Here is a 112,422-nt window from a genome sequence, read left to right on the forward strand (position 1 = left end):
ACCCGCCTCTTTCCCTGCTTCCCCGCCCTGGCGCAGTGCGCTCGAACTGAGCGGCGAGCGCGGTCCGTGGATGAAGGTCCAGGCCGGGGCGGGGCGGAACGCCAGTGCCCGGGCGTCCTCCTCGTCGATGCGCGCATGGTCGAACGTCTTGGCCATGACCGAGGAGAGGAAGGCGAGCGTCGATCCCGGCCGGTCGATCACCGCGATCGGGAAGGTGTGGGCGATCTGCTGCCAGTTCTGCCAGCGATGGAAGTTCTTCAGGCTGTCGGCACCCATGATCCAGACGAAATGGACGCCCGGATTGCGCGCCCGGACGATCTCGAGCGTGCGGGCCGTATAGTTCTGGCCGATCGTCTTTTCGAAGGCGGTGACCTTGATGCGCGGGTCCGGCGTGATCGCTTCCGACAGTGAAAGCCGCTCCCTGAGCGGCGCAAGCTGGCTGTGATCCTTCAGGGGATTTCCGGGCGTCACCATCCACCACAGCTGGTCGAGGCCGAGACGGCGCAGCGCGATGTCGGCGACCAGCACGTGCCCCTCGTGCGGCGGATTGAACGAGCCGCCGAACAGGCCGACCGCCATCCCCTTTTCGACATGGGGCATCTTCAGGTAGCGTGGTTCGATGGCGTCGGGTCTCACCTAGGGCCGCACCTGTCCGGCGCCGCGAACCCTGTATTTGAACGACGTCAGCTGTTCCACGCCCACGGGGCCACGGGCATGCATCTTGCCGGTAGCGATACCGATCTCCCCGCCCATTCCAAACTCGCCGCCATCGGCGAACTGGGTGGAGGCGTTGTGCAGCAGGATGGCCGAATCGATCTCGGCGAAGAAGCGGTCCGCCACCGCCTGGTCCTGGGCGATCACGGCTTCGGTGTGCGCCGAGGACCAGCGGTTGATGTGCGCGATCGCGCCGGACACACCGTCCACCAGGGCGACCGAGATGATCGCATCGAGGTATTCAGTCGACCAGTCCTGTTCTGTCGCAGGCTCCAGGCCGGCGACAAGCGCGCGGATCTCGTCCGTCGCGCGGACCTCGCAGCCGGCCTCCTTCAGAGCGGCAAGGAGCGGCGCCAGATGGGTCGCGGCGACGGCGCGATCAACCAGCAGCGTTTCCGCCGCCCCGCAGACGCCGGTGCGCCGCATCTTCGAATTGACGACGAGGGTCCGCGCCATGTCGAGGTCGGCCGAACGGTCGACATAGATATGGCAGAGGCCCTCCAGGTGGGCGAAGACCGGCACGCGCGCCTCGCTCTGGACCCGGGCGACAAGGCTCTTTCCGCCGCGCGGCACGATCACGTCGATCGCCCCGTCGAGACCGGAGAGCATGGCGCCGACAGCGGCGCGATCGGCGACCGGCACCATCTGGATGGCATGTTCCGGAAGCCCTGCTTCCTTCAGGCCCCGCACCAGGCAGGCATGGATGGCCTGCGAGGAATTCAGGCTGTCCGATCCGCCCCGCAGGATCACCGCATTGCCGGCCTTCAGGCACAGCGCGCCGGCATCCGCCGTCACGTTGGGGCGGCTCTCGTAGATCACGCCGATCACGCCGAGCGGCGTGCGCACGCGCTCGATGTGCAGCCCGTTCGGCCGGTCCCACTCCGCGATCACGTCGCCGACCGGATCCTTGAACGCGGCAATGGCGCGGATGCCGGCGGCGATGGCCTCGACACGTTCCGGGGTCAGCGTCAGCCGGTCGAGGAACGAGGCCGCGACGCCGCTTTCGCGCGCATGGGCGAGATCGATCGCATTGGCGTCGAGGATCGCGTCGCGATCGGCCAGGATCGCCTTCGCCATAGCCTCGAGCACCCGGTTCTTCACCTCCGTCGTCGCCATAGCCAGCGGCCGGGCCGCGGCACGGGCCTTGCGGCCGATGGCGGCCATCAGGGCTGCGACGTCGTGTCTGTTCTCTGCCTGGTCAAGCATGGGCCGCATCCCTTTCCTGCGCCACTCCACCCTCGCTCCGCGCACTGCCGGTCATGACCAGATCGTCGCGATGCACCATCGCCGCGCGCCCCGCATGGCCGAGGATGCCGGCGATCTCGGCCGACTTCTTGCCGGCGATCTGTCGCGCCTCGTCGGCATCGTAGCCGGCGAGCCCCCGGGCGATCTCGCGACCGCCGGATCCGGCGATGGCGATCGTGTCGCCGCGGGCGAATGTCCCCACGACCGTCCGCACGCCGGCCGGCAGCAGGCTCTTGCCCGACCGCAGCGCCCGCTCCGCGCCCTCGTCGATCACCAGCGTTCCGGCGGGTTGCAACTGGCCGGCGATCCAGGTCTTGCGCGCCGTCACCGGCGATCCCGCCGGCGCGAACCAGGACGAGCGCACACCTTCCTCGATCGCGCGCAGCGGATGGTCGCTCTTGCCGGACGCAATGATCATGGCGCAACCGGCCGCAGTCGCGATCTTGCCCGCATCGATCTTGGTGCGCATGCCGCCGCGCGACAGCTCCGAGGCCGCCCCGCCCGCCATCGCCTCGATTTCCGGCGTGATCTCGGCGATCGTGTCGAGGAACTGCGCGCCCGGATCGAGATGCGGCGGCGCCGTGTAGAGCCCGTCGATGTCGGACAGCAGCACCAGCAGGTCGGCGCCGGCCATGGTGGCGACGCGGGCGGCCAGCCGGTCGTTGTCGCCATAGCGGATCTCGCTGGTCGCGACCGTGTCGTTCTCGTTGATGATCGGGACGGAGCCGAGCTTCAGGAGCTGGTTGAGCGTCGCGCGCGCATTGAGGTAGCGGCGCCGTTCCTCCGTGTCGCCGAGCGTGAGCAGGATCTGCCCGGCGACGAGCCCCTCGGTGGAAAGGCTCTCCGACCAGGCCCGCGCCAGCGCGATCTGGCCGACGGCGGCGGCCGCCTGGCTTTCCTCCAGCTTCAGCGCTCCCTTGGGCAGGCTCAGGACGGTGCGGCCGAGCGCGATCGCCCCGGAGGAGACCACGAGCACCTCGGTGCCGCCGGCCCGAAGCCCGGCAATGTCGGCGCAGACGGCGTCGAGCCAGGCCTTCTTCAATCCGCTGCCGCGATCGACCAGCAAGGCGGACCCGATCTTGATGACGATGCGCCTGTGGCTCGACAGCGCCTTGCGGATTGCGGCCATGCTATGCCTCGTCCTGCTCTTCCGTGCCAAAGCGCACGATCTCGTCGCGCAGGGCGCGCAGCGCCGCCAGCATCCCGACATTGGTGACGGCAGAGAGAAGCAGCGGCTTCTGGCCGCACGCCTTTTCCAGCTCCTTCGCCTTCTTCTTCAGGTCGGCCTCGTCGAGCACGTCGATCTGCGACAGCGCGACGATCTCCGGCTTGTCCGTCAGGCCGCCGCCATAGGCTTCCAGCTCGTGCTTGACCACCTTGTAGGCCTTGCCGACCTTCTCTTCCTGCGCCGAGACGAGATGGAGCAGCACGCGGGTTCGCTCGACGTGACCGAGGAATCGGTCGCCGATGCCGGTGCCCTCATGCGCACCCTCGATCAGGCCCGGAATGTCGGCCAGGATGAATTCGCGCCCGTCGACCGTCGCCACCCCGAGGTTCGGGTGCAGCGTTGTGAACGGATAGTTGGCGATCTTCGGCCGCGCCCGCGTGCAGGCGGCGAGGAAAGTGGACTTGCCGGCATTGGGCAGGCCGACAAGCCCGGCGTCGGCGATCAGCTTCAGCCGCAGCCAGATCGTCTTCTCCTCGCCCTCGAGGCCCGGATTGGCCCAGTTCGGCGCCTGGTTGGTGGAGGACTTGAAATGCGCATTGCCGAAGCCGCCATTGCCGCCGGCGGCAAGCCGGAAGCGCTGACCCTCCTTCGTGATGTCGACGATCAGGGTCTCGTTGTCTTCTTCGAACACCTGCGTGCCGACCGGCACATTCATCGTCACCGAGGCGCCGCCGGCGCCGGTGCGGTTGCGGCCCATGCCGTGCTGGCCGGTGGCGCCCTTGAAATGCTGCTGGTAGCGGAAATCGATCAGCGTATTGAGTCCGTTGACCGCCTCGACCCAGACGTCGCCGCCACGCCCGCCGTCGCCGCCGTCCGGTCCGCCGAACTCGATGAATTTTTCACGACGGAACGAGACAGCCCCTGCACCGCCGTCACCGGACCGGATATAGACTTTCGCCTGATCGAGAAACTTCATGGGTTCGCCGTTCTTCTTTCCCGGCCCGATGGCCGTTTCGCCGCATTCGATATAGCCCGTTCCCGCAGAGGTCAAAGACTATCGTGAAATTCGCAAGCTACAACATCCAGTACGGCATCGGCCTCGACGGCCGGCTCGACCTTCGCCGCATCGCCGGCGAAATCGAAAGTGCCGACGTCATCGCCCTGCAGGAGGTCACCCGCGGCTTCCACCGTAACGGCCACATCGACATGGTGGCCGAATTGCAGGCGCTGCTGCCCGGTCACTTCTCCGCCTACTGGCCCGCCTGCGACATCGATGCCGGATCGATCGTCGAGGACGGCCGGGCCTTCAGCCGCCGCTTCCAGTTCGGCAACATGGTCCTCTCCCGCCATCCGATCCTCGCCACCCGGCTCGTTTCCCTGCCGCGCAGCCGCACGCTCGACAAGCTCAATCTCCAGCGCGGCGCGACCGAGGCCGTGATCGACACGCCCGGCGGCGCGCTGCGCGTCTATTCCGTCCACCTCGACCACGTCTACCGCGGCGAGCGGATCGAGCAGATCCGCCACCTGAAGGAACGCGCTCAGGCCTATGCGCTCGAGGGCGGCGCCATCTCCGGGGCCGAGGAGTTCGGCCTGCCGCAACCGCCCTTCCCCGACGACTACGTGTTCATGGGCGACTTCAACATGGTGCCGGAATCGCCGGAATACTGCGCCATGGTCGGAGAGGCCGACGGCTTCTACGGCCGCCAGATTCGCGCCACCCATCCCGTAGACGTGCTTGCCGGCCTCGGCCGGCAGACCATCGGGAGCCATAGCTGGATCGACCCGAAGGACCACGGCCACCGGATGCTCCTCGACTACTGCTTCGTCAGCCACGGGCTTGTCGGGCGCCTGAAGGACGCCTGGATCGACGAGACCGCGACCGGCTCCGACCATCTCCCGGTCTGGTTCGAGCTCCTGTAGGCTCCGACGCCGTCCAGTCGCAAGGCCCGGGCTGAATTGCCCGGGCCATTCTTTCAGCGCAGTACGGCGGCCGGCCGGAAATCGCCCGGCGAAAGCCGCGTCTCGACATGCGCCACCATGGCACCGCGGGCGACCGAATAGACCTCGCCGAGCCCGGTGATGCGAAAGCCGACCCTGTCCTGGACCCGGAGCGAGGCCGGGTTGTCGGCGAAGACGCCGGAGTGCAGCTCGACGCCCGGCATCCGCATCAGGAAGCGGGCGACGGCGCCGTGCACCGCCTCGCTCATATAGCCTCGGCCCCAGTAGAACCGGTTGAGCCAGTAGCCGAGGTGCCAGCCGCCAGCGCGCTGCTCAAAGCCGACCGTCCCGAGATGGACGTCATCACCCGTGGTGATCGCCAGCGCCCAGCCGGGCAGGAGACCGCTCGTGACGCCTGACAGCCACTCTTCGGCGTCCTGCCGGTCGTAGGGTGCCGGCACCCGGGCCAGCATCCGCGCGACGCGGAAATCGCCGAGCGAGACCGCGATCGCTTCCGCATCCGACGGCCGGTGCGGCCGCAGCACCAGCCGCCCGGTCGCAATGACCGGGCAGGGGCCGGGGTCGGCCAGGGCGGGGACGTCCCGTTCCAGACGAAGAGCGCTCATCCGAGGTTCCCCCAGCTCTTCAGGGAAACCCAGGTCCTGCGGTCGAGCCGGAACCATTCGACCGGCACCATGCCCCCGACAGCCAGGCTCTGGATCATGCCGGTCGCCTGGAACTGGAAGCCGCACTTCTGGATGACCCGCCGCGAAGCGATGTTCATGACCCGGCAGCGCGCGTCGATCTGCTCGACGTCGCGGGTGCGGAAGACCATGTCCGTCAGGCTCTGGGCGGCCTCGGTGGCATAGCCCTGGTTCCAGTACGGCTCGCCGAGCCAGTAGCCGAGCTCGACCGTCCGGCCGTCCTCGTGCGGTTCGATCCCGCAGCAGCCGAGGAATGCGCCCGTGTCCGCCCTGGTAATCGCATAGACGCACTTGCCAATCGCGCCGGCTTTCGTGCGTCGCACGAAGTCGGCGGCGTCCGCAATCGTGTAGGGATGCGGCATGCGGGCGACCATCGTTGCGATGTTGGCGTTGTTGGCGAGATGGGCAAGGGCGTCGATGTCGTCTTCATGCGGGGCTCTGAGAACGAGCCGTTGCGACAGTAAGATTGGACAATCGGTCCTCGACCGTTCCGGCCTTGGCCTCTCTTCGGGAGACCTTGATTGGTCTTCCCGCAACATTTCGCTGAACATGTTCGATCCTCCAGATGAACAAAGGGGAGATGGATTGCCCCATCTCCCCTTTTGTTTCTGCAGGCTCGGTACCTGTAGCATCAGCCGGGTCGATGAGACGCCGGCTGTTTTAGAGCGCTACCGGCTTATTCCGCTGCTTCGGCTTTCGGCATTACGGACACGTACACGCGGCCATTGGCCTTCGTACGGAAATCCACGTTGCCCGCCGTAAGTGCAAAAATCGTGTGGTCCTTGCCGAGGCCGACATTGGCGCCCGGATGCCACTTCGTACCGCGCTGACGCACGATGATGTTGCCTGCGATGACGTTCTCGCCGCCGAATTTCTTCACGCCAAGGCGCTTGGACTCCGAATCGCGACCGTTACGCGAGGAACCGCCAGCTTTCTTGTGTGCCATAGGAGTTCTCCTTTACCTTGTCCTGATCTCAGTTCGCTGCTGCTTCGGCGGGGGCTTCGGTCTTCTTGGAAGACTTCTTGGCCTTGCCGCCGGCTGCCGCGATGTCGACGATCCGGACGGTCGTCTGGTGCTGGCGGTGTCCGCGCGAACGCTTGGAGTTCTGGCGGCGACGCTTCTTGAAGGCGATGACCTTCTTGGCGCGGCCCTGTTCGACGACTTCGGCGGTCACGACCGCGCCTTCGACGAAGGGAGCGCCGATCGTTGCGTCGGCGCCTTCGCCGACCATCAGCACTTCGGTGAATTCGATCTTGTCGCCAGCGACAGCGACGAGTTTCTCAACCGTCACGACGTCGTTGGCTGCCACGCGGTACTGCTTACCGCCGGTCTTGATGACTGCGAACATTTCTTGTCCTTTCATGTTCGGTTCCGGCTCTTCGCCAAAAAAGGCGAGGCCGTCTTTTTGTCAGTCGGTATGACGGGCGCTGGCGCCCGCCGGTGAAACGGCCCCGCATCACCGTCTATAGGGACGTCGATGCAGACCGGAAGTTGCGGGCGGACTTGGGTCCTTTGCCACGCACGTGGGGCAATAGGCGAGCGTTCCGAAACTGTCAAGGCCGTTTTCGCCAGGCTCCGGCAATTAGTTGGCCCCGGTGCGACCATGCCCCTTGCAAGGCTGCAAATCTGCCGCTATGTACCCCACCGCGCCTGAGGGCGCCGACCGTATGCGGAGAGGTGGCAGAGCGGTTGAATGCACCGCACTCGAAATGCGGCATAGGGGCAACTCTATCGGGGGTTCGAATCCCCCCCTCTCCGCCAAATTGTCTACCTATCTTATTGAAGATACGTTCTTATTTCGTAGGACAATAATCCTTCCCCACTTTCTTCCCCATTATCTCAACCGGTTAGTGGGGAACCGCGCTGGTTCTACGACCTTCGCTGCGGCTGCCCGCGCTATAAGGCGAGGAGGCCTAATAACCGACAAAATCCCACTTGCCACGCAGTTTGGGATAGTAGGCTTGATCATCGATTATCGCATGTGTCGATAGGTCATAGGGGCCGTAAGGTTCTGCGACATCGTGGGCCCTCCTCACAACTGCACCGGGCGCGTGGAAAAAAAGGCAGCTATCTTCCCCCATGTTCTTGGCCGTTGCATCAACTACGCAATGGGCAAAGATCCGCCTCTCGAAGCGGTTCACAGGGGAGAACGAATTCAAGGTGCCGAATTCTGTGACCCAGACATATCTGGGCAATTCGGTGGAGTTAAGCAGGCCTTTCGTAGCGTCTGCCAACCCATTGCGAAGCATGCGATGTTTGTACTTCCATCCGTATGTGAGGTACGTTCTGGCAACGGCCGTATTGTTTTCGACGCATGCTGTGAAGTCATCGCCGAGCGCTTCTGAAACACCTAACGGGACTTGAGCCCTTAGGGCAGGCCACGACCTGGCATATTTCTCCAGGAGATCCCAAGCAAGAAGCTCAGCCTTTTCTGCGGGCAGGAACACCTTATCTGGCAGTGGAATTATCAAAAATTGCACATTGCCCTCAACGCTATATTCCGTCTCACCAATCGCATCGCCGATCATACGGGGCATTCGAAGATTTGGCCCACGTTGGTCGTCGTTGACGTAGAACGCAGAGCAAAACGCAGCCCTTGTTGGGCGTGGCGGCAAATTCTGTGGGGCCGGCGGAATGTGGGAGAATACCTGCCCTGACGCAATCACTGCGTGACCAATATTCTCGCCTGGCGTGCCCAACCCAACGATTACGGGTATACCGGAATCAACGTACCTGTTGATAACATCAGCAGGTCGAACGCCCTGCCAAAGCATCTGCGCTGGATTGTCGGCCATATAGAAAAGGGGTTTACGGCCAGAACCACGCAGTGCCGACACGATTCCGCTCATGCTCAAAAACTCAGAGCCATTTGGAAGCGTCGAGCTTACTGTAAATCCTTCCTGAACCATCGCGGATTCAGTTATTCCGACCATCGAAACCCAGGGTCCGCTATGTCGAGCATGAAAGTGTCGTGCGGCCGACCAAATAGCGGCTTGAGCGCAGGCTCCAATGCGCTGGTCTTGCTGCGTCATTGGGAGCGCATCGACATGAAATTGCGCGCCGAGGACATGAGTAGAGTACTTGGCCTTCACTAGCGGATGGGATTCGTGCCCTGCGGGGGCGGTAGGCGTTCTAAGTACCACCGCGGCAATTGGCGCTTGATGTACAGGACGCAATACAACGAATCCCAGATAGTCATCCTCACAGTTTTGTAAAGCTTCAGCCATTTCTCGATCGGTTGGGGAGTTGATTGGCCCCTCAAGGTCACGGCTGAAGAAGTGCACTCTTGTGCAAATCTTGCTGTGTCGCTTGAAGAGACGAGAGTAGTACGCAGCAAAAGCGTCCGTGAAGTCACGGTCTATGTAGTCATCTTCCATCAAGAACGTCTGCGCTCCGAGAGCTTGCAGGTGTTCAACGATTTTCTGGGTTAGATGAGGATTCAGCTGGTTGCTGTTCAGCGCGTTTCGCAGCTGTGTCCAGCCCGCTGGGTCAAGTCGAACTACGGTGATAGCCATCGGCGCACCACATCCGAGTCAAGCCTAATCAGGCAACCAAAAGACGTCCAGCTTTCTGCTCGGCAGCTCGAATGTTGGCATCGATCTGCTTGAGGGCCTCAAGGGTCTCCGTTGAAATGCGAGTATCAAAATTTGCGACAACCTGCTGCCCTGGTTTGGGCTGGTTGCGCTGGGCAGCATCATTGATTCGCTTCAGTTCCATGGCCCTGCTCCCAAGCTTCAGCGCTATGTAAACCGTTGATCTGACTCAATTTTCCGCCAAGGAAAATAGATAAACTGTTATAAATCAACGCGTTAAAGACGGATTAGTTTCCGCAGTATGCACATAGGATCCAAAGAATCCACTAAAATTCTTGACACAGCTTAGGTGTTCGTGCAGGCGCACAGTTCTCCCATCGCTGCATAACTCAGCACCAAGGTTCCCGCCTACCGGTCCACGTTCTCGCGAGACCCTCCAATACAAGTTTGTCGCCGATCGACTGACCGCCCCGCATTACGACACGCAGTTTGCGCCCATACTTGTCTTCGTCCCGATTCTCCCAGGCGGCAAGCTCGTAATGGCCAGCATTCAGCAGTTCTAGTAGCCGACGCGTCGCGCGGGCGCCAAGCTCTGCCTCCGACGCACACTGCGGTTCGGACACTTCGGGCGTGTCAATGTCGGCTATGCGGATCTTCACGCCGTCCTGCCAGAAGGTGTCACCGTCCACCACGCAGTTGATGCGCGTCGGGCCGGTGCAGAGTTCGAAACTCCGGGCTTCTCTGGCCTGTCCAACTTGGACGGCGCCAACGGCGGCTCCAGATGATGTCACAAGAGCGCGTATGTCGGGCTCGAACCATGCGAGCACGCCGCCAATGGCAAAGGCTGCGAGCCCGGCCAGACTGAGTATTTTCCCGAAGGACGTTGGGCGCGTTTGCTTCGGAAACTGTGCCACATTCGCCATGCTGCATCCTCCCCTCGCACTCGCATACCGCGCGCTATAGGGACTATAGGGCGCCGCAGTTTCCCGTTCGTTATCGACCAGCCCGACGAAATCCGTCGCCTTGGCCTACTTGCTATCGGTCGCTCTGGGGATGCTTCGAGAGATGTAGTCCGCTTCAGCCATCGCCATAGAAAGCAGATAGACCAGCATTGCGGGCCTTCCTTCCTCCTTCTCGATCATCTTGATCAGCTCTGCCAACGTCTTCGAGATGTAGTCGATGCGTTCCAGCATGCGCGCGCCCTCTGGTCCCCACCAGGCAAATTACATGACGTGATTACCGGCGTCACTGCTCCACGCGGTTTTGGGAGGCCCATCCTTTAGTCGCACGAGATCGAAGGCACAGGTTGTGCGCGAGCCGGAAAGAATAGAAGCTGCGTATTGGGGTGGGGCACATATTGAGAAGATTCATTGTCACCGTCGTTGCGATTTTAGGAGTGGTCTATTGGCTCGGCTCGACGAACAAGCCTGTTTCGATGCCTGTCGAAGTCAACCAACCCGAGACGTTGTCGTTTTCAATCGACGCAAGTGCTTCAAAGCCTGAGTTGCCTCAACCGTCGCCGGCAAGCCAGGCGACGAAGACGATCAATCCTGCCCTTGTTTCCGAGCCCGTAACCAAGGAGATGTTCATTCGCGGAAAGCGGGTGGCACTGAGGGATGGGCCAGGCACGCAATTCAAGGTCCTGGATCGTTACGATTCCGGCCGCGCCGTACTAGCGCTGCTCTCTGAAGGCGAATGGACGCGTGTCCGAGACCGACTGACCCAACGCGATGGCTGGGTTTCCTCGCACCTTTTGCAAAGCAGCCCGCCCGCCGAGCCAGCCAAGAAAGAGGACGTTCAACCAAAGAAGAACTCGCAAGAGTCACAGATCAGCATTCCACGGATATCTGACGCCACTATCGTTCAACGAATTATAGCGGAATCAATCAACGGGTACGCCGGTTCTTGCCCGTGCCCGGAAAGTAGGGACCGGGGTGGCCGGCGGTGCGGTAAGCGCAGTGCCTATTCCAAGCCCGGCGGCGCATCCCCGATTTGCTACTACAGCGATGTTTCCCGCGAAATGATCGAGGCTTTCCGAGCACGGCTTTGAGCTGACTGCAGAAGTCGTCAGTTCGAGCGCGTACCCGCGACGGATAGCAGGTTCCTTCGCGTCGGCTTACGTACATCGAACATGAGACAGATGCCGCTTCTGTAGAAGCTAAATCCCTGGCACCTTCCGGACACAACGCATTGATCCTGGCATGCCGACAGCGATGAATTCGGAATCCTCGCAAACGGCTTAGCGACAATCTCGACTTCGCGACTAGTCCGGAAACCGAGGGATGGCCCGAAGTCCCGACCAACTCGCGTGATGTCCGTTGGAGAACCGACATAGCCCGAGACGGCGCCAGAGTATTGAAGGGCTTCGGTCGCCATCCCTTTCAGGAAGCAGGCTCGTTGGCGGACGTTGTATGTGAACGCCGAACAGCGCCCATGAGCCTCACACTCGACCCGGCAGTGGTTGGCCGTGGCCACCCTAATGGGCATGCCGGGGAGGTCATAACCGGGCAAGTCCGTATAGTCGTAGAACTGCCAGGAGGGCGGCGCGGGAGTTATCACGGGCGCCGGCTGCGGTAGAGCGGCTTGTTCTTGCGCGGTGGAGCCAAATGGAACGGGAACGTTGGACGTTGCTGGCGCCGCCTGTTCTGGCTGCGGAATCGGCTCGACATCCAACCCGATCCGCCGCGCATCTTCTGCAGTAAGCCATTGCATCGAAGATGGGTTTGCCTGCGTCACATAGACAATGACATTCTCGCTGAGATTCAACTGCTGCAGATAGGAGCCAACCAGAGCGTTCCCGGCGCTGCTCACATCCTGTTGGCCGTATTGGTCGGAAAAAACTGCGTGAAAGCCAACTTTCGCGGTCGGGGCAAGGAAGCGCGTTTTACCAGCTATCCAAGCCAGACCGCAGGCCGAGGCGCATACGTGGTCCTGGATTACGGCCGTCAAAAAGCCCTTGATAGCTATCGTACGGCCAATTTCCATCCCGACACGCGCCAAGCCCCCCGGACTATTGAAAACAACAACCGCACCATCAGTGGCTATCGCCAGATTCTTGAAGCGCAAATCGTCGCCGTCAACGAACGTACCTTCCACGGCAATGAGGGCGCCTTTCTCAAGGCGCTCCATCTGTATGTCAGCCGCTCTAACGGCCCCGGTCGAGCCCGCCAACAACGCGAGCAAAAGCGTGAATACCCTAGTCACCAATCCCTCCAGCCACCCAACACAAGTAAAATCCAGTGTGATGACGGTGTCAAAGTGACAATGCAGTCAGGGTAAAGACACCAACGCTCGGCATAAGGCGGCGGTTACTGTAAAGGCCCCTCCGGCTAATGAGGTCATATGGAAGAAACGGCGAGCACTGTTCATTGCCGTTGAGGTTCCAGCGCAGGTCACCGGCCATCATTGTCAGGGAAGGCGCGTGTTTCCCACTCAAGATCCGTCATTATGCTCACCTCCAATGTGGTATGTTCGTCGAATAGGTGGGCATTTTCTGACAGCAACCGACGAGCCGCCGCGACGGCGGCCGACCTTCCAGCGCAGCGTTCTTGAATGACACGGACGGTTTCGGTGAAGCGCTCGCCTTGTTGCAGCACCTCCACGACGGCGTACCAGATGCCTTTTCCGCTTCTTCTTCGAGCGGACAACTCAAGTTGGTCTTGGCCCATGTTAGCCAGGGCTTCGTAGAGGTGGCGATACTCCAGCTCTTCCTTAGAGCGTTTCCTCGCTTCGAAAACAAAGCCCTTTAGGCCGGGGTCCTTGAGGTCGCCGATTTCATTCACAATTTCCCAGAAATGGCTGCCCACTTTTTCGATGGCATGCTTGGCGTCATAGGTTAGGGGAGGCCTGCGCCGAGAGACCCCCTTCGCCTCAATCAGTCGATCAACCTTGGTTTTCGGCCAGATATCTTGAATTATCCGATTGATATCTGCCGATGAAGGTTCCCAGCGATACTTTTCCGCGATGCGTCTTTTGCTCAATTGGGGCTTGAGAGACACAACTTTAGACGACGCCGCAAATGTTCCGCCCATCGAGTTCTGGACTTCAGCAACTTCCTCGCTGAGGCCCTCGGCTATCTCGCCGTCTTCATCGAACGTCCACATAGTGCCGCTTACTCGGCTAATTTGGACGGGCTTGCCGTCTTCATTGTGCAAGACGACTTCCACGATTTTTTGCCGAGAGTTCGCATACTGCGGCATGGAGTCATCGGCGCGTGTTAGGCCCTCCACGAGCCTTTGCGAAAGCCGAAGTGGGTCGGAGTCTGCGGGAAACAGATAGTAGCGGACTGAGAGAGCCATCGGGCGAACCTGCTGGGACGTAGCAGCATGAAAGCCAATCCAATCGTCAAAGACAAGTGGCCTGGTTCCGCTGCCACGGTTCAGCGCCGCGGCGATCTAGATCCCTTCAAGTTCGAGGTAACCGGATGATAGGCAATGGTACTCATCTTCGGCGAATGAGGTATCATCCTCGTCGCCGCTAAGTTCCATGTCGCAGCCGTCGCATTCTCGATCGTCCATGTTGCGACTATCGTAGCCGGCAAGATCCGGCTCCAGGTTCTCATCGCCGTCCAAGTCGTCCAGAACGGCAATTGCCTGCTCGATCCACGCCTCGAGTACTGATCGACGCATTTCGTAAAGCGCCGGCAATATATCAGGTCCCCTGGCGAACGATGTGGACGAGCGGTGCAGCTGTGCGAGGCCGGAATCTGTCTTGCCCATGACTTCACTCCGCCAGATGCAGCAGGTCGTTGATGATGGACGACGAGATCCGAATATCGGTAGTGTCACCGTCAAGGTCGATTTCGTCGGCACCGAAACACCACGCTACAGCCATCGCTTTCACTTTCAGGCCGTCGATCGTGAAGGCCCGATGCGACCGGATAGCGTCAACAAGTCTGCAGCATTCCTCAAAAGCAGCTTCGAACTTCCCGTCATCCGGCAGACTGGGCGAGGAATACTTGCGCTCCTCGATCCATGCAGCATTGAGCTTTTCTCCGAGAATTATCAGCTCCCTGTCGTCAGCAGGCCCGGGCGACCCAAATACGGCAACCGGAACGCACGTGGCCGCTGGCAGCGCAAGCGCAAGGCCGGTGAGGATATTTCGGCGGGTCGTGTCCATTATGCGCACTCCTGAATGAGGGTTTCGATTTTGGTGTTGATGGCGGCGCGCTGGTCGGCGGCGCGGCATCGGAAGGGAAGGAAATCGACGTTCTGCAGCGCGTTGAGCAGCACTTGAAGCTGAGGAGCCTTGGGGCCGGCAAGGGCACGCTGGACGCGCAGCTTGTGAGCAACAGTGGCGGCCGCGTTCTTCGCAGCGCTCCATGCCATCTTGAGGCAGCGGGAGAAGGACGCATCGACGTGGCCGCGCTCGATTTGCCAGGCGCCGTACCGCGTCCGGAAATCGCGATAGAACGCCCATGCGTCTTTCATGATTTGTGAGCGATTGAACATGCGCTTGTTGCCTCATTAATCGATACACTGTATTTATAACGATGCGAGGTATTTTGTAAATACCCTGTATCGAAAAAGCTAAGGAGTATCGATGAGCCCATCTCAAGCGCGTGCAGCCAGAGCGATGCTGAAGCTCGGGGTTAGAGAAGTGGCAGAACTTGCAAAGGTAACGCCGAACACCGTGAGCCGTGTTGAACAGGACGAGGTCGGCCCGAGGGGGCCGCAACCGGTGACCGTTGACGCGATCCGCCGCGTCTATGAGGAGCGGGGGATAATCTTCCTAGCCGAGGCAGAGCAGCGCGACGGTGGGGCTGGTGTGCGTCTGGCAAAACCTAGCAAGAACGAGTGAGGCCCGCATGAGAACATGGGCAGTGCGAGCGCTCCGTCTTTCTGTCATTGTCGGCTTGGTGAGTGCGGTATGACACGCTTGGGTGTTTGGTCGCGATATGCAGCCGATGTCCAGCATTGGGCAGAGACCCGCTTTGTCTATGAGTGTGCCGCCAAGATCGAAGATAGCCGTCTTTTGCAGTATGCAAACGCATTCGGGAACGTGAACGCTCAACCGCTCTATTGCTCGGATCGGGAGTTCTTGGTGTCAATGGAGGAGATAGCCGAAGTGCGGAGCGGCACCATGGCTTTTGCCACTTCGTACATGCCTTCGAGACGTGGGGTTCTTTTATCGCTGGAATTCTTGGGCTGCTCGCGGCACTTTCGGCTTCGACAGTCATACTGGGAGCCGTCGTCGCTAGCCGCGGCCATCTTGCTGAGCGCCCTGCAATGGGCGCCGCTCTGTAGAAGGCGACATCAACCTCGGATTGGGCCCATATAGACTAGAAATGCCCCCTCTAAGGCGGGTTTTTCTTGGAAGCTAACTAGCGCTTTATTCATCGGTTGACCGTTTTCCGCTAAAATATCATCATTGAGCGGGAGGAGTTCGCATGGAATTCTTACATCCAGTTGGGCGGCTGGCCCTTCTCTCAGTGTTTGCTTCGATGTTTGCGAGCTCCGCCACATCTGCTCAAAGCATCCAGCTCCCATACAAACTTGAGATTATTGGGATTGATCCTCAAAAGGGGGCAATTTGCATGGGACATCTAGGCGCCGCCCCATGCTCAGTCATTGTCCAGTTCGTAGAAAATACCATAAGGCAGAACGGTCCGCCGGCCGCTATACCGTCGCCGCTGCCATCCTCGCCAAGTCCTTCTATGCCAGACGCGGTACCCGTTGATCCAGGTTTCTCGGGGGAACGCCCATTTAATCCAGATATCATGGAGGAAACACCATTTTTTCCGTGCCATAATCCCCCCTGCAAGCAGAGGTGAAGATGGTTCCGAAACCCGGCGCGCTCACCGAGATCTATATTTTGATGTGCAGGAGCGCACTCAATAAGGAGTACTATGGAAGGTCGCTCCGCAACGTACAGAGATACAATAACCTGTTGGAAATACTCATCGCGGTCGGTGCGGCTGGGAGCGCGATTTCTGGTTGGACAATTTGGAAGATACAGCCCTACGGCCCTTGGGTTTGGGCTGGGTTGACAGCGGTGTCCGCATCGCTCGCCATCGCTAAACCTATACTTCAGTGGAACAAGCGGATCGAAAGACTGACACGCCTCTACATCGGACACTCTTACAACTACGCAGACATTTTAATCCTGGTCAGCCGAATTCGCCGTCAAGAAGGGATAGACCCGGAATCGAACAGGGTTTTCGAGGCGGCGGAAGCCCGGTTTCGGGACCTCTCTAAGGAGGACGATCCTGTACCGAACCTGCGCCTACTCCGGCGATGCGAGGCTATGGTCAGACTGCGCCACCCTCCGGAAAGTGTATGGTATCCTGACTAAGCCTCGGCTTCATCCTCGTCATTGGCGACAAGACGCACGAATCTCGGATTTCGCTGATCGGGGTCTCGAGATTAACGGCCATCGGCTGCCCTCATTTGAGCGACGGATTTCAAGGCTGCCAAGATTGATCGGGCTTCGTTCATCTCGACGCCCTGCGGCAAAGGTCCTCCCGCTTCAATCGTCTCTTCCAACGCAATGACATATTGCGGAATTGGCATGCCAACCTCCTCGGCGATGGCGGAGCTGACTTCGTGGATCCGGGCGTCCAGTTCTTCGTCGGAAAGGTGCGCCAGGGGGTTATCCATTCCTGCGTGCTTTTCCAGCCGCTTCAGTCTGGTGGACAGAACATTGCTCATTGCTTTGCCAACCTTTCTTCCAGTGCTGCAACCCGCGCTGCGAGTTCGCTTGTCTCGATTGCCTTCCGGTGAGCCTCCAGCAACGTCACGATGGCGGCCCCTTCATCTGGCGAGATTTCGCCATCGGCCATTTGCCGAGTGACAGCCGCGATGGCGCCGGGAAGCTCATCAGCCTTGGCGACTTCAGGCAAATCGAACTGGAGCCGAGCACCCTTCCTGGCTGGCCAGATCCGATCCAGGATAGTCCGGGCGGCGGTCGCGTCACCGTCCTTCGCCTTTTCCACCATGGCCAAGACGATGGCTTCTGCCTCTCCTTCCCCTAGAGCATCCAAAGCGACGAGTACCTTGGAGCGCGAACCGGCACGGCGGCCGCTCGGGTTGCCCGATTGGCCGGGCTTGAAGCGCGTGTCTTTCGGCGGTTCCTTGTGTTGAACCATGCTCTGCTGTGCTCCTTGCTTTGGCAGGTCTCAATGCCGGGTGAAAGCGTTGGGCTGTGTTTCGCTCCGCGGGTACGAATTGCCGATGAACGCGGAGGCAATTGCAAGATAGCGCCCGCACTGGCTCATGAACTCGATCCCCATGGCCTTCCCGAAGCTGTTCTCGACGGATGCGATGGTCCAGAAGCGTTGTGCCATCAGTAGATAGCCGTGAGCATCAGCCAGCGTCTTGCACGGGGAGCTTTCGAGGAGGTTGATTGCAAAGGACAGGTCTTCGCTTACGTCCTCGCCGGCAAGTCCACGATCCGCCAATGCGAGAACCTGCTTTGCAATATCAGCGACCGACAAATTGAATTCGTCCGCCATCGGTGTCATTGTCTGCTCCTATTCAACAAATCGGGGCTTTCGTGCTTCTCCGGGTCGTTCAAGTTGCCTGCATCGTGGTCACGGCTGCCATCCTGTGGACCGTCGGCCGCGGGCTAATCGCTCTGTCCGATTGGGGAGGCGAAGGCTTCAGCTTGGGCTTCATAGTCGGCGCGGCCTTTGTCATCGCCATGTATGGTCTAATCTGCTGGATTGACCCGTCATCGCGCCCCCGCGGTTCCGCCGCCAAGCAAAATCGCTTTGGTGATGGCCTCGACTAGTGCGGGGTTTCCGCCACGGCGCTGAGCTTGGCTCAGAGCGTCCACGAGTCTCTCACGCCCCCCGGTGACAGCTTCTGCCAAAGACGCGCGCGAGGATTCGCGATAGGGGCCGAACAGACGCTCGGCAATTCGATCGGCCACTTTAACGCCGGCCGCTCTGGCCGCGCCTTTCATTCCCCCTGCGGCATAGGAGAGGCGCGACAGTGAATCATCGCCATCCGCTCCAATCTCTTTTATTGCTTGCTGCCGACCGGCCGTGGCGCTGTTACCAGTGGCGAATTCTCGCGTTGCAGCAAATGTCCGTTCCGCGTCGAGTACTCGGAACAAGCGGTCCGCCTTCTCCTGGCCGAACAGCGTTGTCAGCCGGGCGCGGTTCCAGTCGCCCTCCGTCTTGATCAAGCGATGGAGAGCCGCCACGTCATTCGCGTTGCTGCCAAGGATTCGGTCAATTTCGGCCCTGGCGCCCTGTCGAAGGCGTACGGGCGCGCCAGACGGGCCGATGAACATTCCCTCCGGCAATGCGCCGTCGGCTACCTCTTGGGCCAGCTCTGTGGGACGGGGGGAGGTTCGGCCGCTGTCGAGAACCGTCTGGCCGCGCGCAAGTGCTTCTCGCTGTCGCGCAAGCTCTGCGAACTGGCCGTCAACCTCCTTAAGGCCGGGAACCGAGCGTGAAAGGATTTCGTCAATCTGCCGGCGCGCTTCAGTAAGTGTCCGGATTACCTTCGGGTCGGCCTCGGTCGCCAGCATCCCGTCGATAGCCTGGCGCGTCTGAAACAGCGTTCCGGGGTTCGGATCCAGAACGTCGCTTCCATGGACGTTAAGCATGGACCGGACATCACGGGCGGCTTTCTGTGCCCCTCCGCGCAAGTTGACAACCTGGCTTTCCAAGTTCTCGGCAAGGGGCCTGGTATCGACCGCTCGCGCATCGTCGAACACCTGCAGGTATCGCGGCGATAGTTCGTCTTGGCTGGTACGGAGCGTGTCATCGAGCTGAGACGGCATGACATTCGGACCCATCGCATCATCAACGGCGGATTGAATGCGAGCATTGGCTCCGTCATGACGGGTGTCGAGGGCGGACCTGACAATTTGCTGTCCGCGGCCCGGTATGTTGGCGACGGCACCCGCATAGCCGCGCAGGTTCGGCCCGAGGTCGGCAAGCATCGCATCTGGGCCGAGTTCGTCGAGACGCGCTCGCAGGGTCGCATCGTCCAATCCGTCACGGCTTGCAGCATCAGCTAGGCGCCGAAGAGTTGCTGGTGTCGTTCCCGCTGCCTTGGCAACTCCACGATTGCCAAACCAATCCATGGCGGACTGAGCGCCCGCGCCAACGGCCTTCCCGACTGTCGGACCAATGAGGCCGAGACCACCGCCCCACATCATGCCATCTTGTATTGCCTTCGGGTTCCAATCGGAACGAGCACCGGAATCCGCCGCTCCGATTCCCGCTCCTGTTCCGGCCGACGCCAAGCTGCGCATGAACAACGACCCTGGCCCGGCACCAAAAGCTGCGGGCGCAGCCATGATCATCGGTATAGTTCCGCCAACGGCACCGGTGATGTTGCCGGCGGTCGTGATATACGGATGCTCCTCCTGCGCCGTGCTGGTCAGATCCTGCGCGGCACTCAGATTCTCGTCGTAGGATTTGCCGTTAATCAGCGAGGAAACGCCGGCCGCCCCGCGCTGAGCCGCACCGACGAGGTAGGGGCCTAGAACTGGCACGCCGCTAGTTGTGCTGCTGAGCGCTGCGCCAACGGCACCACTGCCGCCCTGCATGCGCTTGCTACGGTCTTCCTCTTCTAGGAGCGCAAGCCCTTCCTCATAGGAGAGGTGCTGGCCGCTCTTTTTCGGGATCAGATCGTCGAACATGCCCCCGCCGCGGAGTGGAGCGCTGTCGCCCCGGTTGCCGGGAATGAGGTCATCAAACATTCCAGCCATGATCAAAGGCCCTCTGGATCAATGCCGTTGTCGCGAAGGCGCTGAATGACAGCGTTTCTGTCGGCCCCCGCTGCGATAGCGCGACGCGCCTCCGACAAGGCTTCGCCCGTCCCGGTCTTGTAGGTCGGGCCAGCGTCGCGTCCCATGCTGTCGATGACAACCTGCCGATTGGCACGCTTCTGCTGCAGCACTTCCGGCGTGTCCCCAGGCTGGGGGAAGTACTGCTTGTTGGCGTTGTCAAACTCCTCGTCGGAGATGACCGCGCCGGACTCACGACGAAGCTGTGCATTGACGAAATCGCGCCGAGCCTGGTCGAACTTCTGGAAGTCTTCACTGACCATCCAGTTCTCCGCCACATCTGGAATCCACGGATTGCCGCGAACAAACTGGTCCCACGTGCCAAGCCCCGCTTTCTCCCGGTCGTTGATGATGGAACCAGAGGAATTCATGCGGTCGGCGAAGCCCATAGCCTTGCGCTCATCAAGCGTAACCTTGGGCTCGGTGATTTGATAGTTGCCGGGAGACGGCCGCGGCTGGCCGACCGACGCTGCATCGGGGGAAACCGGCTCGGGCTGTCCCCCACCAGCCGACTGCCCGAATACGCCCTGTGGTGTCAGGAAGAGAATTTCACCATTTGGGCCAGTAATGGTTTTGCCGGCGCCCAGCTGCTGCGCCTGAGCCGGCGTGAGCTGGCCAGAGTCCATCAGGCCGTTGAGCGCCTGGGCCTCTACCGAATTGCCCGAGAAGCGGAAGCTGCCAGTTCCGCCGCCTTGCTGAGGTGGGGTCAACCATTCTCGCTTGTTCGGGTCGTATATGCTCCCGCCGCCAGCATTTATAAGGGGCTCGCGCTTCGGCTGACGTGCCGCGTCAAGCTCGATCTGTGCCTTCTGCAGTTGAAGCTGCCGTAGCGGGTCGCTGGCCTGCATCTGCCGCTCTATGAGCATGTTGGCAAATGCCTTGTCTTCGTCCGATGACCAGGGATTGCTGGTAATCGCAAACAGCTCATCAAGCGAAGGGTATGCCTGTGCGATCTGCTGGGGCTGCGGAGCCTGCTGCACAGGCTGCACCGGGGCGAGCTGCGGCGCGGGGGGCACCTCGCGGCTCGGGAGCGGCGGCAGATTGGCGGCGGCCTGCTGCGGGGCATAGTTCGGCGCCGATACCATCGTGTCGACATAGCCGGAACCCGGTGCCTGCTGCTCGATCGCCGCGGCTGCGGGTGGCATGCCGGCGGACGGGTCGAGGGATGCCACCTCCGTCCCCTGCCCCTGAAACTGCGGCGCATAAGCGTTTGCGAACCCCATGCGCCGGCCAGCCTCGCCGCCGGGGCGATCGAAGCCGGCGAACCGCCAAGCGTTGTTCATCATCTGCTGCGCCTCTTCCGGCGACCTCGCGCTGTTCAGGCGGGCGATAAGCTGCGGGTCCTCCTGCATGAAGAACTCCGCCTGCGTCTGCGGCGAACCATTGCCCTGCTCGCCCTTCGAAGCCGCATAGCGCTGCAGTTTCGCCAGCCGCTCCGCACGCCACGACATAACGCCACCGGACGTGCCAGCCTGCCCGGACTCGGACGGATCGGACCATGTGCGGCCGGCATTGGCCGGAGACCAACCACTTTCCGCCCTGCCCGTCGCCGCAACGGCAGCAAGGCCGTTCGGGTTCGTCAGGCCGGCACTCTGCACCGTGCTCATGAACGGCTCGAAAGTGGAGCCGTTGCTGGAAACGTCCGGCGCAGGGCCAGTCGCCGCCATTTCGGACGCTGCGCCCGTCATCGGCATGTTTCCGGGCCCTGCGCCGAAGGTGTACCCGCCAGTAAGGCTGTTGGCGATACGCCCACGCAGCGCCGCGGCCTGATCGGAAGCCGACTTTCGGCCATCGCGCTCAGCTTTGTCCAATCGGCCACGCTCGATACCGCTAGCAATGCCCGTGAGGAGTGCGCCCACGCCCTGCCCCCAGTTCCGCGGCTGCTCCTGGCCCATAATCATTCGCGAGATGAGTTCCCGCCGACGCTTCAAGCTCTCAGGCGTTTCGCCCGTTGCCCCCCCGAAAATGTAACTGAACATCTAGTAAAGGCCCCCATTGTTGCCCGCGGTGAAGAAATTGCGGAGGCTGGTTGCGAATGATGGCTGAGCGCCCCCCGGTGCCTGCGGAAAAGCGGCATTGCGCCTTGCGTTCGCGGCAGCGATACCGGTCATAATCGCGCCAAGACCCTGCCCAACGTTCTGGGGAGTCCCCTGGCCTGAAATCATCGAGGCAATGCGTTTGCGAAGTTCGTCTCGGTCACCGCTCGGTTTGCCTTGGCCGAAGAGACCAAGCCGACCCAGCGGGTTTGCACCCATCGTCGGTGCGGGCGGAAAGTAGTTCTCGGGCTGATTGCCAAGCATCATCGGTCCCATCAGATGCCCATGCCTCCATTCAACGTTTTGAGGTCACCGGCCCGAAACAGTCCGGAGAATTGTCGGCCCTTCGATTTCAACTTTTCGGCTGCTGCTTGCAGTACGAATTCATTCGGTGTGACACCTTCGCGCCGGCACGCGTCGAATAGCGTTTCTCGAAAGTCGGTGGTGACCGTCGCACTACGAAGGAAAACCGCAGCGCGGCTAGTGCGAGCCTTTGCGTCCATTGTTTCGCTCATGGAAATCTCCTTTCCAGTTGCGCCGATTCTCGGTGATTTGCTGCAAGATAGGAATTGGACAACTTCGGACATTGCCAGTTTGCATTGTGCCTATGCTAGTCCGGCCATTTCGAAGTAGCGGGCGACCTCGGGGGATGATCGGTCTCCGTCGCGTAGCATTTCCAGGGCAGCGTAATCGCCTGCGAGGACCATATCCAAGGCCGGGCGGGACACCTCGATTGGAGCGGTACGCCCCGTGTTGCGGCCGATGCCATATTGCCGAACCCAACGCCTGATCGTCTTCTCGTTCCGTCGGGCATAGAAAGCAGCATCGCCAATGCGCATGATTTCTGACGGCAACATGAGGATGGGGACGGGCCGCTCAAGCATCTCCGACCTCCGAACCGCCGCGGAACAATGTCGGTATCAGCGAGTTTTTCCAATGCAGGTGTCTGAGCGGCGCGGTTGATTGTAGGCGGGACCTTACCGGCAATGATGGACCGGCTGGCAAAGCCTCTCTCGCGCCGCTCGATGCCGCCAACTCCAGCAATCGGACAGAGACATGAGTTTGCCATCCACCGACCCGATACCGGGGCAGCAGCCGTTCCCCATTCCAGAGGTTCCTCCGATCGATGTTCCGAACCCTCCTGTTGAAGAGCCGGAACCCGATCGATTGCCGGATGAAGATCCGGTTCCAAATCCTGACGAGAACCCTGAACCTGGAAAGCAGACCTAGCTTTGAAGGTGGGGGCAGATAGGGGCTCGACGTTGATGCTTGCTCCCTCTCCAAAGCAAAGGCTTCCTTGCTGCTCGGCACAACGTTGCGGCTCATCCCGCGAGTGACGGTCTCAAGGTCTTTGTCTTTTTCTCTGGTCTGGGTCTTGTCTCCAGTCTCTGTCTCCGTCTCCGGTCTCTTGTCTCCTGTATATCGGTACGGTCTCGATACCCTATCGATACGGTATCCCATTTCAGTGCCCTCCCTGCATGTAGCGCGTGCGGGTCAGGCGGCTGCCGGAGTAGTCGTCAAGACTGTGAACGCTTCCGCTAAGCGCTTCTTTCGCCGCAGTTTTCTCTTCTTGGGAGGTTGAAAACTCCGCCTCCGCGGCTTCCCTGATCTGATCGCTCTCGATCTCGGAGATCCGGCGCATAACGCCCGTCGCGTGCTTGGGGCCCATCGCAGGGTTAGCCTTGAACCAGCCGAGACAGAAGTACTCTTCCGTTTCGGAGTCGAAGGCCACCAGACCAGAGGCCAAGACCTCATCTCGTGCGGTCGTGAAGCGCTCCACGTCCCAGCCGAGGTCATTACAGGCGTAGAGGGTGGGGAGCCGATAGGCCCCCGCACTGTTTTGATGTTCGGACGCTACCAAGAACATGAAGGCAAGCTTGGCGTCCGACGATGGCAGCGACCGGAAACGCTTGTCGCGCCACATGGCAGGGGTGATTTTGGAGAACTCGCGCATTAGCCGAATGCCCTCCTCAATGTACGGAAGCGTTCAGCGATGGCGATTGCCTGGCATGCCTCCAGAGCTGAGAGGCCGAAGCGCTCTTTCAGGACAGGCACGGCCAGCCGCGGCGGTTCTGCCTGATCGGCAAGCCACATGGCTGCTGTCTGAACCTGGGGCGATGCCTCCCCCTGTACGGGGGAGATCTGAGTGTTGTGGGGAAGGTTGGTCATTCGGCACCTCGCAAGTGAGGTCCACCCTGATTGTGATAGGCTGCGAAAAGCCCATCAAATTCGAGGGGCATGTACTTGCTATGGGCGTCAGCAAAGGCGCGTACATAGGCTAAGTTGGCCGGACCTAGGCTCCACTCCTCTTCGTTCAGTTCGACATGCCCATTCTCGTGGTCGATGAACGCGCAGAAGCCTTGGGCCATCGGATGAGGAACGATGGTCACAATCCTGTCGCCATTTGCGGCGGCTTCGGTAGGTCGGTTCCCCACTCCAAACTTGTGGGAGTGCTTCACCATGCGAATTGCTGCGTCGTCGGGAAGGAAGACCTTCGCCAACTCCTCCAAATCGACCCAAAGGAAATCAGGCTCGTCATGTGGGGGAGAGAAGAACGATACCGGTTTGCCTTTGACATCGGCCGTGCCGAGGAAGCGGGCTTTCGTCAGGAATTGGGCTTTCACCATTATGCGGCCCTCCTGTCGCTGTCCTCGACAATTTCCACATCGGAGCGCAGGACGTATCGCGCATGAGTGCCGGCGAATGGCCCTCCGTGGCTCTCGTGGACGGTCTCGATCACGAAGCCGAAGCCGCGAAGCTTGAAGACGTAGTGCGACCAGCGGGGGCCGGGATGGTCGATAGGGGTGCACCCGGCTTTGCCAGCTTCGACAAGGTTTCGGAGGGCCCAGGCGTCGCGGCCTATAACCGTCACGGCCCGGCCGTCAGGAAGAATGCGGGCTGTGATGATGAGTTTCTGGGTCATGCTGCACCTCCGAGACCGGAGAGCCGGCAAATCGTCACGGCGTGCCAATAAGACACGCGGAACCGACGCATGACACAGCGCGCCGCCAGCATTTCCGATTGAGATTTTGGGGAGTTTTCGTTAGGGTTCTGGCTATCGATCGTCCTGCCAAGAACTTCGATAGCCAGAGCCCGGTTGGAGCTAGCGCGCTCCGCCGGGTTTGTCGTTTTCATGGTCGCCCCCTATGCCGCGGTCTTCAGCGTCGGGAGAGAACGAACGTAGGCGTCAAGCTCTTCGGTCAGGAGAAGAGTTCGCTTGCCAGCCTTGCGCGCGGTGAAATGGCCGTCACGGATAAGCTCGTAGAGCTTGGTGCGGCCAATGCCGCAATATTGGGTGGCATCGTCAACGGTGACAGAAACAGGCTTCATTGCGGATATGCTCCGCCGGAATGTTGAAGCGTCCGGGGGCGCATCCAAGATTGTTCGCTCTTGGACGCTCCCCATTATTCACATGCCGAAACCAAAAGCAGGGAAGCAAATACACAAAAAATAAGGAGCCTATTTGCTCCCCTATAGTCGGCCCTTTCGCTTCATGTGTGCCGCCAGCGCCGCCGCGCTGCTCACTGTAGGGCGTGATTCTTCCGGAAGCATCTGCAAAGCTGAGTAGAGGAAGGCGGGGAAAGGGGCGACGCTGTCATCGATCGATTTTATCGCGCCATGAGGAAGGCTATTCCGCTTCGCCCATGCCTTGGCGCTTTGCAAAAAAGCGCGGAAAGCGGCGCCGACCTCAAGACCGGCAGTGCCGTCGAACACCTCGTCCTGGCCGCCACCGTTGGAGATTGTCGACAAACATGCTGATAGCCGGATGGCGATTTCGGTGACCGTTGATGCCTTTAGGAGGAGGGCGACCGTCTGAGGCTCGCCTTCCTCATTGACGGTTGCCGGTATGGCAAATTGCGAAATCGTCGCGTCGAACCGTTCGCGGAATTCCTTCCATGTGTCATCCGAAACGCCACTGGGCGGAGTAAGCGACCCAAACGCAAAAGCGAAGAAGGGGCCAAGGGATTTTTCCGTTTCGGTCGCACACTTCTTCAAATCGGCAAGGCGCACTGCGGATCGTTCGAGCAATTCGCTCGACAGGTAATCGTTGCAAAGAGCCTCAAACTCATCCCTCGCCCCGAGAAGCACAGAAATTCCGAGATTGGCTTCAAGCGCGCGCCACTGGCCCGGGGAAAGTGCGACCGCTGGCGGCTCTCCGCTGTGTGATGCGTAGGGCAATCTTTCCCCGTATCGGGCCATCAGCGCCCTCCGAACTGAAGTACGTTGCCAGCGCCCTTGCTGGTGGCAAGAGATTTAGCCCACGCCTCCATCAGCTTGCGCCGCTTCGCCAACGCGTCGCTTCGCCGGTAGGCTTGTTCGGTCGCGTCTCCTACCGCATGGGCCAGCGCCGCCTCCGCCACTTCGCGAGGAAATGTTGTTCGGTCGCCAGCCCAGTCGCGGAAAGCTGAACGGAAGCCGTGAACTGTGTAGGCGTCGAACTTCAGCCGGCGCATCAGCATTGCCATCGCCATTCCCGACAGTGGCCTGTCCTTCTTTTGGCCCGGGAAGACAAGGGCGCCAGTGCGGACCTCGTGCAGAGGCGTTAGGATGTCGACCGCAGCTTGGGGAAGCGGAACCCGATGCTCCCGACCGGCCTTCATGCGTTCTTTGGGAACTGTCCAGATTTTAGCTTCAAGGTCGATTTCATCCCATACCGCTCCAAGCACTTCGCCGGATCGGGCGGCGGTGAGAATCAGGAACTCTAGCGCGCGAGCTGCCATAGCCTCGGATTTCCGGAGCTTGGCCACGAATGCGGGAACGCTGTCGAATTCCATCGCGGCATGGTGGCCGCGGGTGAGCTTCTGGCGCGCGGGCAGGATGCTTTTCAGGTGGCCACGCCAAAGGGCAGGATTCTCGCCGGAGCGCCAGCCCTTCACCTTTGCGAAGTCCAAGACGCGCTCGATTCGGCCGCGAAGGCGGGAGGCGGTTTCGCTCTTGGTCGTCCAGATCGGCTTTAACGCCTTCAAGACGTCTTCCGTGCCAATGTCCGAGACCTTCTTGCTAGCAAGGGGAACACAGTAGGTCGTCAGGGTCGTGCGCCACTGCGCCCGGTGCTTTTCGTTCCGCCACTGCTGTTCCATCGACTCAAGGAAACGATCTACGCAATCGGCAAAGGTCGGTTCAGCCTCTCTAGCCCTCTCGGCAATAGGGTCACGGCCATCAGCAACTGCCTCGCGGTACTCTGCAGCACGGGTCCTGGCTTTGGAAAGGGCGACTTCTGGATAAGCTCCTGCGCCCATCTCGCGGCGCTTTCCGTCCCTGGTCCACATGAACAGCCAAGACTTGGCGCCGTTCGGGGTCACGTTCAGATAGAGGCCGCCTCCATCGCTGTGTCGGCCCGCCTTAAGGCGAGGGGACTTGATGAAGACATCGGTAAGTTTGTTGAGTGTGCGCGCCAACCTTCCCCACTTCCTTCCCCACTTTGAAGTGGGGATGAACGTGAACATCTGTGAACACTATAAAACAGATGCCAGAGGAAAGGCCAGCGTTTCCCGGCGTTTCCCGGACAATACCGGACATTCCCGGATAAAGGTTTGGCGGACCCCCTCTCCGCCAAAAACTCCTTACAGGTCAATAGATTGCAACGTGACGGCTACACAGCGTGCGGAAGACCTCTTAGCGGCTCGCCGCTGCACATATTCCTTCCGCCACACCTCCGGCACTGAACGGCTCTGCCCTACAGTCAGCAATGGTCCATTAACCCATTGTGTTCAGTCTGCGTGCCTGTGCCTGCATTGCGGATGATCCGCCGATTTTCATTTTACTTTCATTGTCTTGTCTTTCCTCACTGAGTGATGGAACGGAATTGACCGGATCTCGGACCTCATGGACACGCAGAACATCATTTTCTATCTACCCTCGGCGATCTTCGTGATCCTTGCGTTCTTCTTTCTGCTCCTTTGGCGGCTCGGACTTTCCTCTTCCTGGCAATGGGCGGCGGGATTCGCGCAGACCGCATGCGGCTTTGCACTCTCGTCATTCCCGGTTGAACCAACTTTCGACCAGTTCGTCTCCGGCGTCTTCTATACCGGCGCGGCCTATTGTTACGGGAGCGCGATTCTCATCCATTTCGGGGAGGACAAGTGGCGGACGGTGCGGCGACCCGTGGTGCCGCACACTTATCTGGTCCTTGTCGAACCAAGTCTTCGACTGGACCTGTTTCTGATCGAGATGGTGTTTGCCTTTCTCCTGGGCTTTGCCGTGTGGAAGTGTGCGCCGAAGGCCAAGCCTGCGGCCGACCTGGCGCTCGTTGCCGCCGGTGCGCTTGTCGTCCTAGACTGTCTGATCCGAGGGATCGTGTTCACATTCGTCTTCAAGACCAGCGAAGCGATGTCCGACTTCCTGCACTCGGCCTACAATATGTCGGTGCATGTCACGACCATTACGGTGTGTCTGCTTTTCCCTTTGGGCGCAATTGCGGCGATGACTGCCGCTGCGATTGACCGGCATAGGCATACGGCTGGACGTGATCCATTGACCGGGCTTCTAAACCGCCGCGGTTTCAACGCGGCGGTCGAGGGCGCGGGCGACGCCGCCGGCCTGAGTGGTGCTGTCGTTCTCTGCGACATCGATCATTTCAAACAGATCAACGATACCTTCGGTCACACCGCGGGCGACCGTGTGATCATCGAAGTGGCCCACCGGCTCTCGCAACTGCAGGACGACCGCATGCATATCGCCCGGTTTGGCGGAGAAGAATTCGTTATTTTCATCGATAGCGCGCGCGAAGACGCCGCCGCTCACTGGGCAGAACGCGCCAGGCATCATCTGGCGACGTCCGACTGGTCCGCAGCGGGTATTGCCAGCCAGGTCACGGCAAGTTTCGGTGTGGCCGAAATAGGGCAGTCCCCGATTGACCCCGCCATCGAGCGCGCCGATCGTGCCCTCTATTTCGCCAAGGTAGCCGGTCGCAATCGCGTTGCATCAGCTTCATCCCTGCGCAGTGGCCGGCACGACTTTGTCGCGACAATGGGCGACATTGCGGCCCGCAGCATGATCGCTCCGGGATAGTCCTTGGCTTCCCTCCCGGGGCGTCCTACCCGTGATCGACAACATCGGTTGGAGATCACATGGCGACGATCAGGAAGCTCAGGGGACGCTGGCAGGCCGAGGTGCGCCGTCGCGGCATGAGAACTCGCAGCAGCCGCGCCGAACACAAAGATTCTCGATGCAACACCACCACAACGTTCTGGCACGAAATTGTTTGTATCGCCGAAGCATGAGGGCCAAACGCCAGCTACCCCTGCGCCAATCGGTCGATCACCCTACGAGACCCCGGCGTGACGGCGATGGTGCCTTCGGCCTCGCGGAGCATGGCCAAGTGACTTTTCCAGGTCAAACCGGCATATTCTGGCCAGCGGGCGGACGAGACGGGTTTCTGGCTTTGAAGGGAGGCAGCGATGCCCAAAGCGGAGCAGTACGATGCCGTTGTCATCGGCAGTGGCGAAGGCGGCAAATACCTCGCATGGAATCTTGCCCAGGCCGGGCAGAAGACCGCCGTGATTGAACGCCGCTGGATCGGCGGCTCCTGTCCGAACATAAATTGCCTTCCGAGCAAGAACGAAATCTGGAGCGCCGGTGTCGCGAGGATCGTCGCCCGCACCGGAGAGTTCGGCGTGAATGTCGGCGATGTATCGATCGACATGAAGCGGGTTCTTCAGCGCAAGCGCGACATGGTCGACAGTCTCGTCGCCTTTCATCTCGATCGGTTCAAGGCCACCGGTGCGGAGCTCATCATGGGGACCGCTCGCATCGTCGCGCCGCTGACGGTCGAGGTGTCGCTGAATGACGGCGGGACGCGCCGGCTGGGCACCGAGAAGCTCTTTCTCAACCTGGGCACGCAGGCAAGCGTGCCGCCGGTCCCGGGCCTTGCGGCGGCCGGGCCGCTGACCCATATCGAGGCGCTCGAACTCGATCGGGTCCCCGGCCATCTCATCGTTCTCGGCGGCGGGTATGTCGGTCTCGAGCTCGCCCAGGCCTACCGGCGTTTCGGAAGCCGGGTCACGGTCCTCGATCACGGGCCGCGCTTGGCCCGACGCGAAGATCCGGACGTCGCCGAGGAAGTCCAGCGCATTCTCGAGCGGGAAGGCATTGAGATGCTGCTGTCTGCCGAGGTCGTGCGGGTGGAAGGGACGTCCGGCGATCATCTGCGGGCGCTGGTGCGCACGCCCGATGGCGAGAGGACGCTCGAGGGGACCGATATCCTGGTCGCTGCCGGCCGCACGCCGAACACCGAGGGGATCGGCCTCGAACATGCCGGCATCGCACTGACCGATCACGGTTACATCCGTGTCAATGACCGGCTGGAGACGACGGCCCCGAACACCTGGGCGATCGGCGAGTGCGCGGGCACGCCGCAGTTCACCCATGCGTCGCTCGACAACTTTCGCGTGATCCGCGACAATCTCAAGGGCGGCAACCGATCGACCACGGGACGGCTGATGCCCTATTGCATGTTCATCGACCCGCCGCTCGCGCGGGTCGGGATGAACGAGGAAATGGCGCGGGCCGACGGCGTGCCGGTGCGTGTGGCGAAACTGCCCATGACGGCGGTCTTACGGACGCGGACGACGTCGGACACGACCGGTTTCATGAAGGCGCTTGTCGATGCCGACGACCAAATCCTCGGCTTCACGATGATAGGATCGGAGGCGGGCGGGGTCATGGCCGACGTGCAGACGGCCATGGTTGCGGGCCTTCCCTACACCGCGCTGCGAGACGCCATTCTCACCCATCCGACCATGGCGGAGGGACTAAACGCGTTGTTTGGCAATGTTCCGGTGAAGGGCGAGGCGTTGAATCCGCGCGGAAACTGATCGCATTTTGCCGTCAGATGCGCCGTGCCGTCTCCTGTTCACCTCCCCCACGGATCGTCATCGGCGTTGCGGCACTGCTCGCCTTCGTGCAACCGGGAATGATCGGCGCGTTGAGCGGCTCGTTCTAGGCATTCCGTGGTCCGATCCTGGTCAGGGCGTCGGTCGTCAACGGGCTTCGACACTTGCAATAGGGTCACATAGCCTTGCAGTGACGTTGTATTTATTTTGTCGACAGCAAGTGTTCCCGATGGTATTTCTCTCCTCGACTTGGGGATATGCAGCACGCCGTCCATGGTTGGCCATCCTCGGATAGAAACTGGAGATCGACATGAAGGCCAAGATTTTTTCCGGCGTCATTCCCGCCCTGATGACGCCCTGCAAGGACGACCGCACGCCGGACTTCGACCAGTTGGTCCGCAAGGGCAAGGAACTGATCGAAAAGGGCATGTCGGCCGTCGTCTATTGCGGCTCGATGGGTGACTGGCCGCTTCTGACGGACGCGCAGCGCATGGAAGGCGTCGAGCGCCTCGTGAAGGCCGGCATCCCGGTCATCGTCGGCACCGGCGCCGTCAACACCGCGTCGGCCGTCGCGCATGCCGCGCACGCGCAGAAGGTCGGCGCGCAGGGCCTCATGGTCATCCCGCGCGTCCTGTCGCGCGGCTCCGTCGTTGCCGCCCAGAAGAACCACTTCAAGGCGATCCTCTCGGCTGCCCCGGACCTGCCGGCCGTCATCTACAATAGCCCCTACTACGGCTTCGCCACCCGTGCCGACCTGTTCTTCGCGCTGCGCGAAGACCACAAGAACCTCGTTGGCTTCAAGGAGTTCGGCGGCGCCGCCGACATGCGCTATGCGGCTGAAAACATCACCAGCCGCGACGATGACGTCTCGCTGATGATCGGCGTCGATACCTGCGTCTTCACCGGCTTCGTCGATTGCGGCGCCGTCGGTGCCATCACCGGCATCGGCTGCGTTTTGCCGAAGGAAGTCATCCACATGTGCAATCTTGCCCAGGCGGCCGCCAAGGGCGACCCGGACGCCCGCCAGCGCGCGCTGGAACTGGAATCGGCGCTCGCCGTCCTGTCCTCCTTCGACGAGGGCCCGGATCTGGTTCTCTACTTCAAGCACATGATGGTGCTGAAGGGCGACAGGGAATACACCCTGCATTTCAACGAGACCGACGTGCTTTCCGACAGCCAGCGCGGCTACGTCGAGGCTCAACTCAAGCTGTTCGACACCTGGTATGCCGAGTGGAGCAAGCTTCCGGGCGCGGTACAGAAGTACAAGGCATAGACTTACGATACCCGAACGAAAGGCCCTCCGAGCGGAGGGCCTTTTGACGTCAACTGTCCGATGGCGCATCCAGCGTGACAGACGGGCACAGGCTCCTGCGCGGTCAGGCGACCGCGTCCAGGCCCAGTTTCCCCAGACGGTCGAGATGTTCGATTTCGGCCGCCGTCAGCGTGATACCGCTTGCCAGGGACTTTTCGCGGGCCGCATAGCGGCGCTGCGAGGGCAAGCGCGCGCCGCTGCCGAGGATGGCGTCGAACAGCACTTCGGCGCGGGCGAAGGGATCGCCGGGGCGACCCGCCGCAAAGGCCCGTGGGGACATCGCGATGACGAGTTCGCCGTGGGAGGGCGAGAGCGCTGTCGATCCCAAATAGTCGAGCACTTCCGGGCTCGTCAGGTCGCCGATCATGATGCCGGCCAGAAGTTCGATCATCGTGCCGATAGCCGCACCCTTGTGGCCGCCGAACGGCAGCATGGCACCGGCAAGCGCCGCTTCCGGATCGGTCGTCGGGTTGCCGTCGGCATCGATCGCCCAGCCGTCCGGGAGTTGCTTTCCCGCCCGGCGATGCAGCTCGATTTCGCCACGCGCGGCGACCGAGGTCGCGAAGTCGAAGATATAGGGCAGGGCGTTTGCGCGCGGCCAGCCGAAGGCGAACGGATTGGTGCCGAGAAGCGGCTTGCTGCCGCCGGTGGGGGCGACCGTCGCATAGCTCGGGCACATGACGAGACCGGCAAGTCCGGCGCCGGTGACAGCCTCGACTTCCGGCCACAGGGCGGAGAAGTGCGTGCAATCGTTGATGACCAGGGCGGCGATGCCGAGTTTGTGGGCCCGTTCGGCGAGCGCAGGCAGGCCGAGTTCAAAGGCAGCATTCGCAAAGCCGCCATCGGCGTTGACCTTGACGATCGCGGAGCCCTCGTTGAGATCCAGAACGGGAACGGCATCCGGCTTCACCTTTCCGGCCTTGATCGTGCGCAAGACACCTTCAAGCCGGTAGATGCCGTGAGATTTGCAGCCATCGCGTTCGCCGGCAACGATCACCTTGGCGACCGCTGCCGTCTGGACCGTGCTCATCCCCGCCTTCGAAAGTACGGCCATCACGCGGCCGCTCAGGTCGCTTTGACTCAGATTGACATCATCCATCGGCGCATTCCTTATTTTCAGATGCGACCCTCGAATGGCGCATCCGTTCTAGAAAATATTATAGGTATACAATACGTCGACAAAAGGGAATGCGCACATCCTCTCTGCAGATGTTTGCTGCCCTGAGCATGCCATACGGCGATGCGGGCCGGGCGCCCTGTCTGGCACCCAGCCGCATCGGTTGCTCTCGGTTGTCCATGGACTGTGCGCTGCTTGTGGCGACGCACCCATGCCCGTTCACCTGCGGTCAGAGGTTGCGAACCACTGCTCGAAGGTGACCCGGCCGAGACGTGGGTTGTTGTCGGACACAAGGGAGCCTTCCTGCAGCCGGCTACCGAAATAGAGGGCATCCGGATCTGCCGTGACCTTGCGATCATCGCCCACTGCCTTCAGGTAACGGGCAACGAGTTCGTTCATCCGGATGCGCTCAGGCCCGGAAATCTCCACGACGCCATTGATCGGTTCGGCCGTCGCGATGGCAGCCATGTTGTCGGCCACGTCGTCCGAGGCGATGGGCTGCACATAGGCCGACGACAGACGCACGGTGTCACCGATCGTGCCGGACTGCGCGATGCCGCCGACGAACTCCATGAACTGCGTCGAATGGACGATCGTATAGGGAATGCGGGCTGCCCGGATGATCCGTTCCTGGGCGACCTTGGCTCGCATGTAGCCGCTGTCAGGCAGGCGATCGACGCCGATGATGGACAGAGCGATGTGATGCTTGATGCCGGCAACTTTTTCGGCGGCCATCAGATTGCGGCCCGATGTCTCGAAGAATTCGAGAACGGCCTTGTCTTCGAAGGACGGCGAGTTTGCGAGGTCGATGACCACGGAGGCGCCCGCGAGCACTCCGGCGAGACCCTCGCCGGTGATCGTGTTGACGCCGGTATTCGGAGCGGCGGCAACGACCTCATGACCTTGCTTGCGCAGACGGGCGGCCGTCTTTGAACCGATCAGGCCGGTTCCACCAATGATGACGATTTTCATGAACCTCTCCATTCACGGCTGCACGGTGCGCCGCGTTGTCTCGTCGTTTTGCGGATCGTGGCGATGCTTCGGTCCAGGGACTGCCTCGAAGGCAGGCGCCCTGTTCCGACCTGACCGGACAGCCCGGTCAGTAGTCCCAGAAGACCGGCACCCATCGGAAGGCATTGCCGTCGATCGCCACGCGGCCGACGGACGGGAACGGCAAATGAGTGGCCACCAGTTGCTCGCCGTTCGCCGCCAGTTCCGTCAGAAGACGAACCCGGACACGGGCCGCTTCCTCGGGGTCGTGTTCGAAACCGTTGTGCCAGTCCGGGTGGTCGAAACCGACCGCGAACACGGCGTCGCCGGCAAACGTCAGCCGGTCGCCGCCAGAGGCCACACGGACCACGCTATGGCCGGGAGTATGGCCGCCGGTCCGGTGGACGACGACTCCCGGGGCGACCTCGTACGTCTCGTCGAACAGCCGCAACTGGCTGCGGTACGCATTCACAAACCTCTTGGCGGTCGCCCGAAGCGCGTCGGGGAAACCTTGCGGCATGTCGACATGGGTGAAGTCAGGCGTTTCCCAGAACGTGACCTCGGCAGCGGCCACATGGATGCGCAGGTCGGGACGCAGCCTGTCCTTCACCCCATCGACCAAAAGCCCGCCGATATGATCCATGTGCATGTGGGTGAGGATCACGTCGGTGACAGACGCGAGATCGATACCGGCCGCCTCCAGCCGCCGGACCAACTGCCCGGCCCGCGGCAAATTGAGGTTCGGGTCCAGACCCAGTCCGGCGTCGACGAGTATGGTTTGATCGCCGCTGCGAACCACCACCACGTTCAGCGACCAGTCGAAAGCGTCCTGCGGCAGGAACATGTCTTTCAGCCAGGTTGCCCTGTCCGTCGCGTCGGCATTGGGTCCCAGCATTCTCGTCGGGAGCGGCAGCACGCCGTCGCTGATCACCAGGACGTCGATTTCGCCGATCCGCACCGCGTAGCGCGAGGGAACCAGGTCCTCGGGGGTCGGCCTGCCGGGGGAGGGGATGTCTTGCAGGTTCATGTCGATCTCCTGTTTCGAATGATATCTTTCCGCGTCTTCCCGTGCGAAGCGTGTCCCTGATGGCGGCACGATGCCGACGGTGACGGGACGATCTTCCTGACATGGTCGACGCTCATCGCCTCCCGATCATGCACGGGATGGATGCGGCAGCGTCATTGCCCGGACGTCTCCTGCCGTCACTGACAAGGTCGAGGCGTTCCCATACCGAAGAACAGGATCGGCTCTGCGGTCGGCGACCTCATGGATTTCCATAGAATGCGGATGGGGGCCGGTTGCGCTATCTTCTGGTGATTCCTCGAGTGCGGCTCGAAACGTCGGCGGCCCGGTACTTTTGGATTTTTGGGAGAAGGCAATGACGAATGCGCCCATCCTGTCGGAACCTGTTGGCGCCGAGGCTGCGGCCAGGCTGGTCGAGCGCGTGGTCGGCAACGGGTGGGCGACCGATCCCGCCGGAAACTTCATCTATGTGACGCCTGCAATACTTTCGGCCCTCGGCCTCACGCTGAACGAGCTCAATTCCGTTCCCGAACAAGGCCATTTCGGCTGGCGAAGCGTCATCCACCCGGCCGACTATGACGATGTCGCCTCCATATGGCGCCGCTGCCTGCAGACAGGCGAGCACTACGATGTCGAGCACCGGATGCTGCGCGCGAGTGGCGCCTTCGGCTGGAGCCGCAGCTCGGGTCAGCCGCTCCGCGACGCCGATGGCCGGATCACCGGATGGTACGGTACGGTGATCGACGCCGATGTGCAGTCTGTCCTCCTGAACCGACTGCCCGCCGTCGCCGATCCCGACAAGGAGAAGGCGGCCCTCGATACGCCGCGCCCGCTCGGCCTCATTCATCCGGACGATCGGACCGCGGCCGCCCATGCCGCGGCACGTGCCTTCTGGACGGGCGTCCCGCAGGTGATCCGGCACAGGCAGCGCCAGCCTGATGGCGACTATCGCTGGATCGAGACGCGCTCGGAGCCGGGATATAGCGTGAGCGTCGACATCGACGACCTGGTCACGGACAAGGACCCACCGGCGGCGGCACGCCTGCCGGTCGCCGGGACGTCCGAGGCGATCGGCGCGGCAAGGGTGGTCGAGAGCATATTCGGCAATGGCTGGGCATTTGATGCCGAGGGGAGGTGGATCTACCTGCATCCGTTTGCGCAGAATTCGCTCGGCGTCACACTGGACTACCTGAATGCCGCGCTGGACGAAGGCCACACCGCCTGGAAGCGACTGCTCCATCCCGACGACTACGACCGGATCGCCGCGACATGGCATCACTGCCTTGCGACGGGCGACCATTTCAACGTCGAGTTCCGCTTCAGGCGTGCGAGCGGCGCCTATGTCTGGGCGCGCACCGCGGCACGACCGGCCCGCGATGGCCAGGGGCACATTGTCGGATGGTTCGGTATCGCGCTGGACATCGACGTCTACAAGAAGACCGTGGCGGCGCTGCGCGATCGCGAACGGGCGTTCTCGCAGCTAGTCGACATGGTGCCCAGCCATCTGTGGCAACTGACGCCGGATGGTGAGCCGGTGTTCTTCAACCGGCGCATGGTCGACTTCCTCGGCATGGACGCAGCCGACATGGTCCGACCCGGGAAGAGCGGCCTGGCAACGATGATCGAAACATCCGTCCATCCCGAAGATGCCGCCCCCTTCGGCGACGCGCTCCGCCACTGCTTTCGCACCGGCGAGCGTTTCTCCATGCGGTATCGTTTGCGTCGCTCCGACGGCGTCTATCGCTGGATGTCGAGCGGCGCCGAGCCGTTGCTGGATGCGGACGGGCGCGTCCTTCAGTGGTACGGCCTTTGTCACGACATCGACGACCAGGTGAAGGCAGAGGAGGCGTTGCGCAGTCGGGAACTGGAGTTGCAACAACTCATCGACACGGTACCGGTGCAGATCTGGTGCGTCACGCCCGACGGCGACCCTGCCTACATCAACAAGACCATGGTCGACTATACTGGAATGGCCCTCGATGACTTCGATGCCGAGGGCGGATTGCCGAGCGCGATCCAGACCATCGTCCACCCCGACGACAGGGATTCCCTGCACAGCGCACTCGGCCATTCGTTCACCACGGGTGAGCCGTTCGATCTGAAGTTCCGCAATCGCCGTTCGGACGGGGCATACCGGTGGACGGAGGGGCGCGCGGAACCGCTTCGTGACGAGACCGGCCGCATCATCCGGTGGTACGGGGCCAATGTCGACATACAGGATTCCATCGACACCCAGGAAGCGCTGCGGACCAGCAAGCGACAGCTCGAGCAGATGATCGACGCCGTGCCCGTCAACATCCTGAGCTTCGATCCTTCCGGCAAGATCACCTACACGAGCAGGCGTTACCTGGAGAGCGTCGGTTCGCCGCTGGCGCATATCGAGGACTTCGATGCGCTGGCCCTGGATCTGGCTCATCCGGACGACTTTCCGACAATGCACCGAAGGGCATCGGAGGGCTTTGCGACCGGCCAGCCGTTCGTGAACCGGTTTCGCCGGCGCGACAGACAAGGCGCCTATCGTTGGATAGAGGCGCGTGCACAGCCCTTGCGCGACGAGAATGGCACAATCGTGCAATGGTATATCGCCTCGATCGACCTGGAAGACGAGATGCGTGCGCAACAGGCGCTGCGCGACCGGGAACGCAGGCTCCGGCAGCTCGTGGAAACGCTGCCGGCCATGATCGACTGCGCGGCGCCGGACGGAGAGCCCGTCTATCGCAGCCGGCAACTGCGAGAATTCCTGGGCTACGACCTCGAAGTCCTCGACGGGACCGGAAAATCGCGCCTCGGCGGCACGCTCGACGCCGGCGTTCATCCGGACGATCTGGCCGCCGTCAAGCAGTCGTACGCGCATTCCCTGTCGACCGGCGAGCCCTATGCCCGCAGGCACCGCTTGCGCCGCTTCGACGGTGAATACCGTTGGGTCGAAACGCGCGCGGCGCCGATGCGCAACGGCGAAGGCACCATCGTCCAGTGGAACGTCATCTGCCTCGACATCGATGGCGAGGTTCGCGCGCGGGAGGCGTTGCGCCTCGCCCAGGACAGGCTTTCGCGTGCAAGCCAGGCGGCAAGCCTCGCGGAACTCTCGGCGTCCATCGCGCATGAGGTGAACCAGCCACTGGCCGCGATTGTCGCCAACTCATACGCATGCCATCGCTGGCTGTCGGCCGAACCTCCGAATCTCGAGCGGGCCAAGATTACCGCCGAGCGCATTATTCGCGACGCCAATGCGGCGGCGGATGTGGTCAGCCGCATCCGCGCGCTGTTCAGGCAGTCGGCCGGGTCGAGAAGCACTGCGGCGATCGGCAATGTGATTACCGAGGCCCGCGATCTCATGGCCGAGGAGGCGATGAGGCGCCGTGTCCGGATCGAATTCGAGGCGCAGGCCGATCTCCCGATGCTGGCGCTCGATCGTACCCAGATCCAGCAGGTGCTCGTCAACCTCATACGGAATGGGATGGAAGCCATGGAAGGCGTCGCCGGGGAGAGAGTTCTCGGACTGTATGCCGGCCGGGCGGACGAGGGAATCCGGATCGAGGTCAGCGACCGCGGCCCCGGTCTGGACGACCCGGACAAGGTTTTCGAGCCGTTCTTCACCACCAAGCAGGAAGGCATGGGCATGGGTCTGGCGATCTGCCGGTCGATCATCGAGTCGCATGGCGGCCGGTTATGGGCGGAGAGGAACGAGCCGCAGGGCGCCAGGTTCATCTTTGTCCTCCCGGTCGATACGAAGGCGCATCATGATGAAGAATGATCGTGTCGTCTTCATCGTCGACGATGACGAACGCATCCGTGAGGCGCTCGTCGAACTGCTGGAATCGCACGGGATGCGCTCCGTCGCATTCGGATCGGCCGGCGACTATGTCGAGGCGGACAAGCCGGATCTCCTGGCATGCCTCATCCTTGACGTGGAATTGCCGGACATCAATGGTCTCGAGTTCCAGAGGCAGATCGCCGAGGGAGAGCATCCGCCGATCGTCTTCATCACCGGGCATGGCGACGTCCCATCCTCGGTACGCGCGATCAAGGACGGGGCCGTAGACTTCCTGACCAAGCCGTTCAGCGACGCCGACCTCATGACGGCAGTCCAGACCGCACTCGATCAGGACAGGCAGGACAGGTCGACGCGTGCCGAACTCGGAGCGCTGAGGCGCCGTTATCTCGATCTGACGCCGCGCGAACGCGAAGTGTTGACGCTGGTCGTAAGCGGGCTTCTCAACAAGCAGGCCGCGACCGAGCTGGGCATCAGCGAGGTCACCCTCGAAGTTCATAGAAGGAATATCATGCAGAAGATGGCTGCGGCCTCGCTGGCCGACCTGGTGCGCATGGCCGAGAGATTGAAAATACCGGTCACCCACTCCCGCAGAAATCCGGGAGGGAACTGACCATGGATGACAGAAAGCCGATCGTTGCGATCGTGGACGATGACCCAAGGCTTCTCGAATCGCTCGAGGAACTGCTGGAATCCGCCGGATATGCCACTGCCAGCTTCTCTTCGGCCCGCGCGCTCCTTGCAACCGGGCTGGTGGACGTGGACCTGCTGATCACGGACATCGGAATGCCCGGCGTCGATGGCTTCGAGCTGCGCGACATCGTCGGGAAGGCGCGCCCGGAACTGCCCGTCTTCCTCGTCACTGGCCGCCACGAGATTGCCGACCAGCATCGAGCGCAAGGCATCAGCGGATTCTTCCGCAAACCTTTCGACGCCCAGGCGCTGCTTACAGCGGTGGGCGAGGCATTACGTAACCGGAAAGAGGAGGGTAAGCATGACAGTTGACCTGCCGCTCTTGCGGAAATCGACACCACGGCCCGCGCGGCGGACGCTCGAAGTCGACAAGCCGCTCGTGATCATTGTCGACGACGACGCGCATGTCCGCGAGGCGTTGTCCGAACTCATCCGCTCGGCCGGCTTTCAGCCTGTCGACTTTTCCTCCACCCGGGACCTGCTGGAGGCCGACCTGCTGGACAGCCCCGGCTGCCTGATCCTGGACGTCCGCTTGCCGGGTGCGAGCGGCCTCGACCTGCAGCGCCAGCTGGCTGGAAACGGCAACGCCAAGCCGATCATTTTCCTGACCGGCCATGGCGACATCCCGATGACCGTCCAGGCGATGAAGGCCGGGGCTGTCGACTTCCTCACAAAGCCCGTGCGAGACCAGACGTTGCTCGACGCTGTGAATGCGGGGATTGCCGTGGATGCCGCCCGGCGCGCGGAAGCAGCCGTCGTCAAGCTCAACATGGAGCGCCTGGAGACGCTGACCCCGCGCGAGCGCGAGGTTCTCCACGAGGTCGCGCGCGGGCGTCTCAACAAGCAGATCGCGTTCGACCTGGGCATCAGTGAGGTGACGGTCAAACTCCATCGCGGCAACGTCATGCGCAAGATGGAGGCTGCATCGATCGGCGAGTTGATCCGGACCTGGGACACGCTGCCGGCGCCTGTGCGCATGGTGCGCCCGGCCCAGGCGTCGGCGTGAAGGCCGGAGCACTCGGTCCGGATCACCAGGCATCGATTGCGGCTGGGCGCGCCGGAACCCGGCTCGCCCAGCTGTGACTTCGGAAGGTTCGAAACAGCCTCTGTCTCAGTCTATTGTCGAATGACGGGCCGGATACTGCCGACGAAAGAATGCGACCGGCAAGCGGGCACAATGTGTCCGCCGAAACCGCGCGAAAAACCGTCGTTTCAGCGTCGGTTTTGGCCCCATTCTCCCGGAGCTCCGCTCATGCGAGACCCAGGCCTCCATCGACCGCGATGATCTGTCCGGTGACCCAGTCCGAGGCCGGATCCGCAAGATGAAGTATCCACCGGGCGATGTCGTCGGGAACCCCGCGGCGCTTGAGCGGTATCTGCTCGCGCTCCGCCTCCTCGACGAGGGCCGCCTGTTGCGGCGAGAGCCCCATCATGTCGGTCAGGGCTGCCGATTCGGTGGGACCTGCCGCGACCGAATTGACACGTATCCCTTGTGGCGCGAGTTCGAGTGCCCAGCAGCGCGTAAGATGCTCGAGCGCCGCCTTGCTGGCGGCATAGTGGGACAACCCGGCTCCGGGTTTGTGCCCGAACGTGCTCGATACGTTGATGATCGAGCCTTTCGTCCGCGAAAGGTGTGCAAGCGCCTCCCGGGCCAGGAGGCTCGGACCGACGACGTTCACCGCCAGGATCCTCTCGATTCGTTCGGCTGTCACGTCCGCCAAGGGTGACAGGGCGCCCGCGCCGGCGTTGTTGACGAGGATATCGAGACGGCCGAAGCTCTCGACGGCCTTCGCGACGCTGCGTGCAGCATCATCCGGATCGGCGACGTCTGCCACCAGGGCGACAATGTTCTCATGGCCGGCGGCCGTTTGTTCCAGCGGCTCGGGGCGACGTCCCGTGACGACGACCTTGGCACCGCGGGCGGCGAGGCCGAGTGCGGTCGCCCGCCCGATGCCCGTACCGGCGCCTGTGACGAGGGCGACCTTCTGTTTGAATTCCGACAATGCCTTGCTCCCTGGCTAAATCTTCGTGTTCGTGTCCGCATTGCCGGCGTGCCAACCGGCGGCAATCCGAATGTCTCATGGCGTGTCCGAGCGGACGCCGGATTTGCCGTCTGTGCCTCACTCGTCGAAAGGCGTCGTCAGTTCCGTCTCCGCGGTGTCCACGACGAAAACGGCCAGCAACCTGGCGGGCTCTGTCGAACTGGCATTCTCGCTGACGCCATGGCGGTCACCCGGGTACTCGGAGAAACTCTCCCCGGCGCTATAGGTTGTCACCGGTCCGTCGTTGACTTTGCTCCGGATCGCGCCTTCGAGCACCGTGGCGTAGATGAAGGCCGATTCCGGGTGCGTGTGCGCCGGCGAGTTTCCGCCGGGCGCATATTCGACCAGCACGGCGCGCATGCTCTTGCCGGGGACGTTTGGCAGCGGATGGTCGTAGACCAGCCTGACGTTCTCGCCGGACGTGTCGTGGGCCAGCGCGCCGGTTGCGAGAAGGACCGCGAAGGCGGCGGTCGAAGCAAGGATCCTGATCACAACTTCAGCTCCAGTGTGAGGTGATGAGATTGAGGGTTCGCCGACCCGGCAGGAGCGACGAGAGCCTATGACCTGATGAAGGCGAGCAGGTCGCTGTTCACCACGTCGGCATGGGTGGTGCACATGCCGTGCGGAAAACCCTCGTAGACCTTGAGCGTACCGTTCTTCAGCAGTTTCGCGGACAACGGCGCGGAATCGGCAATCGGCACGATCTGGTCGTCCGTGCCGTGCATGACAAGCGTCGGCGCGTCGATGACCTTCAGATCGTCGGTGAAGTCAGTCTCCGAGAATGCCTTGATGCCATCATAGTGCGCCTTGGCGCTGCCCATCATGCCCTGCCGCCACCAGTTCTGGATGACGCCCGGAACGGGTTTCGCGCCGGGGCGGTTGAAGCCGTAGAACGGGCCCGAGGGGAAATCGACGTAGAACTGCGCGCGATTGTCGGCGAGCGACTTGCGCAATCCGTCGAACACTTCAATCGGCAGTCCTCCGGGGTTGGCGGGCGTCTTTACCATGATCGGCGGCACCGCGCCGATGAGGACGAGCTTCGCCGCGCGCTCCCCCCCATGCCGGGCGACATAGTGTGCGGCTTCGCCGCCGCCGGTGGAGTGGCCCACATGGACGGTGTTCCTGAGGTCGAGGTGTTCGATCACGGTGGCCACGTCTTCAGCGTAGTGATCCATATCGTGGCCGTCGCTCACCTGCGCGGAGCGACCGTGCCCCCGCCGGTCGTGGGCCACGACGCGATAGCCCTCGCCGAGGAAGAAGAGCATTTGCGTATCCCAGTCGTCCGCGCTCAGCGGCCATCCGTGATGGAAGACGATCGGCTGGGCATCCTTCGGACCCCAGTCCTTGTAGAAGATTTCGGTTCCGTCTTTGGCGGTGATCGTGCTCATTGTCCGTTGTCCCTGGTTCGAGCTGGAGTGGGGAAGGGCCCGCTCGTCCTGCGACCGGGCGGGCGTGGAGAGGACGGCAGCGGCGGCAACCGCCAGCGCGCCCTGCAGGACGTCGCGCCGCGATGCCCCTGCCGGGGCGAAGGGGTGGTGATTTGTCATCATCCTGGTCCTGATGTTCGATGTCGGGTAGCCGGCGCTCGGCATGCCGTCGCTGCGTTTTCGATGAAGAAGGCGACGTCATCCGGACGGGAGACTATCGGCGCATGCGACGCGACCGTGTCGGACGCGACCGCAGCGGACCGGCCCTTGACGGCGTTCGCGCCATCGGGAGCTTCTGCTCGCTGTATCAGGTTGCGCATTGTCTTCTCCATCCGGCCAAGGCGGCCAGTGCGGTGAAGAATGCGCCGAAGCTGCCCGTGGAGCTATCCGACGGCAGTGTCGGTTCGGTGATACGAAGGTCTAGGCAGGCCGAACTGAAATCGGCACCGTCACGTATATCTGCTTACCTGCCGGATCACGCAAAGACAGGCATTTGAATGGCGAGAACCGACTGGGGTTCTTGTGTAAGAAATTGATATCGTTGACGGACAGGCCGAAACAAACAGGACATGAAATCGGAGTTTTCCGACCGGCACGAATCCATCGAACTGATGGAGAGCGGCCACCCTGACCGGAGATATTCCCCAAGTCGCACGGTGGAACCGCTCGTCAGATCCCCGAGCCGTCAAGCTCGCGGTCGTCGTCGCCTTCCCAAGGGGAGGGCGCGGAAGCGCGGTTGAGATTGGCCGAGGGCATCGGCATCCAGCACTTCAGTTCCGGTTCCGCATACGCAACGATGCAGCCCGGGGCGGAATCCGAGGCACGCCAGCCCTCTGCGCCGAACCGGTCGCCGTTCGACCAGTAGGCGACGTCGACTTCCGCCGGCCCCTGTTCGGACGAGCGAACCGTGACAAGGATCCGACGACCGTCTCGCGGCGCGCTTGCCATGTGGCGCCACCGATCTGGCTCGCTCATCGTCTTCCTCCCGCATTGCCGTGAACTGAAGTGTTGCCTCGCCATCGAAAGATGGTCAATCCAAACTTTGTTTAATAAAGGCGGCGCCGCAGGTGCGCTCGTACCTGCGGCACCGGGTCGCATGGCTTGACTTCGTGGCACCTGCGGGCGATCTTACAACCATGTTGATGAACCGCGACATATATCCGTCGAGCGCCTTCCGGGTCTGCCCCATCGCAGGATAATGACCCGGATCCGGCCTTTGTCGCCCGCCGGATCCTGGGCTAAAGCGGTCAGCCTGTGACGCGAGCTGACATGTGCGACAATCTTCCAGAACAATGCCCATGCATGGGAATCCCATGCCTGTACCGGAGGTATCGCGAACGATGCCCGACAGTATCGCCCATTCGAAGCGACCGTTGTCTGTTATCGGGGCAACGGATTATTCGACGCTCGTTGAGATTGCCGGCGCTGCGATTTCGAAGAACTTCGACGTTGCTGCCGAGTTGGTCGAGAAGTTGCAGCACGCCTGCGTCCTGGCGGATGGTCAGGTGTCGCCGGACACTGTCCAGATAGGATCCGAAGTCACTTTCGATGTCGAAGGCGCAGGCCGCCGCACCATCACGCTTGTCTGCCCGGATGAGGTCGATGCAGATGCGGCGAGGATCTCGGTGCTGACGCCCGTCGGCGTGGCGCTCCTGGGGCTCCGCCCCGGGCATTGCAGTGCGTGGTTCTCTCGCGATGGCCGGTCCAACACTCTCGCGGTCGTGCGCGTTGGCGAAGATCGTATGGCCGCCGTTGCGCTCTCAGCCCTGTCGTAGCCGAGGACCCGATGCACGCACTCAAGAGCAGACGCCAAAAGCCGAGGGGAGGTTGCCTCACCGCAGGCTCGTAGCCCTGTGCCGCATCCGTCGTGGTCGGCACAGGGCGTTCCTGTTGCCAAGACGAACATCCGACAGGAGACCTACGATGCTTGCCGCTCATCCACCAGCCATACTCGCCGCCGAAGACGCCAGCGTCCTTCACACGATACTTGACGATCCTCTGGTTCCCGACCGCACCAGGTCGCTCGTTCGGCGCAAGCTGACCGAAGCCCATGTGATCGCCACGGAAGTTCCCGGCGATGTCGTCACCATCAACAGCCGGATCTCCTTTCGGCTGGGCGATGGTGCGCCGATATCCGCGTTCCTCGTCGATCTCGTCCATCCACTGAGATCCTTTCACGGAATGATTCCGCTGCGGAGCGATGTCGGCTTGTCTCTTCTCGGCCTGCGAGAAGGCAGTCGCGTGACCCTTGATCTGCGGAATGTACCCACAAGCCTCATGCTCAAACGCGTGCTTCATCAGCCTCAACGTCAATCGCGGGCCATCTTCGGGTCCACAGCATCGAGGTCATCGGGGAGCAACAGCAAGGCTTGCCCCTCGGTCGCATGAAATCTCGAAGCAACAACCACGGATTTCAAGATGAGGCAGGGCCATGACATTTTCCGCATCCGAGAGAAGCGTTTCCGGCAGTCCTATCGATGTTCAGCTGCACTACGATCACCTGAGCAGGATGGCGCACGTCTGCTCTTCCGTATTCGACGGCGTTCTTCCATCCCACTATCCGACGCCCGAAGCAGCGGCGGATGCCGCACGAGCGATGATAGAAAGCAACATGGCGCGGGGCGGAGAAATTCTTCCACGCCGATCTATTCGAATCTGGCTTCGCTAGACACGGGGCGAACGTCGTTCCCGCTTTGTAGAACGCCGCCGGCCGTCATCGACATCCGGCCTTTGTTATCGCGCGTTCACTCGCCAGTCCCGTCGCGGGGCCCCGGGGCCAGCCCTCGGCCTCATATGCAATGATAGGAGAACTCAATGTCCAGGGAAGCCTTTTGTCAGCTGACGGCCGGAGACGCCAACGTCCTGATGTCTTTGCTTGAAAGCGCCAACGCAAGGCCGTCCGCCTTCTCGACGCTGCTGAGAGAGAAACTGAACCATTCGAACGTCTTCTTCCGGGAAGACATCCCCGGCGATATCGTCACGCTCGACACGCAAGTGCTCTATACGATCAACGGAGCCGTGGCGGGGCCGCATGTTCTTCTTCGCGACCCCGCGGATGGACTTCCGGACGCTGCGATATCGGTCCGGACGATGCGGGGCCTGGCGCTGTTGGGATTGGGCGTCGGCGAGTCGATCGAGATCCTGGGTGAGGGCGCAGAGCCTGAAACGCTGACGGTCCAGAGCATCATTTTCCAGCCGGAGGCGGATGCCCGTTCGAAACAACGCCAAGGCGACCAAGTGGAGTTGGTCGATCATGCTCCCCAGGTCATAAACTTCCGACCACGTCCAAGGCAGATCGGCACGCCATACGACGACGATCCTGGTCCGAGTGCTGCATGATGTGGCGTAGATGCCACCGCCCAGGATGTGGGGTAGCTTCGGCGTTTGCCGTGCTTTCGGAGCGGAGCCGCGGGAATGGACCGGCTTGCCGCGACGGACGGCTGATGAACGGATCATCGCTCATTGTGGCGGTGGTCCCAACCCATCGGGTAAGTTCACGGCGCCAAGGATGAGCGCCCTGATTTTTTTCCCTGTCACTCCGATACCATAGCGCGTCGTCTCGGCCGTGTCGCTCAGCTTGTGCTGGTAGCGGTCGCCACCCCGCCCTTGATTTTCAGATCCTCTTGAGAACTGCGACTGAGAAAAAGATTGACCGAATTGTCGATTTTCAATATTCTGTACTTGTTCAGTATTTTGAACAAATAGCAAGGGAGGATCAGTTGTGAGCGGACGCGGTGTCGAGCGTGTCTTGGATATGATCGAGTGGTTTGCGGCCTCACCGGAAGGCGCAAGCCTTTCGGAGATTGCAGCTGCGCTTGCCATGCCCAAGTCGAGCGCTCTCTTGATGCTGCAGTCGCTGACCGAACGCGGCTACATCCATCGCCTTGGCAGCGGCGAGTACCAGATGCTCAGGCTTCCCGGCGAGATCTCCCAGGATGGCCGCAACTACGGCGCCCTGATCGCTCTGGTATCGCCGCACCTTTCCCAGGCTGTTCAGGAAACTGGAGAAAGTGGCTTCGTCGCCGTGCTGGAAGACCAGTCGATCCGCTATCTCAATAAAGTGCTGCCGAAGCGCGAGATCCTCTACGATCGCGATATCGTTCCGACACGTCCGGCCCACAAGGTCGCGAGCGGGGTGGTTCTGCTGGCCGCCGGCAGCGACGCGGAAATCGAAGCCTATGCGGCATCGGCCGCTCTGTCCGAGGCGGAACATTCCAAGCTCCGTGAAGCCGTAGCGAGTGCCCGCGCATCGGGTTTCTATGTCAACGCCATGGGCGTCGTAGAAGGTGCCGCAGGCGCAGCCGCTCCGATCGTCGGTGCAAACGGCAAGGCGGTTGCCGCGCTCAACATCTCCGGCCCCCAGGTCCGGTTCGTCACAAATTCCGACCGCATATCTGAAGTGGTCCGGGAAACTGCCGCCGCAATCAGCGAGGAGCTGGCGCGCCGCAGTCGTCGTTTGTCCAAAGGGAGGTAAGAATGAAACTCGTAACTCTATCGGCGGTCGCCGGGCTGTTTGCCGGCATTGCCGGTTTCGCTCAGGCTCAGGAAGTACCGGCCGGCTATCCAGCCGACTACTCCAAGATCATCGAAGGTTCGCGCTCTGAAAAAGGCCTGATGATCTACTCGAACATGGCCGACAATAACTGGCAGCCGATCATCGAGGGGTTCCACGCCAAATATCCCTGGGTGAAGGTCGAGCCCGTGGATCTGGGCTCCGGTACGGTACATTCCCGCTGGGAGGCCGAAAAGGGGTCCAGCGCCCGCACCGCCGACATCTTGGTTTCCGGCGCCAACGACCGCTGGGCCTCCTACGGCAAGGATGGCCTGATGGAGGACTACAAGAGCCCGGAAACCGAAAAGCTTCCGGACTTCGCCCACCCCTATCCAGGCGTGAACGTGCTTTCGACCGACCCGCTGGTCATCACCTACAATGCAGCGCTCCTGCCGGAGGATCAGCGCCCGACGGGTTTCGCGTCTTTGGTAGAGGACGCGGTGGCCGAGCCGGATACGTTCACGGGCAAGATCACCACCTATGATGCCGCGCGCAACAGCTTCGGGCTGACCGCCTGGTGGGCCTATATGGACAAGAAGGGCGACGCGGGCTGGGATGGCCTTCGCAAGATCGGTCCGATGATCCGTGGCGAGACCTCGGGCGGCCCGATGAACGAGAAGATCGCCACTGGCGAATATCTGATGGGTATTGCCGTCTCCGGCATCACCATCTTCCCGCGCCTGGAGCAGCCGGGCGGGGAAATCCTCGGCTTCGCCTTCCCCGACGACGGCACGATCATGATGCTGCGCGGCATGGGCATCCCGAAGGGTGCCGCCAATCCGAATTCGGCCAAGCTTTTCGTCGACTACGCGCTGAGCCAGGACGGCCAGACGCAGGTCGGCAAGGGTGGTCTCGTTCCCTACCGTGAGGACGTGCCGGAAGATCAGGTGCGTTACACCTTCCAGAAGATCGGCGAGATCGTCGGCAATGACAACATGATCATCGCCGGCTTTGACCAGCGCCTGATCACCGAGGCGGGTCCTTTCGTCGAGAAGTGGAACGCGGCGATCGCCGGCCGTTGAGCCGAGCACGAGGGCCGGACGACACCCCTCCGGCCGGCCCTCCCACCAAACCTGACAGGAAAATTCGATGACGGATATCAGCCACGCCGGTACGACCGGACGGGGGATAGACCGATCGCGTGCGATCTACTGGGGCGTTGCGGCGCTGACGACGATCCTCGTATTCGGCCCGATCACCCCGATCATCTTCCAGGCCTTCCTCGACAAGCCGCTCTACGACGACACCGCGGTCCTCACGCTAGGCAATTTCGGCCGCCTGTTCAGCGAACCGGGTATGGGTGGCGTGTTCTTCAATACGCTCTACTTCGGCGCGCTGACGATGGTCGTGGCCCAGATCTTCGGAGCCGTCATGGCGGTTCTCGTCGGGCGCACCAATCTGCCGGGCCGCAAGTGGCTGGGCGAAATCTTTATCTGGCCGCTGTTTGTCTCGAACCTCGTCATCGCGTTCGGCTGGTTTACAATGTACGGCCCGTCGGGCTTCATGACGCTTGCCGCCAAAACCTATCTCGGTGGCGCACCGTGGAACCTCTACAGCGTCACCGGCATGGGCGTCGTCGCAGGCCTTAGCCAGGCGCCGCTGACCTATCTCATGTGTCTCGCAGCCGTCACCAAGGCCGACCCGCTGCTCGAAGATGCGGCGCGTTCCACCGGTGCCGGCCCTTTCCGGGCGCTGTTCTCTGTCACCATTCCGATGATCCGTCCTGCGATCATCTATTCGGCCGTGCTGAACTTCGTCGTCGGTATCGAGATGCTGGCCATTCCGTTGCTCTTCGGCGGCCCGTCCGGCATCCAGACGGTCACGACCTTCCTCTACAACGCCGGCATCAATGCCGCCGTACGGCCGGAATACGGCATTGTCGGCGCCGCCGCCGTCATTCTCCTGATCGTCGTCGCCGTCCTCGTCTGGCTTCAGGGCTTCCTGATGAAAGGTGCTGGGCGTTTCGTCACCGTGCGCGGCAAGGCGAGCCGTCCATCGACACTCGATCTCGGCGCCTGGCGCTGGCCGGCATTCCTGTTCGTCTTCGCGTTTGCCTTCCTGACGATCATCTCGATCTTCGGCGGCATCTTCATGCGCTCGGCGGTCAGCTTCCTGACCCCGCTCATTCCCTTCTGGAAGGTGCTGACGACTGCCAATTTCGAGCATGTGCTGGGCTCGGCCAACTACGTCCGCTCGATCGTCAACTCCGTCCTGGTGGCAACGATCGGTGCGGCGATCGGCACGTTCTTCATCCTGGTGATTGCGCTCGTCGCCCGCCGCTCGGACTTCCGCCACAGCCGCGCGCTCGAATACATCGCGCTCTTCCCGCGCTCGTTGCCGGGCATCATCGCCGGTCTCGGCTTCTTCTACGCCGTGATCTGGCTGCCCGGAGCGGATGTCATTCGCGGCACAATCGTCGTGCTGATCCTTGCCTTCATGATCCGCTACATCCCGGTTGGTTTCGGTGCCATCGCGCCAGCGCTCGCCCAGGTCGGCGAGGAGCTCGATCGCGGTGCGCGCATCTCCGGTGCCGACTGGTGGACGACGGTGACGCGTATCATCGTCCCGATCCTGAAGCCCGCGCTCTTCAGTTGCTATGCGTTGCTTTTCATCCACTTCTTCAAGGAGTACGTGACGGCGGCTTTCCTCTACCAGCCCGGATCCGAAATCATCGGCACCACCATGCTGCAGCTTGTCGCCCAAGGTGACAACGGCCCGGTCTCCGCCCTCGCAACCATCCAAGTCGTCATTACCGCTGCTTTCGTCATCCTCGCTCGCCGCGTCATGGGAGCCAAAATCTATGGCTGATCTCGTCCTTCAGAACCTCACGATCAAGTACGGTGCCGTCACCGCCGTCGACAATCTCAACATCCATGTCGCGTCGGGCGAATTCCTGACGCTGCTCGGTCCGTCCGGCTGCGGCAAGTCCACCTCTCTCTTTGCGGTCGCCGGCCTGAACCACGCCACATCAGGCACGATCCGCATCGGCGACCGGGTGCTGTTCGACGGCAACCCGAACAACACGGTGCCGCCGGAGAAGCGCAATATTGGTCTCGTCTTCCAGTCCTATGCGCTGTGGCCACACAAGACGGTGGCGGAGAACCTGGCTTTCCCGCTGACGCTTCGAAAGATCGGCCGGGCTGAGCGAGACGAGCGCATCAAGGAAGCGCTTGGCCTCGTCGAGATGCTTCCCTATGCGGATCGCTATCCGTTCGAACTTTCTGGTGGCCAGCAGCAGCGCGTGGCACTCGCCCGGGCGCTCGTCTATCGCCCACCGCTCCTGCTCCTCGACGAGCCGCTGTCGAACCTCGATGCGAAACTGCGCGAACGCGCCCGTGTCTGGCTGCGCGAACTGCAGGAACGGCTCAATGTCACCACCATTTATGTCACGCACGACCAGGCCGAGGCACTTGCTGTTTCCGACCGGATCGCAGTGATGAGCATGGGCCGGATGCGTCAGCTCGGAACCCCGCGCGAGATCTACGAACAGCCAGCCGACAGTTTTGTCGCCGACTTTATCGGCTCGTCCAACTTCTTCGACGGCACGGTGATCGAGAGCGGTACGGACAAGGCACGTATCCGCCTTGCCGACGGCAGCGAGATCGTTACTCCGCCAGGTCCGGCCGGAAAGAATGGTAGCGTCGTCGTCGCCATTCGCCCGGAGAAGATCGAACTCGCCGGCGAGGCCGGTCCGAACACGCTGCGGGTCCAGATCGAGCAGCGCACCTATCTCGGCTCGGTCTGGCAGTATGCGGTGCGCTCCGGCGCGGTCAATTTCCGTATCCAGACGCCGGCAGAGCTGAAGGAGGACAGCATCCTCGTGCATGTTCCCCAGCAGCACTGCGCAGTCTTCCCCGACAAGCCCGGCGCGAATTGAGAGACCCATGGCAGAGCAGAAGAGAACCGTTCGCTTCCAACCGGAACAGAAAGGCCCGCTGCATGGCATCCGCGTCGTTGACCTGAGCCGCGTGGTGGCCGGCAACATGCTGTCCTTGCAGCTCGGTGACTTCGGGGCCGACGTCATCAAGATCGAGCCCCCACAGGGCGACGCTCTCAGGGAATGGCGTGACAACGGCCATTCCCTGCACTGGAAGACCTACGGCCGAAACAAGCGCTCGATCGCGCTGAACCTGCGCCGGCCGAAGGCGCTGGCGGCCCTGAAGAAGCTGCTCGAGAAGGCGGACGTCTTCATCGAGAATTTCCGCCCGGGCACACTCGAGGAAATGGGCCTTTCGCCGGACAGCCTGCTGGAGCTCAACCCGCGGCTTGTCATCGTGCGGATTTCCGGTTTCGGCCAGACCGGGCCTTATGCCAGGCTGCCGGGCTTCGGCACGCTGGTCGAGGCGATGAGCGGCTTTGCCTCGCGCACCGGTTTCCCGGATCGCGAACCGGTGCTGCCGCCACTGGCGCTGGCCGACATGATCTCGGGTCTGACCGGCGCCAATGCGGTGATGATGGCACTGTTTGCCCGCGAGCGCGGCGATGCCACGGGCCAGGTGATCGACCTGTCGCTGCTGGAGCCGATCTTTGCATCCCTCGGGCCGGAAGCATCGATCTATCATGTCACCGGCAAGGTCAAGCAGAGGTCCGGCTCCGGTTCCAACACGGTTTCGCCGCGCAATGTCTACCTCTGCAGCGACGGAAAACATGTCGCGCTCTCCGGGTCGACCCAGGTGATCGCGATGCGGATCTTCGACATTGTCGGTCGGCCGGACATGAAGGACGATCCACGGTTTTCGACCAATGTCGAACGCGTCAAGCATCGCGAACTGGTTGATGCGGCGCTTGGGGCGTGGTTTGTCACCCGCACCCGTGACGAAGCCCTTTCAGCCATGCGTGCTGCCGGCGCGACCGTCGGCCCTGTCTATGACATCGCCGATATCAGTACTGACCCGCATTTTGCCGAGCGAGAAATCGTCGTCGAAGTCGAGGATGCCGATCTCGGCAGCATTCCCCAGCACAACATCTTTCCGCGCTTTTCTGCGACACCCGGCGTCTTCCGCCATCCGGCGCCTGATGTCGGCGCGCAGACCGCGGCGATCCTGGCGGAAGTCGGCCTGACGCCCGACGACCTGGAGGGCGACGAATGATCTCGTCACTTCTCTATGTACCGGGCAATGCGCCTCGCTTTCTGGAAAAGGCGGGACAGCGCGGAGCCGATGTCGTCATCATCGATCTGGAAGATGCCGTACCGGAAACCGCCAAGACCGAGGCTCGCGAGGGACTTGCGAAATGGGTGCCGGCAATCCGGCAGAGCGGCTGCCAGGTTTTCGTGCGCGTCAACCAGTCGGAACGTCTTGTCGACGATGCCATAGCGGCGACCGTCGCCGGCGCGGACGGGCTCTACATCCCGAAGGTCGATAGCGCGGATATTCTCGCCCGCCTGGCCGAAAGCCTGCTGCCTCATGAAAGAGATCGGGCACCCATCGGCTTCGTGCCGCTGATTGAGGACATGAAGGGCCTGTTCGAGGTTCGCGCCATCGCCCATGGTCCGCGTGTATTTGCGCTGACATCCGGTGGCGAGGATCTGGCGACGGCGATGGGGGCGAAGCCCACGCCGGAGGTGCTGCGTTATCCCAAGCTGATGATCCACTATGCCGCCAAGGAAGCCGGTGTGCTTTCTTTCGGCATGCTGAGGACCACGGTCGATTTCGCCGACAAGGAGGCGCTTCGGGCGGCCGCTCTGGAAGCGCGCGATTTCGGTTTCGACGGAGCAACCTGCATCCATCCGTCCGTCGTGCCGATTCTCAACGAATGTTTCGCTCCGACCCCGGAAGAGCTTTCCTGGGCACGGAAGGTTGTTGCTGCCAGCGAACAGGAAGCCGCTTCCGGACGTGGGGCCTTCATGCTGGACGGCAGGTTCGTCGATGCGCCGATCGTGACGCGCGCCCAAAACCTCCTATCACGATTTGAGAAGGGAGGGGTCACTTCATGACCCATGACATCATCCAGGGGGCCGATCACGGAAAGCGTGGTCGTCGCATCCTCGTGAGCCATAACAAGATTGCCGAAAAGGCGATCCGGCTATTGAACGAGCATGACATCGACGTGTTCTTCTCGCCGCCCTACGATCCGTCCGAGGTCGTGGCAAAACGCGCAGCCGACCTGAAGATCGACGGACTGATGGTACGCCAGGGTCGCATCGATCAAGAAGTCATCGCAGCCTCGCCCAACCTCAAGGTTATCGCCAAGCATGGCGTCGGCGTCGACAATGTCGATATCGCGGCCGCCGCCAGGCTCGGCATTCCGGTACTGCGGGCGATGGGCTCGAACTCCCGCGCGGTCGCCGAACACACGATTGCCCTGGCGCTCAGCCTGATAAAGGATGTGCTGCCGCTCGACCGGGCGGTGAAAAGCGGCGAGTGGCCGAAGCCGACCTTCACCGGCAAGGATTTCCTCGGGGCCACGATCGGCCTGATCGGCTATGGCGGGATCGGCCGGGAGACGGCCCGCATGGCGGAAGCGCTGGGCATGGAGGTCGTCGTCCACGATCCTTTCGCGTCCGGTGCAGCAGAAGCCGACGGTTTTGCCTCGGCAGATGACATCGATGCCATGCTGCCCGCGCTCGACGTGCTGAGTATCCATTGCCCGCTGACGTCGGCAACCCGCGATCTGATCGATGCCCGCCGCCTTGGTCTGATGAAGAAGTCCGCGGTGCTGGTGAACACGGCACGCGGCGGCATCATCAACGAGATGGCGCTTGCCGAAGCGTTGGCCGCAGGCACGGTGGCAGGAGCCGCACTCGACAGCTTTTCCACCGAGCCGCCGCCGGCCGACAGCCCGCTCTGGGCACTCGGCACGCTGATCGCAACACCGCATATCGGTGGCGTGACCTACGGTTCCGCTGATGCGATGGCGGTCATCGCCGCTCAGCACATCATCAGCGTTCTCGACGGCAATGCGCCGGATGAACGCTCGATTGCCCGTCCAACCGAACTTTCTGCCTGAGGTTTCCATGACTTACGGATTTCGTGTCAAACTGAACTGGGATCGTATCGAATCGGCGCAGGTGGAGGCTTTCCGCAGCCTCCCGGTCGCGAATGTCAGCGATTCCATGTCGCGCATCTGCGCGCTTGGCACCGGCCTCAGGCCGATGCACAGGTCAGGCAATCTCGCCGGCCCGGCGCTGACGGTCCGAAGCCGCCCCGGCGACAATTTGATGCTGCACAAGGCCATCGACATGGCGCAGCCCGGCGACGTGATCGTCATCGACGCTGCCGGCGAAACGACGAATTCGCTGATGGGCGAGCTGATGCTCGCGCATGCGATCCGTCGTGGCGTTGCCGGTTTCGTCATGAATGGTGCCATCCGCGACGCGGAAGCCTTCCTGGAGCGCAATGTCCCGGTCTTTGCCTGCGGCGTGACCCATCGCGGCCCCTATCGCACCGGACCTGGCGAAATCGGACTGCCAATCGCGATCAACGGCACGGTGATCGAACCGGGCGACCTGATCCTCGGCGACCTCGACGGCGTCGTCTGCGTGCCGAGAGCGGATGCTGCGGACATCTTCAAGGCAGCTGCCAAGAAACACGAGGCCGAAACGAAGCAGATGGCCGAGACGGAAGCCGGTACGGTCAACCGCGAATGGGTCGACAAGGCACTCCGTGACGCAGGCTGCGAATTCATAGCATAGAGAGCGTGTGGGTGCTTCGGCGGACGATCGGTGGTCGCCGGACCAAGGCGAGCGTCACCAGCCTGCAAAGTCCATGAGCAGGCTCTCGTCGACCCGCCCTCCGGCGACATCGGTGAGGGCCTCGTCGAGGATGGCGGCTCCCTCGAGGGCCTGGCTTTCCGTCAATGTCAGCGGCGGCGTGAATTCCAGCACGTTGGAATTGATGCCGACATAGTAGAGCACAAGGCCCAGCTGGAAGGCGCGGTAGACGGTGAGGGCCGCCTGGCGGGCAGCCGGTTCGCGGCTGGAATGATCCGCCACAAGCTCGACACCGACGGCAAGGCCGCGGCCACGCACGTTTCCAATCAGGGGATGGCACGGCGAAAGCCGGTCGAGCGCCGTGCGCAGCACACGTCCGACCCTCTCTGCATTGGCGACAAGATGGTCGCGCTCGATGGTCTGCAGGACAGCGAGGGCCGCGGCCGCACAGACGGGGTTGCCGTGCACGGTTTGCAGCGAGAAGGCGACGGCGTGGTTCATGACCGCCTCCGGCCCGACCACCGCGGAGATCGGCAGGCCGCCGCCGAGGCCCTTGCCGAAGACGACGATGTCAGGCTCGATGCCGCAATGCTCGAAGGCGTTGAAGCGCCCGCTGCGGCCGAGGCCGACCTTCACCTCGTCCGAGACGATGAGGATGCCGTGCTGGCGGCAGAGCGCTTCCACTGCCTCGAAGAACCCGTCCGGCGGCACCAGCATGCCGCCGTCCGACTGGATCGGCTCGATGAAGAAGGCGGCGACCTCCCGCGGCGGAATCTCCGTCTCGAAGAGGTTCTCCAGATGGGTGAGGGTCGCGTCCTTTGCCGCCTCGGGGCTGCCGGCGGCGTAGCTGTTCGGATAGGGCACGAGCGTCAGACCGGCGGCTCGCGTGCCCTGTTGCGCCGGATGGCCGGAGACGGCCATGGAGCCGACGGTGCCGCCGTGATAGGCGCCATGGAAGGCGAGGATGCGCGGCCGGCCGGTGGCGGCGACAACCATGCGGGCAACGGTCTCGTTGGCGTCCGAGCCGGAATGGCCGAACCAGACGCGGCCGCGGGCGCGCTCCGGCACGAGGGACAGCAGCTTTTCGGCAAGCAGTACGCAGGGCTCGTTCGCGGAGGAGAGATAGCTGGCGCCCGCCTGGTCGGAGAGCGCGCGGTTCACCGCCTCGCGGATGGCGGGATGCGAATGGCCGAGGCTCGCCGCCCCCCAAGAGGCGGCGAAATCGAGGAGCCTTCGCCCGTCGTCGCCGATCAGATACGCGCCGCTGCCGCCGACGACCGCCTGCGGAAAGAACCGCAGGTGCGCCATTTTCGAGACCGATCGGCTTTCGCGGGCGTAGAGGCCGGACATGGGGCTATCCTCGCTACTTGAAGAAGGTCACAACCTCGTCGAGCTGGACGACATGGCAGTAGATCATGTTGATGATCTCCAGTTCCCGCCTGTGCAGCTCATCCGTTGCCGCCGCACCGCAATCGTCCACCACCACGACCCCGAAACTCTCGTCGGCGAGGCTGCGCACGGTGGAGGAGACGCACTGGTCGGTGAAGATGCCGCAGCAGATGACGTCCTTGATGCCCATGTTGTGAAGGATGAGGCGCAGGTTCGTCCCGGTCAGGGCGCTGTCGGTCGTCTTGGTGATGACGATCTCGTCGGCGCGCGGCTCGAGCTCGGGCACCACCTGGCCTTCCGGCAGCTCCTTCGGCAAAAGCAGGTAGTTGAAGCCCGGCTTCTTCTGGCTCAGCGACCGGTCGCGCCCATCCGGCTTCAGGCAGGCGATGCGGGCGAAGATGACCTCCACCTTGCGCTTGCGGCATTCCTCGATCAGACGCGCCGTGTTCGGGATCACCGTTTTGCGCATGCGCTCGTAGAAGGGCTGCCAGCGGGCGGTTTCCTCTGCCGTGTCCTTCGGATCGAGATAGGTGTTCTGGATATCGATGACGAGCAGCGCCGTGGTTTCCGGATCGAGGACGATGTCGTCCGGCGCCTCTGCATTGGCATAGTAGAAGGAACGGTAGGCGGTCTTCCAGCTCACGAAACAATCTCCTTCTTGCGGCGGGTGCGGGTGAGGATGTGGCCGATCTCGCGGTTGGGGAACAGACCGCCGGGCTTGACGATCATCACCGCGATCATGGCAAGCGCCAGCACGATCTCGGTGAGGCCGATGACCTGTCCGGCGCCGATGGCGGTGGCGTTCAGCGCGCCTTCGGTGCCGCGCAGGCCCTCATAGGCGAAGGTGACGAGGATGGTGCCGGCAACGGCGCCCGTCACCGTATTCGCCCCGCCGATCACCAGCATGGTGATGATGAGGAAGGTCTCCTTCAGATAGAAGGCCTTTGGCGCAAACGAGGTGATGAAATGCCCCCACAGCGCCCCGCCGACGCCGGCGATGAAGGCGGCGAGGATGAAGGCGCGCCAGCGCAGATGCGGGATGTTCGCGCCGAGCGCCGCGGCCGCCACCTCGTCCTCGCGGGAGGCGCGCAGGAGCTTGCCGGTACGCGATTCCTTGAAGAGGAGCGCAATGACGATCACGACGGCCGCAACGACGGCTGCGATCGGCATGTCCGTCGTCTTCGGCAGGCCGAAGAGCGTGCGCGGGCCGTTGGTGAGGGCGCTCCAGTTGTTCATCACGGTATAGAGGACGACCAGCAGCGCGAAGGAGGTGATGACGGCCGCGGCATCCGACAGCCGCATCAGCGGATAGGCGACGACGGCCGCCACGAGCGCAGCCACGACGCCCGCCGCCAGCATGGCCAGAAGCGGCGAGACCTCCAGGACCGTCATGAATTCATAGAGGTCCGGTAGCGCCATGCCCTTCATCTGCGCCGGAATGGTCAATACGGCGGATGTATAGGCCCCGAGCCCCATGAAGCCGATATGGGCGAAGGACAGCAGCCCCGAATTGCCCATGAAGGTCTGCAGGCCGACGACGAGCACCAGCGAGATCAGCAGGTTGGTGGCGATACGGTCGTAGAGGCGGATGCCGAGCACCTGGCTTCCGACGGCGATTGCGGCGACGACGGCGATGAGGATGAGGGCTGTGAGATAGGCGTGTTTCATGGGCGCTCTCCTCAGGTCCGTTGTCCGCTCGCCGGGCCCTTGATGAGGCCTTCCGGGCGCCAGAGCAGGATCAGGATGACGAGGCTGAAGGTGAAGGCGTCGCGAAACTTCAGGAGGTCCTGCGACAGGGTGTAGTTGAGCGTCGTATCGATGAGCGCCAGCAGGAAACCGCCGACGACGGCGCCGGGCAGGCTCCGCATGCCGCCGATCACGGTGGCGATGAAGGCGACAAGCAGCGGCTCCAGGCCGATGCCCGGCACGACCGTGCCGATGCGCCCGATCCACAGGATGCCGACGACGCCGGCAAGGAAGCCGGAGAGCGCGAAGGCAGACGAGATGATGAGGTTCGCCGGCACGCCGAGCATGCGGGCCATGGTGAAGTTGGTCGCAGCCGCACGCATGGCGATGCCGAGCGTCGTCTTGCGCATCAGAAAGGCGACGGCGGCAAGGAGCACGATGGAGGCGGCGATGGTGATGAGGTTGCGCACCGGCGTGATCGCGCCGCCGATCGAGACGGTCTGCGAGAAGATCTCCGGCAGCGGCACGTTGCGCGGGCGCGGCGAAATGAAGAGCAGCGCCGCGTTCTGCAGGAGATTGGAGAAGGCGAAGGAGGTGATCAGCACCGCCGTCACCGATTTTGCGCGCACCGGACGGAAGGCGGCGTAGTCGGTGAGGATGCCGAAGAGCACTGCCATGCCGACGGCGAGAACGGCCATGACAAGCCAGGGCAGGCCCGAGCCGCTGGAAAGGTACATGGTGTAGCCGGCGACCATGATGAGTTCGCCATAGGCGAAGTTCACGAGGCGCAGAATGCCGTAGATGATGACGAGGCCGAGCGCCATCAGCGCATAGGCGCCGCCGAGGCTGAGGACGTCGATGACGAACTGGATCGCGAAAGCCATGGATCAGCCTCCCAGATAGTGCGCGCTGAGATCGCTGGTCGAGCGGATCTCCTCGGCGGTGCCGGATGCGACGACGGCGCCGAGCCGCATGACATAGGCGCGATCGGCGACGGCCAGCGCCTGGTTCACGTTCTGCTCGACGAGCAGGATGGTGAGGCCGGATTTCTTCAGCGTCTCGATCATCTCGAAGATGCGCTCGACGATGGCGGGGGCAAGGCCGAGCGAGGGCTCGTCGAGGAGCAGCACGCGTGGACGCGCCATCAGCGCACGGGCGATCACGAGCATCTGCTGCTCGCCGCCCGACAGCGTGCCGGCTGGCTGGGTCGAGCGTTCTGCAAGGCGCGGAAAGAGCGTGTGCAGCTTTTCGAGGTTCTCCCGGTTTCCGGCCTGGTCGCGGCGGTGGATATAGGCGCCGAGCATGAGGTTTTCGGCGACCGTCAGGTCCGGGAAGACGTCGCGGGTTTCCGGTACGGTGGCAAGGCCGGCGCGGATGACCTGTTCGGGACTGGACGCGGTGATGTCCCGGCCTTCGAGCAAGATCGAACCTTCGGCCGCCTTCAGGGCGCCGGCGATGCACTTGATGGTCGAGGACTTGCCCGCGCCGTTCGCGCCGAGCAGGCTCACCAGTTCGCCCTTGCCGACGGAGAAGCTGACGCCGCGCACGGCGCGGATCGCACCGTAGTTGATGGAGAGGCCGGTGATCTCAAGCATGGGCCGCCCCCTTGCCGAGATAGGCCTCGATGACGGCCGGATGGCCGCGCACATGGGCGGCGTCGCCTTCCGCGATGGTGCGGCCGGAGGCGAGTACGTGCAGCCGGTGGCAGAGGCGCATGATGAGGCCCATGTCGTGGTCGATGATGAGAAGGCCGAGACCGCGCGTCTTCGGCAGCTCGGACAGCGTGTGCAGCAAGGCTTCCGTTTCCGCGTCGTTCATGCCGGCGGCCGGCTCGTCGAGCAGCAGGAAGCGCGGCTCGGCGGCGAGCGCCCGGGCGATCTCGACACGACGCTTGTCGCCGTAGCTGAGGCTTTCGCCCAGCTCGTCCGCCTTGGCCGAAAGACCGAGTTCGGCCAGAAGGTTCTTTGCACGCCCGGTGGCCACAGCGCGGGACGTCCCTTTCGCCAGCGCGGCGGCCTCGACGTTCTCCAGCACCGTCATCGCGTTGAAGAGGCGCACGATCTGGAAGGAGCGACTGACGCCGGCCAGCGCGATCTGGCGCGGCGAGAGGCCGGACAGCATCGTATCGCCGGCAGTGATCGTGCCGGTCGAGAGCTTCACCTGGCCGGTGATGGCGTTGATGAGCGTCGTCTTGCCGGAGCCATTCGGTCCGATGAGGCCGACGACTTCCCCGGTCGAGAGGGAGAGCGACACATGGTCGAGGGCGCGGAGGCCGGTGAATTCCACCGATACGTCGTTTACCGCGAGACGCGTTTCAGGCATGGCTTTTCCGAAGGTGATAGGTCGGCGCTCCACCGCCACCAACGACGTGGCGATGGAGCATTTGCTTCGCGCGTCATCCTGTCTTCAAATCGGTCCCGATTCAAAGGGTTCATGAGCGCCGTCAGCCCGTGATGCCCGATCAGGGCTTCGGAAGGGATTCCGGCTTGCGCCATCCGACGAAGCTCGGCTTGCCGCCCTTGAGTTCGATCACGGCCGCCGCCTTGTTCGGCACATGGCCTTCTTCCGCGGTGCCGTAGTCGAGCTCACCGGTCAGGAGCTTGAACTGGCCGTCTTCCAGCGCCTTCGCCACGGCTGCGCCGTCGGTCGAGCCGGCCGCCTTGATCGCCTCGGCAATCAGCATGATCGTGTCCCACCCGGTCGAGACGAACGACGTGTCAGGCGCCTTGCCGTGCATGGTGGTATAGAGTTCGATGAACTTGGGCATGTCCGGGTGCGCCTCCGGACCCATCCAGGTATGCGTGACGAAATAGACGTCGTTGCCGAATTTCTCGCCGAGCGTTTCGTGCATGGCCGGGTCGTCGTAGGCATCGCCGCCGAGAACGGGCGCATCGTAACCGACCTCGCGCAGGGCGCGGATGATCATGCCGATATCCTGGCCATAGGACGAGACGAAGATCACGTCCGGCTTCTTGCCGAGCGCCTGGAGACGCGCGAGCTGGGCGGAGAAGTTGTTGTCGCCGTTCGTGTAGGTGTCTTCCAGCAGGATCTCGCCGCCATCCGCCTTGAACTGTTCGACGAAATATTTCGACAGCGACTTGGTGTAGGCGATGAACTGGTCGGTGACGACATAGGCCGTCTTCCAGCCCTTTTCCTTCACCGCGAAGTCGGCCGCCGTCGCACCCATCGTGGTGTTCCACATGGAGAGCGTGAACTGCTTGTCGCCGAGCGACCAGGAAGAATAGAGCGGGTCCGAAGCGCAGGTCGAGATGCCGACGATATCGGCCGACTGTGCCTCCCGGCTTGCCGGAGAGCCGAAGTCGAAGTCGCAGGGCGCCACGATGACCTGTGCGCCCTTGTCGATCAGTTCGACGGCGACGTTGCCGACCGTCACCGGATCGGACTTGCCGTCGATGTTGATGAACTCGACCTGCTTGCCGAGGACCCCGCCATTGTCGTTGAGATATTTCACCGCAACCTGGGCGCCGTTGTAGCCGGGCGTGTCGAGCGGGGCCTGGATGCCCGTCATCGAGAGCGCGCCGCCGATCACGATCTTCTCGTCATCGGCAAAGGCCGCGGAGGAGGCGAGCGCGAGGCCCGCAGCCAGAAGCAGTTTGGAGGTTTTTCTCATGGTCGTTCCCCTTAGTGATGCCGTTCGGCGTTAGATGGATGAGCGGTCCGGCCTTTTTGTCTTGTTCTGCGGCCCGCCTTGAAATGCTCCTTGTTTCCGTCCCGTTGGTTCGTGCCGGGCAGCCCTACTGCCCGATTTCCTTCAGGAGATCGTCGGTCGAGACCTGCCGGCAATAGCCCTTGATCGCGCTGAGCGAGGTGTTGTGCCGCTCCTCGGAATAGGTGCCGCAAGCATCCGGCACGAGCGTCACGAGGTAGTTGAGGTCGCAGGCGTCCCGCACCGCCGATTCCACGCACTGGTCGGTCAGAAGTCCACACAGTACGAGTTGTTTTACGCCGAGATTGCGCAGGATGTAGTCGATATGGGTGGAGACGAAGACGCTGGACGAGCTCTTCGGGAAGACGATCTCGTCTTCCAGCGGCTCCAGCTCGTCGATCACCTTGCCGTCCCAGGAGCCCTTCGGCACGTTGAAGCCGGTGATCTTGTAGTCGAGGCTGCGGTCGCGGCCGTCCCTGGTCAGGCTCTCGATCGTCGTGTGCAGCACCTCGATGCCGGCCTTGCGGAAGCCGTCGAGCAGGCGCTGCATGTTCGGGATCGCCACCTCGCGGATGCGCTTGAAGTAGTATCCGTACTTGCCCGCGATCTCCGCGTCGGAAACGTCCTTGAACTCCCCGCCCTCGCGGCGCACGGAAAAATTCTGCACGTCGATGAAGAGGATGGCGGAGGCCGCCGGATCGAGCGGCACGTCGCGGGTGGTCAGATGGTCAGCGGCCATCAGGCGTTTCCTTCGAAGCTGTCTGCCGCAAGCCGGAGGGGGCCGGCGAGGCGGTCCGCCCATTCCTGTTGCCCGCGGGCGTCGTTGATGAGGTCGTTGCGCACTTCCACGAGCACATGCGGAATGCCGCGACGCTCGCCATGCACCGGGATCGTGAAGTCGGAGACGTCGTCGACATGGTACGGCGCGTTGAGCTTCACGGCGACACCGGGATTGGCCGCCCGGAACGTTTCCGCCAGCCGTTCGGCAAGGCGGGCGTCGTGGTTGTAGAGAAGGCCGAGTTCGAAATCGCGCACGGCACCCGTTGCGCGCATGATCGGCGTGAAACTGTGCACCGAGACGAGAAGGGACGGCTTGCCGGCGGCCCGCCGCTGGTCGAGCGCGACGGCGATCGCCTCGTGCAGCGGCTGGTGGATCTCCACGAACCGGCTCCGCCGCTCGCGGTCGGATACGTCCGCATTCGCCGGGACCACGGTGCCGTCGCTCTCCCGGACGACGCAGTCCTTCGCCTCGAGCGGGCGGTTGCAATCGATGACGAGGCGGCTGTAGCGCTGAAGGACGAGCGCGGCGTCGAGACGCTCTGAGAGGCCCCGGGCGACGCCTTCGGCGCCGACGTCATAGGCGATGTGCCGGTCCATATCGGCGGGTGACACGCCCAGATCGCCAAGCGCTGCAGGTACGGCGCGGCCGGCATGCTCGCAGGTGAGGAAGATGCCGGAGGCGCCGGCGGAATTGATCCGCTCCACGGGATCCGGGTCGCCCGCCTGCAGCAATCTGGTCGTGTCGCGATCTGCGAACCTGAGCATGAAAGGGATCCGTCAAGCGATCCGGCACGGGCCGGCGGCGCGGGCTTCGATGGCGATCAGTCAAAGAAATTTTTCAATCATAGTCAATCCGATATTTCCGTTTGACTAATTTTTTTCATGGCGCAAATATCCGGTCAACCAGGGGAACGAACGCCAATGAGCGATGGGAAATCACCGGCGACGGTCCGAACGAGGATCCGCGAGGCTGCGGCGTCACTGACCGCCAGCGAGCGCAAGATCGCCAACGCCATCCTGGCCGACTATCCCTTCACGGGCCTCGAAAACATCCAGGAGCTGGCCGCCAAGACCGGCGTCAGTGCGCCCTCCATCACCCGTTTCGTCAGCAAGATCGGCTGCGGCGGCTTCCAGGACCTGCAGCGTCAGTTGATCGCCGAACTGAAGGAAGGCCAGCGTTCGCCGCTCGACCTCAAGTCCAGCCAGAAGCCGGTCGGCCATTCCGAATTCCTGTCGGAATATGTGGCGCGCGTTTCCGCCGTCATGCAGGAAATGACGGCGACGGTCTCGCAGGCGCAATTCGACATCCTGGCCGACCTCCTCGCCGATCCTGCCCGCAACATCTTCCTGCTCGGCGGACGCGTCAGCGACAATGTCGCCTCGTTTCTGTCGATCCATTTGAGGCAGATCCGCAGCGGTATCTACCACATGGCCGACAACCCGGAATTCTGGCCGGAGCACGTGCTGCGCATGCGCAGGAAGGATGTCGTGCTCCTGTTCGACTTCCGGCGCTACCAGCTCAGCCTCGCGCGCCTTGCCGAGACGATTGCCGAGAGGCGCGGCGCGACGATCGTCGTCGTGACCGACAAGTGGATGTCGCCGGCCGCCCGCAGTGCCGATCATATCGTCGCGCTGCCGATCGACGCCGGCACGGCCTGGGATACGGTGGCCGCCGCCATGGCGCTCGTCGAGGCACTGATCGTGCGTGTCTCCGAGGCCGACTGGGAAGCGACGCAAAAGCGCATCAACGATTGGGACGGCATCCGCTTCGAGATGCCGGGCTACGACCAGGACAGGATCAACGGGGACGCCGATGAAACGTGAGGAAATGATGGTCGCCTGCTGCGGCGACCTTTCGGGCAAGGTGCGCGGCAAGGCCTTTCCGCTGGCGCAGATGGACAAGCGCCTGAAGCGCGGCGTCGGCTGGACGCCGACCAATGTGCAGATCACCTGCTTCGATAACATCGCCGAAAGCCCCTTCGGCTCGCTCGGCGATCTCGTGCTCATCCCCGATCCCGCGACCCGCGTCAGCATCGAAAGCGAGGAGGGAGCGCCGAATGAGAACTTCGTGCTTGGCAATATACGCTATACCGACGGTCGGCCCTGGGAGTTCTGCACGCGCTCCATCCTCGAGGCCGCCCTCGAACGCCTGCAAAGGGTGGCGGGCGTCACGCTCTACGGCGCGTTCGAGCACGAGTTCCAGATCAAGCACCTCGTCTCCGAGGTCGGCAAGGCCTTCACGCTCGGCGGCTTCCAGGAAGAGCGGCACTTCTGCGAGGCGATCATCGCGGCGATGCGGGAAGCGGGCGTGACGCCCGACACGATCCTGAAGGAGTTCGGCGCCGGCCAGTTCGAAGTGACGATGGGGCCGCAGAAGGGCGTCACCATCGCGGATCATTCGCTGATCACCCGCGAACTCGTCGGCCTCGTCGCCCGCGAGCTTGGCTACGATCCGACCTTCACGCCGATCCGTGATCCGGCCGGCGTAGGCAACGGCGTGCACGTGCACATGAGCATGCTGGATTCAACGGGCAAGGCCGTCACCTACGATCCGAGCGGCCAACATGGACTTTCGGACGTCGCGGGAAAATTCGTCGCCGGCATCCTGAAATACCTCGATTCGATCATCGCCGTCACCGCGCCGAGCGTCGTCTCCTACCTGCGTCTCACCCCGCATCGCTGGAGTGCCGCCTTCAACAATCTCGGCTTCCGCGATCGCGAGGCTTCGGTCCGCATCTGCCCCGTCTCCGATATCAGCGATATCGCCTGTGCCGACCAGTTCAATTTCGAGTTCCGCGCCGCCGACGGCGCCGCAAACCCGCACCTGGCCCTCGCCGCGATCGTTCATGCCGGCGTGCAGGGCATCGAGGAGGGGCTGCCGGTGCCGGAAGCAACGCAGGAGGACCTGTCTCTATTGGGCACAGAGGCCCTTGCCGCCCGCGGCTACGTCCGCCTGCCGCAAACGCTGGAAGCGGCGCTCCAGCGCTTCAGGAATAATGCAACGGTGTGCGGGTGGTTCCCGGAAGGCTTCGCCGACGTCTACGTAAAGCACAAGGAGGGCGAGATCGCCTATCTGGCCGGCAAGACCCAGGCGGAGATCTGCGCTGCCTATGAGAGCGCTTATTGAGATGCGTCGTCAGGGCCGTCTGGGCGAGGAGGATCCCGATATTCACCTTGCAGGGCGCCATTGGTTCACCTTGAAACCGACACCAAACCGGACCGATGAAGGTCAGCGTGATCCGCGCAGCATTTCGATGATGGCGGAGAAGTCGCGCTCGCCGCTTCCTGTGTTCTCGAAGGCCTCATAGAGCGCCGCGGCCGCGGCGCCCAGCGGGGTCGAGGCGCCGCTGGCGGCGGCGGCTTCCTGCGAGAGCTTCAGGTCCTTCAGCATCAGGGCCGCGGCGAAACCGGGCTTGTAGCCATTATTGGCGGGCGAGGCGGGGACCGGGCCGGGGACCGGGCAATAGGACGTCAGCGACCAGCACTGGCCGGAGGACGTGGAAGCCACATCGAACAGCGCCTGGTGCGACAGGCCGAGCTTTTCGCCCAGCGCGAAGGCCTCGCCGACGGCGATCATCGAGATGCCGAGGATCATGTTGTTGCAGATCTTCGCCGCCTGGCCGGCGCCGTCTGCTCCGCAATGGACGATCCTTTTGCCCATCGCCTCCAGAAACGGTCTGGCGCGGGCGAATGCCCTGTCGGTGCCGCCGGCCATGAAGGTGAGCGTGCCGGCCGCAGCCCCGCCCGTGCCGCCGGAAACCGGCGCGTCCAGTGAGATGCACCCGACCGTCTGCGCAATGGAATGTGCCTTGCGCGCGCTTTCCACATCCACCGTCGAGCAGTCGATCAGGAGCGTTCCGGCGGGAACCAGGCCTGCGAGATTTTCCCAGACGGCAACGACGTGCTCGCCTTTCGGCAGCATGGTGATCACGGCCTCCGCTCCGTTCACGGCCTCGGCCAGGGTGGCAAACGTGCCGACGCCGGCTTGTGCGGCGGCTGCGAGCGAGGCTTGCGAAAGGTCGAACCCGGCGACTCCGTGGCCCGCCTTGACAAGATTTGCGGCCATCGGGCCGCCCATGTTGCCCAATCCGATGAATGCGACCTGTGCCATGCTGACTGTCCTCATGCGATGTGGCTGATTGCGGCGCAGGCGGTGCGCGACCGGCCTGCATTGCCGCCTGCGAATTTGTGGTTACCGCTCCGCCAGGATCATGGCGGCGGCCTTTTCCGCGATCATGATCGTCGGCGAATTGGTGTTGCCGGAGGTGATGCGGGGCATGACGGAGGCATCGGCGATGCGCAGCCGGCCCAGCGCCCGCAGCTTCAATTGCGGATCGACGACGCTTTCCGGGTCGCCGCCCATCCGGCAGGTGCCGGTCGGATGGAAGATCGTCGTGCCGATGTCGCCCGCGGCCTTTTCGAGGTCCGCATCGCTCTCGAAGGAGGGACCCGGCTTGTACTCGACCGGCTTGAAGCGCGCGAAGGCGGGTTGCTCGACGATGCGACGGGTCAGGCGGATGGCCTTGACGGCCACGTCCCGGTCGCTCTGCTCGCTGAGGTAGTTGGGGCGGATCTGCGGCTGCAGCGCAAAGTCGGGACCCTTGACATGCACCGAACCGCGGCTGTCGGGGCGCAGGTTGCACACGCTCGCGGTCATCGCCGGGAAGGGATGGACGCCCTCGCCGAACTTCTCCAGCGACACCGGCTGGATGTGATACTGCAGGTCCGGCGTCTCCCTGTCCGGTCCCGAGCGGGTGAAGATGCCGAGCTGGCTCGGCGCCATCGCCATCGGGCCGGACCGCCTCAGGAGATACTCGAGACCGATCGACGCCTTGCCGAACAGCGTGCTCGCCTTCTCGTTCAGCGTCGGCACGCCGGTGACCTTGTAGATGAGCCGAAGCTGCAGGTGGTCCTGCAGGTTCTCACCGACGCCGGCGACCTCCTTGACGACCCCGATGCCGGCGTTCTTCAGGACGTCGCCACGGCCGATGCCGGAGAGTTCGAGCAGGTGCGGGGAACCGATCGCGCCGGCGGCAAGCACGGTCTCGCGCGCGGCATACGCCCTCTTCGCAACACCGTCGTGCTGGAACTCGACGCCCCTGACCTCGCCGTTTTCGACGATCAGGCGGCGAGCCTGCGCCTTGGTCAGCACGGTCAGGTTCGGCCGGTTGCGCGCCGGCTTGAGGAAGGCTTTCGATGTGTTCCAGCGAACGCCCGAGCGCTGGTTGACGTCGAAATAGCCGGACCCTTCGTTGTCGCCGCGGTTGAAGTCCTCGGTCTCGGGAATGCCGGCCTCGCCTGCCGCCTTCTGGAAGGCGTCGAGCACGGCCCAGCGCACGCGCGCCTTCTCCACGCGCCACTCGCCGCCTTCGCCATGCTGGTCGCTCGTGCCCTTGTAGAAGTCTTCCGATTTCCGGAAGAACGGCAGCACGTCGTCCCAGCCCCAGCCGGTGCAGCCGAGCTGGCGCCACAGGTCGTAGTCGCGCGACTGGCCGCGCATGTAGATCATGCCGTTGATCGAGGAGCAGCCGCCAAGCACCTTGCCGCGTGGATAGTTCAGCGCCCTGCCGTTGAGGCCGGCTTCCTTCTCGGTGGAGAAGCACCAGTCGGTGCGCGGGTTGTTGATGCAGTAGAGATAGCCGACCGGGATGTGGATCCAGTGATAGTTGTCGCTTCCGCCGGCTTCCAGCAGCAGCACGCGATTGGCGCGATCCGCCGACAACCGGTTGGCCAGAACGCAGCCGGCGCTGCCGGCGCCCACGACGATGTAGTCGAACTGTTCCATGTCGAACTCCGAGCGAGACCTCTCCCGCAAGCCGCATGGGCTCGCAGGCCGGTATCTCCGTTCCTTGCTGTGGTGGGAACCGGCCTCCGGCACCCTGCCGTCCTGCGCCGGCGGCACCGGCGCAGGTCTTGCGTCGCGCCCGGATGCGTGCCGGGCGCGACCCGATGGTTCTAGAAGCCGAGCTTCTTGCCGAGCTTCGAGGCGTAGAATTCGCCGACGATACCGCGGCGGAAGAGCAGCACGCAGGCCATGAAGACGATGCCGGTGATGATCGTGACCGGGAAATCGGACGTCGCCAGGTAGTTCTGCAGCGTCACCACCAGCCCGGCGCCGACGATCGGACCGATCAGCGTTCCGATGCCACCGAGCAGCGTCATCAGGATCACCTCGCCCGACATCTGCCAGCCGACATCGGTGAGCGTGGCGAACTGGAACACCAGCGCCTTGACGCCGCCGGCAAGGCCCGTCAGCGCCGCCGACATGACGAAGGCGCCGAGCTTGTAATTGCGAACCGAGTAGCCGAGCGAGATCGCGCGCTGCTCGTTCTCGCGGATCGACTTCAGGATCATGCCGAAGGGGGAATTGATGAAGCGCCAGATGATCGCGATGCCGATCAGGAAGACGGCCAGCACGAAATAGTACATGTTGGTCGGCTGGTTCAGGTCGATCACGCCGAACAGATGCCCGCGCGGTACCGACTGGATGCCGTCCTCACCGTGGGTGAACCCGGCCTGCAGGCAGAAGAAATAGAACATCTGCCCGAGCGCCAGCGTGATCATGGCGAAGTAGATGCCCTGCCGGCGGATGGCGAAGAACCCGACCACGAGGCCGAGCAATGAAGCGCCCGCAACGCCGATCAGGATACCGATCTCGGGGGTGACGCCCCACTCCTTCACCGCATGGGCGGTGAAGTAGGCCGCCCCGCCGAAGAAGGTGGCGTGGCCGAAGGAGAGCAGCCCGGTATAGCCGAGCAGCAGGTTGAAGGCGCATGCGAACAGCGCGAAGCACAGGAGCTTCATCAGGAAGATCGGGTAGAGGAACAGCGGCGCTGCGGCAAGGCAACCGACCGCCACGACCAGCAAGCCGATCTGGACCGCGGAGGCATTCCGTTCCGTCTGAACGTTGGTCGCCATTTTCTCCGAAAGCTCCGCCATGTCACGCATCCCTTCCGAAGAGGCCGGCGGGCCGCAGCAGAAGTACGATCGCCATGATTACAAAGATAACGATGTTCGAGGCTTCCGGATAGAAGACCTTGGTCAGCCCCTCGGCGATGCCGAGCATGTAGCCGGTCAGGATCGCGCCCATGATCGAACCCATGCCGCCGACGACGACCACGGCGAAAACGACGATGATGAGGTTCGTGCCCATCAGCGGCGACACCTGGTAGACCGGTGCAGCCAGCACGCCGGCGAAGGCGGCAAGGCCGGCGCCGAGCGCATAGGTGAAGGTCAGAAGCAGCGGCACGTTGACGCCGAAGGCCTGGACCAGCACCGGGTTCTCGGTCGCCGCCCGCAGGTAGGAGCCGAGCTTGGTCTTCTCGATCAGGAGCCAGGTGCCGAGGCAGGCGAGCAGCGAGACGACGACCACCCAGCCGCGATAGTTCGGCAGGAACATGAAGCCGAGATTGGTACCGCCCGACAGCAGCGGCGGCGGCGCATAGGGCTGGCCGGAGGCGCCGTAGAGATAGCGGAACGTTCCCTCGATCGTCAGCGCCAGGCCGAAGGTGAAGAGCAGGCCGTAGAGCGGATCGAGATTGTACAGCCGGCTCAGCATGGTGCGCTCGATGACCGCACCGAGCAGCCCGACGATGACGGGCGCGACGATGAGCGCCGCCCAGTAGCCGATGCCGAAATACTGCAGGAGCAGGAAGGCGACGAAGGCGCCGAGCATGTACTGCGCGCCGTGGGCGAAGTTGATGACGCGAAGCAGGCCGAAGATGACGGCGAGCCCGAGGCTCAGGAGCGCATAGAACGAGCCGTTGATCAGGCCGATCAGCAACTGCCCGAACAGCGCCTGCATCGGTATTCCGAAAATCATGGTCATGACGCGGTCAGACCCCCAGGACTTTGTGGAGCATCGGCATCTGGTCGGGGAGTTCCGCTACCGGGAAATCCGCCACCATCTGGCCGTGGTCCATCAGGTAGAAGCGATCGGCGATCTTGCTGGCGAAGCGGAAATTCTGCTCGACCAGCAACACGGTCATGCCGCGCTCCTTCAGTTTCTTCAGCACTTCGCCGATGCGCTGCACGATGACGGGCGCCAGGCCCTCGGTCGGCTCGTCCAGAAGCAGCATCTTCACGCCGGTGCGCAGGATGCGGGCCATCGCCAGCATCTGCTGCTCGCCGCCGGAGAGCTTTGTGCCGGGACTGGTGCGGCGCTCGGCGAGATTCGGGAAGAGTTCGTAGATCTCGTCGAGCGACATGCCGCCTTTGGCGACGACCGGCGGCAGCATGAGGTTCTCTTCCACCGTCAGCGTCGCGAAGATCCCGCGCTCTTCCGGCACGAAGCCTATGCCGGCATGCGCCGTCTTGTGCAGCGGCACGCCCATCATGTCGCGGCCGTCGAAAAGGATCTGGCCCTTTCGCTCGCGCAGGATGCCGACGATCGTGCGCAGCGTCGTCGACTTGCCGACGCCGTTGCGGCCGAGAATGGTGATCATCTCGCCTTCGCCGACCGTCATGTCGACTCCGTGCAGGACGTGGCTCTCGCCGTACCAGCTGTTGAGGCCCTTGACCTGGAGCAATGGTTTCATCTCAGGCCTCCTCCGTGCCCATATAGGCGACGCGGACCTGTTCGTTCTGGCTGACGGCGGCGTAGTCGCCCTCGGCCAGGATCTCGCCGCGCTGCAGCACGGTGACGTGGTGGCAAATGTTGGCCACGACCTTGAGGTTATGCTCGACCATCAGGATGGCGCGGTCTTTGGCAAGGTCGGTGATGAGGTTGGCGATGACGCCGACATCCTCCTGGCCCATGCCGGCCATCGGCTCGTCGAGCAGCAGCACCTTCGGGTCGAGCGCCAGCGTCGTGGCGATCTCCAGCGCGCGCTTGCGGCCATAGGACAGGTCGGCGGCGATGCCGTTGCGCCACCTGTCGAGCCCGACCATGGAAATCAGTTCGTCGGCACGCGCATTCAGGCTGTTCAGCGACGACATCGGCTTCCAGAACTGGGTGGCGAGATTGTTCGGCCGCTGCAGCGCCACGCGCACGTTGTCGAGCACCGTCAGATGCGGGAAGACCGCGGAGATCTGGAAGGACCGGACCAGGCCCATCCGGGCCACCTTGTCCGGCGGGGTCCTGGTGATGTCCGTGCCGAGCAGCGTGATCGTGCCGTGCGTCGGCTGCAGGAATTTGGTCAGAAGGTTGAAGACGGTCGTCTTGCCGGCGCCGTTCGGCCCGATCAGGGCGTGGACGCGGGCATGATGCACGTCGAGGTCGACGTTCTTCACCGCAGTGAAGCCGCCGAAATCGCGCCGAAGACCGCGGGCGGAAAGCACCACCCGCGGATCCGGCTGCGTCTGTCTTTCAGACATGGCCATATGTGCGACCAGACTTACTGGCTCACCAGATCGCAGCCGCTCTTGGCCGGATCGATGAAGGCGTCCTTGCCCGGAATGGTCGCCAGCACCTTGAAGTAATCCCAGTCGACGTCGCTTTCGCCGGGCTTCTTCACCTCGAGCAGGTACATGTCGTGGATCATGCGGCCGTTCGGGGCGACCGTGCCGTTCTGGGCGAAGACGTCACTGACCGGCATTTCATGCAGTGCCTTGGACACGGCATCGGCATCGTCGGTGCCGGCCTTGTCGATGGCCTTCAGGTACTGGGTCACGGCCGAATAGGTGCCGGCCTGGACCATGTTGGGCATGCGGCCGGTGCGCTCGAAGAAGCGCTTGCCGAACTTGGCCGATTCCTCGTCGCGGTTCCAGTAGAAGCCCTCGGTCAGCGTCAGGCCCTGGGCGGCCTCGAGGCCGAGGCCATTGACTTCGGCGAGCGTGAAGAGGAGCGCGGCCAGACGCTGGCCGCCGGCGACGATGCCGAACTCGGCCGCCTGCTTGATGGCGTTGGAGGTGTCGAGGCCGGCATTGGCAAGGCCGATCACCTTGGCGCCGGAGGACTGGGCCTGCAGGAGGAACGATGAGTAGTCGGTCGTGCCGAGCGGATGGCGAACCGAGCCTGCGACCGTACCGCCGTTCTCCTTGACGAAGGCGGCCGTGTTTTCTTCCAGCGAATAGCCGAAGGCGTAATCGGCGGTCAGGAAGAACCAGCTGTCGCCGCCCTGCTTGACCAGCGCGCCGCCGGTGCCGACCGCAAGCGAATGGGTGTCGTAGGCCCAGTGGAAGCCGTAGGGGCTGCACTGCTTGCCGGTCAGTTCGGTCGTCGCCGCACCGGTGTTGATGGTGATTTTCTTCTTTTCCTTGGAAAGCGCCTGAACCGCGAGGCCGACCGACGACGACGTCAGTTCCATGATGCTGTCGACCTGCTCGGTGTCGTACCACTGGCGGGCGATGTTGGAGGCGATGTCGGCCTTGTTCTGGTGGTCGGCGGTGACCACCTCGACCGGCGCGCCGGCAGCCTTGCCGCCGTAGTCCTCGACGGCCATCTTCGCGGCCTCGTAGGACCACTTGCCGCCGAAATCGGCATAGACGCCGGATTGGTCGTTGAGGATGCCGATCTTGACCTTGCCATCGGAAACGTCGGCGGCGAAGGCGGACGTGCCCATGGCCAAGAGAATTGCCGTGGACGCAATGAGGCTCTTACGCATAGTTCTCCTCCCAGAGACTAACAGGATGCGGATCTGTTCAAAAATTGGCCGATCGTCCTCCCGACGACGGCCCTCCCACGGCTAGTTTCCCAAAAAGCCGGATTGACGCAAGGCCCGGCCGAAACTAATTCCAAACAGGGTCTGTTCATATTTGAACAGAGGGGAGTGTGACATGAGTGCGAATCCGCATTTCACCTGGGACGACCTCATGTACTTTCTGGCGGTCGCCAGAACGGGGCAGCTGTCGACCGCGGCGCGCCAGCTCAGGACCAGCCACGCGACCGTGTCGCGTCGCATCGACCGGCTCGAATTTGCCCTGAAGGTGAAACTGTTCGAACGCAATCCGCGCGGCTATGTGCTGACCGCCGTCGGCCAGCGCTTCATCGAAACGGCGGAGAAGATCGAGGCCGAGGCAGACCGGTTGCAGGCGGAAATCTCCGGCGGCGTCACGGCGCAGCGCGGCGTCATCCGCATGAGCGCGCCGGAGGGCTTTGCCAACTTCTTCTTCGCCCACCGGCTGCGCGATTTCGCATCAAGCCATCCGAACCTGGCGCTCGAACTGGTGACGATCCAGCAGATCATGTCGCTCTCGCGAAAGGAGGCGGATCTGGCGGTCTCCCTCGATCCCCCGAAGGCCGGCCCCTATTATTGCGAGAAGATCGCCGACTACAGCCTGCATGTCTACGGCGCGCGCCGCTACCTCGAACGGCACGGCCCGATCCTGAGCCGCGACGAACTGCTGCAGCATCCCTTCATCGGCTACATCGAGGACATGATCTTCGCGCCAGGCCTCGATTATCTCGGCGACGTGCATCCCGGGATCAAGGCGCGCTTCCAGAGTTCGAGCATCTTCGCCCAGCTGACCGCCACCCGCAACGAGCTCGGCCTGTGCATCCTGCCGCACTTCATCGCCAAGCAGTATCCGGAACTGGAGATCGTGCTTGCCGACGAGATCGAGCTTCGACGCAGCTACTGGCTGATCTGCCATCATGACCTGCGCACGGTTCCTCGGGTGCGCATGGTGATCGACTTCCTCTTCGACATCGTTCGCTCCAACATGCCGTCATTCCTGCGGGAACTCGATGATGAAGCCCGGTTGTCTGCCTGAAGGCATCGCCGCCCTCAGACATTCTCCTGTTCGCCACACGATTGTCCGCGAACTCGAGACCTATGGCGTTATGCGGAGCCCCGCCTGACAATCTCGAAATCGACCTCGACCATCGAGGCGACGTCCTCGCCGGATATCTTCCTCAGGATGGACCGGGCCGCCTGGGTGCCGATCATGCGACGGTCGATCCTGACAGTTGTCAGAGGCGGATAGGTATGAGGCGCGAAATCGAAATCGCCGAAGCCGACGATGGCGACGTCTTCCGGCACCCTGCAACCGCGCGCTATCGCCTCCGTCAAGGCGCCGTGCGCGACGACGTCGGAACTGCCGAATACCGCAAGTGAGCCACCGCCGCGATCCAGCAGTTGGCCCAGTGCTTCCCGCCCGTCCTGGAACGTCGATGGCGAGTTCATCTCGATGGCAGGAATCTCAACAGTGGTGATGCCGGCCAGTCGGCTGACAAAGCCGTCCCGACGCTGGCGCGCGCGCGGATCGTTGGCACCGATCTGCGCATAGCGTTCATGGCCCTTGGCGAGCAAATATTCGGCGACCAGTGCCCCGACGTCATAGTGGGAGAAGCCGACTGCCGTGTCGAGCGGCGAGGGCGTCGAATCCCATATCTCGACGATCGGCAGTCCCGCGCCGGTCAGCATCGCCCGCGTCTCCTTCATGTGCGTGATGCCCGTGAGAATGATGCCGTCCGGTCGGCGGGCGAGGATCGCCCGGGTCAGCTCCAGCTCCCGGTTGAGATCATAGCCGGAAAGGCCGAGGAGAAGCTGATACCCGGCGGAAACGAGTTCGGCGTTGAGACCCTCGATGGTTTCGGCAAAGATCGTGCTCGCGACGGAAGGCACGACGGCTGCAATCAGGCGCGTCCTGCGTGATGCCAGGCCACCTGCGAGGAGGTTCGGGACGTAGCCCGTCTTCGCGATGACACGCTCGATTGCTTCCAGCGTCCGGGGCTTGACGAGCTTCGGCGTATTGATCGCCCTAGACACCGTGACCGGCGAAACCCCGGCCAGCCTGGCGATGTCGGCCAGGGTGGCAGGTCCCGAGAGGGGAGGCTGCGGCGTATTCTTCTCGCGCTTGGTCATCATGAATTCTCCAAAATGATTTACGCTTTCATTCTGAAGCAACGCAAGTGAATTTCTGCAAGAGAACTAATATCTCCGGTAAAATGATCGAAATTCAACGAATTAACGCATTTCAATTTCCGCTTGCGGCGGAACGATTCGGCGCTAAAATGAAAGCGCTTTCATTTCCGGAGGAGGAACCGGATTGGGTATTGGAGTTTGGCGCGACAGGCGCCAAGGGAGGAGGAATTCATGCGCATGAAGCGATTCTTTACACTGGCGGCGTTCGCCGCTTCGATCCTTGCGGCTACGAGCCATGCGGGCCGGGCCGACGAGTATCCCTCGAAGAGTGTGACCGTCATCGTACCCTTTGCCGCCGGCGGCAATACGGACGCCCTCGGCCGGCTTGTCGCGGAGGAGCTAGACAAGCGCCTCGGCCAGCGTTTCATCGTTGAGAACAAGCCGGGCGCCGGCGGCAACATCGGGCTTGGCGATCTTGCCCGGGCCGAACCCGATGGCTACACGATCGGCATGGGCACGGTCAGCTCGAACGCGATCAACCAAACGCTCTACAAGACGTTGCCCTATGACAAGGAAAAGGGCTTCGTGCCCTTGTCGCTGATCGCGACGATGCCGAACGTGCTGGTGGTCAATGCCGACAAGTTGCCGGTCAATTCCGTTCAGGAACTGATCGAGCTTCTCAAGAAGGAGCCGGGCAAGCATACCTATGCTTCCTCGGGCGTCGGCACCTCGATCCACCTTGCCGGCGAGCTTCTGGCCAACAAGGCCGGCGTGACGATGACCCATGTGCCCTACAAGGGCAGCAGCCAGGCGATCATGGATGTCGTCGCCGGCCACGTCGATTTCATGTTCGACAACATCCCGACCGCCGCCCAGCAGGTCAAGGCCGGAAAGCTGCGCGCCCTTGCCGTCACCAGCCTCGACCAGGCCTCGCTTCTTCCGGATGTGCCGACCATGGCCAGCGTCATCCCGGAGTTCGAGGCCACCTCATGGCACGGCATTTTCGCACCGCCCGGCACACCTCCGGAAATCGTCGACAAGCTGAGCAAGGAAGTTCAGGCCATTCTTCACGATCCGGCGATGAAGGAGAAGATCGAAGGCATGGGCGCAACACCGGTGGGCAACACCTCCGAGGAGTTCGCGCAGTTCATCGACGGTGAAACGGCGAAGTGGGCCGAGGTCATCAAGGCCGCGAATCTTCCGCTGCAGTAAACTCTGCCCGCCGGCCGGGCGGACGCCTGGCCGGCGCATCATTTGCTCCGTGGACTTGAAGCCATGTTGAAGATTCGAAATGCCCGCGACTTTGCCGGCGGCGCGGCAATGATCGCCATCAGCCTGTTGTTCATCTGGTTCGGCCGGGGGCTCGAGACCGGAAACTCGTTCCGGATGGGGCCGGGCTATTTCCCCATGATGCTCAGTCTGCTGCTGATCGTGATCGGCGCGTCGATCATCGCCCAGTCGTTGTTCGTCGCAGCAGAGGACGGGGACCCGGAACCCGCAAACTGGAAAGCCTATGGTCTTGTGATCGTGGCGCCGGTGTTCTTCGGCCTGGCTCTTTCCGGACTGGGACTTGCCCCAACCATGTTCGCGATGATCGTCGCAGTCGGCTTCGCCAGCAAGTATGCCAACTGGCGCCAATCGATCCTCTTGGCCACCTTCATGGCGGTCTGCTCGGTCTTGCTGTTCACGCGGTTGCTGTCTCTCCCCGTCAGTGCGTTCGGATCGTGGATTCCCGTCCTCCATGCTTTCTAACCCGCACTGGCGATCTCGAAGAGGATTGTGATGGACCTCCTGTCCGATCTGTGGCTTGGCGCCACCACTGCATTCCTGCCTATCAATCTCGTCTACTGCTTCATCGGCTGCCTTCTCGGCACCGCGATCGGCGTCCTGCCGGGGCTCGGGCCGACGGCGACAATCGCCATGCTGCTGCCGATCACCTTCGGCCTCCCGGCGGAATCGGCACTGATCATGCTCGCAGGCATCTTCTACGGCGCTCAGTACGGCGGATCGACGACGGCGATCCTGATCAATCTGCCGGGCGAGAGTTCGTCGGTGGTGACCGCGATCGACGGGTACCAGATGGCACGAAACGGCCGCGCCGGCGCGGCCTTGGCAACCGCGGCGCTCGGCTCGTTCTTCGCCGGCACAGTCGCCACGGTTCTGCTCGCCGCGGCAGCGCCACCGCTTGCCGCGATCGCGCTGAAATTCGGGCCGGCCGAATACTTCTCCCTCATGGTTCTCGGCCTGGTGGCGTCCGTGGCGCTCGCCAGCGGTTCGTTGCTGAAAGCCATTGCCATGATCGTCTTCGGCCTGCTTCTCGGTTCAATCGGAACCGATGTGGAAAGCGGGACGCCGCGCTATGTCTTCGACGTTCCGCAGCTTTATGACGGCCTCAACTTCGTCGCCGTCAGTATGGGCATATTCGGAATCTGCGAGATCCTGCGCAATCTCGAAAGCGAGCACGAGCGCTCTGTCGGGGTGACGAAGGTCACCGGCCTGATGCTGAACCGCGACGATTTCAGGCGCATTCGCGGCCCCGTCCTGCGCGGCACGGCCCTTGGTTCGCTGCTCGGCGTTTTGCCGGGCGGCGGCGCCATGCTCGCATCCTTTGCCGCCTATGCCATGGAAAAGCGCATGTCGCCCAACCGCGCTGAGTTCGGCAAGGGCGCGATCGAAGGGGTCGCCGCGCCGGAATCGGCAAACAATGCCGGCGCGCAAACTTCCTTCATCCCGATGCTGACGCTCGGAATTCCCGGCAATCCCGTCATGGCACTGATGGTCGGCGCGATGATCATTCAGGGCATCACGCCCGGCCCCAACGTCATCTCCGACGAGCCTGCGATGTTCTGGGGCATGATCGTGTCGATGTGGTCCGGCAATCTGATGCTGGTGATCCTGAACCTGCCGTTGATCGGCCTTTGGGTTCGCATGCTGACGATCCCCTATCACCTGCTGTTTCCCGCGATCATCGGTTTTTGCTGCATCGGCGCCTACAGCATCAACAACAGTGTGTTCGATGTCTTCGTCATGGCCATATTCAGCGTGATCGGCTTCGCGCTGAGCAAGCTGCGTTTCGAGCCGGCGCCGCTCCTGCTCGGCTTCATCCTCGGCCCCATGCTGGAAGAGAACCTGCGCCGCGCCATGCTGATCAGCCAGGGCGATCCTTCGATCTTCGTGCGCAGCCCCCTCAGCCTCTCGCTGCTGCTCGGCGCCATTGTCGTCCTCGTCCTCGTGCTCTCGCCCAGCATCAGCAGGAAGCGGGACGAAGCATTCACGGAATGAACAGGATGAAAAAAGCAATGAGAAGGACAGCCGATCAGTTGCGAAGCGCCAGGTGGTTCGGGCCGGACGACCTGCGCAGTTTCGGGCATCGCTCGCGCATGATGCAGATGGGCTATGCCGCTGAGGACTATCTCGGAAAGCCCATCATCGGCATTTTAAACACCTGGTCCGACCTCAACCCATGCCATGCGCATTTCAGGGACCGCGTCCAGGACGTGAAACGCGGCATTGCCCAGGGCGGCGGATTTGCCGTCGAACTGCCTGCGCTTTCGGTCGACGAAACCTTCACCAAGCCGACCTCCATGCTCTATCGCAACATGCTGGCCATGGAGACGGAGGAGCAGATCCGCTGCCATCCGCTCGACGGCGTGGTGCTGATGGGTGGTTGCGACAAGTCCACGCCGGCATTGATCATGGGGGCGCTTTCGGCCGGCTTGCCGATGATCTACCTGCCGGCCGGGCCCATGCTGCGCGGGCACTACGCCGGCAAGATTCTCGGCTCCGGTTCGGATGCCTGGAAGTACTGGGACGAGCGGCGGGCCGGCAACATTTCGGATCGCGAATGGCTTGGCATCGAGGGCGGCATTGCGCGCTCCTATGGTACCTGCATGACGATGGGCACCGCCTCGACCATGACGGCGATCGCCGATGCCATGGGGCTGACGCTCCCCGGGGCGTCCTCCATCCCGGCCGCCGATTCCGGCCACATCCGCATGTCCTCGGAATGCGGGCGCCGTATCGTGGAGATGGTGTGGGAGGATCTGGGGCCGGGTCGGATCGTCACCGATGCTTCGATCCGTAACGCTGCGATCGTCGCGATGGCGACAGGTTGCTCCACCAATGCCGTCATCCACCTCCTGGCGATCGCAAGACGCGCCGGGGTCTCACTGACGCTCGACGATCTCGATGCACTGGGGCGGACCACGCCGCTGATTGCCAATATCCGCCCTTCCGGCAAGGACTACCTCATGGAAGACTTCTTCTATGCCGGGGGACTTCGCGCGCTGATGGTGCAGCTTGCGGATCGGCTCGATCTTTCCGCACTGACGGTGACAGGCCGCCCCCTCGGCGAAACCCTGGAGGGCGCCGCCGTCTACAACGACGATGTCATCCGGCCGCTCTCCAATCCCGTCTATCCGGAGGGATCGCTCGCCGTGCTCAGGGGCAATCTCTGTCCGGACGGCGCGGTCATCAAGCCCGCCGCCTGCGATCCGAAATTCTGGCGGCACCAGGGTCCGGCGCTCGTTTTCGACAGCTATCCCGAGATGAAGGCGGCCATCGATGACGAAACGCTCGCTGTCACGCCCGACACCGTGCTCGTGCTGCGCAATGCCGGCCCGAGAGGAGGGCCGGGCATGCCGGAATGGGGCATGCTGCCGATCCCGAAAGTGCTCATCAACCAAGGCCACCGCGACATGCTCCGCATCTCGGATGCACGCATGTCCGGCACATCCTACGGTGCCTGCGTGCTGCATGTCGCGCCGGAGAGCCATGTCGGCGGTCCGCTTGCCCTGCTGAGATCCGGCGACATCGTCCGGATGGATCTTCCGAACCGCCGGCTGGACATGCTGGTGCCGGACAAGGAGCTTCAGGCGCGCCGTGCCTCGCTTGCTTCACCCGCGCCGAAGTTCGGGCGAGGCTATGGCTGGATGTTCTCCCGGCACGTGATGCAGGCCGACAAGGGCTGCGACTTCGACTATCTCGAGGCCGGTTTCGGGCCGACGGCCGGCGAGCCCGACATATTCTGACGGCAGGGCAGACCTGGCCGGCTGCACAGGCGGCACATCACCGTGGCGGACAGTGACCGGGACGGCTACGCGGCTTCCGGAACACTATGCGATCGGCCAAGCAGGAGGCCGGTGAGCACGCAGTCCCTCTATCCCTACTCCCCACCCTCAGAACTTGTAGCCGACACGCACGGCGCCGCCGTGGCTGGTGTAGGTGTCGGAGAACGAGCCCTGGTAGTTGAGGCGCAGACTGAAGCCGTTGTCGTTGGCGACGTCGACGCCGGCGGTCAGCCGGCCGACCACCTCGGCCAGGGGTACTTCGCTGTCGAATACGCCGACCCCGGACGGCGCTCCGGCCAGCCGGGCAGACGTCTCCCAGCTGTCAGCGCTGCTGAAGCTCACCCCGGTGGCCGCAAACGCCCGCATAACCGTCGTCTCGTTCAGGTCCACGCGCGTGCCGACCTCGATCGCCGGGGTGACGTGGAAGCTCCATTGGCCGGTATCGTCGACCAGGAGGTCCAGCATGCCGGCGCCCGACTCGCGATAGCCACCCGCATGCGAATAGATCAGATCGAAATCCACCAGCGGCCGCACATAGTAGGCGTCCTGTGAAAAGGTGTAGGCAGCGCGCAGCCGGGCGCTGACATTGTAGATCTCCGGATCGCCCTCCGCCTGGCCTGAAAAGCCCGGAATCCGGATCGTACGCGTGTTGTCGTACCAGCCATAGCTGCCGGCAACGGCGCCCGATAGAAGCCAGGGACCGGTCTCATGCTTCAACGAAGCGCCGGCATATAGGATGTCGCCGTCGGCGTTGACGCGACCGTCGTCACCACGAATGACGCTGCGGTCATAGCCGCCGGCAAAGCCGACGAACCAGTTGGGCGACACCTCGACCTGGGTCCCGGCCTGCATCGAATAGGTCGTGGTGCCGAAGCCCGAGACGCCGCCACTGGACTCCTGGTCTAGCCGCTGCACACCCGCCTGGCTCCACACGCATTCCGTCTCGGTCAGGAATGCGCTGTCGCCGGCAAACATCGGGCAGCTCAGCAGCAGGTCGAGATGCTGCTGCGTCGTGACGATGCTGCCGGCCGCGGCCGCGCCGGCGACGCCCGGCGACATATCGGACAGGGCCGCCCCGTAGCCACCGGAATCGCCGTCGGCGAGGGTGCCGAGGGTGCCGAACAGCGTACCGTAAGGGCCGCCGCCGGCGTCCCAGATCTCCTGCAGGTGGTCGGCGACGTTGTCCTGGTCCTTGCTCAGCGCAAAGCCGGGATCGGCGAAGTGCGCCCCGTCCGCCGAAAGCGACAGCCTGTTTCCGGTCTGGGTCATCGCGTAGTCGAAGATCGCCGACTGGCCCACCAGCGAATGGTCCAGGCTGCCCCCCGCACTGAGGAAAGGCAGGCTGATGCCGGGCAGGACGCTTTCGGCACTCACCGTGAACCCGCCGGCAAGTGCCGCGTCGCCGTCGACGACCAGGCGGTCCATGCGGAAGCCGGCGAAATCGGCGTTGATCGCCAGAACGCCGTCCCGGCCCTGCGCGAGGTCTCCGGTGATCCGGGCGGCGTCGATGGCGCCCGAGCCCCCGACGGCCAGCCGGCCATGATTGACGACGTCAGCTTCATAGACCTCCGCATCCGTCAACAGGCCACCCGCCCTGTTGACGACGGAGACGGCCATGTAGCGGTCGATGCGGGCCGTCTTCGCCAATTTGGCGTCGGGGGTGGCTGCCCCTTTGACACTGCCGTTGATGACACCGGTATTGTACACCGTCAGCGCACTGCCCGAAGGTGCGTTCACCCCCTCGGTATATTGGACCGCGACGCCCGATGCCGCCGAGACACTGCCGCCGGCATTGACGGTCACCTCGTTGTTTTTCCCGGCCGACACCCAAATGCCGGCGCCGCTGTCGCCGGAGCCACCGGTGACGGATCCATTGACGGTGACGTTGACGGTGCCGTTGTTGTCCGTCCCGGCGTCGCTTTGCGCGAATATGCCGATCGAGCCTTCTCCCGTCGCCTGGATGTTCCTGCCTGCGTCGAGGGTGACGGTCACGTCGCCGCTCTTGCCCTCCGACGAGAGATTTCCGTTGGAACCGATGAAAGCGCTGGTCGCGTTGCCGCCGAAACCGCCGCCGCCACCGATCGACTGTGCAAGCACGCCGAAGGAATGGTCGCCATCCGTGATGATGCCGCCGTTGACGGTGACGGAAACGTCGTCGCCATCGCCATAGTTGCCCGGGCTGTTGCCCTTGAAGGAAAGCGGCGCGCCCGAGGCGGTACCGCCGATGCCGCCGCCGCCGCCGATCGACTGCGCTACGATGCCGTGGGCGGCTCCGCCTCGCGTATGGATCGAGCTGTCATCGGTCAGGTTGACCGTGACGGTATTGCCGTTCACCGTTCCGCCGCCCGAGCCGCCGACGACGAGCGAGCCGATGCTGTCGGCCTCGCCCGCGCCGCCGATGCCGCCGCCACCACCGATCGACTGGGCGACGATGCCATGGGCGCGGTCGCCATGGGTATCCACGCTGCCGCCATAGTTCAGGTCGACTTCGCCGCCGCTGCCGCCACTGCCGCCGGCGCCCCCGACGACCAGGTCGATCGCATGGCTGTCATCGTCTTCGGCCGCCTCGCTGCTGCCGGCGCCGCCGACGCCACCACCGCCGCCGATCGATTGGGCCAGGAGGCCGATCGAATCGTCGCCGCTGGTCTGCAGGCCGAGCCAGCTTCCCGCAGCGACCGCGACATTGCCGCCGTTGCCGCCGCCACCGCCGCTGCCGCCGAAGCCGCCACCGATGGTGATCTTGCCCGCCGCCTTGTCGGAACCGTCGCCGCCCTGGCCGCCGCCACCGCCGATCGACTGCAGCAGCACGCCATAGGCGCTATAGCCGGAGGTATTGATGCCGGCGGCGCCGTTGTCGCTGTCGAAGGTGACATCGATCGCGCCGCCATTGCCGCCGGCGCCGCCGCTGCCGCCGACACCGACGGTGATATTGGCGGTCGCCTGGCTGCCGGATGCGGTGGAGGTGCCACCGGCGCCGCCGCCGCCGCCGATCGACTGCGCGACGATACCGTCGGCCCAGTCGCCCGTGGTGGTGATCTGGCCGCCATGGGTCAGCGTGACCGTGTTGCCATTGGCGGCCGCGCCGCCGGTGCCGCCGTCGTCGATGGTGGCGCCGACGCTGACGTCGAAGCAGTAGCCGGATTCACCGTCGCCGTCCTCACTGGAGCAATCGCTCTCGCCCTCGTCGTCGAGCGGCTCGGAATCGTCTGAAGAGGCCTGCCCCACCGAGCCGCCCAAGCCGCCGCCGCCGCCGATGGACTGGGCGAGCACCCCGTCCGCATCCGCACCGGAGGTGATGATCCTGCCCCTGCTGGTGACGGTAGCCGTGCCGGCCGTGCCGCCGCTGCCGCCGGTGCGGCCAAGGGACACGCCGACGGACGCGGTGAAGGCGCTGCTGCCTTCGGATTCCTCGGCTTCGCCGCCGGGCAGATCCGCGCTGGCAGACAGCCCGACGCTGGCGCCTTGCGACGTACCGCCGCCGCCGCCGATAGACTGGGCGACCACACCGCGTGACCCCGATCCGCTGGTCTGCAGCAGGGTGCCGCTCTCGAGATCCACAGTCGCGTTCCCGCCGCTGGCGCCGCCGCTGCCGGAGCCGCCGAGCCCGACATTTGCCGTCAGATTGAAGCCGCTGCCGATCTGATTGCTGTTGACCGAGCCCACGCCACCATTGCCGCCGCCGCCACCGATCGACTGCGCCACGATCGCATTCGCATAGTCGTCGGCCGTCGTCACCGAGGCCCCGTTCCTGAGATCGACATTGACGGTGCTGCCATTGCCGCCGCCGCTGCCCGATCCGCCGATGGAGACGCCGATGTCGGCGCTGACGGTGTCGACCGTGCCGGCGGTCGCCGACATCGACGACGCGCTGCCGCCATTGCCTCCGCCGCCGCCGATCGATTGCGCCACGAGGCCGTGCGACGAGACGCCTTTCGTGGAGACCGCGGTGCCGTCCAGCGTCAGCGACACGGAGTTGGCGTCATGGGACGATCCACCGCTGCCACCGACGGCCGTGGAGACGCTCATCGCCAGAGAGACGTCTTCGCCGGTCGGGACCGCCACGGTGAGCGCGTCGGCGATCGAGGAGCCACCGCTGCCGCCGCCGCCGCTGATCGATTGCGCCAGTACGCCGATCGCGTCGGTCACGTCGCCGCCGCCCTGGCCGGTGTAGATGGTGCTGTCGATCAGGTCCACGATAACGGCGCCGCCAGCGCCGCCGGATCCGCCGGTGCCGCCCACGGCTACCGACGCCGTGAAGCCGATGTCTTCGGAATAGGAACTGGCGGATCCGCCGGTGCCGCCGCCGCCGCCGATCGATTGGGCCACGATGCCCGCGGCGTGCGAGCCCTGGGTCGTCAGGGTCAGGCCGTCGAAGCCGACGGTCACGGTGTTGGCGTAGCCGCCGCCGCCGCCGCCGCCGCCGATCTGGAAGCTGCCGAGCCCGGCATCGTCGCCCGTGGCGTTGCCGCCATTGCCGCCGCCGCCGCCGATCGATTGCGCAAGGATGCCGAGCGCGCCGGAACCTCCGGTCGCGATGCTGACGGCCTGCGGCGTTCCGGTGCCGGCGGAACAACCGTCGCTGGCATCCAGATTCGTAACGCAAGTCCATCCGCCGCTGCCGCCGCCGGAGGCGGTGCCGCCGACGCCGAGTGCGGGAACGCCGACCGACATGTCGATCACGTTGCCGCCATTGCCGCCGCCGCCGCCGATCGATTGCGCCATGATGCCATGCGCCATCTCGCCCCGGGTGGTAATCGAGCCGCCGTTCAGCAGCACGTCGGCATGTGCGCCGTTGCCGCCGGCGCCACCCTGGCCGCCGACGGTTGCGATGCCTGCCGCACCGCCGCCGGTGCCGCCGCCGCCGCCGATCGATTGCGAGATGATGCCGATCGCCGCGTCGCCGGCCGTGCTGATGACACCCGAGTTCTGGACCTCGGCGTTGCCGGCGGTGTTGCCGGAACCGCCGGAACCGCCGATCGACAGCACGCCGCCGGCCGTGCCGGCAGCGCCGCCGCCGCCGGTGATCGACTGCGCGACGATACCGTGCGCCGAATAGCCCGAGGTGGTGATCTTGCCGGCGTTCTGGACACTGGCCGTCCCGGAAGAACCGCCGGAACCGCCGTCGCCGCCCAGTTCAAGCGTCAACCCGTCGGCGATGCCGCCGGTGCCGCCGCTGCCGCCGATCGATTGCACCAGGATGCCGTAGGAATGCTCGCCATAGGTGGTAATCGTCCCGCCGGCATTGTTGACCGTGGCCACCTCGCCATTGCCGCCATTGCCGCCATTGCCGGCGCCACCGCCCAGCACGTCCGTGAAGTCGCCGCCGGTGCCGCCCCCGCCGCCGATCGAATGCAGGGTGACCGCAGCCGAGAAATCTCCTGTCGTCGTAATGCTGGCATCGCCGGTCATGTAGACACCAACGCCGCCGGCATTGCCGCCGTAGCCGCCGCCACCGCTTGTGCCCAGCACGGCCGTATCGTCGCCGCCGTTGCCGCCCTGGCCGCCGATGCTCTGGCCCAGCAGGCCGTAGGAATGGCTGCCATCCGTCTTGATGGCGCCGTAGTTGTTCATCTGGATTTGGCCGCCGGTGCCGCCGTTGCCACCCGAGCTGTCCTTCTCACCCGAATCGCCGTCGCCGCCGCGTCCGCCCTGGCTCAGTCCGACCATGCCGGCGATATCATCGCCCTGGGTCGAGACAGTGGCGCCCCCCTCGGCCGTCAGGGTCAGGACATCGGCGCTTCCGGAACCTCCGGCGCCTCCGTCGGATGAACTGTAGCCGGTGCCGCCATCGCCGCCTTGGCCGATGCCGACAAGGCCCCCCGACACGCCGCTCACCGCGCCACTGCTGATGACGGTGATGTCGCCGTGGGTGCTTAAGCTCATCCCCCCGCCGGCCGCACCATTGCCGCCATTGTCGGAGGAATCGAAGGAGGCCGTGCCGTGGCTGCCCTGGGTCAGTGCATAGATGCCGCGAACGCTGTCGGTGTCGTTCGCATAGATGCTGATCGCGCCGATCGAGGCACCGCCGCTGGTCGAACCGTTGGTGACGGTGACGAAGCCGCCAGCGCCGCCAGCGCCATTGTCGTTGCCGCCGGCACCGCCGATGGACTTGGCGGCAATGCCCCAGGCATTGTCCAGTCCGTTCAGGGGGACCGCCACGCCGCCGAGAAATATCTGACCGGTGTTGGTGATGTTGACGGCCCCGCCGTTGCCGCCGTTGCCGCCCACCTGGTCGCCCGCTGCGCCGCTGTTCTGTTCGCCGCCGACACCGCCCTGGCTCCAGCCGAGGATGCCGGTCATGCCCCTGGCCGTATTCGCGTTCATCGATTCGACGGTCAACACCCCGGAATTGGTGATCGTGACCGTGTTTCCCGCCCCGCCATGGCCGCCGTTCGACTTGTAGTTGTCGTTGTCCGAATCGCCATCGCCACCGAAGCTCAATCCTGAAATCAGGTTGCCGATCGAGCCCGGATCACCGGAACTGGTCAGCGTCATGTCGCCGCCATTGGTGATCGTCACGGTGCCGCCCGCGCCCGCCGCACCCTCGTCGACGCCATTGCCGCCGCGTGTGCGTCCGATCATGAGAGCGTTTTGGTCGACGCCCTCCGAACCGTAAGGAAGTGTGGTGCCGCCCGTATACGTCCCCGCATTGATGGCATTGAAGTTTATGTTATCCCCCTGCGCGCCGTTCTTCTCATCGCTTTTGTCGACGCCATCGTCGCCTTGGCAAAGCGACCAGCTATAGCCGTAGGAAGCTGCATCGAGGGTCTGCGTCGCCGACCCGTTGCAGCTTGCATAGGCGTCGCCGGCGACAGTGGCGCCGCCGAGGCCAACGGCCAACACGATCAGTGCATGCGGTACGTTTCGGTTGGGAACGAATGCTTCCTGGCCAAGGCCCACGGATGAATGCTTCATGCGATGAGTCCCTAAAATATCGAAGCAGGCGGGCCCAGGTTCCTCGCATGCACGATCGGCGCGCGAAGGGCTCCCCTCCAACCAAAAAACAACCAAAAAAATGTCAGGTCACGACAATGCAGACGGTAGGGCAAAAGATGTCGGAAAATCTACCGAACAAAACTGTTCAATTCTGACCAAAACCTGCACGGCGCTGCCCGGCACGGGGTGCCTCAGGTCACCGGAAAAGGGTGCCGATCGTGGATCCCCTGCCCCGTTATCCGACCAATTCTTTTGAATTCATCCAGATTCTGCCAGCCATTCTCATCGTGGCTGCGGTTCGCGCACTTGTTGGAGACTGCGCGTCGTGAACGGATGACTTGCGCCCGCGATGTCCCTGTGCAACTTCTGAACGATGCTGGACCTCAAGACAGTGCTGGTCGTCGATCTGGCAACCGCCAGTTTGCAGGCGGTCGCCTGGATTTTCGTCTGGCTGGCCTGGCGCCATCTCTACGAACTGAAGTTTCTCGCAGCGGGATATACCGCCATTGCGATCGGGCTTCTCCTGATGATCCTGAGAAGCGACCAGCCGACGGCATGGTCGATCGTGCTGCACAACACGATCATCAAGCTCGGCCTGGTCCTGCTCGCCGAAGGTCTGGCCCGCTTCCTGGGCCAGCCGCGCTATACCTGGATCGGGGCCTCGCTGCTTGTCTTTCAGGGCGTGGCCTGGGGCCTCGCCCTGGCGTTCGATCCGGGCAACCTTGCCATCCGCATCCACACATCGACCCTCTTTACGGTGATCATGATGTCGGTGATGTGCGTGGCGCTCCTGCGGGACCGGACGCAACCCCGGCTCTTGCGCTGGATCACGATGGCAGTGCTGGCCGAGTACATCGCAGCCAGCATCGTCCACAGTGCGATCGAATTCTGGTTTCCGGCCAGCCCCCAGGACATCACGGTGCTCGATAACCGCAATGCCTGGTATCTGTTGCAGGGAACCCTGTTCCTGATCGCGCTGTTTGCCTGCCTGCTCTTCATGGTCAGTTCACGCCTTTCCGCGGCCGTGCACGAGAAGAATGAAGCCTTGTCGCGGGAAGTGCTGGAACGCCGCAGGTTGGAGAACCAGTTGAGTGCCAGCCTCGAGGCAGAACGCGCCCTTCGTGAGGAGCAGGCCGACTTCATGCGCATTGTCGGCCACGAGTTTCGCACCCCGCTGGCAGTCATTCGCAACGCCGTCGACATGATCGGGCTTGTCGGCGACAAATCGCGGGACGCCACGAGGGAACGCCTCGCTGGCATCGGGGAAGCGCTCGACCGGCTGTTCTCTTTGATCGAACGTTTCATGACGAATGACGGCGACAATCATTTTCGGCCGGAACCGATGCAGATCGCATCGCTCATCGCCGACGTGCAACTGCACTTCGAGATGACCGGGCGCGGTCATCGCTTGCGTTTCAGCACGGAGGGAGAAGCGATCTCGACGATTGCCGATCCCGATATGCTGGCGACCGTTGTCATCAATCTCATCGACAACGCACTCAAATATTCACCCGAGGATCAGCTCATTCACATTGAAGGCCGGTCCGAATTCGGCCTCGTGATCATCCAGGTCCGTGATCGCGGCATCGGCATCCCGAAGGCCGAGATGCACAAGATCGGGCGCCGGTTCTTCCGCGCCTCCAACACCAAGGCCCGCAGCGGAACCGGGCTCGGCCTTTATTCGTCGCGCCAGCTTCTGGCCTATCATGGCGGCACGTTGGACCTGCTCGCCAATGAAGGAGGAGGCACGACGGCCGTGGCGCGCGTGCCGTTGCTCAGGGAGGCGGTGGAGCCGGCACAGCTAGAGGAGATTGCCAATTGACGCGCGTTTTGATCGTCGAGGACGAGCAGCGGCTGCGCAAGGATCTGGTGGACTTCCTGGGGCTCTGCGGCTTCACCGCCGAGGGCGTTGCGACGGCGGAAGCCCTGCGCCGGCTTCTGGGCGAACAGGGGCCGCCGGATGTCATCGTCCTCGATGTCGGACTGCCCGATGGCGACGGATTCGAACTGGCTGGCGAAATCCGCAAGGCCCATCGCTGCGGCATCATCATGCTTACCGCCTTAGGCGACAGCGACGACCGTGTCCGCGGCTTCGAAAGCGGCGCCGATATCTATCTCGTCAAGCACAGTACCTTACGGGAGATCGAAGCCGCGATCCGCAGCCTGCTACGGCGAACGGGCGATCAGGCCGAGGCAGCCGACGGCACCGGAGACAGGTGGGTCCTCGACAGCCGGAACTGGACCCTCACCGCGCCCAACCAGCGCTCGCTCAAGCTGACGGCGACCGAGTTCGCACTCGTAAGTGCCCTCTGCAGCGATGGCGGCGGGATCTGCGCACGCGAGAAGCTGGCGGAAACGATCGCCCGCCCCAGAGCTCACTTCGACAACCGCCATCTCGATGCCGTCGTCAGCCGCCTTCGCCGCAAGATCGGCGAACAGACAAACCTGCACGTGCCGATAAAGGTCGTCTACGGCGTCGGCTATACGTTCACGGCACCCGCAGTGGTGCAATGATCGTCCGGTGTCTCGCGGCTCGGCCGAGAGCCACCCTTCATCCTTGCGCACCGACCACCGACCTTGTCGCGACAGTCGGAGATCACAGCAACCACCCGGATCTGGCCCTCAGGCGTCGCAGGATCTACATTTCCCATCGCACGAGATGTCCACACAGCGAGGCCGCACCATGCCGACCTTCACAGTCACGACCACTCTCAAGATGGAAGCAGAGACCGCCGAGGAGGCGGCTCTCCTGATGTATCGCGCGCTGAGCCGGGGCTCGGTGCCGGTCAACTACCTTGTCACGGGCCAGTCAGGGGCGACGACGGTCGTGCTCGATCGAGAGAAGGCGGACGAATATGCCGTGATCGATCACACAGCCGACCCCGGCAACTGGTGAACAGGGCGACGGCGGCACGGACGATTTTCGGCCAGCCCGATGCCGGTCGCTCGGCAGGCGCGCCGGATGCCTGCAAGGTCGAACCGTCCTTCACACGGACAGGCTGAGCGTCTTCTCGCGTTCGATATAGTCGCGCTGCGTATCGGTGATGTAGTCGCGCACGATCGGCGCTGCGTCGCGGGAGCGCGACAGTTGCATGTGGAAGACGAGCTGGCTGCCGGTGCGGAACATCATCTCCGCGCTGATCAGGTAGAACTCCCACATGCGTGCGAAGCGCTCGTCGTAGAGCGCGATCACCTTGTCGCGGTTCGCCTCGAAGCGTTCTGTCCAATGGGCGAGCGTCGTCGCGTAGTGAACGCGCAGAAATTCCAGATCCGTGACCCAGAGGCTGTTCTGCTCGACAACCTCGAACACCTCGGAGAGGGCCGGCGAGTAGGCTCCGGGAAAGATGTATTTCCGCAACCACGGGCTTGCCATGCCGGGCGGGCTCATGTGGCCGATTGAATGCAGGAGCGCCACGCCGTCATCCGGCATCAAGGCGTTCAATTTCTTGAAGAACTCGTCATAATGATGGACGCCGACATGTTCGAACATGCCGACGGAGACGATGCGGTCGAACGATCCTTCGACGTCGCGGTAATCCTTCAGTTCGAACCGGACGCGGCCGGCGAGCCCGGCTTTTTCCGCCCGCTGCGAGGCAAGCGCCTGTTGCTCCTTCGAAAGCGTCACGCCGAGGACGTCCACATTCTCCAGTGCCGCGAGATAGAGCGCGAGGTCGCCCCAGCCACAACCGATATCGAGCACCTTCATGCCGGGCTTCAGTCCGAGCTTGCTGGCGAGAAGCCGGAGCTTGTTGCGCTGGGCCTGTTCGAGGGTTTCGCCCGGTTCGCGGAAATAGGCGCAGGAATAGAGCATGTTCTCGTCGAGGAACAGCTTGTAGAATTCGTTGCCGAGATCGTAGTGATGGGCGACGTTCTGCTGCGCCTGCCCCTTGCGGTTCGACTGCTGGCGCTTGCGGAAGCGCATCTTGATGGCGCGCAGCGCCTTCTGGATCGGATAGGATCCGAGCGAAAGCCGGTTGACCGAGAAGAGCGTCAGGAAATCCCGCAGCGTCGAGCCCTCCTCGAACCGCATCGTTCCATCCATGTAGGCTTCGCCGGCTGCGAGCTCGGCATTGAACACCAACGTCCGGTAGAGCTTTCTGTCGGTCAGCCGCATCGTCACCTGCGGGCCGGGCGTGCCCTTGAAGACATGGCGTTTTCCCTCTGCATCGATGACAGTCAGGCATCCCTTGCGTATGAACGACTTCATCATGTGCGAAAGTGGAAACATATGCGCCTCGATTTGCTGTTGACGACGAGAAGTCCGGCCGCCCAACTCTCGTCCGATCGAGGGAAAAATACAATGCTTGCGGGAAGGTGCCTGCTGTCCGTTCGCCGATGTCCCTCGACCCTGTCCCCGGCCGGGCGGGGCCGGGGACAGGGTCTGACAGAGAGACCGCGTGCACGTCTGCGATTGGTTATCGCATCGACAGGTGCGCTGCGACCCTCCCCTGCCTGCGGAGGTACAGGATCTGCGCCGTCAGGCCGACGACGAGAAGAACGAGAAGGCTGGCCTGGGCCCCGAGAAGGAGGGGCGAATGCAGGTCGGTGACGAAGGGATGGCCGTCCGGAACGCGGCGCAGGATCTCGCTGACGGTCGGCACCATCAGGAGAAATGCGGTGAGGCTCAGACAGACCGTCTCGATGTATCTTCCGGCCCGTCCGAGCCCCGCAAGGCGGCCGACGCCGAAGCCCACGACCAGCAGCCCGATCGTCGCGGCACCGACGACGTAGCTCACCGGCTGATGCCCGACGAGAAACACCGTGGCCGCCCCGGTCAGCATCGAGACGAAATAGGCAACGCCGGGCCCCGAGCGAGGCACGATCCGCCCGTGGCGGGCGAACATATAGGCCGCCAGCGGAATGGCGGGCAGGCTGCCAAGCGTGTGCACCCAGCCGAGTGGTGAAATTCCAAACATGTCGTCTCCTTTGCGATCCCGGTGGCCGCGGATAATTCTCTCAACTAGTAGGTAGGCAAAAAGGGCAGGTTCTGCCGGCTTTCTCCGGTATTGCATCGGCACCGGGCCCTCGAACGGCATCATGCCTCGACCGCTCGACAGGATCCGGACACAGCCGATTCCGGCTTTCCTGGCTATGAAAAATATAACTCGTTCAATCCCGTGCGCAGCAGCTCCTGCTGTATCTGCGATCCGTCGACGGGAAGGAGGGTTCGTCTCGCGATCATCCAGCGGTCATCACGCCGTTCGAGCTCCCAGCGGTTCACGACGGCGCGGTGTATCCGGTATCCCGTCGATACGCCGTGGTTTGGCAGGTCGCGCGGCCGGCCGTCATGATCCAGATGGACGATCATGAGATAGGAGGTCACGATCGCGGCATTGCCGCGCAGATCGACGAGAGGCAGGCCGGAAAAATGAGCGAGCCCGCCACGAATGGCCTCATCATGCTCCGGCCTCTGGATGAACGCGGCAATGGCCTTCACGCCCTCCGCGCCGTCCAGCGCCGGACCGCGATCGAAGACGCCGTTCTCGCAGTAGACCGACGATGTGTAGGCGGCATGCCCCGTATCGGCGCTCGGCGGGTGCGATGCGATCAGTTCGTAGATCGCAAGCTTGTCCTCGATCGTGCGGAGCCTGCGCTCCAGATCGGTTGAACCAAGTGTACTCACGTTCACCTCCCTTCGTCCCGATTTTGATCGCGCGAAGCGAGCCGCTCCATGAGCGGGCCTGTCACGGCACCGAACATCTGCGGATCGCCATAGGCGCGCGCGGAGAGCATCGCTCCGTGAACCGTCGCCATGAACGCTTCCGCCTCGGCGCGAGGGGTATTCGCCAGATGGAGTTGGCCCTGGCGCGCACCGCGCTCCAGCACGGATGTGAGCCACGCGGACAACATGCGGAAATGCGCCCGGACCTCGAGGCCGACCTCCTCGGGCAGAACCGGGAGCTGGCTTGCCAGCAGCGCGCAGACGCAGAACGGTGCGCTCGCATCCGCGATGCAGGCTTGCCAGTACCCGGTATAGGCGCGAAGCTGTTCGAGCGGATCGGACACCTGACGTTCGAGATTCGCCAAACCCGCCTCGGCTTCCTGCCGATACCGCGCAACCAGCGTTCGAACCAGATCGACCTTGCCGGGGAAATGGTGATGGATGCTCGCCTTGCGGATCCCGACCACTTCGGCGATGTCGGCATAGCTGAAGCCGTTGTAGCCGCCAGCGATGATCAGGGACCGTGCGCAGGCCAGGATGTCGTCGGAGGTGGTGGACACATTGCTCATGACCAATATCTACCTACTAGTAGGTTGAGTGTCAAGCCTTGTCGACAACGCCGGCGCATAGTGCTCCCCGGATTGCCCGAACCTGCGGCGAGTCATGCCAACGCGCGCTCCGTGTCCTTGGAGGAGGCCGGGCGGCCCCCGATCTCCGGCAGCTGCGATTCCCGTTCAGGCAGCCTGCCGACCTTCGCCGGCAATGATGGTGAGGCCGAACTCGCCCGCCACGGCAGCGACCTGTTCGGGCGTTTCCGGCTTGCAGAGTTCAATCATCGGGAAGAAGGACTCGAAGCCGCCCGGCGTGACGACCACCATCAACGCGCCGTCCTCGCTGCCGATGTTTTCGAACCGGTGGGGAACGCCGCGGGGAAGGGCGATACATCCGCCCGCTGCCAACTCGAGATAGTCACCGGCGCACCAGAAGCCGAAGTGGCCCTTCAACACCCGGAAGAACTCGTCCTCGCGCTCGTGGACGTGAAGCGGCGGCCCTTCGCCGGGGGCGACGAAGGCCTCGAACATTCCGAATGTCCCGCCGGTATTGGCGGCCATCATGCGGATGACATGCCTGCCGAACGCCATCGCCGGCGTTCCGTGTCCAACGGGTGATACCGCCGCGCGCGAAAACTTGCTCATGCTGGGTCTCCGGTTCTCTGTTGCATGGCCAGCGCCGCAATCGTGGCGCCATGGCTGCGAACCATGGGCTCGCAGCCGACTTATGCCCCGCCCGCCTGCTACGCGGTGTTCCCCGGGGCACAGCTACCACTCCCGGCGATGGGGCGCGGCATGGTGCAGGATGCAATCAGAAAAAGGAGCCAGCCATTTCGGGTGAACCTTCGAGGGCATGCCCCATGAACTCGAGAGCGCCCTTGAGGGTCTGTCGGCCGATGGGGCCGCCGATGCAGACGCGGACCGCCTCGGGGGCGGGCCCGTCGACGGTGAAGGCATCGCTGGCCACCACGCCGATCCCGGCCGAACGCATGTGACTGCCGAACGTCGACCGCGTCCAGCCGCCTGTCAGCGGCAGCCAGATGTTGAAGCTGATCGGATCGCTGCGATAGCTGCCGCCGGGCAGGACGTCCGCGACGAGCGCCTGCCGGGCGGCGGCCTCCTCGCGAACGAAGCGCAGGATGCTGTCGGCGGTGCCGTCCTCGATCCAGCGGGTCGCGAGCGCCACGGTCAGGGGCGAAGCCATGACGTTGTTCGCCCGCATGGCGCTCGCAAACGGCCACGCCGCCTTGGTGTCCGGCGCAACGACATAGGCGAGCCGCAAGCCCGCGCCGATGCATTTCGCAAGCCCGCCGATATGCCAGGTCAGGTCAGGCGCCATCGCCGCCAGTGGCGGCGGGCCGTGGAGCGGGATGAAGCCGTAGGCGTCGTCCTCGACGATCGGCACGTGATAGCGGCGCGCCACTGCGCAGATCTCCTCCCGCCGCCGCTCCGGGATCGTCAGGGTCAGCGGGTTCTGCAGGGTCGGGTTGAGATAGAGCGCCTTCGGCCTCCTGGCCTCGCACGCTTGCGCGAATGCCGCGGGTATGATGCCGTCCTCGTCCATCGGCAGGCCGGCGAGCGTCAGCCGCAACTGGGCAGCGATCGAGCGCATCCCGGGGTAGGTGATGTTTTCCGAAAGCACGGTCTCGCCGGACTTCGCCAGCATGCCGAAGATCGCCAGCAGGGCCGGATGGGCACCCGGCGTGACGAAGATGCGCTCCTGCGAGGCCACGAGCCCGCGGCGACCGAGCCAGGCGGAGGCGGCATCCTTGTCCATGCCGGCGCCGCCGAAGCTCTGGTAGCGTAGCAGCGGCACGAGATTGGTGGCGATCGCCGAGATACCATCGCGCATGCGGGCGAGGAGGTCCGGATCGTCCGGCTCCGGCGGCATGTTCATCGAGAAGTCGACGACGGAGGCCCGGCGCGGATCCTGGGTCGCATCGGATACGAAACCGCGGCGCTCCTTGTCGGCGCCGCCGGTCACGAACGTCCCGCGCCCGACATGCGACCCGACGAGGCCCCGCTTCTGCGCCTCGAGATAGCCGCGCGCCACGGTGGTAAAATCGATGCCGAGCCGCTTTGCGAGTTCGCGCTGCGGCGGCAGGCGGTCGCCTGCAACCAGATGGCCACTGCGCAGGTCCATCTCGATCACGTCGGCGATCGCCATGTAGCGGGGTCCGTTGCTGCGGCTGAGGTCAGGGTCCCAAGTCTTCATGTCATTCCGTATCCGGCACGCTGTCTGATTGACTGTATATTGTTGCGAAATGCAACTGTCACTTACAATCATTCTGAATCGGGATATGGCCGCTTTCTCATCGGCGCTGTACGGCGCCGTCTTGCAAACGATTGAATGCATTTTGATGGCATAGCCAAGACGCACCAGCGGACCTGGCATGGACGCCGGCGAAGATTGCTCCTGCCGTGGACGATGACTGCGCGGCGACCGGAGCGAGCCTGCACGAAACCGCAGACCCCCGGCGACACGGAAATTATGGTTAACGTTCCGTTGTGATTTTCCAGGTAGTCAGGGAACAGAAGCGGCCGACCGCCGTTTACGCGCCGACCTGGAGGACAGACAATGCTCGCAACCCTGCTGAACGTTCTGCGCAACGATCGCTACGAGGCGTCCGACACCGGCACCTTCGCCGATGGTGCGTTTCAGATCTCGGAAGCCGAACGGAGGCACCTGTCGCAGCAGCGCCGCGGCCAGCTCTCCTACCTGCGCGACTACGGCAACCCGCGTGCGATTGACGCGAGCCGGATCGGCCGCGCGTAACCCCGCGCGGCAATCCTACCCGGTCTCCCTGAGCCGGTTCAGTGGCGGAAGTGCCGCATCCCGGTAAAGACCATTGCGACTCCGGCTTCGTCGGCCGCCGCGATCACCTCGGCGTCACGCATCGAGCCGCCCGGCTGGATGACGGCGGTGGCGCCGGCTGCGATGGCGGAAAGCAATCCGTCCGCAAAGGGCAGGAAGGCCTCGGAAGCGACGGCCGAGCCGCGCGTCAGCGGCTCGGCAAGCCCCATCGCCTTGGCCGCGTCCTCGGCCTTCAGGGCCGCGATCCGGGCCGAATCGACGCGGCTCATCTGGCCGGCGCCGATGCCCGCCGTCTGGCCGTCCTTCGCATAGACGACCGCATTGGACTTGACGTGCTTGGCGACCTTGAAGGCGAACTTCATGTCCTCGAGTTCCTGCGCCGTCGGCGCCCGCCGGGTCACGACCTTCAACTCGAGATCCTCGACCATGCCGTTGTCGCGGCTCTGCACGAGCAGACCGCCGGAGACGGTCTTCGCGGCGATGCCGGGCGTGCGCGGGTCGGGCAGGGCGCCGGTGACGAGCAGACGCAGGTTCGGCTTGGTCGCAATGATCGCACGGGCGGCCTCGTCGGCATCCGGCGCGATGATGACCTCGGTGAACAGCTTGACGATCTCCTCGGCCGTCTCACCATCGAGCCGGCTGTTCAAGGCGATGATGCCGCCGAACGCGGAGACCGGATCGCAGGCGAGCGCGCGCTTGTAGGCTTCCTTCAGGCTGGGACCCGTCGCCACGCCGCAGGGATTGGCATGCTTGATGATGGCGCAGGCCGGCCCCTTCTCCGGCAGGAACTCGGCGACGAGCTCGAAGGCGGCATCCGTGTCGTTGATGTTGTTGTAGGAAAGCTGCTTGCCCTGCAGCAGCGTGGCCGTGGCGACGCCGGGCCGGTTCTCGCCGGTGACGTAGAATGCGGCCTTCTGGTGCGGGTTCTCGCCGTAGCGCATCTCCTCCTTCAGCGCGCCGCCAATCGTCCTGTAGGCCGGCGTCGCGATCTCCAGCGCCTCGGCAAACCAGTTCGAGATCGCCGTGTCATAGGCCGCCGTGCGGGCATAGGCCTTGGCGGCGAGCTTCTGCCGGAAGGCATAGGACGTCGTCCCGTCGGCCAATTCCTCGAGCAGCGCCGCATAGTCGGACGGATCGGTGACGATCGTCACATAGGCGTGGTTCTTGGCCGAGGCGCGGATCATCGCCGGACCACCGATGTCGATGTTCTCCACCGTCGTCGGGTAGTCGCCGCCCTTGGCGCGAACCTCCTCGAACGGATAGAGATTGATCACGGTCAGGTCGATCGCGCCGATCCCGTGCGCCTTCATCGCCTCGACATGCTCGGCATCGTCGCGGATCGCCAGCAGGCCGCCATGCACGCTCGGATGGAGCGTCTTGACGCGACCGTCCATGATCTCGGGAAAGCCGGTGACCTCCGACACGTCCGTGACTGCGAGGCCGGCCTCGCTCAGCGCCTTGTGCGTGCCGCCGGTGGAAAGAAGGCGAATCCCCTTCTTCGACAGCGCCTCCGCCAGCTCGACGATCCCCGACTTGTCGGAAACGGACAGCAGCGCGGTCTTCACCGCGACGCGATCGGGAGCAGGGATTTTCTTCGAAGCGACGGCCATGGGGGTAATCTCCGGAAATGGGGCCGACGTCCGGGCGGGCCGCCGGCGGAAACATGCGCCCCGTTAACACACGAGCAGACGCGAGGAAACCGGCAAATTTTCCCTTTTCGCCGCTCTCAGCGGCGCTCGCGCCGCATGTGCCACTGCACCTCGGGAATGCTGCCGAGCGGCATGGTCAGCGTCAGCTGGTGCGCCGGGCGAACGCCGGAGGGATCTGCGAAGAAGACGTCTTCCTCCTCGGAGACAGCGACGTCGCGGCAGGAGAACGCCCACGTCTCGCCGTCATGGGCGACCAGACGCACCTCGTGCGGATCGACCGCGACGATCCGGATGGCCGGATGGACATGGAACCTGACGACGGCGACATTGGCACCGCCGTCGGGCGCCGTGCCGTCCGGCTTGAAGAAGCGCTCGCGGCCGCGAATGTCGGTGCCGTTGCGGCCGAGATAGAGGTCCCGTTCGTAGATCAGGCCGAAGTTCGCCACGTAGCCGTCGTGGCTGGCAACCAGCCCGTCGGCTCCGTCCGCCTTGTCATAGCGGGCCACATCGATCCTGGAGACGCCGCCGAAGATCACCGGCCCAAGGAAGCCCGAGCCGGAAATGCGCGCCGAAGAGGTGTCGTTCAGGGTCGCGACCGACTGGGCCGCCGTCGCCCGCGAAAGCTGCCGGATGGCTTCGCCGGCAAAGCGCGGACGCCCCGAGTTCACGAAGTAGCGATACCTACCGGACGACATCTCGAGCGACAGGCAGCCGGCCGTCGCAGTCGTCGACAGTGCCACGGAATGGGGCTTGCCCGTATCGACGATGATCGTCGTCTCGCCGGCTTCCAACCGCTCGTAGCCTGTCTGTGGCAGGCCCCTGAACGGCGCGCCGGAGGTTTCGTCGTAGCGCAGCACCGACAGAAGCTCGTTCGCGAGCGTATAGGTGGCGCCATTGAACAGCGCCAGCTCCCCGCCCTGATGCCGGAAGAAGCGCAAGGCGGGATAGATGCGGTCGATGCAGGGGATGAGCTGCTGCGGCACGTCGTGGCCGAGGTTGACGTAGGTCTGGCGCAGCGGCAGAAGGTCGAACAGCAGATCGAGCCCGACGCGCGGATTGCGCGATACGTGGCCACCGTCGGAGAGGATCTGGCGGTCCAGTTCGCGGTCGAGATCGCGCGCGGCGCGGCGGATCTTCGTCGCCGAACTCGGCATCGCGATGGACGCCATGGCGAGCGCGATCTTGACCTTGAGCCGCGGCTCGCCGTCCGGGGTCGCGTCGGCGATATGGCGGAGGTAGCGGACCTGGAAGGCGAGGTTCTTCAGGAAACGGCGGTAGAAGGCATAGTCCGCGTCGCGAAGCACGACCGGAGAGTGCGAAAGCCAGGCGACGATGCGCTGGGCGATGATCTCCGGCCGCCAGGCCACCCCGGCGATGCTCCTGCCATGGCCCGCGATCCAGTCGTCGATGATCCGCCGGACCACGAACGAGCCCGCATCCTTTTCCGCCACCCGCATGTGGCGGAGCCAGGCAAAGGCATGCAGCCGGTTGGCGAATTCCTCGGAAGGCAGCTCCAGCGCGAAGGGCGATTCGCCCTCGCAATCGAGCAGGCGCCCGGCAAGCGGAAACCGCCCGCCGATGATCTCTTCGGCGGTAAAGGCATCGGCAGGCCTGAGGTCGGTCGGCGCCACCACGAGCCGCTCGGGCGTGCGGCCGGCGAAGCGCAGCGCCGACACGCGTCCGACGGCAAGCCGCCGGGAAAAGCGTCTCCACGTCTCGTGTCCATAGAGGTATGCCAGTCGTTGCCGGTCTGAAAGCCGCATCGCCAATTAACTCTTCCCCCGCCCATAACTAGGCGCAGGTATTCCATGCGTCAATTCGCACATTAGAAATCGATTGTTGATGAAGGCGCCGACACGCGGCGCGGCGATCCGCAATCAATGCCTCTGGAGCAGGACCGCATAGAAGCCGTCCAGCCCGCCCGGAAAGCCCTCTTCGCCTTTCAGCATGTCGGGCGTGGTACGAAATTCGCCAAGCGGCGATATGGCCTCTTCCAGTCCGGGCCAGTCCGCAGGGTCCAGCGGCACCCGTGACCAGCCCGACGCGCCGGCCAGAACACGCGCGATCATCTCCTCGCCCTCGATCGGATCGAGCGAGCAGTTCGAAAACACCAGATGGCCGCCGGACCGCACAAGGCCCATCGCATGAAGCAGCAGACGTTCCTGCAATTGGGCGAGCTTTTCGATATCGGCTGGTCCCTTCGTCCAGAGGACGTCCGGATGACGCCGGATCGTCCCCGTCGACGAGCAGGGCGCGTCGAGCAGCACGGCATCGAACGGTTCGGCGGGCCTGAAATCGAGCAGGTTGGTCGCGATCGTCTCCGCAGACAACCCCAGCCGGGCAAGATTGCCTTCGAGCCGCTTCAGCCTGTTGGCCGACTGGTCCAATGCAGTCACCACGGCGCCGGCCTGCGCCAATTGGGCGGTCTTGCCCCCGGGCGCGGCGCAGAGGTCGGCGACCCGGCAACCCGCAAGGTCGGGAAAAAGCCGGGCGGGGATCGAGGCGGCCGCGTCCTGCACCCACCACGCGCCGGCGGCAAAACCTTCCAGATCCGGGACGCGACCGACAAATGCCGGCAGGCGCACCGATCCGGTCGACAGCAGGCGACCGCCGAGCCGGCCTGCCCAGCCTTGCGGGTCGCCCTTGACCGTCAGGTCGATCGCGACAGGCTCGAGTTGCGAATCGGAAATCTGCGTCGCCCGCTCGGGCCCGTAGACCTCGGAGAGCCGATCGAAGAACCACGGCGGCGTAACGGGAACGGCATGGGTGGCCGTCAGGTGCGACGCCTTCTCGCGGGCTAGGCGGCGCAGAACGGCATTGACCAGGCCGGCAAAGCGGCGGCTGCGCGGATCCGACCGAGCCTGCTCCACGGCGAGGTCTACGGCCGAGTGATCCGGCACGTCCAGATAGAGGATCTGGGCAGCGGCAACCACAAGAATATGATAAAGCGAGCGGGCACCCTCCGGCAGCGGCGTTTCCACCAGCGAATCGATGATCGCCCGGATCCGCGGCAGATGGCGCAGCGACGTGTTGAGGACGGCGCGCACCAGTGCGCGGTCGGCCTCGCTGAGGGCGCGGTATCCCGGGTTGCCGTTCTCGGCGTCCAGCATTCCGTCCAGCGACACCCGCCGATCGACGACGGCGGCCAGCAACCGGGCGGCGACCTGCCGAGGCGTGATACCGGTCTTCTCCGGCGCTGCCCGGGGACTGCCCTTGCGGGACGTCGGTCGCGGTCGGGATTTCTGTTTCGGATGCGAATCGTTGCCGTCGGATGTCAAGACCAGGGACCCTTTGGTGGTTCGGAACCACCGCGTCCCCAGCCAGTCGGTGGAACGGAACGCGATTTTCGCACCGCCTTAGCAGCCTCGGCCGGGCGCGTCGAGGGCTGGGGCTGCGCGGCCTGGCGCACATCGGCCGCCATCGCTTCAAGTGCCGCAATCCGGTTTCCCGTATCCGGATGGGTCGAAAACAGGTTGTCCATGCGCGCGCCCGAGAGCGGATTGATGATGAACATATGGGCGGTCGCCGGGTTGTGCTCGGCCTCCTCGTTCGGAATGCGGCCTGCCGCCACCGCGATCTTCCGGAGCGCCGACGACAGCCACAACGGGTTGCCACAGATCTCGGCACCGCGCCGGTCCGCCGAGTACTCGCGGGTGCGGCTGATCGCCATCTGCACGAGCATCGCCGCAAACGGCGCGACAATCATCGCGATCAGGATCCCGATGAAGCCAAGCGGATTGTTGTTGTTCTCGCGGTTGCCGCCGAAGAACATGGCGAAATTCGCCAGCATCGAGATCGCACCGGCAATCGTCGCGGTGATTGTCATGGTCAGCGTGTCACGGTTCTGGACATGGGCGAGCTCGTGCGCCATGACGCCGGCGACTTCCTCATAGGAAAGCGCATGCAGAAGGCCGGTCGAGGCGGCGACAGCGGCGTTCTGCGGATTGCGGCCGGTGGCGAACGCGTTCGGCTGATCGCTGTTGATGACGTAGACCCGCGGCATCGGCAGCCCCGCCCGGGCGGCCAGATCGCGAACGATGCCGTAATATTCCGGCGCACTGCGCTCGTCGACCTCCTTGGCGCCGTACATCGACAGCACCATCTTGTCGGCGTTCCAGTAGGAAAAGAGGTTGGTGGCAGCGGCGACGACGAGCGCGATCATCATGCCGCCCTTGCCCCCGATGAGAAAGCCGACGGCCATGAACAGGGCCGTCAGGAAGGCCAGCAGCATTGCCGTGCGGACAAGATTCATGAGGTGTCTCCCCGATGAGAAGCGGTGCTGCGATGTTTCACGTGAATCAAGGCTTTGCCGCCAATGAGAATGTTCCTATATGATGGTGAAGGTTCGATCTTTTTCAATATCCCGACGATCAGGACGATGTGATGCAGGGTGACAATGACAACGTCAGTGGCGGCGGCCGCGTTCTTCCTCCGGCAGCGCTCCGCGCGCTGAAGGAAGCCGAGGAACGGCGCGCGGCAGAGAAGGATGCGCCCCTGCCGCCCGAGATCGGCGGACGCGGCGGCCTCGATCCGGCCCGCTTCGGCGACTGGGAGATCAACGGTCGCGCCATCGATTTCTAGGCTATATTTCCTATTGATTGGCAGTGATTGACGGAATATATTCCTTGAATGGAACGATTCCGCCATCTGGCTCTGGCCGCCATCTGCCAATTCGCGCTCTGGGCCGCACCGGAGGCATTCGCATCAGATCGGCATGGCGTTGCCGGACCGGTTGCCGCCAACATCCTGCGCATCGTCGATGGCGATACGATCCTGGTCCAGGCCCGGCCCTGGCCGCAACAGACGGTGGAAGTCCTGGTCCGTATCCGCGGGATCGACGCGCCGGAGATCAGAGCCCGATGTGCAACCATCCGCGCGGCCGCCGGGGCGGCCAGGGCGCATCTGGCGCAACTGCTTCCTGCAAGCGGAACGGTCTTCCTGACCAACGTCTCCGGCGACAAGTATTTTGGCCGGGTCGTCGCTGACCTGCTTCTCGAAGATGGATCGAATCCGGCTCAGGAAATGATCGCGGCCGGCCTGGCACTGCCCTACGACGGCGGTCGGAAGGCCGCGGCCGTTTGTCATGCCGGCGGCTGAACAGGTATCTGCTTTGTGGAGGCGCGGCCACAATCCTGTAGCCGCTTCCAGGTGTGAAATCGACCCCCGTCAGCCGGCGGCCTTGTTCTGCCGGTTGGCGATCAGGTCGTCGACGACGGCGGGATCGGCGAGTGTCGAGGTGTCCCCCAGCGATCCGAAGTCGTCCTCCGCGATCTTGCGCAGGATGCGGCGCATGATCTTGCCGGAGCGGGTCTTCGGCAGGCCGGAGGCGAACTGGATCTTGTCCGGCGTCGCGATCGGCCCGATCTCCTTGCGCACATGCTTGATCAGGTCCTGGCGCAGCGTATCCGTGCCGTCCTCACCGGCCATCAGCGACACATAGCAATAGATGCCCTGGCCTTTAAGGTTGTGCGGATAGCCGACGACCGCGGCTTCCGAGACGAGATGGTGCGAGACCAGTGCCGATTCCACCTCGGCGGTGCCGAGACGATGGCCGGAGACGTTCAGCACGTCATCGACGCGGCCGGTGATCCAGTAGTAGCCGTCCTCGTCGCGGCGGCAGCCGTCGCCGGTGAAGTACTTGCCCTTGTAGGTGGAAAAATAGGTCTGCACAAAGCGATGGTGGTCGCCGTAGACCGTGCGCATCTGCCCCGGCCAGCTGTCGGTGATGCAGAGGTTGCCATCGGCGGCACCCTCCAGGACCTTGCCTTCACCGTCGACGAGTTCCGGCTTGATGCCGAAGAACGGCCGCGTCGCCGATCCGGGCTTCAGGTCGGTCGCGCCGGGCAGGGGGGTGATCAGGATGCCGCCGGTCTCCGTCTGCCACCATGTATCGACGACCGGGCAGCGGTCATCCCCAACGACATGGTAGTACCATTCCCAGGCTTCCGGATTGATCGGCTCGCCGACCGAGCCGAGAAGGCGCAGCGAGGAACGCGAGGAGCGCTTGACGAAGGCATCGCCGGCGCCCATCAGCGCGCGGATCGCCGTCGGCGCCGTGTAGAAGATGTTGACCTTGTGCTTATCGATCACCTCCCAGAAGCGGCCGGCATCGGGGAAATTGGGAACGCCCTCGAACATCAGCGTGGTCGCCCGGTTCGCAAGCGGCCCGTAGACGATATAGGAGTGCCCGGTGACCCAGCCGACGTCGGCCGTGCACCAGTAGATGTCACCCTCGTGATAGTCGAACACGTATTTGTGCGTCATCGACGCATAGACGAGATAGCCGCCGGTCGTGTGCAGCACGCCCTTCGGCTTGCCGGTGGACCCCGACGTATAGAGGATGAAGAGGGGATCTTCCGCCTTCATCCGGGCGGGCGGGCAGTCGCGCGGGACGCTGGCGGCTTCCTGATGATACCAGAGATCGCGGCCCGGCGCCCAGCCGGTCTTGCCGCCGGTGCGGCGCACCACGAGCACCTTGTTGACGATCACGTGCTGCTTGGCGGCGATGTCGATCGCCGTATCGGTGTTTTCCTTCAGCGGGATCGGCTTGCCGCCGCGCACGCCCTCGTCGCAGGTAATGACGAAGGTCGATTCGCAATCGACGATACGACCCGCCAGGGCATCCGGCGAGAAACCGCCGAAGACGACGGAATGGATCGCCCCGATGCGGGCGCAGGCGAGCATCGCATAGGTCGCCTCCGGGATCATCGGCATGTAGATGGTCACCCGGTCGCCCTTCTTGACGCCGTGCTTCTTCATCACATTCGCAAGCCGGCAGACGTGCTCGTGCAGCTCGTTATAGGTGATCTTCTTGTCGATATAGGGATTGTCGCCTTCCCAGATGATCGCCACCTGGTCGCCATGGGTCTTCAGGTGGCGGTCGATGCAATTGTAGGAGACGTTGGTGATCCCGTCCTCGTACCATTTGATCGAGACCTTGCCCGTAAACGAGGTGTTCTTCACCTTCGTGTAGGGCTTGAACCAGTCGATCCGCATGCCGTGCTTGTCCCAGAAGCGCTCCGGATTCTCGACGCTCTCGCGATACCATTTCTGATAGGTGTCGTTGTCGATCAGTGCGCGGCTCTTGGCGGACTTCAGCACCGGATAGGTCTTGGTAGACATGCATTCCTCCTCATGCGCATGGCGGGCCATGCTCCTCCGGCCCGAACGGTCTGAGCCATTCATATCAGGTCAAAGCCTTCCGGCAATTAGACAAAGGTCATTTGTCTCTTGAAGAATTGCATTTCTGCGACAGTGGCGTTATAGAGGTGCCCAATTCCCGGAAATCAGTGGTTTACCCCCCACGGCCCGCGACACCGGCGCGGACGGACAGAAGGATTGTATCCATGGCTCAACAGCTGCTCATGCCCAAGGCGACCGCGGTATGGCTCGTTGACAATACGGCACTGTCGTTTGACCAGATTGCCCAGTTCTGCAAGCTGCACCCGCTCGAAGTGAAGGCGATTGCCGATGGCGAGTCCGCGCAGGGCATCAAGGGTCTCGATCCGATCGCGACGGGCCAGTTGTCCCGCGAGGAGATCGCCCGGGCCGAGGCAAATCCGAATCACAAGCTGAAGCTCTCCGAGCCGAAAGTTCGCGTGCCCGAATCCAAGCGCAAGGGCCCGCGTTATACGCCGGTGTCCAAGCGCCAGGATCGCCCGAACGCCATTCTCTGGCTGGTGCGCAACCATCCCGAACTGAAGGACGCGCAGATCTCGCGCCTCGTCGGCACCACCAAGTCGACCATCGAGCAGATCCGCGAACGGACCCACTGGAACTCGGCCAACCTGGCGCCGATGGATCCGGTCACCCTCGGCCTCTGCTCGCAGATCGATCTCGACCTCGAGGTCGAACGTGCCTCCAAGGGTCGCCCCCTGCCAACCGCCGCCGAACTCGGCGCCACGCTCGAATCGGCCCGCGAAACGGAGAAACTCCCCTATGGCGGCAGCGACCGCGAAGAGGAGAAGGAGATCGACGCCGACGCCGTCTTCGCCAAGCTCAAGTCGCTCAAGTCGTCCGACAACGAGGACGAGGAAGACGACAACCGCTTCTAGGCGACGCTGTCAGATATATGCTGAAACCGGCCGTCATCGACGGCTGGTTTTTTTGTGCCGGCAGGTGGCAGCCCGCTCGTCTCAGGCGCCGATGTGCCGTGCTGCCAGAGCGGCAGCGATCTCGTCGAGGATTGCCGGATCGTCGATCGTCGCCGGCATCTTCCACGCCTCCCGGTCGGCGATCTTCTGCATCGTGCCCCGCAGGATCTTGCCGGACCGCGTCTTCGGCAGGCGCTTCACGCAGATCGCCATCTTGAAGGCGGCGACGGGACCGATGCGCTCGCGCACCAGCGCCACGACCTCCTTCTCGATCGTCGATGATTCACGTGAAACACCGCTGTTGAGGACCAGGAAGCCGGCCGGCACCTGCCCCTTCACCGGATCGGCAACCCCGATCACCGCGCACTCCGCCACATCCGGATGGCAGGCGCAGATTTCCTCCATCGCGCCGGTCGACAGGCGGTGGCCTGCGACGTTGATGATGTCGTCGGTCCGCGACATGATGAAGACATAGCCGTCCTCGTCGAGATAGCCGGCGTCCGAGGTCTTGTAGTATCCCGGAAACTCGGAAAGGCACGCGGCATGGAAGCGTGCGTCGGCGTTCCAGAAGGTGGGCAGGCATCCCGGGGGCAATGGCAGCCTGACGACGATGTTGCCCAGCGTGCCGGCCGCGACCGGATGGCCGGCATCGTCCAGCACCTCGATCTCGTAGCCGGGCAGGGGGACCGTGGGCGACCCGTGCTTCACGGGAAGCAGCCCGAGCCCCAGGGGATTGCCCGCCATCGGCCAGCCCGTCTCCGTCTGCCACCAGTGATCGATCACCGGAACCTGCAACACCCGCTCCGCCCATTGGAGCGTATCGGGATCCGCCCGCTCGCCTGCGAGAAACAGCGCCCGCAGCGACGATAGGTCGTAGCCGGCGATAAGCCGACCCTCGGGATCCTCCTTGCGAATGGCGCGAAAGGCGGTCGGCGCCGTGAACAAGGTCCGGACCCCATGCTCCTCGATCACCCGCCAGTAGGCGCCGGCGTCGGGGGTGCCGATCGGCTTGCCCTCATAGAGCACCGTCGTGCCGCCGATCAGGAGCGGGCCGTAGACGATATAGGAATGCCCGACCACCCAGCCGATGTCGGATGCGGCCCAGAAGACCTCCCCGGCGTCAGCCCCGTAGAAATGCTTCATGCTCCAGGCCAGCGCGACCAGATAGCCGCCGTTGTCACGTAGCACGCCCTTCGGCTGGCCGGTCGTCCCCGACGTGTAGAGAATGTAGAGCGGATCAGTGGCGCGCAGCGAGACGCATGGCACCACCGCGCCATCGGCTTTCGCCGCGCCGACCTCCGACGTGAAATCGACGTCACGCCTCGCCACCATCGACGCCGTCAGTTCCGGCCGCTGCAGGATGAGGCAATGGTCCGGCTTGTGGCTGGCGATCTCGATCGCCGTGTCGAGCAACGGCTTGTAGGCGACCACGCGCCCGGGTTCGATGCCGCAGCTGGCGGAGATCACCACCCTGGGCCTGCAGTCGTCGATGCGGGTCGCAAGCTCGTTTGCCGCAAAACCGCCGAAGACGACCGAATGAACGGCGCCGATACGTGCGCAGGCCAGCATGCTGAACACCGCCTCCGGCACCATCGGCATGTAGAGGATGACGCGGTCGCCGCGTGAAACGCCGAGCTTCGCCAGCACGGCCGCAATCGCCTGAACCTCCGCCAGCATGTCGCGATAGGTGAACGATCCGACCTGTCCGGTGACCGGGCTGTCGTAGATCAGCGCCGCCTGCTCTCCGCGCCCGGCCTCGACGTGTCGATCGACGCAATTGTAGCAGGCGTTCGTCTCCCCGTCGGGGAACCAGTGACCGTAGACGCCGCGGTTCCCGTCGAACGCGATCGAGGGCGTGACGGACCAGTCGATCCCGCCAGCAGCCTCCGACCAGAAGCCAGAAGGGTCGTCCTTCCATTGCGCATAAGTGGCTGCATAGCTGCTCGCCATGGTCATCTCCTCCCGTAGTCTCGCCGCCATCGATGACGGCACCTCCGGGAAAGAGAATAGGAGACAGGCTGGCGAGGGGGAAGCCAGACCAAAGGGCTAAGGCTTTTGTCGCGCAATCACACGGCCGGGTCGGCCGCTGGACACTGCCGGCGCCCTCAGCGTGTGCCGAAGATCGCCGAGCCCACCCGCACGCTCGTCGCGCCGAAGGCGATCGCCGTCTCGTAGTCTCCGGACATTCCCATCGACAGCCGCGCGACGTCGGCCTTGTGCGCGAGCTTGGCAAGCAACGCAAAATGCGGTCCCGGATTTTCATCCGCCGGCGGAATGCACATCAACCCTTCGATCGCGAGTCCGAGCTCGTCGCGACAGAAGGCGACGAAGGCGACCACTTCGTCCGGCGCGATCCCGGCCTTTTGCGGCTCGAGACCGGTATTGACCTGGACGTAGAGGCGCACGCGCCGGGCCTGCCGGTTCATTTCGGATGCGATCGCCCGCGCGATCTTTTCACGGTCGACCGTCTCGATCACGTCGAAGAGCGCCACCGCTTCGGCGGCCTTGTTGGATTGCAAGGGCCCGATCAGATGCAGCTCGATCCCGGTCGTCTCCGCGCGCAGGGCCGGCCACTTGCCGTGTGCCTCCTGCACCCGGTTCTCGCCGAAGACGCGCTGGCCGGCCGCGATTGCGGGACGGACGGCGTCCGCGTCGAACGTCTTCGATACCGCCACCAGCGTGACCGCACTCGAGGGGCGCCCGGCACTCGCGGAGGCCTTGCGGATACGATCGCGAACCTCGTCCAGACGCTCTTCCAGTTCCATTTTCGCCTCCGATACCTATCTATGCCCCGCACCTAACCAAATCGCCTCCTCTTGCCAAGTCCGGATACCCGGGCCGGACACCCCGGTCTCGGCGCCGGGAAGGCCGTGAAAACTTGACGCTACGGCGGTTTCATGGTGAAGGTCTCGCCACATATTCGCATGGGCTTTGCCCTTCAATCTTTCCGGAATTTCGACGACATGGCCACCGAACGTTACAACCCGCGCGACGCCGAGCCCCGCTGGCAGGCAAAATGGAACGACGAGAACGTCTTCCTGACAAAGAACGAGGATCCGCGGGAAAAGTACTACGTCCTCGAGATGTTCCCCTATCCGTCCGGGCGCATCCACATGGGCCATGTGCGCAACTACGCGATGGGTGATGTCGTCGCCCGCTACAAGCGCGCTCGTGGTTTCAACGTTCTGCATCCGATGGGCTGGGACGCCTTCGGCATGCCGGCCGAGAACGCGGCGATGGAGCGCGGCGTCCATCCGGCCTCCTGGACCTACCAGAACATCGCCTCCATGAAGGCACAGTTGAAGGCGATGGGCCTTTCGCTGGACTGGTCGCGCGAGTTCGCCACCTGCGATGTCGAATACTACCAGCACCAGCAGCACCTGTTCCTCGATTTCCTGGAGAAGGGCCTCGTCTACCGCAAGCAGTCCAAGGTCAACTGGGACCCGGTCGACAACACCGTCCTTGCCAACGAGCAGGTGATCGACGGGCGCGGCTGGCGTTCGGGCGCGCTGGTGGAACAGCGTGAGCTGACCCAGTGGTTCTTCAAGATCACCGACTTCTCCGAGGACCTGCTGGACTCCCTGGAACATCTCGACCAATGGCCGGAGAAGGTCCGGCTGATGCAGAAGAACTGGATCGGCCGCTCCGAGGGTCTCTCGATCCGCTGGGAGATCAGCGAACGCGCCGGACTGACGGACGAAAACGAGGTCACGGTCTATACGACGCGCCCCGACACGCTCTTCGGTGCATCGTTCATCGCGATTTCGGCTGACCATCAGCTGGCCAGGGATGCCGCCGCCCACAATGCCGACATCGCCGCTTTCTGCGAGGAGTGCCGCCGCGCCGGCACCTCGCTGGCCGCGCTCGAGTCCGCCGAGAAGAAGGGCATGGACACCGGCATCCGTGTCCGCCATCCCTTCGACGCGGGCTGGGAGCTGCCGGTCTACGTGGCGAATTTCGTGCTGATGGACTATGGCACCGGCGCGATCTTCGGTTGCCCCTCCGGCGACCAGCGCGATCTCGATTTCGCCCGCAAGTACGACCTGCCCGTTGTTCCCGTCGTCATGCCGCAGGGCGGCGACGCCGCGACGTTCTCGATCGGTGACGAGGCCTATGTCGGCGACGGCGTGATGATCAATTCCCGCTTCCTCGACGGCTTGTCCACCGAGGCCGCCTTCGAGAGCGTCGCCGACAGGCTGGCGGCAACCACGATCGGCAATGCGCCGCAAGGCGAGCGCAAGATAAACTTCCGCCTGCGCGACTGGGGCATCTCGCGCCAGCGCTACTGGGGCTGCCCGATCCCGATCATCCATTGCGAGGATTGCGGCGTCGTGCCGGTGCCGAAGAAGGACCTGCCGGTGAAGCTGCCGGAAGACGTCACCTTCGACAGCCCCGGTAATCCGCTGGACCGGCATCCGACCTGGCGCCACGTCGCCTGCCCGCATTGCGGCAAGGACGCCCGCCGCGAGACCGACACCATGGACACCTTCGTCGATTCGTCCTGGTATTTCACCCGCTTCACCGCCCCGTGGGAAAGCCGACCGACCGATCCTGCCGCCGCCGACGCCTGGCTGCCGGTCGACCAGTATATCGGCGGTATCGAGCATGCGATCCTGCACCTTCTCTATTCCCGCTTCTTCACGCGCGCCATGCAGGTGGCCGGTCATGTGGACCTGAAGGAGCCCTTCAAGGGTCTCTTCACGCAAGGCATGGTCGTTCACGAGACCTATAGCCGCGGCGAGGGCGCCAGGCGCGAATGGGTGACGCCGGCAGAAGTCCGCATCGAGGAACTCGACGGTGCCCGCCGCGCCGTACACGTCGAATCCGGCGAAGCGATCGCGATCGGCTCCATCGAGAAGATGTCGAAGTCGAAGAAGAACGTCGTCGACCCCGACGACATCATCGCCTCCTATGGCGCCGATACCGCGCGCTTCTTCGTCCTCTCCGATTCGCCGCCGGATCGTGATGTGATCTGGTCCGAGGCCGGCGTCGAAGGCGCCCACCGGTTCGTCCAGCGCCTCTGGCGGCTGGTCTCCGAAGCATCAGCAGCCCTTTCCGCTGCCCCCTCCAAAGCTGGAAGCGCCGGTGAAGCGCTGGCGCTGTCGAAGACCGCACACAAAACCTTGAAGGCAGTGCAGGCCGACTATGACAAGCTTGCCTTCAACAAGGCGGTCGCCCGGATCTACGAATTTGCCAACGCGCTCTCGTCGCCGCTGGCTACGGCGGCTGAAGGCCGTTCCGATGCAGAGATGAACGCGGCGCTGCGCAATGCGGTGGAGATCCTCATCGCCATCATCGCGCCGATGATGCCGCACCTCGCGGAAGAATGCTGGAAAGCCATCGGCGGCCACGACCTCGTCGCACGGACCGAGTGGCCGGCCTACGACGAAGCGCTCGTCGCCGAAAATGAAATCACGCTGCCGGTGCAGATCAACGGCAAGAAGCGGGATGATTTGACAATTGCCCGCGATGCGGATCAGATGGCCATTGAATCGGCCGTTCTGGCCCTCGAATCGGTTCAGGCCGCGCTCGGCGGCAAGACACCCAAGAAGATAATCGTGGTTCCGCAGAGGATCGTGAATGTTGTTGTCTGAGGCGTCACGCAGGAGAGGGCTGCTTGCATCCGCGGCCGGCCTGATCGGACTTGTCCTGTTGTCCGGTTGCCAGGTCAAGCCGCTCTATTCAAACGGATCGACCGTTGCCCAGTCGGCGGCGTCGATTTCCATTTCCGAAGCGGAAGACCGTGTCGAACAACGCGTCCGCAACGAGCTGATCTTCCTTCTCGCAGGCGGGAAGGGCGAGCCCGCCAATCCGACCTATCATCTCGAAATGAGCGTTAACGCACGCGATGTCGGCGTTCTCCTGTCACAGGACGACGAT

General features: G+C 63.4%; 108 protein-coding genes and 1 tRNA gene (2 of these 109 cut by a window edge). 39 read left to right on the forward strand and 70 right to left on the reverse strand.

Annotated features, from left to right (window positions below; translation table 11 throughout):
- The 4 genes in view from OCK02_RS02000 to obgE are tightly spaced (at most 15 nt apart) and all read right to left on the reverse strand, a layout consistent with a single transcriptional unit that may run on beyond the window.
- Window positions 1-621: the 5' portion of a nicotinate-nucleotide adenylyltransferase gene (locus OCK02_RS02000; RefSeq protein ID WP_263811740.1), read on the reverse strand. 9 nt of this gene lie to the left of the window's left edge; the window shows 621 of its 630 coding nt (coding positions 1-621); its start codon is at window positions 619-621; its stop codon lies beyond the left edge, outside the window.
- Window positions 622-636: 15 nt separating this feature from the next.
- Window positions 637-1,920 carry a glutamate-5-semialdehyde dehydrogenase gene (locus OCK02_RS02005; RefSeq protein ID WP_263811571.1) on the reverse strand — a complete coding sequence of 428 codons (1,284 nt, stop codon included), beginning with the start codon at window positions 1,918-1,920 and terminating at the stop codon, window positions 637-639.
- Window positions 1,913-3,088 carry a glutamate 5-kinase gene (gene proB, locus OCK02_RS02010; protein ID WP_263811572.1) on the reverse strand — a complete coding sequence of 392 codons (1,176 nt, stop codon included), beginning with the start codon at window positions 3,086-3,088 and terminating at the stop codon, window positions 1,913-1,915. Before proB ends, OCK02_RS02005 begins: the two co-directional genes overlap by 8 nt.
- 1 nt (window position 3,089) lies before the next feature.
- Window positions 3,090-4,103, reverse strand: coding sequence for a GTPase ObgE (gene obgE / locus OCK02_RS02015; RefSeq protein WP_263811573.1), 1,014 nt, complete (start codon window positions 4,101-4,103; stop codon window positions 3,090-3,092).
- Window positions 4,104-4,186: 83 nt separating this feature from the next.
- On the opposite strand from obgE, the gene OCK02_RS02020 reads away from it, so the two are divergent.
- Window positions 4,187-5,047 (forward strand): endonuclease/exonuclease/phosphatase family protein, encoded by an 861-nt coding sequence (locus OCK02_RS02020; protein ID WP_263811574.1) that lies wholly within the window; start codon window positions 4,187-4,189, stop codon window positions 5,045-5,047.
- Between the two features lie 53 nt (window positions 5,048-5,100).
- On the opposite strand, the gene OCK02_RS02025 is transcribed toward OCK02_RS02020, so the two are convergent.
- The 4 genes from OCK02_RS02025 to rplU form a co-directional block, all read right to left on the reverse strand.
- Window positions 5,101-5,691 (reverse strand): GNAT family N-acetyltransferase, encoded by a 591-nt coding sequence (locus OCK02_RS02025; protein ID WP_263811575.1) that lies wholly within the window; start codon window positions 5,689-5,691, stop codon window positions 5,101-5,103.
- A complete protein-coding gene (locus tag OCK02_RS02030) occupies window positions 5,688-6,320 on the reverse strand; it encodes a GNAT family N-acetyltransferase (protein WP_230806366.1) in 633 nt (210 codons plus the stop codon). Before OCK02_RS02030 ends, OCK02_RS02025 begins: the two co-directional genes overlap by 4 nt.
- Window positions 6,321-6,445: 125 nt before the next feature.
- Window positions 6,446-6,715: a 50S ribosomal protein L27 gene (rpmA, locus tag OCK02_RS02035; RefSeq protein ID WP_034802646.1), complete on the reverse strand. Its 270-nt coding sequence runs from the start codon at window positions 6,713-6,715 to the stop codon at window positions 6,446-6,448.
- 28 nt (window positions 6,716-6,743) lie between these two features.
- The gene (gene rplU, locus OCK02_RS02040; RefSeq protein WP_112596791.1) at window positions 6,744-7,118 is read right to left on the reverse strand and encodes a 50S ribosomal protein L21; all 375 of its coding nucleotides are present in this window, start codon (window positions 7,116-7,118) and stop codon (window positions 6,744-6,746) included.
- Window positions 7,119-7,441: 323 nt separating this feature from the next.
- Between rplU and OCK02_RS02045 the strand changes: the two genes are divergently transcribed.
- Window positions 7,442-7,531, forward strand: a tRNA-Ser gene (locus OCK02_RS02045).
- A gap of 152 nt (window positions 7,532-7,683) precedes the next feature.
- On the opposite strand, the gene OCK02_RS02050 is transcribed toward OCK02_RS02045, so the two are convergent.
- From OCK02_RS02050 to OCK02_RS02065, 4 genes are all read right to left on the reverse strand, one after another.
- A complete protein-coding gene (locus OCK02_RS02050) occupies window positions 7,684-9,285 on the reverse strand; it encodes a hypothetical protein (protein WP_263811576.1) in 1,602 nt (533 codons plus the stop codon).
- Window positions 9,286-9,313: 28 nt separating this feature from the next.
- Window positions 9,314-9,487, reverse strand: a complete 174-nt coding sequence (locus tag OCK02_RS02055) for a hypothetical protein (RefSeq protein ID WP_263811577.1) — start codon at window positions 9,485-9,487, stop codon at window positions 9,314-9,316.
- Window positions 9,488-9,692: 205 nt separating this feature from the next.
- Window positions 9,693-10,226, reverse strand: a complete 534-nt coding sequence (locus OCK02_RS02060) for a thermonuclease family protein (protein ID WP_263811578.1) — start codon at window positions 10,224-10,226, stop codon at window positions 9,693-9,695.
- 105 nt (window positions 10,227-10,331) lie between these two features.
- On the reverse strand, window positions 10,332-10,496 hold the full coding sequence (locus OCK02_RS02065) for a hypothetical protein (protein WP_263811579.1): 165 nt from the start codon (window positions 10,494-10,496) through the stop codon (window positions 10,332-10,334).
- A 164-nt stretch (window positions 10,497-10,660) separates the two neighbouring features.
- On the opposite strand from OCK02_RS02065, the gene OCK02_RS02070 reads away from it, so the two are divergent.
- Entirely contained in the window at window positions 10,661-11,353 is a 693-nt protein-coding gene (locus OCK02_RS02070; RefSeq protein WP_263811580.1) for an SH3 domain-containing protein, read from the forward strand.
- A 17-nt stretch (window positions 11,354-11,370) separates the two neighbouring features.
- Here OCK02_RS02070 and OCK02_RS02075 read toward each other — a convergent pair whose 3' ends face one another.
- The 5 genes from OCK02_RS02075 to OCK02_RS02095 form a co-directional block, all read right to left on the reverse strand.
- Entirely contained in the window at window positions 11,371-12,507 is a 1,137-nt protein-coding gene (locus tag OCK02_RS02075) for a PAN domain-containing protein (RefSeq protein ID WP_263811581.1), read from the reverse strand.
- Window positions 12,508-12,695: 188 nt separating this feature from the next.
- Window positions 12,696-13,457: a hypothetical protein gene (locus tag OCK02_RS02080; RefSeq protein WP_263811582.1), complete on the reverse strand. Its 762-nt coding sequence runs from the start codon at window positions 13,455-13,457 to the stop codon at window positions 12,696-12,698.
- Between the two features lie 240 nt (window positions 13,458-13,697).
- A complete protein-coding gene (locus tag OCK02_RS02085) occupies window positions 13,698-14,021 on the reverse strand; it encodes a hypothetical protein (RefSeq protein ID WP_263811750.1) in 324 nt (107 codons plus the stop codon).
- A gap of 4 nt (window positions 14,022-14,025) precedes the next feature.
- The gene (locus OCK02_RS02090) at window positions 14,026-14,421 is read right to left on the reverse strand and encodes a hypothetical protein (protein ID WP_263811583.1); all 396 of its coding nucleotides are present in this window, start codon (window positions 14,419-14,421) and stop codon (window positions 14,026-14,028) included.
- The gene (locus OCK02_RS02095; RefSeq protein WP_263811584.1) at window positions 14,421-14,753 is read right to left on the reverse strand and encodes a hypothetical protein; all 333 of its coding nucleotides are present in this window, start codon (window positions 14,751-14,753) and stop codon (window positions 14,421-14,423) included. Before OCK02_RS02095 ends, OCK02_RS02090 begins: the two co-directional genes overlap by 1 nt.
- A gap of 124 nt (window positions 14,754-14,877) precedes the next feature.
- Between OCK02_RS02095 and OCK02_RS02100 the strand changes: the two genes are divergently transcribed.
- The gene (locus tag OCK02_RS02100) at window positions 14,878-15,102 is read left to right on the forward strand and encodes an XRE family transcriptional regulator (protein WP_263811585.1); all 225 of its coding nucleotides are present in this window, start codon (window positions 14,878-14,880) and stop codon (window positions 15,100-15,102) included.
- 1,565 nt (window positions 15,103-16,667) lie between these two features.
- Here OCK02_RS02100 and OCK02_RS02105 read toward each other — a convergent pair.
- From OCK02_RS02105 to OCK02_RS02175, 15 genes are all read right to left on the reverse strand, one after another.
- The gene (locus tag OCK02_RS02105) at window positions 16,668-16,952 is read right to left on the reverse strand and encodes a hypothetical protein (protein ID WP_263811586.1); all 285 of its coding nucleotides are present in this window, start codon (window positions 16,950-16,952) and stop codon (window positions 16,668-16,670) included.
- Window positions 16,949-17,389 carry a DUF5681 domain-containing protein gene (locus tag OCK02_RS02110; RefSeq protein ID WP_263811587.1) on the reverse strand — a complete coding sequence of 147 codons (441 nt, stop codon included), beginning with the start codon at window positions 17,387-17,389 and terminating at the stop codon, window positions 16,949-16,951. The genes OCK02_RS02105 and OCK02_RS02110 overlap by 4 nt, the downstream gene beginning before the upstream one ends.
- 30 nt (window positions 17,390-17,419) lie before the next feature.
- Window positions 17,420-17,764, reverse strand: coding sequence for a hypothetical protein (locus tag OCK02_RS02115; protein ID WP_263811588.1), 345 nt, complete (start codon window positions 17,762-17,764; stop codon window positions 17,420-17,422).
- Between the two features lie 209 nt (window positions 17,765-17,973).
- Window positions 17,974-19,902 carry a hypothetical protein gene (locus tag OCK02_RS02120; protein WP_263811589.1) on the reverse strand — a complete coding sequence of 643 codons (1,929 nt, stop codon included), beginning with the start codon at window positions 19,900-19,902 and terminating at the stop codon, window positions 17,974-17,976.
- 71 nt (window positions 19,903-19,973) lie between these two features.
- On the reverse strand, window positions 19,974-22,028 hold the full coding sequence (locus tag OCK02_RS02125) for a hypothetical protein (RefSeq protein ID WP_263811590.1): 2,055 nt from the start codon (window positions 22,026-22,028) through the stop codon (window positions 19,974-19,976).
- A complete protein-coding gene (locus OCK02_RS02130; RefSeq protein WP_263811591.1) occupies window positions 22,029-22,361 on the reverse strand; it encodes a hypothetical protein in 333 nt (110 codons plus the stop codon).
- A complete protein-coding gene (locus tag OCK02_RS02135; protein ID WP_263811592.1) occupies window positions 22,361-22,600 on the reverse strand; it encodes a hypothetical protein in 240 nt (79 codons plus the stop codon). Before OCK02_RS02135 ends, OCK02_RS02130 begins: the two co-directional genes overlap by 1 nt.
- A 90-nt stretch (window positions 22,601-22,690) precedes the next feature.
- Window positions 22,691-22,969 carry a hypothetical protein gene (locus OCK02_RS02140; protein ID WP_263811593.1) on the reverse strand — a complete coding sequence of 93 codons (279 nt, stop codon included), beginning with the start codon at window positions 22,967-22,969 and terminating at the stop codon, window positions 22,691-22,693.
- A gap of 578 nt (window positions 22,970-23,547) precedes the next feature.
- Window positions 23,548-24,039 (reverse strand): hypothetical protein, encoded by a 492-nt coding sequence (locus OCK02_RS02145; protein WP_263811594.1) that lies wholly within the window; start codon window positions 24,037-24,039, stop codon window positions 23,548-23,550.
- Window positions 24,039-24,254, reverse strand: a complete 216-nt coding sequence (locus OCK02_RS02150) for a hypothetical protein (protein WP_263811595.1) — start codon at window positions 24,252-24,254, stop codon at window positions 24,039-24,041. The genes OCK02_RS02145 and OCK02_RS02150 overlap by 1 nt, the downstream gene beginning before the upstream one ends.
- Window positions 24,251-24,712 (reverse strand): hypothetical protein, encoded by a 462-nt coding sequence (locus tag OCK02_RS02155; RefSeq protein WP_263811596.1) that lies wholly within the window; start codon window positions 24,710-24,712, stop codon window positions 24,251-24,253. The genes OCK02_RS02150 and OCK02_RS02155 overlap by 4 nt, the downstream gene beginning before the upstream one ends.
- The gene (locus tag OCK02_RS02160) at window positions 24,712-25,008 is read right to left on the reverse strand and encodes a hypothetical protein (RefSeq protein WP_263811597.1); all 297 of its coding nucleotides are present in this window, start codon (window positions 25,006-25,008) and stop codon (window positions 24,712-24,714) included. The genes OCK02_RS02155 and OCK02_RS02160 overlap by 1 nt, the downstream gene beginning before the upstream one ends.
- Before the next feature lie 221 nt (window positions 25,009-25,229).
- Window positions 25,230-25,415, reverse strand: a complete 186-nt coding sequence (locus tag OCK02_RS02165) for a helix-turn-helix domain-containing protein (RefSeq protein ID WP_263811598.1) — start codon at window positions 25,413-25,415, stop codon at window positions 25,230-25,232.
- 141 nt (window positions 25,416-25,556) lie between these two features.
- Window positions 25,557-26,285, reverse strand: coding sequence for a hypothetical protein (locus tag OCK02_RS02170; RefSeq protein WP_263811599.1), 729 nt, complete (start codon window positions 26,283-26,285; stop codon window positions 25,557-25,559).
- Window positions 26,285-27,484, reverse strand: a complete 1,200-nt coding sequence (locus OCK02_RS02175; protein ID WP_263811600.1) for a tyrosine-type recombinase/integrase — start codon at window positions 27,482-27,484, stop codon at window positions 26,285-26,287. The genes OCK02_RS02170 and OCK02_RS02175 overlap by 1 nt, the downstream gene beginning before the upstream one ends.
- Before the next feature lie 427 nt (window positions 27,485-27,911).
- Here OCK02_RS02175 and OCK02_RS02180 point away from each other — a divergent pair, with 427 nt between their 5' ends.
- From OCK02_RS02180 to OCK02_RS02195, 4 genes are all read left to right on the forward strand, one after another.
- Window positions 27,912-29,096, forward strand: a complete 1,185-nt coding sequence (locus OCK02_RS02180; RefSeq protein ID WP_263811601.1) for a GGDEF domain-containing protein — start codon at window positions 27,912-27,914, stop codon at window positions 29,094-29,096.
- Between the two features lie 59 nt (window positions 29,097-29,155).
- The gene (locus OCK02_RS02185; RefSeq protein ID WP_263811751.1) at window positions 29,156-29,308 is read left to right on the forward strand and encodes a hypothetical protein; all 153 of its coding nucleotides are present in this window, start codon (window positions 29,156-29,158) and stop codon (window positions 29,306-29,308) included.
- A gap of 177 nt (window positions 29,309-29,485) precedes the next feature.
- Window positions 29,486-30,901, forward strand: coding sequence for a mercuric reductase (locus OCK02_RS02190; RefSeq protein ID WP_263811602.1), 1,416 nt, complete (start codon window positions 29,486-29,488; stop codon window positions 30,899-30,901).
- 328 nt (window positions 30,902-31,229) lie between these two features.
- The gene (locus OCK02_RS02195; protein ID WP_263811603.1) at window positions 31,230-32,192 is read left to right on the forward strand and encodes a dihydrodipicolinate synthase family protein; all 963 of its coding nucleotides are present in this window, start codon (window positions 31,230-31,232) and stop codon (window positions 32,190-32,192) included.
- A 103-nt stretch (window positions 32,193-32,295) separates the two neighbouring features.
- On the opposite strand, the gene OCK02_RS02200 is transcribed toward OCK02_RS02195, so the two are convergent.
- The 3 genes from OCK02_RS02200 to OCK02_RS02210 all read right to left on the reverse strand — a co-directional run bounded on the left by OCK02_RS02200 (window position 32,296) and on the right by OCK02_RS02210 (window position 35,365).
- Window positions 32,296-33,330: an Ldh family oxidoreductase gene (locus OCK02_RS02200; RefSeq protein ID WP_263811604.1), complete on the reverse strand. Its 1,035-nt coding sequence runs from the start codon at window positions 33,328-33,330 to the stop codon at window positions 32,296-32,298.
- Between the two features lie 237 nt (window positions 33,331-33,567).
- Window positions 33,568-34,320 carry an SDR family oxidoreductase gene (locus OCK02_RS02205; protein WP_263811605.1) on the reverse strand — a complete coding sequence of 251 codons (753 nt, stop codon included), beginning with the start codon at window positions 34,318-34,320 and terminating at the stop codon, window positions 33,568-33,570.
- 127 nt (window positions 34,321-34,447) lie between these two features.
- The gene (locus tag OCK02_RS02210; RefSeq protein ID WP_263811606.1) at window positions 34,448-35,365 is read right to left on the reverse strand and encodes an MBL fold metallo-hydrolase; all 918 of its coding nucleotides are present in this window, start codon (window positions 35,363-35,365) and stop codon (window positions 34,448-34,450) included.
- A gap of 352 nt (window positions 35,366-35,717) precedes the next feature.
- On the opposite strand from OCK02_RS02210, the gene OCK02_RS02215 reads away from it, so the two are divergent.
- The 4 genes from OCK02_RS02215 to OCK02_RS02230 are packed head-to-tail and all read left to right on the forward strand — an operon-like array spanning window position 35,718 to window position 40,833.
- Window positions 35,718-39,116: a PAS domain-containing protein gene (locus OCK02_RS02215; protein ID WP_263811607.1), complete on the forward strand. Its 3,399-nt coding sequence runs from the start codon at window positions 35,718-35,720 to the stop codon at window positions 39,114-39,116.
- Window positions 39,103-39,747 (forward strand): response regulator transcription factor, encoded by a 645-nt coding sequence (locus tag OCK02_RS02220; RefSeq protein ID WP_263811608.1) that lies wholly within the window; start codon window positions 39,103-39,105, stop codon window positions 39,745-39,747. Before OCK02_RS02215 ends, OCK02_RS02220 begins: the two co-directional genes overlap by 14 nt.
- Window positions 39,748-39,749: 2 nt before the next feature.
- Entirely contained in the window at window positions 39,750-40,139 is a 390-nt protein-coding gene (locus OCK02_RS02225; protein ID WP_263811609.1) for a response regulator, read from the forward strand.
- On the forward strand, window positions 40,129-40,833 hold the full coding sequence (locus OCK02_RS02230) for a response regulator transcription factor (protein ID WP_263811610.1): 705 nt from the start codon (window positions 40,129-40,131) through the stop codon (window positions 40,831-40,833). The genes OCK02_RS02225 and OCK02_RS02230 overlap by 11 nt, the downstream gene beginning before the upstream one ends.
- Before the next feature lie 244 nt (window positions 40,834-41,077).
- Here OCK02_RS02230 and OCK02_RS02235 read toward each other — a convergent pair whose 3' ends face one another.
- The 4 genes from OCK02_RS02235 to OCK02_RS02250 form a co-directional block, all read right to left on the reverse strand.
- Entirely contained in the window at window positions 41,078-41,830 is a 753-nt protein-coding gene (locus OCK02_RS02235) for an SDR family NAD(P)-dependent oxidoreductase (RefSeq protein WP_263811611.1), read from the reverse strand.
- Between the two features lie 117 nt (window positions 41,831-41,947).
- Window positions 41,948-42,361: a cupin domain-containing protein gene (locus OCK02_RS02240; protein WP_412178740.1), complete on the reverse strand. Its 414-nt coding sequence runs from the start codon at window positions 42,359-42,361 to the stop codon at window positions 41,948-41,950.
- A gap of 65 nt (window positions 42,362-42,426) precedes the next feature.
- Complete coding sequence (locus OCK02_RS02245; protein WP_263811741.1) at window positions 42,427-43,257, reverse strand: alpha/beta fold hydrolase; 831 nt, start codon at window positions 43,255-43,257, stop codon at window positions 42,427-42,429.
- Window positions 43,258-43,965: 708 nt separating this feature from the next.
- Entirely contained in the window at window positions 43,966-44,271 is a 306-nt protein-coding gene (locus OCK02_RS02250) for a hypothetical protein (RefSeq protein ID WP_230806389.1), read from the reverse strand.
- A gap of 365 nt (window positions 44,272-44,636) precedes the next feature.
- On the opposite strand from OCK02_RS02250, the gene OCK02_RS02255 reads away from it, so the two are divergent.
- From OCK02_RS02255 to OCK02_RS02305, 11 genes are all read left to right on the forward strand, one after another.
- Window positions 44,637-45,071, forward strand: a complete 435-nt coding sequence (locus OCK02_RS02255; RefSeq protein WP_263811612.1) for a GreA/GreB family elongation factor — start codon at window positions 44,637-44,639, stop codon at window positions 45,069-45,071.
- A gap of 148 nt (window positions 45,072-45,219) precedes the next feature.
- Window positions 45,220-45,684 (forward strand): hypothetical protein, encoded by a 465-nt coding sequence (locus OCK02_RS02260; protein WP_263811613.1) that lies wholly within the window; start codon window positions 45,220-45,222, stop codon window positions 45,682-45,684.
- 426 nt (window positions 45,685-46,110) lie between these two features.
- Window positions 46,111-46,635, forward strand: coding sequence for a transcription elongation factor GreAB (locus OCK02_RS02265; protein WP_263811614.1), 525 nt, complete (start codon window positions 46,111-46,113; stop codon window positions 46,633-46,635).
- Window positions 46,636-47,044: 409 nt separating this feature from the next.
- A complete protein-coding gene (locus tag OCK02_RS02270) occupies window positions 47,045-47,770 on the forward strand; it encodes an IclR family transcriptional regulator (RefSeq protein WP_263811615.1) in 726 nt (241 codons plus the stop codon).
- A 2-nt stretch (window positions 47,771-47,772) separates the two neighbouring features.
- Window positions 47,773-48,870, forward strand: coding sequence for an ABC transporter substrate-binding protein (locus OCK02_RS02275; RefSeq protein ID WP_263811616.1), 1,098 nt, complete (start codon window positions 47,773-47,775; stop codon window positions 48,868-48,870).
- A gap of 67 nt (window positions 48,871-48,937) precedes the next feature.
- Window positions 48,938-50,656 (forward strand): ABC transporter permease, encoded by a 1,719-nt coding sequence (locus OCK02_RS02280; protein WP_263811617.1) that lies wholly within the window; start codon window positions 48,938-48,940, stop codon window positions 50,654-50,656.
- Window positions 50,649-51,725 (forward strand): ABC transporter ATP-binding protein, encoded by a 1,077-nt coding sequence (locus tag OCK02_RS02285; RefSeq protein WP_263811618.1) that lies wholly within the window; start codon window positions 50,649-50,651, stop codon window positions 51,723-51,725. Before OCK02_RS02280 ends, OCK02_RS02285 begins: the two co-directional genes overlap by 8 nt.
- Before the next feature lie 7 nt (window positions 51,726-51,732).
- Complete coding sequence (locus tag OCK02_RS02290; RefSeq protein ID WP_263811619.1) at window positions 51,733-52,938, forward strand: CaiB/BaiF CoA transferase family protein; 1,206 nt, start codon at window positions 51,733-51,735, stop codon at window positions 52,936-52,938.
- Window positions 52,935-53,783, forward strand: a complete 849-nt coding sequence (locus OCK02_RS02295) for an HpcH/HpaI aldolase/citrate lyase family protein (protein WP_263811620.1) — start codon at window positions 52,935-52,937, stop codon at window positions 53,781-53,783. The genes OCK02_RS02290 and OCK02_RS02295 overlap by 4 nt, the downstream gene beginning before the upstream one ends.
- Window positions 53,780-54,796, forward strand: a complete 1,017-nt coding sequence (locus OCK02_RS02300) for a hydroxyacid dehydrogenase (RefSeq protein ID WP_263811621.1) — start codon at window positions 53,780-53,782, stop codon at window positions 54,794-54,796. Before OCK02_RS02295 ends, OCK02_RS02300 begins: the two co-directional genes overlap by 4 nt.
- Window positions 54,797-54,803: 7 nt before the next feature.
- A complete protein-coding gene (locus OCK02_RS02305; RefSeq protein ID WP_263811622.1) occupies window positions 54,804-55,481 on the forward strand; it encodes an RraA family protein in 678 nt (225 codons plus the stop codon).
- Window positions 55,482-55,535: 54 nt separating this feature from the next.
- Here the strand turns inward: OCK02_RS02305 and OCK02_RS02310 are convergent, their stop codons facing one another.
- The 9 genes from OCK02_RS02310 to OCK02_RS02350 form a co-directional block, all read right to left on the reverse strand.
- Window positions 55,536-56,849 (reverse strand): aspartate aminotransferase family protein, encoded by a 1,314-nt coding sequence (locus OCK02_RS02310; RefSeq protein WP_263811623.1) that lies wholly within the window; start codon window positions 56,847-56,849, stop codon window positions 55,536-55,538.
- 13 nt (window positions 56,850-56,862) lie between these two features.
- Entirely contained in the window at window positions 56,863-57,531 is a 669-nt protein-coding gene (locus tag OCK02_RS02315; protein ID WP_263811624.1) for a cysteine hydrolase family protein, read from the reverse strand.
- A complete protein-coding gene (locus tag OCK02_RS02320; protein WP_263811625.1) occupies window positions 57,528-58,556 on the reverse strand; it encodes a branched-chain amino acid ABC transporter permease in 1,029 nt (342 codons plus the stop codon). The genes OCK02_RS02315 and OCK02_RS02320 overlap by 4 nt, the downstream gene beginning before the upstream one ends.
- An 11-nt stretch (window positions 58,557-58,567) precedes the next feature.
- Window positions 58,568-59,458, reverse strand: a complete 891-nt coding sequence (locus OCK02_RS02325) for a branched-chain amino acid ABC transporter permease (protein ID WP_263811626.1) — start codon at window positions 59,456-59,458, stop codon at window positions 58,568-58,570.
- Window positions 59,459-59,461: 3 nt separating this feature from the next.
- A complete protein-coding gene (locus tag OCK02_RS02330; protein ID WP_263811627.1) occupies window positions 59,462-60,169 on the reverse strand; it encodes an ABC transporter ATP-binding protein in 708 nt (235 codons plus the stop codon).
- Window positions 60,162-60,896 (reverse strand): ABC transporter ATP-binding protein, encoded by a 735-nt coding sequence (locus OCK02_RS02335; RefSeq protein WP_263811628.1) that lies wholly within the window; start codon window positions 60,894-60,896, stop codon window positions 60,162-60,164. The genes OCK02_RS02330 and OCK02_RS02335 overlap by 8 nt, the downstream gene beginning before the upstream one ends.
- Window positions 60,897-61,035: 139 nt before the next feature.
- Window positions 61,036-62,205 (reverse strand): ABC transporter substrate-binding protein, encoded by a 1,170-nt coding sequence (locus OCK02_RS02340; RefSeq protein WP_263811629.1) that lies wholly within the window; start codon window positions 62,203-62,205, stop codon window positions 61,036-61,038.
- Window positions 62,206-62,329: 124 nt separating this feature from the next.
- Window positions 62,330-62,980: an isochorismatase family cysteine hydrolase gene (locus tag OCK02_RS02345; protein ID WP_263811630.1), complete on the reverse strand. Its 651-nt coding sequence runs from the start codon at window positions 62,978-62,980 to the stop codon at window positions 62,330-62,332.
- Window positions 62,980-63,786, reverse strand: a complete 807-nt coding sequence (locus OCK02_RS02350) for an N-formylglutamate amidohydrolase (protein ID WP_263811631.1) — start codon at window positions 63,784-63,786, stop codon at window positions 62,980-62,982. The genes OCK02_RS02345 and OCK02_RS02350 overlap by 1 nt, the downstream gene beginning before the upstream one ends.
- A gap of 156 nt (window positions 63,787-63,942) precedes the next feature.
- Between OCK02_RS02350 and OCK02_RS02355 the strand changes: the two genes are divergently transcribed.
- Both OCK02_RS02355 and OCK02_RS02360 read left to right on the forward strand, forming a co-directional pair.
- Window positions 63,943-64,845: a MurR/RpiR family transcriptional regulator gene (locus tag OCK02_RS02355; protein ID WP_230806414.1), complete on the forward strand. Its 903-nt coding sequence runs from the start codon at window positions 63,943-63,945 to the stop codon at window positions 64,843-64,845.
- Window positions 64,835-66,148 carry a glutamine synthetase family protein gene (locus OCK02_RS02360; RefSeq protein ID WP_263811632.1) on the forward strand — a complete coding sequence of 438 codons (1,314 nt, stop codon included), beginning with the start codon at window positions 64,835-64,837 and terminating at the stop codon, window positions 66,146-66,148. The genes OCK02_RS02355 and OCK02_RS02360 overlap by 11 nt, the downstream gene beginning before the upstream one ends.
- Before the next feature lie 102 nt (window positions 66,149-66,250).
- Here OCK02_RS02360 and mmsB read toward each other — a convergent pair whose 3' ends face one another.
- From mmsB to OCK02_RS02395, 7 genes are all read right to left on the reverse strand, one after another.
- Complete coding sequence (gene mmsB, locus OCK02_RS02365; protein WP_263811633.1) at window positions 66,251-67,132, reverse strand: 3-hydroxyisobutyrate dehydrogenase; 882 nt, start codon at window positions 67,130-67,132, stop codon at window positions 66,251-66,253.
- An 81-nt stretch (window positions 67,133-67,213) separates the two neighbouring features.
- Window positions 67,214-68,806 (reverse strand): GMC family oxidoreductase, encoded by a 1,593-nt coding sequence (locus OCK02_RS02370; RefSeq protein WP_263811634.1) that lies wholly within the window; start codon window positions 68,804-68,806, stop codon window positions 67,214-67,216.
- 170 nt (window positions 68,807-68,976) lie between these two features.
- Window positions 68,977-69,960, reverse strand: a complete 984-nt coding sequence (locus OCK02_RS02375) for a branched-chain amino acid ABC transporter permease (RefSeq protein ID WP_230806418.1) — start codon at window positions 69,958-69,960, stop codon at window positions 68,977-68,979.
- Between the two features lies 1 nt (window position 69,961).
- The gene (locus OCK02_RS02380; protein ID WP_263811635.1) at window positions 69,962-70,849 is read right to left on the reverse strand and encodes a branched-chain amino acid ABC transporter permease; all 888 of its coding nucleotides are present in this window, start codon (window positions 70,847-70,849) and stop codon (window positions 69,962-69,964) included.
- Between the two features lie 7 nt (window positions 70,850-70,856).
- Window positions 70,857-71,558: an ABC transporter ATP-binding protein gene (locus OCK02_RS02385; RefSeq protein WP_263811636.1), complete on the reverse strand. Its 702-nt coding sequence runs from the start codon at window positions 71,556-71,558 to the stop codon at window positions 70,857-70,859.
- Between the two features lies 1 nt (window position 71,559).
- Entirely contained in the window at window positions 71,560-72,342 is a 783-nt protein-coding gene (locus OCK02_RS02390) for an ABC transporter ATP-binding protein (protein WP_230806421.1), read from the reverse strand.
- Between the two features lie 14 nt (window positions 72,343-72,356).
- Window positions 72,357-73,565 (reverse strand): ABC transporter substrate-binding protein, encoded by a 1,209-nt coding sequence (locus tag OCK02_RS02395; protein WP_263811637.1) that lies wholly within the window; start codon window positions 73,563-73,565, stop codon window positions 72,357-72,359.
- 172 nt (window positions 73,566-73,737) lie between these two features.
- On the opposite strand from OCK02_RS02395, the gene OCK02_RS02400 reads away from it, so the two are divergent.
- On the forward strand, window positions 73,738-74,673 hold the full coding sequence (locus OCK02_RS02400) for a LysR family transcriptional regulator (protein WP_263811638.1): 936 nt from the start codon (window positions 73,738-73,740) through the stop codon (window positions 74,671-74,673).
- A 68-nt stretch (window positions 74,674-74,741) separates the two neighbouring features.
- Here the strand turns inward: OCK02_RS02400 and OCK02_RS02405 are convergent, their stop codons facing one another.
- The gene (locus OCK02_RS02405) at window positions 74,742-75,770 is read right to left on the reverse strand and encodes a LacI family DNA-binding transcriptional regulator (protein ID WP_263811639.1); all 1,029 of its coding nucleotides are present in this window, start codon (window positions 75,768-75,770) and stop codon (window positions 74,742-74,744) included.
- A gap of 228 nt (window positions 75,771-75,998) precedes the next feature.
- On the opposite strand from OCK02_RS02405, the gene OCK02_RS02410 reads away from it, so the two are divergent.
- From OCK02_RS02410 to araD, 4 genes are all read left to right on the forward strand, one after another.
- Entirely contained in the window at window positions 75,999-76,979 is a 981-nt protein-coding gene (locus OCK02_RS02410; RefSeq protein ID WP_263811640.1) for a Bug family tripartite tricarboxylate transporter substrate binding protein, read from the forward strand.
- A gap of 63 nt (window positions 76,980-77,042) precedes the next feature.
- Window positions 77,043-77,519, forward strand: coding sequence for a tripartite tricarboxylate transporter TctB family protein (locus OCK02_RS02415; RefSeq protein WP_263811641.1), 477 nt, complete (start codon window positions 77,043-77,045; stop codon window positions 77,517-77,519).
- Between the two features lie 30 nt (window positions 77,520-77,549).
- Entirely contained in the window at window positions 77,550-79,049 is a 1,500-nt protein-coding gene (locus tag OCK02_RS02420) for a tripartite tricarboxylate transporter permease (protein WP_263811642.1), read from the forward strand.
- 17 nt (window positions 79,050-79,066) lie between these two features.
- On the forward strand, window positions 79,067-80,797 hold the full coding sequence (gene araD, locus OCK02_RS02425) for an L-arabinonate dehydratase (protein WP_412178741.1): 1,731 nt from the start codon (window positions 79,067-79,069) through the stop codon (window positions 80,795-80,797).
- Between the two features lie 147 nt (window positions 80,798-80,944).
- On the opposite strand, the gene OCK02_RS02430 is transcribed toward araD, so the two are convergent.
- On the reverse strand, window positions 80,945-87,751 hold the full coding sequence (locus OCK02_RS02430; RefSeq protein WP_263811644.1) for an autotransporter outer membrane beta-barrel domain-containing protein: 6,807 nt from the start codon (window positions 87,749-87,751) through the stop codon (window positions 80,945-80,947).
- A gap of 547 nt (window positions 87,752-88,298) precedes the next feature.
- Between OCK02_RS02430 and OCK02_RS02435 the strand changes: the two genes are divergently transcribed.
- The 3 genes from OCK02_RS02435 (at window position 88,299) to OCK02_RS02445 (ending at window position 90,668) form a co-directional block, all read left to right on the forward strand.
- Entirely contained in the window at window positions 88,299-89,594 is a 1,296-nt protein-coding gene (locus OCK02_RS02435; protein ID WP_263811645.1) for a sensor histidine kinase, read from the forward strand.
- On the forward strand, window positions 89,591-90,286 hold the full coding sequence (locus OCK02_RS02440) for a response regulator transcription factor (RefSeq protein ID WP_263811646.1): 696 nt from the start codon (window positions 89,591-89,593) through the stop codon (window positions 90,284-90,286). Before OCK02_RS02435 ends, OCK02_RS02440 begins: the two co-directional genes overlap by 4 nt.
- A 169-nt stretch (window positions 90,287-90,455) precedes the next feature.
- Window positions 90,456-90,668, forward strand: a complete 213-nt coding sequence (locus OCK02_RS02445) for a hypothetical protein (protein ID WP_263811647.1) — start codon at window positions 90,456-90,458, stop codon at window positions 90,666-90,668.
- Between the two features lie 90 nt (window positions 90,669-90,758).
- Here OCK02_RS02445 and OCK02_RS02450 read toward each other — a convergent pair whose 3' ends face one another.
- The 6 genes from OCK02_RS02450 to OCK02_RS02475 all read right to left on the reverse strand — a co-directional run bounded on the left by OCK02_RS02450 (window position 90,759) and on the right by OCK02_RS02475 (window position 96,200).
- Window positions 90,759-92,000 carry an SAM-dependent methyltransferase gene (locus OCK02_RS02450; protein ID WP_263811648.1) on the reverse strand — a complete coding sequence of 414 codons (1,242 nt, stop codon included), beginning with the start codon at window positions 91,998-92,000 and terminating at the stop codon, window positions 90,759-90,761.
- 187 nt (window positions 92,001-92,187) lie between these two features.
- The gene (locus OCK02_RS02455) at window positions 92,188-92,688 is read right to left on the reverse strand and encodes a hypothetical protein (RefSeq protein WP_263811649.1); all 501 of its coding nucleotides are present in this window, start codon (window positions 92,686-92,688) and stop codon (window positions 92,188-92,190) included.
- 173 nt (window positions 92,689-92,861) lie between these two features.
- Window positions 92,862-93,395, reverse strand: coding sequence for a nuclear transport factor 2 family protein (locus OCK02_RS02460; RefSeq protein ID WP_263811650.1), 534 nt, complete (start codon window positions 93,393-93,395; stop codon window positions 92,862-92,864).
- A gap of 2 nt (window positions 93,396-93,397) precedes the next feature.
- Window positions 93,398-94,003 carry a TetR/AcrR family transcriptional regulator gene (locus tag OCK02_RS02465; RefSeq protein ID WP_263811651.1) on the reverse strand — a complete coding sequence of 202 codons (606 nt, stop codon included), beginning with the start codon at window positions 94,001-94,003 and terminating at the stop codon, window positions 93,398-93,400.
- Between the two features lie 165 nt (window positions 94,004-94,168).
- Window positions 94,169-94,630: a cupin domain-containing protein gene (locus tag OCK02_RS02470; protein ID WP_263811652.1), complete on the reverse strand. Its 462-nt coding sequence runs from the start codon at window positions 94,628-94,630 to the stop codon at window positions 94,169-94,171.
- A gap of 166 nt (window positions 94,631-94,796) precedes the next feature.
- Window positions 94,797-96,200, reverse strand: coding sequence for a PLP-dependent aminotransferase family protein (locus OCK02_RS02475; RefSeq protein WP_263811653.1), 1,404 nt, complete (start codon window positions 96,198-96,200; stop codon window positions 94,797-94,799).
- Between the two features lie 363 nt (window positions 96,201-96,563).
- Here OCK02_RS02475 and OCK02_RS02480 point away from each other — a divergent pair, with 363 nt between their 5' ends.
- A complete protein-coding gene (locus OCK02_RS02480) occupies window positions 96,564-96,761 on the forward strand; it encodes a hypothetical protein (RefSeq protein ID WP_263811654.1) in 198 nt (65 codons plus the stop codon).
- A 38-nt stretch (window positions 96,762-96,799) separates the two neighbouring features.
- Here OCK02_RS02480 and purH read toward each other — a convergent pair whose 3' ends face one another.
- The 4 genes from purH to htpX all read right to left on the reverse strand — a co-directional run bounded on the left by purH (window position 96,800) and on the right by htpX (window position 102,701).
- Complete coding sequence (purH, locus tag OCK02_RS02485) at window positions 96,800-98,410, reverse strand: bifunctional phosphoribosylaminoimidazolecarboxamide formyltransferase/IMP cyclohydrolase (protein ID WP_263811655.1); 1,611 nt, start codon at window positions 98,408-98,410, stop codon at window positions 96,800-96,802.
- 116 nt (window positions 98,411-98,526) lie between these two features.
- Entirely contained in the window at window positions 98,527-100,212 is a 1,686-nt protein-coding gene (locus OCK02_RS02490; protein WP_263811656.1) for a heparinase II/III family protein, read from the reverse strand.
- A 114-nt stretch (window positions 100,213-100,326) separates the two neighbouring features.
- Window positions 100,327-101,733: an RsmB/NOP family class I SAM-dependent RNA methyltransferase gene (locus OCK02_RS02495; protein WP_412178747.1), complete on the reverse strand. Its 1,407-nt coding sequence runs from the start codon at window positions 101,731-101,733 to the stop codon at window positions 100,327-100,329.
- The gene (gene htpX / locus OCK02_RS02500; RefSeq protein WP_263811657.1) at window positions 101,724-102,701 is read right to left on the reverse strand and encodes a zinc metalloprotease HtpX; all 978 of its coding nucleotides are present in this window, start codon (window positions 102,699-102,701) and stop codon (window positions 101,724-101,726) included. Before htpX ends, OCK02_RS02495 begins: the two co-directional genes overlap by 10 nt.
- A gap of 131 nt (window positions 102,702-102,832) precedes the next feature.
- Here htpX and OCK02_RS02505 point away from each other — a divergent pair, with 131 nt between their 5' ends.
- Complete coding sequence (locus OCK02_RS02505) at window positions 102,833-103,030, forward strand: DUF1674 domain-containing protein (RefSeq protein WP_263811658.1); 198 nt, start codon at window positions 102,833-102,835, stop codon at window positions 103,028-103,030.
- A 48-nt stretch (window positions 103,031-103,078) separates the two neighbouring features.
- A complete protein-coding gene (locus OCK02_RS02510) occupies window positions 103,079-103,546 on the forward strand; it encodes a thermonuclease family protein (protein WP_263811659.1) in 468 nt (155 codons plus the stop codon).
- A 69-nt stretch (window positions 103,547-103,615) separates the two neighbouring features.
- Here OCK02_RS02510 and acs read toward each other — a convergent pair whose 3' ends face one another.
- Window positions 103,616-105,571 carry an acetate--CoA ligase gene (gene acs, locus OCK02_RS02515; RefSeq protein WP_263811660.1) on the reverse strand — a complete coding sequence of 652 codons (1,956 nt, stop codon included), beginning with the start codon at window positions 105,569-105,571 and terminating at the stop codon, window positions 103,616-103,618.
- A gap of 224 nt (window positions 105,572-105,795) precedes the next feature.
- Here acs and OCK02_RS02520 point away from each other — a divergent pair, with 224 nt between their 5' ends.
- Window positions 105,796-106,503, forward strand: coding sequence for a DUF1013 domain-containing protein (locus tag OCK02_RS02520; RefSeq protein ID WP_230806446.1), 708 nt, complete (start codon window positions 105,796-105,798; stop codon window positions 106,501-106,503).
- An 81-nt stretch (window positions 106,504-106,584) separates the two neighbouring features.
- On the opposite strand, the gene OCK02_RS02525 is transcribed toward OCK02_RS02520, so the two are convergent.
- Together OCK02_RS02525 and OCK02_RS02530 are read right to left on the reverse strand one after the other, a co-directional pair.
- Window positions 106,585-108,492 (reverse strand): propionyl-CoA synthetase, encoded by a 1,908-nt coding sequence (locus OCK02_RS02525; protein WP_263811661.1) that lies wholly within the window; start codon window positions 108,490-108,492, stop codon window positions 106,585-106,587.
- 155 nt (window positions 108,493-108,647) lie between these two features.
- Window positions 108,648-109,307: a YggS family pyridoxal phosphate-dependent enzyme gene (locus OCK02_RS02530; protein ID WP_263811662.1), complete on the reverse strand. Its 660-nt coding sequence runs from the start codon at window positions 109,305-109,307 to the stop codon at window positions 108,648-108,650.
- 198 nt (window positions 109,308-109,505) lie between these two features.
- On the opposite strand from OCK02_RS02530, the gene leuS reads away from it, so the two are divergent.
- Window positions 109,506-112,136 carry a leucine--tRNA ligase gene (leuS, locus tag OCK02_RS02535; protein ID WP_263811663.1) on the forward strand — a complete coding sequence of 877 codons (2,631 nt, stop codon included), beginning with the start codon at window positions 109,506-109,508 and terminating at the stop codon, window positions 112,134-112,136.
- Window positions 112,123-112,422 carry the 5' portion of an LPS assembly lipoprotein LptE gene (gene lptE / locus OCK02_RS02540; protein ID WP_263811664.1) on the forward strand. Its footprint extends 225 nt past the window's final position, so only the first 300 of its 525 coding nucleotides appear in the window; its start codon is at window positions 112,123-112,125; its stop codon lies beyond the right edge, outside the window. The genes leuS and lptE overlap by 14 nt, the downstream gene beginning before the upstream one ends.

This window comes from Rhizobium sp. TRM96647 (genome assembly GCF_025780115.1).
In the GTDB taxonomy this organism is placed as follows: Bacteria; Pseudomonadota; Alphaproteobacteria; order Rhizobiales; family Rhizobiaceae; genus Mycoplana.

Excerpts from the sequence above, each read along its gene's own strand:
- OCK02_RS02005 (WP_263811571.1), bottom strand. The coding sequence starts at position 1,920 with ATGCTTGACCAGGCAGAGAACAGACACGACGTCGCAGCCCTGATGGCC.
- proB (WP_263811572.1), bottom strand. The coding sequence starts at position 3,088 with ATGGCCGCAATCCGCAAGGCGCTGTCGAGCCACAGGCGCATCGTCATC.
- obgE (WP_263811573.1), bottom strand. The coding sequence starts at position 4,103 with ATGAAGTTTCTCGATCAGGCGAAAGTCTATATCCGGTCCGGTGACGGC.
- OCK02_RS02025 (WP_263811575.1), bottom strand. The coding sequence starts at position 5,691 with ATGAGCGCTCTTCGTCTGGAACGGGACGTCCCCGCCCTGGCCGACCCC.
- OCK02_RS02030 (WP_230806366.1), bottom strand. The coding sequence starts at position 6,320 with ATGTTCAGCGAAATGTTGCGGGAAGACCAATCAAGGTCTCCCGAAGAG.
- rpmA (WP_034802646.1), bottom strand. The coding sequence starts at position 6,715 with ATGGCACACAAGAAAGCTGGCGGTTCCTCGCGTAACGGTCGCGATTCG.
- rplU (WP_112596791.1), bottom strand. The coding sequence starts at position 7,118 with ATGTTCGCAGTCATCAAGACCGGCGGTAAGCAGTACCGCGTGGCAGCC.
- OCK02_RS02050 (WP_263811576.1), bottom strand. The coding sequence starts at position 9,285 with ATGGCTATCACCGTAGTTCGACTTGACCCAGCGGGCTGGACACAGCTG.
- OCK02_RS02055 (WP_263811577.1), bottom strand. The coding sequence starts at position 9,487 with ATGGAACTGAAGCGAATCAATGATGCTGCCCAGCGCAACCAGCCCAAA.
- OCK02_RS02060 (WP_263811578.1), bottom strand. The coding sequence starts at position 10,226 with ATGGCGAATGTGGCACAGTTTCCGAAGCAAACGCGCCCAACGTCCTTC.
- OCK02_RS02065 (WP_263811579.1), bottom strand. The coding sequence starts at position 10,496 with ATGCTGGAACGCATCGACTACATCTCGAAGACGTTGGCAGAGCTGATC.
- OCK02_RS02085 (WP_263811750.1), bottom strand. The coding sequence starts at position 14,021 with ATGGGCAAGACAGATTCCGGCCTCGCACAGCTGCACCGCTCGTCCACA.
- OCK02_RS02090 (WP_263811583.1), bottom strand. The coding sequence starts at position 14,421 with ATGGACACGACCCGCCGAAATATCCTCACCGGCCTTGCGCTTGCGCTG.
- OCK02_RS02095 (WP_263811584.1), bottom strand. The coding sequence starts at position 14,753 with ATGTTCAATCGCTCACAAATCATGAAAGACGCATGGGCGTTCTATCGC.
- OCK02_RS02100 (WP_263811585.1), top strand. The coding sequence starts at position 14,878 with ATGCTGAAGCTCGGGGTTAGAGAAGTGGCAGAACTTGCAAAGGTAACG.
- OCK02_RS02105 (WP_263811586.1), bottom strand. The coding sequence starts at position 16,952 with ATGAGCAATGTTCTGTCCACCAGACTGAAGCGGCTGGAAAAGCACGCA.
- OCK02_RS02110 (WP_263811587.1), bottom strand. The coding sequence starts at position 17,389 with ATGGTTCAACACAAGGAACCGCCGAAAGACACGCGCTTCAAGCCCGGC.
- OCK02_RS02115 (WP_263811588.1), bottom strand. The coding sequence starts at position 17,764 with ATGACACCGATGGCGGACGAATTCAATTTGTCGGTCGCTGATATTGCA.
- OCK02_RS02120 (WP_263811589.1), bottom strand. The coding sequence starts at position 19,902 with ATGTTCGACGATCTGATCCCGAAAAAGAGCGGCCAGCACCTCTCCTAT.
- OCK02_RS02125 (WP_263811590.1), bottom strand. The coding sequence starts at position 22,028 with ATGTTCAGTTACATTTTCGGGGGGGCAACGGGCGAAACGCCTGAGAGC.
- OCK02_RS02130 (WP_263811591.1), bottom strand. The coding sequence starts at position 22,361 with ATGGGACCGATGATGCTTGGCAATCAGCCCGAGAACTACTTTCCGCCC.
- OCK02_RS02135 (WP_263811592.1), bottom strand. The coding sequence starts at position 22,600 with ATGAGCGAAACAATGGACGCAAAGGCTCGCACTAGCCGCGCTGCGGTT.
- OCK02_RS02140 (WP_263811593.1), bottom strand. The coding sequence starts at position 22,969 with ATGCTTGAGCGGCCCGTCCCCATCCTCATGTTGCCGTCAGAAATCATG.
- OCK02_RS02145 (WP_263811594.1), bottom strand. The coding sequence starts at position 24,039 with ATGCGCGAGTTCTCCAAAATCACCCCTGCCATGTGGCGCGACAAGCGT.
- OCK02_RS02150 (WP_263811595.1), bottom strand. The coding sequence starts at position 24,254 with ATGACCAACCTTCCCCACAACACTCAGATCTCCCCCGTACAGGGGGAG.
- OCK02_RS02155 (WP_263811596.1), bottom strand. The coding sequence starts at position 24,712 with ATGGTGAAAGCCCAATTCCTGACGAAAGCCCGCTTCCTCGGCACGGCC.
- OCK02_RS02160 (WP_263811597.1), bottom strand. The coding sequence starts at position 25,008 with ATGACCCAGAAACTCATCATCACAGCCCGCATTCTTCCTGACGGCCGG.
- OCK02_RS02165 (WP_263811598.1), bottom strand. The coding sequence starts at position 25,415 with ATGAAGCCTGTTTCTGTCACCGTTGACGATGCCACCCAATATTGCGGC.
- OCK02_RS02170 (WP_263811599.1), bottom strand. The coding sequence starts at position 26,285 with ATGGCCCGATACGGGGAAAGATTGCCCTACGCATCACACAGCGGAGAG.
- OCK02_RS02180 (WP_263811601.1), top strand. The coding sequence starts at position 27,912 with ATGGACACGCAGAACATCATTTTCTATCTACCCTCGGCGATCTTCGTG.
- OCK02_RS02185 (WP_263811751.1), top strand. The coding sequence starts at position 29,156 with ATGGCGACGATCAGGAAGCTCAGGGGACGCTGGCAGGCCGAGGTGCGC.
- OCK02_RS02190 (WP_263811602.1), top strand. The coding sequence starts at position 29,486 with ATGCCCAAAGCGGAGCAGTACGATGCCGTTGTCATCGGCAGTGGCGAA.
- OCK02_RS02195 (WP_263811603.1), top strand. The coding sequence starts at position 31,230 with ATGAAGGCCAAGATTTTTTCCGGCGTCATTCCCGCCCTGATGACGCCC.
- OCK02_RS02200 (WP_263811604.1), bottom strand. The coding sequence starts at position 33,330 with ATGGATGATGTCAATCTGAGTCAAAGCGACCTGAGCGGCCGCGTGATG.
- OCK02_RS02205 (WP_263811605.1), bottom strand. The coding sequence starts at position 34,320 with ATGAAAATCGTCATCATTGGTGGAACCGGCCTGATCGGTTCAAAGACG.
- OCK02_RS02210 (WP_263811606.1), bottom strand. The coding sequence starts at position 35,365 with ATGAACCTGCAAGACATCCCCTCCCCCGGCAGGCCGACCCCCGAGGAC.
- OCK02_RS02215 (WP_263811607.1), top strand. The coding sequence starts at position 35,718 with ATGACGAATGCGCCCATCCTGTCGGAACCTGTTGGCGCCGAGGCTGCG.
- OCK02_RS02220 (WP_263811608.1), top strand. The coding sequence starts at position 39,103 with ATGATGAAGAATGATCGTGTCGTCTTCATCGTCGACGATGACGAACGC.
- OCK02_RS02225 (WP_263811609.1), top strand. The coding sequence starts at position 39,750 with ATGGATGACAGAAAGCCGATCGTTGCGATCGTGGACGATGACCCAAGG.
- OCK02_RS02230 (WP_263811610.1), top strand. The coding sequence starts at position 40,129 with ATGACAGTTGACCTGCCGCTCTTGCGGAAATCGACACCACGGCCCGCG.
- OCK02_RS02245 (WP_263811741.1), bottom strand. The coding sequence starts at position 43,257 with ATGAGCACGATCACCGCCAAAGACGGAACCGAAATCTTCTACAAGGAC.
- OCK02_RS02250 (WP_230806389.1), bottom strand. The coding sequence starts at position 44,271 with ATGAGCGAGCCAGATCGGTGGCGCCACATGGCAAGCGCGCCGCGAGAC.
- OCK02_RS02255 (WP_263811612.1), top strand. The coding sequence starts at position 44,637 with ATGCCCGACAGTATCGCCCATTCGAAGCGACCGTTGTCTGTTATCGGG.
- OCK02_RS02260 (WP_263811613.1), top strand. The coding sequence starts at position 45,220 with ATGCTTGCCGCTCATCCACCAGCCATACTCGCCGCCGAAGACGCCAGC.
- OCK02_RS02265 (WP_263811614.1), top strand. The coding sequence starts at position 46,111 with ATGTCCAGGGAAGCCTTTTGTCAGCTGACGGCCGGAGACGCCAACGTC.
- OCK02_RS02275 (WP_263811616.1), top strand. The coding sequence starts at position 47,773 with ATGAAACTCGTAACTCTATCGGCGGTCGCCGGGCTGTTTGCCGGCATT.
- OCK02_RS02280 (WP_263811617.1), top strand. The coding sequence starts at position 48,938 with ATGACGGATATCAGCCACGCCGGTACGACCGGACGGGGGATAGACCGA.
- OCK02_RS02285 (WP_263811618.1), top strand. The coding sequence starts at position 50,649 with ATGGCTGATCTCGTCCTTCAGAACCTCACGATCAAGTACGGTGCCGTC.
- OCK02_RS02290 (WP_263811619.1), top strand. The coding sequence starts at position 51,733 with ATGGCAGAGCAGAAGAGAACCGTTCGCTTCCAACCGGAACAGAAAGGC.
- OCK02_RS02295 (WP_263811620.1), top strand. The coding sequence starts at position 52,935 with ATGATCTCGTCACTTCTCTATGTACCGGGCAATGCGCCTCGCTTTCTG.
- OCK02_RS02300 (WP_263811621.1), top strand. The coding sequence starts at position 53,780 with ATGACCCATGACATCATCCAGGGGGCCGATCACGGAAAGCGTGGTCGT.
- OCK02_RS02305 (WP_263811622.1), top strand. The coding sequence starts at position 54,804 with ATGACTTACGGATTTCGTGTCAAACTGAACTGGGATCGTATCGAATCG.
- OCK02_RS02310 (WP_263811623.1), bottom strand. The coding sequence starts at position 56,849 with ATGTCCGGCCTCTACGCCCGCGAAAGCCGATCGGTCTCGAAAATGGCG.
- OCK02_RS02320 (WP_263811625.1), bottom strand. The coding sequence starts at position 58,556 with ATGAAACACGCCTATCTCACAGCCCTCATCCTCATCGCCGTCGTCGCC.
- OCK02_RS02325 (WP_263811626.1), bottom strand. The coding sequence starts at position 59,458 with ATGGCTTTCGCGATCCAGTTCGTCATCGACGTCCTCAGCCTCGGCGGC.
- OCK02_RS02330 (WP_263811627.1), bottom strand. The coding sequence starts at position 60,169 with ATGCTTGAGATCACCGGCCTCTCCATCAACTACGGTGCGATCCGCGCC.
- OCK02_RS02335 (WP_263811628.1), bottom strand. The coding sequence starts at position 60,896 with ATGCCTGAAACGCGTCTCGCGGTAAACGACGTATCGGTGGAATTCACC.
- OCK02_RS02340 (WP_263811629.1), bottom strand. The coding sequence starts at position 62,205 with ATGAGAAAAACCTCCAAACTGCTTCTGGCTGCGGGCCTCGCGCTCGCC.
- OCK02_RS02345 (WP_263811630.1), bottom strand. The coding sequence starts at position 62,980 with ATGGCCGCTGACCATCTGACCACCCGCGACGTGCCGCTCGATCCGGCG.
- OCK02_RS02350 (WP_263811631.1), bottom strand. The coding sequence starts at position 63,786 with ATGCTCAGGTTCGCAGATCGCGACACGACCAGATTGCTGCAGGCGGGC.
- OCK02_RS02355 (WP_230806414.1), top strand. The coding sequence starts at position 63,943 with ATGAGCGATGGGAAATCACCGGCGACGGTCCGAACGAGGATCCGCGAG.
- OCK02_RS02360 (WP_263811632.1), top strand. The coding sequence starts at position 64,835 with ATGAAACGTGAGGAAATGATGGTCGCCTGCTGCGGCGACCTTTCGGGC.
- mmsB (WP_263811633.1), bottom strand. The coding sequence starts at position 67,132 with ATGGCACAGGTCGCATTCATCGGATTGGGCAACATGGGCGGCCCGATG.
- OCK02_RS02370 (WP_263811634.1), bottom strand. The coding sequence starts at position 68,806 with ATGGAACAGTTCGACTACATCGTCGTGGGCGCCGGCAGCGCCGGCTGC.
- OCK02_RS02375 (WP_230806418.1), bottom strand. The coding sequence starts at position 69,960 with ATGGCGGAGCTTTCGGAGAAAATGGCGACCAACGTTCAGACGGAACGG.
- OCK02_RS02380 (WP_263811635.1), bottom strand. The coding sequence starts at position 70,849 with ATGACCATGATTTTCGGAATACCGATGCAGGCGCTGTTCGGGCAGTTG.
- OCK02_RS02385 (WP_263811636.1), bottom strand. The coding sequence starts at position 71,558 with ATGAAACCATTGCTCCAGGTCAAGGGCCTCAACAGCTGGTACGGCGAG.
- OCK02_RS02390 (WP_230806421.1), bottom strand. The coding sequence starts at position 72,342 with ATGGCCATGTCTGAAAGACAGACGCAGCCGGATCCGCGGGTGGTGCTT.
- OCK02_RS02395 (WP_263811637.1), bottom strand. The coding sequence starts at position 73,565 with ATGCGTAAGAGCCTCATTGCGTCCACGGCAATTCTCTTGGCCATGGGC.
- OCK02_RS02400 (WP_263811638.1), top strand. The coding sequence starts at position 73,738 with ATGAGTGCGAATCCGCATTTCACCTGGGACGACCTCATGTACTTTCTG.
- OCK02_RS02405 (WP_263811639.1), bottom strand. The coding sequence starts at position 75,770 with ATGATGACCAAGCGCGAGAAGAATACGCCGCAGCCTCCCCTCTCGGGA.
- OCK02_RS02410 (WP_263811640.1), top strand. The coding sequence starts at position 75,999 with ATGCGCATGAAGCGATTCTTTACACTGGCGGCGTTCGCCGCTTCGATC.
- OCK02_RS02415 (WP_263811641.1), top strand. The coding sequence starts at position 77,043 with ATGTTGAAGATTCGAAATGCCCGCGACTTTGCCGGCGGCGCGGCAATG.
- OCK02_RS02420 (WP_263811642.1), top strand. The coding sequence starts at position 77,550 with ATGGACCTCCTGTCCGATCTGTGGCTTGGCGCCACCACTGCATTCCTG.
- araD (WP_412178741.1), top strand. The coding sequence starts at position 79,067 with ATGAGAAGGACAGCCGATCAGTTGCGAAGCGCCAGGTGGTTCGGGCCG.
- OCK02_RS02430 (WP_263811644.1), bottom strand. The coding sequence starts at position 87,751 with ATGAAGCATTCATCCGTGGGCCTTGGCCAGGAAGCATTCGTTCCCAAC.
- OCK02_RS02435 (WP_263811645.1), top strand. The coding sequence starts at position 88,299 with ATGATCCTGAGAAGCGACCAGCCGACGGCATGGTCGATCGTGCTGCAC.
- OCK02_RS02445 (WP_263811647.1), top strand. The coding sequence starts at position 90,456 with ATGCCGACCTTCACAGTCACGACCACTCTCAAGATGGAAGCAGAGACC.
- OCK02_RS02450 (WP_263811648.1), bottom strand. The coding sequence starts at position 92,000 with ATGTTTCCACTTTCGCACATGATGAAGTCGTTCATACGCAAGGGATGC.
- OCK02_RS02455 (WP_263811649.1), bottom strand. The coding sequence starts at position 92,688 with ATGTTTGGAATTTCACCACTCGGCTGGGTGCACACGCTTGGCAGCCTG.
- OCK02_RS02465 (WP_263811651.1), bottom strand. The coding sequence starts at position 94,003 with ATGAGCAATGTGTCCACCACCTCCGACGACATCCTGGCCTGCGCACGG.
- OCK02_RS02470 (WP_263811652.1), bottom strand. The coding sequence starts at position 94,630 with ATGAGCAAGTTTTCGCGCGCGGCGGTATCACCCGTTGGACACGGAACG.
- OCK02_RS02475 (WP_263811653.1), bottom strand. The coding sequence starts at position 96,200 with ATGAAGACTTGGGACCCTGACCTCAGCCGCAGCAACGGACCCCGCTAC.
- OCK02_RS02480 (WP_263811654.1), top strand. The coding sequence starts at position 96,564 with ATGCTCGCAACCCTGCTGAACGTTCTGCGCAACGATCGCTACGAGGCG.
- purH (WP_263811655.1), bottom strand. The coding sequence starts at position 98,410 with ATGGCCGTCGCTTCGAAGAAAATCCCTGCTCCCGATCGCGTCGCGGTG.
- OCK02_RS02490 (WP_263811656.1), bottom strand. The coding sequence starts at position 100,212 with ATGCGGCTTTCAGACCGGCAACGACTGGCATACCTCTATGGACACGAG.
- htpX (WP_263811657.1), bottom strand. The coding sequence starts at position 102,701 with ATGAATCTTGTCCGCACGGCAATGCTGCTGGCCTTCCTGACGGCCCTG.
- OCK02_RS02505 (WP_263811658.1), top strand. The coding sequence starts at position 102,833 with ATGCAGGGTGACAATGACAACGTCAGTGGCGGCGGCCGCGTTCTTCCT.
- OCK02_RS02510 (WP_263811659.1), top strand. The coding sequence starts at position 103,079 with ATGGAACGATTCCGCCATCTGGCTCTGGCCGCCATCTGCCAATTCGCG.
- acs (WP_263811660.1), bottom strand. The coding sequence starts at position 105,571 with ATGTCTACCAAGACCTATCCGGTGCTGAAGTCCGCCAAGAGCCGCGCA.
- OCK02_RS02520 (WP_230806446.1), top strand. The coding sequence starts at position 105,796 with ATGGCTCAACAGCTGCTCATGCCCAAGGCGACCGCGGTATGGCTCGTT.
- OCK02_RS02525 (WP_263811661.1), bottom strand. The coding sequence starts at position 108,492 with ATGGCGAGCAGCTATGCAGCCACTTATGCGCAATGGAAGGACGACCCT.
- OCK02_RS02530 (WP_263811662.1), bottom strand. The coding sequence starts at position 109,307 with ATGGAACTGGAAGAGCGTCTGGACGAGGTTCGCGATCGTATCCGCAAG.
- leuS (WP_263811663.1), top strand. The coding sequence starts at position 109,506 with ATGGCCACCGAACGTTACAACCCGCGCGACGCCGAGCCCCGCTGGCAG.